102 protein-coding genes and 2 tRNA genes (1 of these 104 running past the window's edge) are annotated in these 115,343 nt (G+C 45.3%); 59 read left to right on the top strand and 45 right to left on the bottom strand.

The genetic code is table 11. The annotated features are described in order from the left end of the window. Positions 1 to 1,482 carry the 3' portion of an LTA synthase family protein gene (locus ABDW16_RS08325; protein ID WP_343669000.1) on the top strand. The gene continues 300 nt to the left of window position 1, outside the view, so 1,482 of the gene's 1,782 nt are visible here — the last part of the coding sequence; its start codon lies off the left edge, out of view; the stop codon is at positions 1,480 to 1,482. Positions 1,483 to 1,636: 154 nt separating this feature from the next. On the opposite strand, the gene ABDW16_RS08320 is transcribed toward ABDW16_RS08325, so the two are convergent. Both ABDW16_RS08320 and ABDW16_RS08315 read right to left on the bottom strand, forming a co-directional pair. Next, positions 1,637 to 2,725, bottom strand: a complete 1,089-nt coding sequence (locus tag ABDW16_RS08320) for a TlpA disulfide reductase family protein (RefSeq protein WP_343668999.1) — start codon at positions 2,723 to 2,725, stop codon at positions 1,637 to 1,639. Positions 2,726 to 2,794: 69 nt separating this feature from the next. Further along, positions 2,795 to 3,970 carry a DUF1343 domain-containing protein gene (locus ABDW16_RS08315; protein ID WP_343668998.1) on the bottom strand — a complete coding sequence of 392 codons (1,176 nt, stop codon included), beginning with the start codon at positions 3,968 to 3,970 and terminating at the stop codon, positions 2,795 to 2,797. Between the two features lie 330 nt (positions 3,971 to 4,300). On the opposite strand from ABDW16_RS08315, the gene ABDW16_RS08310 reads away from it, so the two are divergent. Both ABDW16_RS08310 and ABDW16_RS08305 read left to right on the top strand, forming a co-directional pair. Continuing rightward, complete coding sequence (locus tag ABDW16_RS08310; protein ID WP_343668996.1) at positions 4,301 to 5,602, top strand: M35 family metallo-endopeptidase; 1,302 nt, start codon at positions 4,301 to 4,303, stop codon at positions 5,600 to 5,602. 135 nt (positions 5,603 to 5,737) lie between these two features. Continuing rightward, the gene (locus ABDW16_RS08305; RefSeq protein WP_343668994.1) at positions 5,738 to 8,875 is read left to right on the top strand and encodes an AsmA-like C-terminal region-containing protein; all 3,138 of its coding nucleotides are present in this window, start codon (positions 5,738 to 5,740) and stop codon (positions 8,873 to 8,875) included. A 46-nt stretch (positions 8,876 to 8,921) separates the two neighbouring features. On the opposite strand, the gene ABDW16_RS08300 is transcribed toward ABDW16_RS08305, so the two are convergent. Further along, positions 8,922 to 9,431, bottom strand: coding sequence for a hypothetical protein (locus ABDW16_RS08300; RefSeq protein WP_343668993.1), 510 nt, complete (start codon positions 9,429 to 9,431; stop codon positions 8,922 to 8,924). A 145-nt stretch (positions 9,432 to 9,576) separates the two neighbouring features. Between ABDW16_RS08300 and ABDW16_RS08295 the strand changes: the two genes are divergently transcribed. Next, on the top strand, positions 9,577 to 9,921 hold the full coding sequence (locus ABDW16_RS08295; protein ID WP_343668991.1) for a hypothetical protein: 345 nt from the start codon (positions 9,577 to 9,579) through the stop codon (positions 9,919 to 9,921). Here the strand turns inward: ABDW16_RS08295 and ABDW16_RS08290 are convergent. From ABDW16_RS08290 to ABDW16_RS08275, 4 genes are all read right to left on the bottom strand, one after another. Further along, the gene (locus ABDW16_RS08290; RefSeq protein WP_343668990.1) at positions 9,877 to 10,302 is read right to left on the bottom strand and encodes an SRPBCC domain-containing protein; all 426 of its coding nucleotides are present in this window, start codon (positions 10,300 to 10,302) and stop codon (positions 9,877 to 9,879) included. The two genes, ABDW16_RS08295 and ABDW16_RS08290, sit on opposite strands and share 45 nt — an antisense overlap. Continuing rightward, on the bottom strand, positions 10,299 to 10,982 hold the full coding sequence (locus ABDW16_RS08285) for a sterol desaturase family protein (RefSeq protein ID WP_343668989.1): 684 nt from the start codon (positions 10,980 to 10,982) through the stop codon (positions 10,299 to 10,301). The genes ABDW16_RS08290 and ABDW16_RS08285 overlap by 4 nt, the downstream gene beginning before the upstream one ends. Continuing rightward, positions 10,979 to 11,221, bottom strand: coding sequence for a hypothetical protein (locus ABDW16_RS08280; RefSeq protein WP_343668988.1), 243 nt, complete (start codon positions 11,219 to 11,221; stop codon positions 10,979 to 10,981). Before ABDW16_RS08280 ends, ABDW16_RS08285 begins: the two co-directional genes overlap by 4 nt. Before the next feature lie 163 nt (positions 11,222 to 11,384). Then, a complete protein-coding gene (locus ABDW16_RS08275; protein WP_343668986.1) occupies positions 11,385 to 11,822 on the bottom strand; it encodes an Hsp20/alpha crystallin family protein in 438 nt (145 codons plus the stop codon). Positions 11,823 to 12,069: 247 nt separating this feature from the next. On the opposite strand from ABDW16_RS08275, the gene ABDW16_RS08270 reads away from it, so the two are divergent. Genes ABDW16_RS08270 through ABDW16_RS08255 form a run of 4 tightly spaced genes read left to right on the top strand, consistent with a single transcriptional unit; the run spans position 12,070 to position 18,414 of the window. Beyond that, positions 12,070 to 12,264 carry a hypothetical protein gene (locus ABDW16_RS08270; RefSeq protein ID WP_343668984.1) on the top strand — a complete coding sequence of 65 codons (195 nt, stop codon included), beginning with the start codon at positions 12,070 to 12,072 and terminating at the stop codon, positions 12,262 to 12,264. A 39-nt stretch (positions 12,265 to 12,303) separates the two neighbouring features. Further along, complete coding sequence (locus ABDW16_RS08265; protein WP_343668983.1) at positions 12,304 to 13,722, top strand: hypothetical protein; 1,419 nt, start codon at positions 12,304 to 12,306, stop codon at positions 13,720 to 13,722. Beyond that, positions 13,715 to 15,832, top strand: coding sequence for a hypothetical protein (locus ABDW16_RS08260; protein WP_343668981.1), 2,118 nt, complete (start codon positions 13,715 to 13,717; stop codon positions 15,830 to 15,832). Before ABDW16_RS08265 ends, ABDW16_RS08260 begins: the two co-directional genes overlap by 8 nt. A 17-nt stretch (positions 15,833 to 15,849) precedes the next feature. After that, entirely contained in the window at positions 15,850 to 18,414 is a 2,565-nt protein-coding gene (locus tag ABDW16_RS08255) for a hypothetical protein (protein ID WP_343668980.1), read from the top strand. Positions 18,415 to 18,520: 106 nt separating this feature from the next. Here the strand turns inward: ABDW16_RS08255 and ABDW16_RS08250 are convergent, their stop codons facing one another. Both ABDW16_RS08250 and ABDW16_RS08245 read right to left on the bottom strand, forming a co-directional pair. Beyond that, positions 18,521 to 20,497, bottom strand: a complete 1,977-nt coding sequence (locus ABDW16_RS08250) for a PAS domain-containing protein (RefSeq protein ID WP_343668979.1) — start codon at positions 20,495 to 20,497, stop codon at positions 18,521 to 18,523. A gap of 23 nt (positions 20,498 to 20,520) precedes the next feature. Continuing rightward, positions 20,521 to 20,967, bottom strand: a complete 447-nt coding sequence (locus ABDW16_RS08245; protein ID WP_343668978.1) for a response regulator — start codon at positions 20,965 to 20,967, stop codon at positions 20,521 to 20,523. Positions 20,968 to 21,224: 257 nt separating this feature from the next. Here ABDW16_RS08245 and ABDW16_RS08240 point away from each other — a divergent pair, with 257 nt between their 5' ends. The 5 genes from ABDW16_RS08240 (at position 21,225) to ABDW16_RS08220 (ending at position 27,747) form a co-directional block, all read left to right on the top strand. Next, positions 21,225 to 22,622, top strand: a complete 1,398-nt coding sequence (locus ABDW16_RS08240; protein ID WP_343668977.1) for an ATP-binding protein — start codon at positions 21,225 to 21,227, stop codon at positions 22,620 to 22,622. 23 nt (positions 22,623 to 22,645) lie between these two features. Beyond that, positions 22,646 to 24,337: an FAD-dependent oxidoreductase gene (locus tag ABDW16_RS08235; RefSeq protein ID WP_343668975.1), complete on the top strand. Its 1,692-nt coding sequence runs from the start codon at positions 22,646 to 22,648 to the stop codon at positions 24,335 to 24,337. Positions 24,338 to 24,343: 6 nt separating this feature from the next. Beyond that, positions 24,344 to 24,610 (top strand): UBP-type zinc finger domain-containing protein, encoded by a 267-nt coding sequence (locus tag ABDW16_RS08230; RefSeq protein WP_343668974.1) that lies wholly within the window; start codon positions 24,344 to 24,346, stop codon positions 24,608 to 24,610. Positions 24,611 to 24,720: 110 nt separating this feature from the next. After that, entirely contained in the window at positions 24,721 to 26,853 is a 2,133-nt protein-coding gene (locus ABDW16_RS08225) for a DNA topoisomerase 3 (protein ID WP_343668973.1), read from the top strand. A gap of 27 nt (positions 26,854 to 26,880) precedes the next feature. Then, complete coding sequence (locus tag ABDW16_RS08220; RefSeq protein WP_343668971.1) at positions 26,881 to 27,747, top strand: DUF4349 domain-containing protein; 867 nt, start codon at positions 26,881 to 26,883, stop codon at positions 27,745 to 27,747. 43 nt (positions 27,748 to 27,790) lie between these two features. Here the strand turns inward: ABDW16_RS08220 and ABDW16_RS08215 are convergent, their stop codons facing one another. The 3 genes from ABDW16_RS08215 to ABDW16_RS08205 are packed head-to-tail and all read right to left on the bottom strand — an operon-like array spanning position 27,791 to position 31,335. After that, a complete protein-coding gene (locus ABDW16_RS08215) occupies positions 27,791 to 28,924 on the bottom strand; it encodes a DUF5009 domain-containing protein (protein ID WP_343668970.1) in 1,134 nt (377 codons plus the stop codon). Further along, positions 28,914 to 31,112, bottom strand: a complete 2,199-nt coding sequence (locus ABDW16_RS08210) for an alpha-N-acetylglucosaminidase (protein ID WP_343668969.1) — start codon at positions 31,110 to 31,112, stop codon at positions 28,914 to 28,916. Before ABDW16_RS08210 ends, ABDW16_RS08215 begins: the two co-directional genes overlap by 11 nt. Before the next feature lie 13 nt (positions 31,113 to 31,125). Next, entirely contained in the window at positions 31,126 to 31,335 is a 210-nt protein-coding gene (locus tag ABDW16_RS08205) for a hypothetical protein (protein ID WP_343668968.1), read from the bottom strand. Between the two features lie 330 nt (positions 31,336 to 31,665). Between ABDW16_RS08205 and ABDW16_RS08200 the strand changes: the two genes are divergently transcribed. Beyond that, the gene (locus ABDW16_RS08200; RefSeq protein WP_343668966.1) at positions 31,666 to 32,142 is read left to right on the top strand and encodes a MarR family transcriptional regulator; all 477 of its coding nucleotides are present in this window, start codon (positions 31,666 to 31,668) and stop codon (positions 32,140 to 32,142) included. Positions 32,143 to 32,145: 3 nt separating this feature from the next. Further along, entirely contained in the window at positions 32,146 to 33,144 is a 999-nt protein-coding gene (locus ABDW16_RS08195; RefSeq protein ID WP_343668964.1) for a phosphotransferase, read from the top strand. Between the two features lie 56 nt (positions 33,145 to 33,200). Here the strand turns inward: ABDW16_RS08195 and ABDW16_RS08190 are convergent, their stop codons facing one another. Next, complete coding sequence (locus ABDW16_RS08190; protein WP_343668962.1) at positions 33,201 to 33,917, bottom strand: 3-ketoacyl-ACP reductase; 717 nt, start codon at positions 33,915 to 33,917, stop codon at positions 33,201 to 33,203. Between the two features lie 149 nt (positions 33,918 to 34,066). Here ABDW16_RS08190 and ABDW16_RS08185 point away from each other — a divergent pair, with 149 nt between their 5' ends. Beyond that, a complete protein-coding gene (locus tag ABDW16_RS08185; RefSeq protein WP_343668960.1) occupies positions 34,067 to 36,319 on the top strand; it encodes a GH92 family glycosyl hydrolase in 2,253 nt (750 codons plus the stop codon). Positions 36,320 to 36,405: 86 nt separating this feature from the next. Here ABDW16_RS08185 and ABDW16_RS08180 read toward each other — a convergent pair whose 3' ends face one another. Continuing rightward, positions 36,406 to 38,814, bottom strand: coding sequence for a phospholipase C, phosphocholine-specific (locus tag ABDW16_RS08180; protein WP_343668958.1), 2,409 nt, complete (start codon positions 38,812 to 38,814; stop codon positions 36,406 to 36,408). Positions 38,815 to 39,032: 218 nt separating this feature from the next. Between ABDW16_RS08180 and ABDW16_RS08175 the strand changes: the two genes are divergently transcribed. Then, on the top strand, positions 39,033 to 40,466 hold the full coding sequence (locus ABDW16_RS08175) for a cation:proton antiporter (protein ID WP_343668957.1): 1,434 nt from the start codon (positions 39,033 to 39,035) through the stop codon (positions 40,464 to 40,466). Positions 40,467 to 40,483: 17 nt separating this feature from the next. On the opposite strand, the gene ABDW16_RS08170 is transcribed toward ABDW16_RS08175, so the two are convergent. The 11 genes from ABDW16_RS08170 to ABDW16_RS08120 form a co-directional block, all read right to left on the bottom strand. Then, positions 40,484 to 41,314, bottom strand: coding sequence for an SdpI family protein (locus ABDW16_RS08170; protein ID WP_343668956.1), 831 nt, complete (start codon positions 41,312 to 41,314; stop codon positions 40,484 to 40,486). After that, positions 41,301 to 41,588, bottom strand: a complete 288-nt coding sequence (locus tag ABDW16_RS08165; protein ID WP_343668954.1) for an autorepressor SdpR family transcription factor — start codon at positions 41,586 to 41,588, stop codon at positions 41,301 to 41,303. Before ABDW16_RS08165 ends, ABDW16_RS08170 begins: the two co-directional genes overlap by 14 nt. A 113-nt stretch (positions 41,589 to 41,701) precedes the next feature. After that, positions 41,702 to 43,024 (bottom strand): transglycosylase SLT domain-containing protein, encoded by a 1,323-nt coding sequence (locus ABDW16_RS08160; protein WP_343668952.1) that lies wholly within the window; start codon positions 43,022 to 43,024, stop codon positions 41,702 to 41,704. A 13-nt stretch (positions 43,025 to 43,037) separates the two neighbouring features. Next, positions 43,038 to 44,480 (bottom strand): Asp-tRNA(Asn)/Glu-tRNA(Gln) amidotransferase subunit GatA, encoded by a 1,443-nt coding sequence (gene gatA, locus ABDW16_RS08155; protein ID WP_343668951.1) that lies wholly within the window; start codon positions 44,478 to 44,480, stop codon positions 43,038 to 43,040. A gap of 193 nt (positions 44,481 to 44,673) precedes the next feature. Continuing rightward, on the bottom strand, positions 44,674 to 44,910 hold the full coding sequence (tatA, locus tag ABDW16_RS08150) for a twin-arginine translocase TatA/TatE family subunit (RefSeq protein ID WP_116857021.1): 237 nt from the start codon (positions 44,908 to 44,910) through the stop codon (positions 44,674 to 44,676). Positions 44,911 to 45,153: 243 nt separating this feature from the next. Next, positions 45,154 to 45,504, bottom strand: coding sequence for a 50S ribosomal protein L19 (gene rplS / locus ABDW16_RS08145; protein ID WP_116857020.1), 351 nt, complete (start codon positions 45,502 to 45,504; stop codon positions 45,154 to 45,156). A gap of 167 nt (positions 45,505 to 45,671) precedes the next feature. Further along, on the bottom strand, positions 45,672 to 46,352 hold the full coding sequence (trmD, locus tag ABDW16_RS08140) for a tRNA (guanosine(37)-N1)-methyltransferase TrmD (RefSeq protein ID WP_343668949.1): 681 nt from the start codon (positions 46,350 to 46,352) through the stop codon (positions 45,672 to 45,674). Positions 46,353 to 46,364: 12 nt separating this feature from the next. After that, entirely contained in the window at positions 46,365 to 46,886 is a 522-nt protein-coding gene (gene rimM, locus ABDW16_RS08135; RefSeq protein ID WP_343668947.1) for a ribosome maturation factor RimM, read from the bottom strand. A gap of 74 nt (positions 46,887 to 46,960) precedes the next feature. After that, positions 46,961 to 47,401 (bottom strand): 30S ribosomal protein S16, encoded by a 441-nt coding sequence (rpsP, locus tag ABDW16_RS08130; RefSeq protein WP_116857017.1) that lies wholly within the window; start codon positions 47,399 to 47,401, stop codon positions 46,961 to 46,963. A 168-nt stretch (positions 47,402 to 47,569) separates the two neighbouring features. Further along, positions 47,570 to 48,895, bottom strand: a complete 1,326-nt coding sequence (gene ffh / locus ABDW16_RS08125) for a signal recognition particle protein (protein ID WP_343668946.1) — start codon at positions 48,893 to 48,895, stop codon at positions 47,570 to 47,572. Between the two features lie 381 nt (positions 48,896 to 49,276). Further along, a complete protein-coding gene (locus ABDW16_RS08120) occupies positions 49,277 to 50,146 on the bottom strand; it encodes an RNA polymerase sigma factor RpoD/SigA (RefSeq protein ID WP_116857015.1) in 870 nt (289 codons plus the stop codon). 369 nt (positions 50,147 to 50,515) lie between these two features. Between ABDW16_RS08120 and ABDW16_RS08115 the strand changes: the two genes are divergently transcribed. Continuing rightward, complete coding sequence (locus ABDW16_RS08115) at positions 50,516 to 50,896, top strand: START-like domain-containing protein (protein ID WP_343668944.1); 381 nt, start codon at positions 50,516 to 50,518, stop codon at positions 50,894 to 50,896. 11 nt (positions 50,897 to 50,907) lie between these two features. Here ABDW16_RS08115 and ABDW16_RS08110 read toward each other — a convergent pair whose 3' ends face one another. Then, positions 50,908 to 51,510: a hypothetical protein gene (locus ABDW16_RS08110; RefSeq protein ID WP_343668943.1), complete on the bottom strand. Its 603-nt coding sequence runs from the start codon at positions 51,508 to 51,510 to the stop codon at positions 50,908 to 50,910. Between the two features lie 171 nt (positions 51,511 to 51,681). On the opposite strand from ABDW16_RS08110, the gene ABDW16_RS08105 reads away from it, so the two are divergent. From ABDW16_RS08105 to ABDW16_RS08095, 3 genes are all read left to right on the top strand, one after another. Further along, positions 51,682 to 53,118: an LptF/LptG family permease gene (locus ABDW16_RS08105; RefSeq protein WP_343668942.1), complete on the top strand. Its 1,437-nt coding sequence runs from the start codon at positions 51,682 to 51,684 to the stop codon at positions 53,116 to 53,118. A 175-nt stretch (positions 53,119 to 53,293) separates the two neighbouring features. Next, positions 53,294 to 53,956, top strand: a complete 663-nt coding sequence (locus ABDW16_RS08100; RefSeq protein ID WP_343668941.1) for a phosphatase PAP2 family protein — start codon at positions 53,294 to 53,296, stop codon at positions 53,954 to 53,956. Between the two features lie 71 nt (positions 53,957 to 54,027). Further along, a complete protein-coding gene (locus tag ABDW16_RS08095; protein ID WP_343668939.1) occupies positions 54,028 to 55,653 on the top strand; it encodes a glycosyltransferase family 39 protein in 1,626 nt (541 codons plus the stop codon). 69 nt (positions 55,654 to 55,722) lie between these two features. Here the strand turns inward: ABDW16_RS08095 and ABDW16_RS08090 are convergent, their stop codons facing one another. Next, positions 55,723 to 56,463, bottom strand: a complete 741-nt coding sequence (locus ABDW16_RS08090) for a superoxide dismutase (RefSeq protein ID WP_343668937.1) — start codon at positions 56,461 to 56,463, stop codon at positions 55,723 to 55,725. 438 nt (positions 56,464 to 56,901) lie between these two features. Here ABDW16_RS08090 and ABDW16_RS08085 point away from each other — a divergent pair, with 438 nt between their 5' ends. The 5 genes from ABDW16_RS08085 to ABDW16_RS08065 all read left to right on the top strand — a co-directional run bounded on the left by ABDW16_RS08085 (position 56,902) and on the right by ABDW16_RS08065 (position 62,563). Next, a complete protein-coding gene (locus ABDW16_RS08085; protein ID WP_343668936.1) occupies positions 56,902 to 58,008 on the top strand; it encodes a ThiF family adenylyltransferase in 1,107 nt (368 codons plus the stop codon). Between the two features lie 117 nt (positions 58,009 to 58,125). Further along, positions 58,126 to 58,836 carry a hypothetical protein gene (locus ABDW16_RS08080; protein WP_343668935.1) on the top strand — a complete coding sequence of 237 codons (711 nt, stop codon included), beginning with the start codon at positions 58,126 to 58,128 and terminating at the stop codon, positions 58,834 to 58,836. Positions 58,837 to 58,856: 20 nt separating this feature from the next. Next, positions 58,857 to 60,980 (top strand): 7TM diverse intracellular signaling domain-containing protein, encoded by a 2,124-nt coding sequence (locus ABDW16_RS08075; protein WP_343668934.1) that lies wholly within the window; start codon positions 58,857 to 58,859, stop codon positions 60,978 to 60,980. 82 nt (positions 60,981 to 61,062) lie between these two features. Next, on the top strand, positions 61,063 to 62,160 hold the full coding sequence (locus ABDW16_RS08070) for a hybrid sensor histidine kinase/response regulator (RefSeq protein WP_343668933.1): 1,098 nt from the start codon (positions 61,063 to 61,065) through the stop codon (positions 62,158 to 62,160). Next, a complete protein-coding gene (locus tag ABDW16_RS08065) occupies positions 62,144 to 62,563 on the top strand; it encodes a response regulator (protein WP_343668932.1) in 420 nt (139 codons plus the stop codon). The genes ABDW16_RS08070 and ABDW16_RS08065 overlap by 17 nt, the downstream gene beginning before the upstream one ends. Before the next feature lie 12 nt (positions 62,564 to 62,575). On the opposite strand, the gene ABDW16_RS08060 is transcribed toward ABDW16_RS08065, so the two are convergent. Then, positions 62,576 to 62,920, bottom strand: coding sequence for a helix-turn-helix domain-containing protein (locus ABDW16_RS08060; protein WP_343668931.1), 345 nt, complete (start codon positions 62,918 to 62,920; stop codon positions 62,576 to 62,578). A gap of 114 nt (positions 62,921 to 63,034) precedes the next feature. On the opposite strand from ABDW16_RS08060, the gene ABDW16_RS08055 reads away from it, so the two are divergent. From ABDW16_RS08055 to ABDW16_RS08010, 10 genes are all read left to right on the top strand, one after another. Next, the gene (locus tag ABDW16_RS08055; RefSeq protein ID WP_343668930.1) at positions 63,035 to 63,631 is read left to right on the top strand and encodes an FMN-dependent NADH-azoreductase; all 597 of its coding nucleotides are present in this window, start codon (positions 63,035 to 63,037) and stop codon (positions 63,629 to 63,631) included. 175 nt (positions 63,632 to 63,806) lie between these two features. Further along, complete coding sequence (locus ABDW16_RS08050; protein WP_343668928.1) at positions 63,807 to 64,442, top strand: hydrolase; 636 nt, start codon at positions 63,807 to 63,809, stop codon at positions 64,440 to 64,442. Between the two features lies 1 nt (position 64,443). Further along, entirely contained in the window at positions 64,444 to 65,781 is a 1,338-nt protein-coding gene (locus ABDW16_RS08045) for an alginate export family protein (protein ID WP_343668927.1), read from the top strand. A gap of 6 nt (positions 65,782 to 65,787) precedes the next feature. Further along, the gene (locus ABDW16_RS08040) at positions 65,788 to 66,483 is read left to right on the top strand and encodes a M17 family peptidase N-terminal domain-containing protein (protein WP_343668926.1); all 696 of its coding nucleotides are present in this window, start codon (positions 65,788 to 65,790) and stop codon (positions 66,481 to 66,483) included. Between the two features lie 2 nt (positions 66,484 to 66,485). Continuing rightward, positions 66,486 to 68,282, top strand: a complete 1,797-nt coding sequence (locus tag ABDW16_RS08035; protein ID WP_343668924.1) for an amidohydrolase — start codon at positions 66,486 to 66,488, stop codon at positions 68,280 to 68,282. Between the two features lie 9 nt (positions 68,283 to 68,291). Next, positions 68,292 to 68,711, top strand: coding sequence for a DoxX family protein (locus tag ABDW16_RS08030; RefSeq protein WP_343668922.1), 420 nt, complete (start codon positions 68,292 to 68,294; stop codon positions 68,709 to 68,711). Positions 68,712 to 68,715: 4 nt separating this feature from the next. Then, entirely contained in the window at positions 68,716 to 69,189 is a 474-nt protein-coding gene (locus ABDW16_RS08025) for a DNA starvation/stationary phase protection protein (protein ID WP_343668921.1), read from the top strand. A 9-nt stretch (positions 69,190 to 69,198) separates the two neighbouring features. Next, a complete protein-coding gene (locus ABDW16_RS08020; protein ID WP_343668919.1) occupies positions 69,199 to 69,876 on the top strand; it encodes a YoaK family protein in 678 nt (225 codons plus the stop codon). A 1-nt stretch (position 69,877) separates the two neighbouring features. After that, a complete protein-coding gene (locus ABDW16_RS08015) occupies positions 69,878 to 72,067 on the top strand; it encodes a histidine kinase dimerization/phosphoacceptor domain -containing protein (RefSeq protein WP_343668917.1) in 2,190 nt (729 codons plus the stop codon). Further along, a complete protein-coding gene (locus ABDW16_RS08010) occupies positions 72,064 to 73,389 on the top strand; it encodes a sigma-54 dependent transcriptional regulator (RefSeq protein ID WP_343668915.1) in 1,326 nt (441 codons plus the stop codon). The genes ABDW16_RS08015 and ABDW16_RS08010 overlap by 4 nt, the downstream gene beginning before the upstream one ends. A gap of 1 nt (position 73,390) precedes the next feature. Here ABDW16_RS08010 and ABDW16_RS08005 read toward each other — a convergent pair whose 3' ends face one another. Then, on the bottom strand, positions 73,391 to 74,626 hold the full coding sequence (locus ABDW16_RS08005; RefSeq protein ID WP_343668913.1) for a WG repeat-containing protein: 1,236 nt from the start codon (positions 74,624 to 74,626) through the stop codon (positions 73,391 to 73,393). A 130-nt stretch (positions 74,627 to 74,756) separates the two neighbouring features. Between ABDW16_RS08005 and ABDW16_RS08000 the strand changes: the two genes are divergently transcribed. Both ABDW16_RS08000 and ABDW16_RS07995 read left to right on the top strand, forming a co-directional pair. Beyond that, positions 74,757 to 75,158, top strand: a complete 402-nt coding sequence (locus tag ABDW16_RS08000) for a cytochrome c (protein ID WP_343668912.1) — start codon at positions 74,757 to 74,759, stop codon at positions 75,156 to 75,158. 7 nt (positions 75,159 to 75,165) lie between these two features. Further along, a complete protein-coding gene (locus ABDW16_RS07995; RefSeq protein WP_343668910.1) occupies positions 75,166 to 76,467 on the top strand; it encodes a cbb3-type cytochrome c oxidase subunit I in 1,302 nt (433 codons plus the stop codon). Between the two features lie 16 nt (positions 76,468 to 76,483). On the opposite strand, the gene ABDW16_RS07990 is transcribed toward ABDW16_RS07995, so the two are convergent. From ABDW16_RS07990 to ABDW16_RS07980, 3 genes are all read right to left on the bottom strand, one after another. Next, positions 76,484 to 76,557, bottom strand: a tRNA-Ala gene (locus tag ABDW16_RS07990). 77 nt (positions 76,558 to 76,634) lie between these two features. Next, on the bottom strand, positions 76,635 to 78,557 hold the full coding sequence (locus ABDW16_RS07985) for a gamma-glutamyltransferase (protein ID WP_343668908.1): 1,923 nt from the start codon (positions 78,555 to 78,557) through the stop codon (positions 76,635 to 76,637). Between the two features lie 128 nt (positions 78,558 to 78,685). Next, complete coding sequence (locus tag ABDW16_RS07980; RefSeq protein WP_343668906.1) at positions 78,686 to 79,045, bottom strand: SnoaL-like domain-containing protein; 360 nt, start codon at positions 79,043 to 79,045, stop codon at positions 78,686 to 78,688. A gap of 182 nt (positions 79,046 to 79,227) precedes the next feature. Here ABDW16_RS07980 and ABDW16_RS07975 point away from each other — a divergent pair, with 182 nt between their 5' ends. From ABDW16_RS07975 to ABDW16_RS07940, 8 genes are all read left to right on the top strand, one after another. Continuing rightward, on the top strand, positions 79,228 to 80,232 hold the full coding sequence (locus ABDW16_RS07975) for an AraC family transcriptional regulator (protein WP_343668905.1): 1,005 nt from the start codon (positions 79,228 to 79,230) through the stop codon (positions 80,230 to 80,232). Positions 80,233 to 80,257: 25 nt separating this feature from the next. Beyond that, complete coding sequence (locus ABDW16_RS07970) at positions 80,258 to 81,430, top strand: M20 family metallopeptidase (protein WP_343668904.1); 1,173 nt, start codon at positions 80,258 to 80,260, stop codon at positions 81,428 to 81,430. A 65-nt stretch (positions 81,431 to 81,495) separates the two neighbouring features. Next, positions 81,496 to 82,680, top strand: coding sequence for an MFS transporter (locus tag ABDW16_RS07965; protein ID WP_343668903.1), 1,185 nt, complete (start codon positions 81,496 to 81,498; stop codon positions 82,678 to 82,680). 100 nt (positions 82,681 to 82,780) lie between these two features. Then, positions 82,781 to 82,862 (top strand) — tRNA-Leu (locus tag ABDW16_RS07960). Between the two features lie 171 nt (positions 82,863 to 83,033). Beyond that, positions 83,034 to 84,416 (top strand): trigger factor, encoded by a 1,383-nt coding sequence (tig, locus tag ABDW16_RS07955; protein WP_343668902.1) that lies wholly within the window; start codon positions 83,034 to 83,036, stop codon positions 84,414 to 84,416. Further along, on the top strand, positions 84,406 to 85,113 hold the full coding sequence (gene clpP, locus ABDW16_RS07950) for an ATP-dependent Clp endopeptidase proteolytic subunit ClpP (RefSeq protein ID WP_343668901.1): 708 nt from the start codon (positions 84,406 to 84,408) through the stop codon (positions 85,111 to 85,113). Before tig ends, clpP begins: the two co-directional genes overlap by 11 nt. A gap of 131 nt (positions 85,114 to 85,244) precedes the next feature. After that, on the top strand, positions 85,245 to 86,480 hold the full coding sequence (gene clpX / locus ABDW16_RS07945) for an ATP-dependent Clp protease ATP-binding subunit ClpX (protein WP_343668900.1): 1,236 nt from the start codon (positions 85,245 to 85,247) through the stop codon (positions 86,478 to 86,480). A gap of 112 nt (positions 86,481 to 86,592) precedes the next feature. Further along, positions 86,593 to 86,796, top strand: coding sequence for a hypothetical protein (locus ABDW16_RS07940; protein ID WP_343668899.1), 204 nt, complete (start codon positions 86,593 to 86,595; stop codon positions 86,794 to 86,796). Between the two features lie 297 nt (positions 86,797 to 87,093). Here the strand turns inward: ABDW16_RS07940 and ABDW16_RS07935 are convergent, their stop codons facing one another. The 6 genes from ABDW16_RS07935 to ABDW16_RS07910 all read right to left on the bottom strand — a co-directional run bounded on the left by ABDW16_RS07935 (position 87,094) and on the right by ABDW16_RS07910 (position 93,280). Beyond that, the gene (locus ABDW16_RS07935; protein WP_343668897.1) at positions 87,094 to 88,719 is read right to left on the bottom strand and encodes an NADP-dependent glyceraldehyde-3-phosphate dehydrogenase; all 1,626 of its coding nucleotides are present in this window, start codon (positions 88,717 to 88,719) and stop codon (positions 87,094 to 87,096) included. 95 nt (positions 88,720 to 88,814) lie between these two features. Beyond that, positions 88,815 to 89,954, bottom strand: a complete 1,140-nt coding sequence (locus ABDW16_RS07930) for an acyl-CoA dehydrogenase family protein (RefSeq protein WP_343668896.1) — start codon at positions 89,952 to 89,954, stop codon at positions 88,815 to 88,817. After that, a complete protein-coding gene (locus tag ABDW16_RS07925; protein WP_343668894.1) occupies positions 89,951 to 90,592 on the bottom strand; it encodes a helix-hairpin-helix domain-containing protein in 642 nt (213 codons plus the stop codon). Before ABDW16_RS07925 ends, ABDW16_RS07930 begins: the two co-directional genes overlap by 4 nt. A 28-nt stretch (positions 90,593 to 90,620) precedes the next feature. Continuing rightward, a complete protein-coding gene (locus tag ABDW16_RS07920; RefSeq protein WP_343668892.1) occupies positions 90,621 to 91,385 on the bottom strand; it encodes an MBL fold metallo-hydrolase in 765 nt (254 codons plus the stop codon). Beyond that, positions 91,382 to 91,711 carry a hypothetical protein gene (locus ABDW16_RS07915; RefSeq protein WP_343668891.1) on the bottom strand — a complete coding sequence of 110 codons (330 nt, stop codon included), beginning with the start codon at positions 91,709 to 91,711 and terminating at the stop codon, positions 91,382 to 91,384. The genes ABDW16_RS07920 and ABDW16_RS07915 overlap by 4 nt, the downstream gene beginning before the upstream one ends. Positions 91,712 to 91,726: 15 nt before the next feature. Then, positions 91,727 to 93,280, bottom strand: coding sequence for a response regulator (locus ABDW16_RS07910; protein WP_343668890.1), 1,554 nt, complete (start codon positions 93,278 to 93,280; stop codon positions 91,727 to 91,729). Between the two features lie 294 nt (positions 93,281 to 93,574). On the opposite strand from ABDW16_RS07910, the gene ABDW16_RS07905 reads away from it, so the two are divergent. The 10 genes from ABDW16_RS07905 to ABDW16_RS07860 all read left to right on the top strand — a co-directional run bounded on the left by ABDW16_RS07905 (position 93,575) and on the right by ABDW16_RS07860 (position 104,288). Continuing rightward, positions 93,575 to 94,801, top strand: a complete 1,227-nt coding sequence (locus ABDW16_RS07905; protein WP_343668888.1) for an HD domain-containing protein — start codon at positions 93,575 to 93,577, stop codon at positions 94,799 to 94,801. A 106-nt stretch (positions 94,802 to 94,907) separates the two neighbouring features. Continuing rightward, positions 94,908 to 95,957 carry a UDP-3-O-(3-hydroxymyristoyl)glucosamine N-acyltransferase gene (lpxD, locus tag ABDW16_RS07900; RefSeq protein ID WP_343668887.1) on the top strand — a complete coding sequence of 350 codons (1,050 nt, stop codon included), beginning with the start codon at positions 94,908 to 94,910 and terminating at the stop codon, positions 95,955 to 95,957. Between the two features lie 84 nt (positions 95,958 to 96,041). Further along, positions 96,042 to 97,466: a bifunctional UDP-3-O-[3-hydroxymyristoyl] N-acetylglucosamine deacetylase/3-hydroxyacyl-ACP dehydratase gene (locus ABDW16_RS07895; protein ID WP_343668886.1), complete on the top strand. Its 1,425-nt coding sequence runs from the start codon at positions 96,042 to 96,044 to the stop codon at positions 97,464 to 97,466. Positions 97,467 to 97,468: 2 nt separating this feature from the next. After that, on the top strand, positions 97,469 to 98,263 hold the full coding sequence (gene lpxA, locus ABDW16_RS07890) for an acyl-ACP--UDP-N-acetylglucosamine O-acyltransferase (protein ID WP_343668885.1): 795 nt from the start codon (positions 97,469 to 97,471) through the stop codon (positions 98,261 to 98,263). A gap of 74 nt (positions 98,264 to 98,337) precedes the next feature. After that, a complete protein-coding gene (locus tag ABDW16_RS07885) occupies positions 98,338 to 98,955 on the top strand; it encodes an ATP-binding cassette domain-containing protein (RefSeq protein ID WP_343668884.1) in 618 nt (205 codons plus the stop codon). Between the two features lie 52 nt (positions 98,956 to 99,007). Next, positions 99,008 to 100,297, top strand: a complete 1,290-nt coding sequence (locus ABDW16_RS07880) for an MFS transporter (RefSeq protein WP_343668883.1) — start codon at positions 99,008 to 99,010, stop codon at positions 100,295 to 100,297. A 13-nt stretch (positions 100,298 to 100,310) separates the two neighbouring features. Further along, a complete protein-coding gene (locus ABDW16_RS07875; protein ID WP_343668882.1) occupies positions 100,311 to 101,150 on the top strand; it encodes an MBL fold metallo-hydrolase in 840 nt (279 codons plus the stop codon). A 57-nt stretch (positions 101,151 to 101,207) separates the two neighbouring features. Then, positions 101,208 to 101,588 carry a co-chaperone GroES family protein gene (locus ABDW16_RS07870; RefSeq protein ID WP_343668881.1) on the top strand — a complete coding sequence of 127 codons (381 nt, stop codon included), beginning with the start codon at positions 101,208 to 101,210 and terminating at the stop codon, positions 101,586 to 101,588. 81 nt (positions 101,589 to 101,669) lie between these two features. After that, positions 101,670 to 103,223, top strand: coding sequence for a helicase HerA-like domain-containing protein (locus ABDW16_RS07865; protein WP_343668880.1), 1,554 nt, complete (start codon positions 101,670 to 101,672; stop codon positions 103,221 to 103,223). A 15-nt stretch (positions 103,224 to 103,238) separates the two neighbouring features. Further along, positions 103,239 to 104,288 carry a Gfo/Idh/MocA family oxidoreductase gene (locus tag ABDW16_RS07860; RefSeq protein WP_343668879.1) on the top strand — a complete coding sequence of 350 codons (1,050 nt, stop codon included), beginning with the start codon at positions 103,239 to 103,241 and terminating at the stop codon, positions 104,286 to 104,288. A gap of 16 nt (positions 104,289 to 104,304) precedes the next feature. Here ABDW16_RS07860 and ABDW16_RS07855 read toward each other — a convergent pair whose 3' ends face one another. Further along, the gene (locus ABDW16_RS07855) at positions 104,305 to 106,200 is read right to left on the bottom strand and encodes an ATP-dependent DNA helicase RecQ (protein WP_343668878.1); all 1,896 of its coding nucleotides are present in this window, start codon (positions 106,198 to 106,200) and stop codon (positions 104,305 to 104,307) included. A 13-nt stretch (positions 106,201 to 106,213) separates the two neighbouring features. After that, the gene (locus tag ABDW16_RS07850; RefSeq protein ID WP_343668876.1) at positions 106,214 to 108,322 is read right to left on the bottom strand and encodes a cation-translocating P-type ATPase; all 2,109 of its coding nucleotides are present in this window, start codon (positions 108,320 to 108,322) and stop codon (positions 106,214 to 106,216) included. A gap of 177 nt (positions 108,323 to 108,499) precedes the next feature. Here ABDW16_RS07850 and tsaE point away from each other — a divergent pair, with 177 nt between their 5' ends. Then, on the top strand, positions 108,500 to 108,925 hold the full coding sequence (tsaE, locus tag ABDW16_RS07845) for a tRNA (adenosine(37)-N6)-threonylcarbamoyltransferase complex ATPase subunit type 1 TsaE (protein WP_343668875.1): 426 nt from the start codon (positions 108,500 to 108,502) through the stop codon (positions 108,923 to 108,925). A gap of 73 nt (positions 108,926 to 108,998) precedes the next feature. Continuing rightward, positions 108,999 to 110,216: an alanine dehydrogenase gene (locus tag ABDW16_RS07840; RefSeq protein WP_116853562.1), complete on the top strand. Its 1,218-nt coding sequence runs from the start codon at positions 108,999 to 109,001 to the stop codon at positions 110,214 to 110,216. Positions 110,217 to 110,252: 36 nt separating this feature from the next. Here ABDW16_RS07840 and ABDW16_RS07835 read toward each other — a convergent pair whose 3' ends face one another. The 5 genes from ABDW16_RS07835 to ABDW16_RS07815 form a co-directional block, all read right to left on the bottom strand. Continuing rightward, positions 110,253 to 111,500, bottom strand: a complete 1,248-nt coding sequence (locus ABDW16_RS07835; protein ID WP_343668873.1) for an outer membrane beta-barrel protein — start codon at positions 111,498 to 111,500, stop codon at positions 110,253 to 110,255. Positions 111,501 to 111,541: 41 nt separating this feature from the next. After that, positions 111,542 to 112,795 carry an outer membrane beta-barrel protein gene (locus ABDW16_RS07830; RefSeq protein ID WP_343668872.1) on the bottom strand — a complete coding sequence of 418 codons (1,254 nt, stop codon included), beginning with the start codon at positions 112,793 to 112,795 and terminating at the stop codon, positions 111,542 to 111,544. A gap of 26 nt (positions 112,796 to 112,821) precedes the next feature. Further along, entirely contained in the window at positions 112,822 to 113,625 is an 804-nt protein-coding gene (locus ABDW16_RS07825) for an undecaprenyl-diphosphate phosphatase (protein WP_343668871.1), read from the bottom strand. An 81-nt stretch (positions 113,626 to 113,706) separates the two neighbouring features. After that, positions 113,707 to 113,970, bottom strand: coding sequence for a DUF3098 domain-containing protein (locus ABDW16_RS07820; RefSeq protein WP_343668869.1), 264 nt, complete (start codon positions 113,968 to 113,970; stop codon positions 113,707 to 113,709). Positions 113,971 to 113,990: 20 nt separating this feature from the next. Beyond that, the gene (locus ABDW16_RS07815; RefSeq protein ID WP_343668868.1) at positions 113,991 to 114,866 is read right to left on the bottom strand and encodes a permease-like cell division protein FtsX; all 876 of its coding nucleotides are present in this window, start codon (positions 114,864 to 114,866) and stop codon (positions 113,991 to 113,993) included. Between the two features lie 120 nt (positions 114,867 to 114,986). Between ABDW16_RS07815 and ABDW16_RS07810 the strand changes: the two genes are divergently transcribed. Beyond that, a partial coding sequence (locus tag ABDW16_RS07810; protein ID WP_343668866.1) for a class I tRNA ligase family protein occupies positions 114,987 to 115,343 on the top strand: 357 nt, incomplete at its 3' end.

Raw genomic sequence — 115,343 nt, 5'->3', positions numbered from 1 at the left:
ATTTTTTATAAAAAGAAGATCTTCCTTCAAAGTTTTCAATCTGATACACCATTTAAAAAGAGATTTTTAATAACATGCCTGGTATTAGCCCCCACCCTGGCTGGCTATTTTTTTGTATCCAATTCCTGGGCCGATAACAGCAACAACCGTTACCAGAGCGAACTGGCCAAAGCCGGTATCTTTTCGTTCTTTGCAGCATTTAAAAATAACGAACTGAATTATTACGATTTTTATGCAAAAGAAAAAGAAAGTGAAGCCTTTGCAATAGCTCAAAAACAACTGCAGGAGCCATTAACCAGGTTTGTTGATGGCAGCAGTAGTTTACGCAGAATCGTTACAACCCCTGGTCAAACGATACGTCCTAATGTAATATTGGTGACCATCGAAAGTTTAAGCGCAGATTACATGCACCATTTTGGGAACAACCAACACATTACTCCTATCCTCGACTCGCTGGCTGATCACGCTCTTTTATTTACTAATATGTATGCTACCGGCACCCGTACCGTTAGGGGAATGGAAGCACTGTCTTTATGCGTGCCTCCTACTCCCGGCAACAGTATCGTAAGAAGAAAAGACAATGCCCATTTGTATACAGTAGGTTCAATTTTTAGAAAAGCTGGGTATTCCACCACCTTTTTTTATGGAGGCGATGGGTTCTTCGACAATATGAACAACTTCTTTGGAAATAATGGATTTGACATCACTGATAATGGCGAACGACTATTGCCTAATGAACGATTAACTACCAACCGTACTACTATTCCCGCGCAAACTATTCATTTTAAAAATGCCTGGGGTATTTGCGATGAAGACCTGTACGACGCAGTGATACGCCATGCAGATGCGCAATACAGCCACCAACAACCGTTTTTTGATTTTGTAATGACTACCTCCAACCACCGGCCCTTTACCTACCCATCAGGAAAAATTGATATTCCATCTGGTTCTGGACGTGAGGGCGCAGTCAAATACACAGACTATGCCATTGGTGAATTCTTAAAAAAGATACAGTCTAAGCCCTGGTTCGACAACACAGTGATCATATTTGTTGCCGATCACTGTTCCAGCAGTGCGGGCAGGAACGAGATCAATGTTTCAAAATATCATATTCCCTGCCTTGTTTATAATCTTAAAAACGATTCGTTAAAAACCATCAGTCAGCAGTGTTCTCAAATAGACCTGTTTCCCACATTATTTGGTTTACTACACTGGCAATATGAAACAATCTGGTACGGACAGAATGTTTTGCTGCCGACATATCAATCCAGAGCATGGGTAGCTACTTATCAAAAACTGGGATACCTTCAACATGATAGCCTGGCTGTTTTAAGTCCGCAACAACAGGTAGGTATATTTAAATGGGATAAACAAAGCGATGATTTACAACCCATACATACTGATAGCCTGCTTATAAAAAAGGCCATTGCCACTTATCAAACAGCTTATTATTTATATAAGACGGGGGGTATGAAAGAATAATTCCACTCTCCCTGTACGGAAGATGACGGCAACGATACGAAAGTATTGTTGCCGTTTTTTGTTTGACATTACTGTATTACCACTGTCAGACCTCATGGACGAGTTTTAAAAAAAAGGCAATTAGATTTCAATATTTTAAAGAAATCGACAAGTATCATAATAACTTATTCACCAGTAATGCATGGAGATTTGTAGTATCAACCCCCTCCTTCCTATAAATGATAATTCCTTTATCATCAATCAAAATTGTAGTTGGCAGTACAATTATGCCATATCCATTTACAATCTTTTTGTCTCCATCGAAAACCTGCTGCCAATTCATACTCTTTTCTGAAACGGCCTTTACACAATCAACTATGCTACGATCAGTATTAATGCCTATTACTTCTAATTTATCTTTGGGGAATTCCTTTACCAATCCCTGGTAAAAAGGGATCTCAGCGAGACAAGGACCACACCAGGACGCCCAAAAGTTTAGCAGTAGATATTTGTTACTTTTATTGAGACTGACCGCATTGCCGGTTAGATCCAGGGCAGATAAAGTTGGAGCAGAATGCATTAAAACTGGTGGGTTTAACAGACCTTCTAACTGAGCAGCAATACTTTGTCCTTTTTTACTTTTTGCAAATCGGGGATTTAGCTCATATTGCAGTATATTATACAATGTTCTCATGTACACTGTATCACGTGCCAGCATATTGTATTGACAAAGATAAAGCTGATTATAGAGGAACCAGAACGAATAATATTGATTGGGATATTCTCTAATTGTGGGTAATGCTTTTAAAGAAAGTGCCTTATGAAGATTTGCAATTATATTAAATAATGAGTCATTTTTATAAGCACTGTTATCTCTTCCTTTCCAGAATTCAAAATACGCAGTTAACTCAGGGAGTCTGTTGTGATAGATTTCCTTAAAATAGTTATTATAAACAGTATCAAATACAGGGAATGCATTCAATGGTTTATCATATTCAAGTGCATTATTGTTGTAATGCAGAGAAATAATAGCTGGATGGTCTGTTAGAATAAAAGTAGAAGCAGCCTGATTATATGTGATAGTTAATGGGATTGCTTCATCTATAAGCTCCCCTGTAACTTTTACCTGGTTATTACCTTCACCCTGAACTGATATATTTCTCTGGTCGGCATCTATAGAAAAGGACAATTTTTCTTTTTCTATGGTATTATTTACATTGATCGTTAACTCATATTTCTTTTGAGCAAAAGAAACGAATGGCATTAACAAACCAGATAATATAAGGAAATACTTGTTTAGCATCACATTACTATTTTATAAGCTGTACTCATTCTAATCTTCATACATCAAATACGGCCCCACCATCTCCCTCCAATTCTCCACGCTAACATACCCCTCCAACCTCTCCTTAAAATCCTCTAAAGACAACCGGAAAAAATCTTCCGCATCTTCCTGCCCCAACAACAACCTCAAATGATTTTCACCCTTCCCATTTACAAAAGTCTTATATGGCGCCCATTCAAATGATTCTTTATAAGTATCCATGATCAGCTTAATCAATAGCAACCCTGTTTTTACTGCGCTGAAATGATACCTGTCCGTCACATGTAACATGACTCCTTTGCAACTTATACCTGCATACCTCCCCCCTTCCGGTACAAAATCAACCTCACGTGCCACAACTGCCTTTCCAATATTATCATTCAACAAATCAGCCAGCTCTCCTGCATTTATCCACGGAGCACCCGCCACCCTGAAAGGCACAGCAGTACCTCTTCCCTCACTAATATTTGTCGCTTCCAGAAAGCAAAGACAAGGATAAAGCAATGCCGTCTCAAAAGTATTAATAGCAGGAGATGCCGGTATAAATGATACACTCCAATCAGGATGAAACATACTACGCCGCCAACCTGTGCATGTAATTACCTGAAGTGCACACCCTATCTTCCTTTCGATATTAAAATACTGCGCCAGCTCACCTATCGTACAGCTATGACGAACAGGAATTGCCCACCTCCCAATAAAACTGGAAGCATTCACTTCGTCAAGCACTGGGCCTTCGGCAAGCAGGAGGTTTCCTGATATGGGATTAGGTCTGTCCAATACAATCAGTTCCTTACCATATAATGCCCCCGCCTCCAATACATGGGTCAAAGTCCACAAATAAGTATAAAAGCGACTACCAATATCAGGTAGATCGATCAATATTACATCCAGGTCTTCAAAGTCCTTTTTTTCCGGGGCCAACTTTTCACCATATAAGCTCACTACTGGCAAACCAGTCAGCGTATCGGTTACATCTCCCATCAAATGACCATCCGGACCAGTTGTATCCAGTCCATGTTCAGGAGAAAATAACCTGACTATATTAAATCCTTTTTTTATTAAAGCCTTCCTGGCAGGTTCAAACGTAGCGGTAATAGCCGCATTGTTAGTCACGAACCCTATTCGTTTTGCTTTCCAGTCAGATGCATAAAGCAGCAGTCTGTCAATCCCAAATTGTACCATAACATATTATTATCTGTAACTATAGTTACACTCATTCTCATTTTCCTGCAGGACTTTTACATCCAGATCAAGCAGAAACATTATGAACAAAATAGTTAAAAACTGGAGCTTTTTCAGAATATTCAGGCTGATTGCCGGCATAGCTTTAATAGGGATGGCTATTCAAATGCAACTCCTGATAATTGGCATATTTGGTACAATGGTCATCATTCAGGCTATTATAAATACTACCTGCTGCGATAGTTGTAACAATGGCACATGTAATACCAGGCAACAATAAGATTCCTTTTTTTCACTTAAATTTAGGTAAGAACCCCTATTCTTATCTATATGAATACCCATATTATCACTACCCAGGAAAACAAAAGTCAATCCATAGCAAATACCGCCGAAAAGAAGCCGGCAGGCAACGCCCCTTCCTTTCAATTAGCCGATAATCGTCCGGAAACTACCCTGCAAAGAAAACTGCAGGAAATGGCAGACAACAGTCCCCAGGTTTCCAGGCAGGGTACTTTTCAGCATATGGCCGATACCCAACAAAAGACAATACAAAGAGTACATGTGAACGCTGTCGGACAAACTAAAATTTCAGCCAAACTTGAGGAAGCTTTCGATAGTGCCGAAAATGATCTGAAAACAGGCATTGAGAATATCGATGCTTATGGCGAACGTATTCAGCAATACTTTCATGGCAATGATTTACAAAAGGTCAAAGGTAGCCTGATCGCGATGCTTGAAATGCTGCAGTTTATTAAGGCAAGACCGGTACCGGTTAATACAGCATTGCCAGAGGCGACCGAAAGAGACCTGGTCGGATACAGGGAATTAAACCAGGGCAATAAGGATGGCGGCGCCTATACTGAGGGCCTTGGGGATACTGCATTAATCACCTTTTTGCCCACTGCCCTTACCTATAACAATTTCAACTTAGCCATGACAATTATCCACGAAATTGCGCATGCCACTCCTGGTGTAAAAGCAGAAGATATTGCCTATGGTCAACATCGTTTCTTTGAGTTTATAAATGAATTTCCAGGTATGGCAATAAAAAATGCGGACTCATTTGCATTTGCCGTAGCCGCACTAAATGGCCAGGATTTAAAGGATAGCAGAGCGCAGGATAACATCGAAGGAGTAACACATAATTTCGGAGGAAACTTTTTTAAAGAAGGAGAAGAAGGCATCCCCCCAATCATACCGAAAGTGATAAAAACAATGGCATATGCCGAGCAAATGTGGAATCAATCCGTATACCAGCTACTCTTTGCACAAGCTGAATTAAACAGCGTCAAAGAAAACCCAATCAAAAAGAACGCCACCCGCCTGTATAAACATTTGCCATTTAAAACTGATGATATCAATGAACAGGAACAGCTACTTAAAGCCATCCTGGAAATGGGGCTGGCCGCGGCTGAGGTTATCAGCAATGCTGCATTCTATAGCCGGGAAACAGGGGGCCAATTTGCTGTAAAAAAAGGCATCAAAACAGATCGACTGATCATTGGAGATCTGTTTGACCAACAGCCTCAGCCCAGACAATTATTCATAGAGCTCTCCGGAAAATCAAAAACAGAGGTTTTAAAATTTTGGAAGATATTCGTTTATCTAAGTGGAAAAGATTTAATAGCATAGTTCCTTTGATTGAATACCTACCAAAACACATTCAAATTAATCATCATAACTAATTGATCTTTAACTCTTACTTATCGGCCTCATGAAAAACTACTTACCTTTACACCGGGTTTAAAAAATACCCGGTGGGCTTTTATGAGCTATATCCAAATCAAAAGAACAGGACTACGAATATTGAAAATTGCCGGCATTTCTATTGGATCACTCCTGCTGTTGTTATTCCTCCTACCCATCCTCTTTCCGACCACCATCTCGAGTAAGATCAAGACGTGGACCAATAATAGCATTACAGGTGATCTCAATTTCTCAAAGGCAAGACTTTCCTTCTTTAATCACTTCCCTTCCCTCACCCTTACATTATACGATTTCAGTCTCAAAGGCGCTGCTCCCTTCCAACAGGACACACTGATCGCTGCAGACGAAGTCGCCCTCGGCGTCAACCTTGCCAGCGTTTTCTCAAGTTCCATCAGGATCGATGAAATTTACCTGACTAAAGGAAATATTCATGTACTCGTCGATTCTGCCGGGCATCCTAACTATAATGTCTATCAGTCAGCACCTGCTACTACCAGCAGTAAAGCAGATAGTGGCAGCGCCTCCCTGAAAATAGCGCGCATTCAGCTGGAACAGTGTAATATCATTTATAATGACCAGTCCCTCCCACTCTTTGTCAAGGCCCAAAATGTGGATTACCTTGGTAAGGGAGATCTTAGTAAGGCACAATTTGATTTGTATTCCCGCATTCGTGCCGCTGAATTTGATCTTGCCTATAGCAATACGCCGTACATCCAGAACAAAAAGCTGAACGGAGAGCTGATTACCAAAATCAATACCAACTCGCTTGACCTGATTTTTGAAAAGAATGACCTGAAAATCAATGAACTTCCTGTGCAATTGAATGGAAAATTCGGATTTCTGAAGAATGGCTATGAGATGAATTTTAAACTCAATTCAAAAGAATCCAGCCTGGCCGCCATCTTCAGTGCCCTGCCTCCTGAATATACTACCTGGTTATCACACACACATGTAGAAGGCGCAGCAGATGTAAATGCCACACTTATTGGCCAATACATTGCAGCCACCAACACCATGCCTGACCTGACATTTAATATGCAGATCAGGAATGGAACGATCTCCAATCCCAAAGCACCAGCCCCTGTAAAAAACCTTTTCCTCAACTTCCAGTCACAATTAAAACAGCTTAATACCGATAGCCTTATTGTCAACATCGATTCCATTTTCTTCAATATTGACAAAGACTATTTTAGTGCCATCATGAAGCTGAAAGGTATCAATACGCCGGAAATTCATGTAAAACTAAACACCGATATAGACCTGGAAAAATGGAGTAAAGCCGTAGGATTGGAATCATTTCTCATGAAAGGCAAGCTGCAAGCCCACCTGCTGGCGGATGGGAGATATGCAAAATCCGTTGTTTATCATGGTTTACGGAAACAGGCCGATACCGTCATTAGCAGCATACCGACATTCAGGTTACAGTCTTCCCTCCATAACGGGTATTTTAAATTTGCTTCCCTGCAACAAGCCGTTGACAATATCAGCTTTGATATCCAGGGATCCTGCCCCGACAGCAACTATGCACATGCCATGATTGCCATCAAAAATATTAATGCAAATGTGCTGAGTAATTATATCAAAGGCTATTTCCAGGTCAGCAATGGCGCCAGTCCGCTGGTAGACGCCAGCCTGGAAGGGATCCTCCACCTGGAAGACGTGAAAAAATTCTACCCGTTGGATAGCATTGCTATGGCAGGGGACCTGCATATCAACATCGTTACAAAAGGGAGCTATGTACCTGTGAAAAGGCTGTTTCCTGTTACAACAGCCAGCCTGACTATGAACAATGGCACGGTGCAAACGAAGTATTACCCCAGCCCCCTGCAAAACATAAATATTGATGCGACCATTACCAATACAACAGGCACCTTCCAATCACTGAATGTAAACCTCAAACCTGTATCGTTTGAATTTGAAGGGCAACCATTTGTGCTGAAAGCAGATCTGAACAACTTTGATAACCTGCGTTATAATATCACCTCCAATGGGAATATAGATCTTGGTAAAATATACAAAGTGTTTGCACAGCAAGGTTATGATGTGAAAGGGCTTATCAAAACCAACCTGTCATTGCGTGGTACGCAAAGTGATGCGATGGCAGGGCGCTACAATAAGTTATACAACAAAGGGAGCCTGATTGTAAAAGATATTACCCTGACATCCGAACTGTTTCCGCTGCCATTTTACATTACTAACGGTGTGTTCCGTTTTGACCAGGACAAAATGTGGTTCGATCAGTTCAATGCCCGTTATGGTAAATCAACAGTCCGCCTGGACGGGTATTTGAGTAATGTGATAGGTTATGCCATGTTAAAAGACCAGGTGCTGCATGGTAACTTTAATCTTAAAAGCGATTATATACTTGTAGATGAGCTGATGGTATATGGTGGCAAGGAAAGTACGAATACCTCTTCTTCTTCCGGCGTAGTGATGGTACCCGCCAACCTGTCGCTTACCCTGAATGCCAATGCAGCGCGCATACATTTTAACGGTATAGACATCAATGATTTCCATGGCCAGCTGGTCATTGACAGTAACTACCTTCAGCTGAATAAAACCGGCTTTACCATTATCGGGGCACCAGTTGAGATGGATGCAAAATATACCAGTGTCAACACGCGAAAAGCCACATTTGATTACCATATCAGTGCTGCTGAATTTGATATAAAACGAGCGTATAATGAGATCAAATTATTTCATGACATGGCGACTTCCGCAGGTAGTGCAAGTGGCATTGTGGGACTTGATTATCTTTTAAGCGGGCGGTTGGATGAGAATATGCAGCCAGTTTATCCTTCATTGAAAGGAGAAGGCGTACTGTCTGTGAAAAAAGTAAAAATGAAAGGGTTCCGGTTGTTCAATGCGGTGAGTAGTGCTACCGGAAAAGATGACGTTAAAGACCCGGATTTGTCAAAAATCAATATCAAATCCAAAATCAATAATAATATCATTACAATTGAGAAGACCAAAATGCGTGTGGCGGGTTTCCGGCCAAGATTCGAAGGGCAGGTGAGTTTTGATGGGAAGCTAAACCTGAAAGGTAGGTTGGGATTACCACCATTTGGAATACTGGGTATTCCGTTTAATGTAACGGGTACGCAAAGCAATCCTAAGGTAAAACTGAAGCGGGGGAGTGATAAAGATAGCCTGGAAGAAACTGAGGATGCCGACGATGAGGAAGAGGGGAAGGAATAATATTGAAAATAAAAGAAGGTGTCTTGTTGATAAAGACACCTTCTTTCTATAACTTCTCAATAGAACTAATCTCAATCCCTACAAAACAATCATCCGCGCAATTCTTATTCACATATCCCGCCGTTGAAATCATCCCGTTATTCTTCGCCTCAAAATAAGTATTCGCATCATCCCGCTTCTTCAGCCAGTCTTTCCTTGCACGGTCATATACATCATCCAGCGTCTGTATATCAGCCCCCGCCTCATGTGAGCCCAAACTTGAAGCATCCTCTGTCCACTGATCCTTTACCACCAACTCATTTATCGTATCAACCCGTTCCTTCAACACATAAGCACGCTTTACCACCTTGCCATTCTCGACTGTAATAGTAGTCAGCGTGGTCACGCCGATCCAACTATCAGTCCTCACCACATAAGCATAGGAATTGCCCGTGGATGCCTTAAAAGCAATATAGACGTCCTTACTTCGGGCTAATTCATCAGCAAACTCTATTTTCTTACACGAGCCGAACAGGCATACAAATAATAACAGGATAACAGGGAAAACATTTTTCATTAATATAGGTTTAGAGATAAAACGAAACACCTGTTGCGGAAGTTACATTAAACTACAAGGGAATAGAAAATGAGCCGTTATTCACCCTCCCCGGCAAGCGAATTAATAAAGATCTTTATTAAGATTTTCTCATATTTTTGCCGCTATGAAATCCGTACCATATATCCTGCTCTATATCCTTCTCGTCGCCTTATGGAGCATCGTGTTCTATCACTTTTTCGTACCTGAAAAAGGGGGCTTTGCTATGCTGTCATTATTGGGGGCTGCGGGCTTTTTCAGCCTGATCTGGGGGGTGTTGGTATCTCTTACCTATAAATGGATTGGATGGAAAGGATATGGTATGTTGATTTTGCCTGTTGTAATCCTGATTGTATTCATCTTAGGTGTAGATCCTGCTACTTTCAAATATGCATTGGGAATTACTGCTGTCTGTGAGCTTGTCTCGTTAGTGAGGATCTTTTTCTATAGAAGAAAGCTCCTCCGCAATTGATTTAATTCTGAAAATAGTGCCTCGCCAGTAAAATTCCAGGTGCTTTTGAATCACCTCTGTGGGGAAGTTGCGCAGGCGAATAGTCAATTCGGTACCATTCAAAAGAAATTCCAGTACAGTATAATTTTCAGGTACATCTTCCAACCGGGAGACAGCGCTCAGATGACTATAACTCAAAATCCGACCATATTCATACTGTAATATTATTCCCTTATTCTCAAAAGCTACATGGTGAAACCCACGGATAAAAATAGGTGAACCCAGCTCCCAGCTGGTTTCTACATTGATATTCATCTCTTCTCCCATCCATTTGGGCATAATGGCCGTATCTGTTAATACCTTCCAAAGTGTGGCTGGCGAACAATTAATCGTTACTGTCATTTATACAGGGTATTAAACAATCTGTCCCATATATTGGTATAAAAACCAAAGTTATACTGAATATCCTGGTGATGATGATGATGAAATGTAGATGTTCCTAAATATTTAATCAGGGGTAAATTCCGTACTCTTGCCGGCAATGGCTCTATGCCCAAATGCCCCGCCAGCCCAAAGATCACATTCACTACCAGGTAGATGATAATCGCATAAATATTAAACGGATACACCATTAGCAACATCAGCCACAAGCTCCCAAATCCAATCGTCTCCACAGGATGTAATACAAACAAATCTATTGGCTTCGGATCAATGGCTTCATGATGCAACTGGTGCACCGCCTTATATAAAAATGTTTTGTGGATAATGATGTGAAAAACAAACATCAATAAATCCATCGCAAGAAATAACAGCACAAAATCACTTAAAATACGCCACGTTCCCACTACTGAAATCACAATCACTCCCTGTTTCCACAACCAAAACCCACCATAGGTCACCACTGTATTCAATACATTGGTAATCAAACAAATCCCCCACTCCTTTGCCGTATACCCGCCTTTATAAAAATACCCGCCTATCAGCAATACCCCACAGGTAATCATCACATTTTCCACGAAAAAAATGAGCCACACTATTCCAATTGGCAGGTGCAACAAATATTGTAATAAGAAATTAATCATTCTTCATTTAACCAATCATCATACCCACAGCTGATGAGTTGTTTTCTTACATCAAGATACTGACTTTCGTCTGCATTATAATATCGGGCTATATCATTCTTAATCACAGCCAGTTCTCTATCCACCATGAAAGACAATACCTGCGCCAGGTTGGTATCAGACATATCATGATACAATATTCGTATCACACCTTCGTATACATGCTGATCCAACGGTTGCTTAAAAGCACATGTCAACATACTGTATGTAGATTGTAAATGCTGGGGGATCATGACAATTTTGATTACGTGGGTAAAATCCGTTCAAATATAATTTTTTTTAAATTTACCCTATGTTAAGAATCCTACCATACCTGGCAGGATAAAAAAAGAGGCAGACCCAATAGTCTGCCTCTTTTACTTACTAGCCAATTTCAATCATTCTCGGCCCCTGCTTCTTCGCTTCCTCTTTCTTAGGAATAGTCAACTGCAACAACCCATTCTCATACTTCGCATTAATTTTATCCGCATCGACAACATCCTTTGGCAATTGGAAACTCCTCTTAAATGACTGATAACTAAATTCCCGCCGCGTATAATTTTCTTCTTTCTTCTCTTCTTTCTGCTGCTTTTCTGATGAAATAGTCAGCGTTGTACCATTCAGGGTTATATTAAAATCTTTCTTTTCCATACCCGGCGCCGCTACTTCTACATCAAATGAATCTTCAGACTCTTTAATGTTTACTGATGGAACCGTAGTATTACTTGCAGAAAAGTTATCGTTTCCCCAGTTAAACAACTCACGGGTGAAAAAATCATCAAATACTGACGGGAACGTGTAATTTCTTTTAATGATAGACATAGTAAAACTCATTTTAAAAAGTTAAACAATACCATTTTTCATCTCTCAAATCTCCTCAAATCCGGTGCCAGCCAAGGCAAACCGAAATTTTTGCAGGATGACTGACAGTTTTATCAATAAAATGTGAAAATTTTTCAGTCTCCCCTCCTCAGGTTGTTATTAAAATCAAACTTCCTTACTTTTGAGCCTGTTAATGTTCGTATGCAATTTTTATTGTTGCCTCATTTTTAATTAAAACGGATCATCCATGCCATCACCCATATTCATATCCTTACTTGAAAACAGCCGCCTGGAACAGCAACAAATCAGTATTTACATCACCCACGCCATACTACAGGGTATTGTAACCAACCTGAACCAGGAAGCCGTAGAACTCAGGACACCTGATGGCAAAAGATGCACCGTCGCTTTGGATAGGATCGAGGCCATTACCACATTGTAAGCTCCCTTTTATATCAGCATATCTTTAATTGAAAACATTATGGACAAAACCCAACAATCCCTACCGGGACTGATCAGACAGGTACTGGGTAGCCTACACGCAGAAACAGTGATCAAAACACAGATTCTACAGCTGGCCAAAAGCCACCTGCACGAACCCGAAGTCATCACCGCGCTGCTACAGGTATTACCTGATGTCAAAGACAAAAGATTGCGGGACGAAGTCATGTTCTTCCTCTCTTCACTCAACACCTCCCGCTTTCCGGAACCACGCGTTCTCTTCGATGCCCTGCTCCAGTTCTTCAGACAGGAAAAGGAAAGAGATACCCGCGTAGCCCTGCTATTCAGACTACAGGACAGTATTCACCAGGACCAGCAACTGGTAGACTTCTTCATCGAACTCTCTGCCAACCCCCATCTCAGTGAACCTGAAATGGTAGCCATCCAGGATACCCTGGCTAACCTGCCACTCATCACAGAAGAGATGGCCGTGACCGCCCTGGAAAAACACCGCAATTCCCCGGGGCTGCTGCAATCACAAGCCCTCACCCTGGCAGAAAAATGCACCCGCTGGGGAGATAAACTCTTCGCTGCGGCACAGCCCTACCTCGATATCAAAAACGATCCGGACATCCGCATACGCGTAATGCGCCGCCTCGCCGACAATAAACAAATGAGCGATACACAGCTCATTACCTTAGCTACAGCACTGTCTCAAACAGGTACTAACAATATCCGGTACGAAATACTGGAACTCATCAAACCCTCCATGCGCATTCCGGAAATCAGGCTGGCCGTGGCCAATGCCTTCGCCGCCAATCCTTCGGTATATGACGATGGAGAGTTTGCCGCCATCACCAATATGCTGGCCCCTTACATGGGTAGAGATACACACATCAGCAATATCCTGCTGGAAAGCCTCAAAGACCTGCCAGTACCCGAACATAGAAGAAAGGTACTCTCACTCATAACCAGGAGCCTGAAAACAGAACAGATCCTCGATCCACTCTTACTGCTCTTTACCCGCGAAAGAGACGAAAGTATACGCGAAGTATTGTTCAACCAGGTGAAAGCCCTCTCTGTAGCACGTCATCCACAACTGGTCGACGTATTTGCCATGGAACTTACAGATCCCGGTTCTCCATTCAGGGTCACCTGCGCGGGCCTGCTGGCCAATGTTGCGGAAATCTATCCACAGATCATTCCTGCCCTGGAAGATGTATTGCGCTATGATACTGACAGAGAGCTGCTGCGCCTCTGCCTCGATGGCTATCTCCGCCCCGGCATTACCCACAACTTCGACGTACTGCTGACCGTAGTACGCAATGAACTGATTGATACACTCTCCAGGCAAAAAGCCCTGGATGCTATTGTTAAACTGGACCTGGACGCTGCGCAACAACAAACACTCGCCGACGCCCTTTCCGGTATTAAACCCAACGTATTAAAATATGAGTAAGATCACTGATGAGATCAGGGAAAGACGGGCAGCACATACGGCTCAAACCTTAATGATGCTGGATATGGTGCCCCTCTCTGATACTGATACAAAGTATTCACTATTGTCCGGCGCCACCCGCTATCTTCATGACCCCGCCATTGCTGAGAAATGGCTGTCCCTGATAGCCGCCGAAACAGATACTACCCTTAAAGCGGATATGATCCGTCAACTGGCAGGTACCGGCCTTCGCCAACTCAGCGATACCACAGCACTGATCAATATTATGGTCGCCTCGCTGGCACAGGATGAATCGCGCGATCTGATCCTGCCTATATTAGGCCGCTTGTCTGTCTCTGATCCAACTGCAAGACAACACCTGATTCAATTCTATAAACAACAGGAGAATGCAGACACCAGCCACCTCATTCTCTCCTGGTTATTAATACCTGTAGACGCCAGCCAGGAAGACATCGCTTTTTACAAAGAGATCATGCATGAGGCAGCCGAAACAGATAAACTGGTCATTGTAAACAGACTCCTGCTACAGGATACACTAGACATCGCAACAATATCAGCATTACTAAGACCTGAAGAACCAGTTGCTATCAAAGAAATGGTGCTCCGTTTCTGCTTTGACCGCTCCTTCGTGCCAGCAGAAGCTTTGTCCACACTGATCAAAACTGACACTACCGCCTTTATCCGCACCTGGTGTATACAACTGCTGGCCGTACATGGCATAGACAGTACTGAACTCACAAATACTATCCTGCACGCCTATACACAAGACCCTGATCAGGGTGTAAAACAGGCTGCTTTAAGGGTATTTGAATACAGTTTAAAACTTACACCTGCTATCATTGAACACCTGTGTGCACAACTCGCTACTGCTCAAAACCTACAACTGCTATACTTACTGGCCCCCTATACCGCCAAAAATGAAACACTCGTAAATGCCCTGCTGGCACTGTCCACACAAAACATCCGGACAGATCTGGCGGTGGTCATTTATAATATTTTAGGGAAACTCATTGCACAGCGTCCCCCTCTCTTCGAACGCTTTGTACAGGCTTACGAACAGGAACAAAAAGAAGAATGCCGTACTGCAATCCTGCAGGCCATTACGGCTTTCACACCTAATGATGATAGCCTGAACAGCTTTTACAGCAAGGCCCTGCAGGCACCATCACCTGCTATCAAAGAAGCAGGTATCAAAGGCATCCTGCTCATACCTCTCACCAAAGAGAATATAGCAATAGTGGAAGCCGCCGCTCCTGTGTTATTACATACACAACTGAACAGGGAACTGCGCCACCTGCTGGCGAAGAAGATCAGTATGATTCCACAGCTCAACCCTGCTACAGTGAAGGTATTCGGCCAACTGGCAGATCATGAACAGGACCAGGCTATGAAGGAAATCTGCACATATGTACAGGAAAACGCCGTCTCCCAGGCTGGCAGCTCCAACATCAACTGGGAACAATGGCTACACAAAGCAGATGTGGAGCACAACTTCTCCGGCATCTTCCCACATATCTGGATGTATTATGACGAAAACCCTGAAATGGCCAACCGCATCCTCTGGGCGGCATTGACACCGGGCAACAGCAGCAGCCTGTATCAGGAAGGAGTGTCTGATATTGAAATACTCCGCTTTCTCGCCGTGAACAAAGGTATGGACGATAACCTGAGCAGATACGCCCTCACACAGGTACTGACCATTGACCTGGGCAATGAATCCAAATTCAATCATTACCTGTTGGCGTTAAAAGGTAATCCCGGTTTTGCAGAACTGAAAGAAGGGCTGTGGCAACTACTGGAAAAAAGAGGCCGCTACATCAACCTGATTTTGCTAAACGAGGTTTTACAGCCAACAGCCACTGAATTTATGCAGCAGATTGAAAAACAAAGTACACCTGCCGGCATACTGCCATACATCAGCTACCTGCAGGCAAACTGTAGCTGGGCCCCCGTTCCGGACCTGCTACAAGCCATTCTGGCCAAACCATTTGTACCACAGGACAATGATACTATGAGGGCCATGAAAGATGCCTGCCGCAATGCCTGCATGGATGTAGCAGCATTACAAGCACCCAAAACAAATGATGACGGACCCGGATTTGCTGATTAACCTAAACTATTTTGAAGATGTCAGAAGCTCTTGCTTTATTCGATATATTAATTTCCGCAGAACGACCAGAACATGAAAGACTGGAAGCGCTCAATAGCCTGCAACCTTTCCTTGAAACTGACGAAGCGGTAGAAAAACTGGCCGCTGCTGCCAGGGAGGAGAATACCCTTTCTGTGCGTGCACATATGCTGAAATTGCTGGTGAACATCCCCACTACCCGCCTGAGCCAGCGGGAAGCATTGATTGATACCCTGAGCTGGTTTGCCTGCCTGGAACCCGAAAGGCCATTGCGCCGCCTTGCCATAGAGGCCGTGAGCAATCTCGCAGCACACCTGGATGGTGTACAGGAAATACTCGCAGACACACTGGTGAATGACCTTGATCCGGTAATTCAACAAATATGCCTGGAAGGGCTGAGTCGCACAGTCAATATATCTGCAGATACTATTACCAAAGTAGGCGATTTCATCGCCCTGGCACCTGCCAGCGTAAAACCAGCTTTGCTATACCTGGTAACACGGTTCCCCACAGATACAGCAGCTACATTGGCATTACAGTTCCTTTCCCCGCTGGAAGGCAGGAAGACCAGAGAAACGGCCATCGGGTTCTTAGCCGGGTTACCTGCACCTTCTGCTACCGTGATCGAACAACTTTCCACAAGGTTCATGGCAGAAACAGACCTGTATGTAAGAAGAGCCATTATTGCATTACTGTCGAACCTCCGTGAAATTGACACTACTTTATTCAGTGGCATATTTTCCGCTTTGCAAAAAGCTCCAGATCAGCCGGAACTGCTGGCATTGGTCAGAGACAGGCTGGTAGCGCATCCTGAATTGCAGGGGGCACTAACACAGTTATTTGCACAAACACCTTCTGCCGGCCTGAAAATACGTGTACTGTCTTTGCTGAAACATTGTGAAATACCAGCATTGCTGATTACTGCCCTGCATGACAAGAACCCTTATGTAAGAGAAGCAGCCATTCCCTACCTGGAAAAGAAATTCGTACTGCTGGAACCTGCGCTGGCAGAGGCAATAAAAGAGGAACCCCTACCTGCACTACGTAGCGCGCTGGTAACCGTTCTATTGCATAGCGGTCGTAAATCTGAAGCCACGCTACAATTACTCACTAACCTTGCCATCGCTGAAACTGACCACTACCTGAAAACACAGCTGATCAATGCAGTGCTGGAAGTGCCTGTTACTCCTGCCAATAAAGAGGCATTATTACAACTGTTCAGAGAAGTGCTGGAATCCAACTGGTATCCCGATCAAACACGCAACGCTGTCATAGCACGGCTGAAAACCTTCTCCTACAGCGATTCTCCTGACCTGAAACGGAGTCTGGGTTTACTATTGGAACAATCCAAAGATATCCGCGAACTGGCAGCTACCTACGCCTTGCTCAAAACACTCGAAGTCGATTTTAGTCAATTAGCACCAGCAATTTTGACTTCATTATACAGGCATATTGCCTGGTACCCACAGTCTCCGCTGGATGAGTGGGTACAGCTGCTTGGTAAGCTCGCAGCAACTGATACCAACGTGAGGGCACAATTACCACATATCATATCGCTCACAAAAGCAAACTGGCTGCTGAGTGATGCTGACAAGAGCGACCAAACCGGTGCTTTCCTGCCTGCCTTCAGGCAAACCATGATGAAGAAGAATGGTATGCAAACCTTCATGGAAGCAGAAAGAATGCTTCAGGATGCATGGCAGAACAGGACCATCAAAAAAGCAGAAGTCATCGAACTCTATAAACTATTATTGAGCATGCCGAAACCCGGCGGCATTCTCCACCAGTTATTACAGATCATGCAGACAGGCAAACTGGTTACACCAGAACTGGTGCAGATCAGTCTCGACTACCTGCAAAATGCGTCTGATAAGGATGCACAGTACATGGTGCGTAAATATCTCGAAGGAACCGGTTTCATAGATCCTGCATACAGGGAACAACTAAACCGTTTATTCACACCAGAGAATTATGCACAGTATATCAAATTCAGCATGCCTACTCTACACTCAAAAAGACGATATGCTACTTTGAATGACTGGGAATACCAGGGGTGGGCAGCATTATATAGCCAGTGGCCGATTGCAGAATTACTCTTTGCACTTGAACCGGGCGATCTGATTGAACAAATATTTAACAACATTCCTGATTCTAACAGTCCGGAGGCAACTTTGCCCTATGTAGTATTAGAACACCTCTTCAGACAAGCCAATGGTAAATGGGCAAGGTCTATTTATGGGGATGTACAAAAATTGCAGTCTTTTTTAACCCTCCTGTATAATAACATCCGGCAACTGCCGGAAGAAAACACACTAAGAGATAGAATGGTATATGTATTCTGGAAAAAATGGAATGATTATGCAAGACAAGCATCTCCTGGTCCGGAACTGACAGCTGCCGCTGCACACGTATACATAGCAGTTTGTAAAGTAGTGAAGCGACTGGAACCTGCATTTGCAGGAAAAGTTTTCCCGCCTGTATTAAAAGATATGGATAAGGGAATTGTAAAACAACAATGGCCATGGAGTCCTGAATTATGGGAATTACTTGCACCCAAATTATAGTAACAAAAACGCTTTTGCCATAGGCAAAAGCGTTTTTGTTTAGGGGGGAAATGGCCTGCGGCCAGCTAACCCCAAATTTGCAGCCGGGTAAAAACCCAAATTCCTTTTACCCCACCGGGAATAATAACGTAAACACTGATCCTTCCCCCGGCTTCCCCGCCGCCGTTATCATCCCTTTATGATTATCCATTATCTTCTTGCAAATCGCCAATCCTATCCCCGTTCCCTCGAACTGATTCCTCACATGTAATCGCTGAAACACCTGAAAAATCCTTTCACTAAACTGCGGATCAAACCCTATCCCATTATCCGCAATCGTAATCTTATGATAAGGCAGCCCTCCTACCAATGTATAGACACTATCTTCCATCTTCACCTCAATGATTGGCTTCATTCCTTTCCTCGAAAACTTCAATGCATTATTCAACAAATTTGTAAACAATTGCTCTATCTGATAAGGAATTGCCGATAGCACCGGCAATAAATCATATACTATCAGGGCATCCTTCTTATCTATCTGATCACTCAGCAGCTCTCTCACCCTTGTCAATACCAGCGTTAGATCTACATACTCAAATAACTGATCCCCATTATTGCTCGCCCTCGAAAACGTTAATAAATCTTCTATCAACTGCCGCATTCGCTGCGCTGCCGCCTGCATACGACTGAAATAATCCTTCCCTTTATCTGAAATATTATTGAACTCTGTATCCAGCAACCGGCTCGCAAATGTCTGGATCTTTCTCAAAGGCTCCTGCAGGTCATGGCTGGCCACATATGCAAACTGCGCCAGCTCCTCGTTCGAATTTCTCAGATCATCGTTGGACCGCTGCAACTCCTTGGTTCGTTCCTGTACTTCTGCTTCCAGCTTGTCTATAAACATTCTGCCTTCATGAATATCTGTCGCAGACCCTACCCACATATTCACATTCCCCTCCGCATCCTTTTGCGGTACTGTACGTGTCAGGTACCAGCGATACGTACCATCTGACCTTCTCATTCTATGCTCAAACTGGTACTCCATACCTTTGGCCACCGCCTCCCGCCATATGGGTAAGTTCTTTACCAGGTCCTCCGGGTGTATTACATTGAACCAACCTGCTCCATGTAGTTCATGCAGCGTCATTCCCGTAAACTCAAAATACTTCCGGCTTGCATAAGTCAATCTGCCTTCTCCATCTGTAGTCCAGATCATCTGTGGCAGGGTCTCCCCCAGCACCCGGAATTTTTCTTCTGACAGGCGCAATGCCATTTCCTGCTCCTTTCGCTCTGTCACATCATATACAGTAGCCATGATGCCATATACATTCTTCTCCAGGTCAAACAGCGGGGAATATTCAAAGTCGAGGTAGAATTTCCGCATACCATCCGGACCATCTACATATGCCACTGCCCCCTTTTCCTGATGGGCAAGGCCGGTATTAAACACCTGCTGTAATAATTTGGGAAACGGCTGCCCTTCCAGTTCCGGAAATACATCCAGCAATGCACGGCCGGTTACCTCTTCGGACGATCTACGCCACATTGTTTTGAGCATGGTAATATTCGCCATATCAATTACCATATCCCGACCTTTGAAAATAGCCATGGCAATAGGCGATTGCATCACCAGGTTGCGAAACCGGGTCTCACTTTCCACCAGGGTATGTTTAGCAGCTACCGCAGCTGTGACATCGGTTGCAGCCAGCATCACACCATTAATTTCCCCTTTGGTATTTTTGAGCGGCTGGTAGACGAAGTTGAAATACATCAATTCAGGTACCCCATGTCTGATCAGGGTGACAGGAAATTCATTGCCATAATACGGGCTTACGGTATCCCATACATTGTCCAGCAGGGGCTTTGCCAACTCCTTTACCTCGGGCAATACGTCGTAGAGCGACCGGCCTACCACTGCTTCCATAGGGCGGGCAATCAGTTCCAGGTACATGGCATTGGCCATTTCAATCACCATATCCCGGGTCCTGAAAATAGCAATACCTACCGGCGCCTGTTCCACACTTTCCCTGAAACGGCTTTCGTTATTTATAGCATCCATTACTAATGCATATTCATGTTCGGATAATAGCGGAGCTGTATCCATTGCCAATTGTAACCCTTGTTTGCTTAAAAGGAGATAAAGAAATTATCCCGTTCAGGGAATCTTTCATTGGTATCCCAATCAATAGACAACATTTCTGCTATTGCTTTCATGAGTTCCGAAAAGGAAGATGGCTTCCTGATGTATCGGTTGGCTCCTGAAATGTACACCTGTTCAATAAATTCTGGTTGTGATGAGGTAGAAAAGATGATAACGGGAATAGACTTGAGGCGTTGATCTGTCCTGATTTCTCTGAGACATTCAAAACCATTTTTACGAGGCATATTCAAGTCCAGGAAGATCATGTCCGGAGGCGGAGGAACGCGCTCCACTAGCATATCCATGAGTTCTATGCCGTCAGAGATTGTAGTCAGAATAATATCGTCCGCAACCTCTCTAAGGGCATCTTCAAAAAGCAGACAATCGTCGGCATCGTCATCGGCTAAAAATATTTTCTTTCCACTTTTTGACATCGTCTTACATTTATCACTGAAACAATTACTTAGACATGTTCATGTGCTTTTATAGGTCAATAGGGAGGACGCATGCACGCGTGTTATTTAAACTTACGTAAAATAAGGCAAAAGCCCCAGCGATTTTTTATCTTTAATGTTATTATAATCAAATACGCAGGCTTTCCCACTTGTACATTTCATCGCTTTTCTCGTCTATCCTTTCCGGAACACCTTTTGCTGAACGCTTAAGGGCAAATTATCTTTAACTTTAAGTTATGGTAAACATTTCCACCGAATGGCTGCAGTCTGTCGAGGCGTTCAAAGACGTACCCGTCGGGCAACTCCAGTGGCTGGCCGAAAACAGCGAACCCAAAACGCTTCAACCAGGGGATTTCATGTTCAAAACAGGGGACCCTCTCAATGCCACCTACATCCTTATTTCCGGCAGGCTTCGCCTGTACTACCTGCAGAACAACGACCCTGTCGAAATAACTGTCATGGAAGCAGGTACTATCAGTGGCTATCTCCCCTTCTCCCGGGGTCACAAAGCGACTATCTACAGTGAAGCGATAGAGGAAACACAACTCATGTGCTTCCCTATCGAAAAGATCGACGCCATGATCCATACCCAGTTTGAACTCACCCAGGCATTGGTACATGTGATGACAAACAGGGTCAGGGACTATACCACCATGATGCGCCAGAATGAAAAGATGATGGCATTGGGTAAACTCTCCGCCGGCCTGGCGCATGAACTGAACAACCCCGCTGCCGCCATCGTAAGGAGCGCGTCCTCTTTAAGAAAGCACCTGCAACTCATGCCAGATACCTTTCAGAAGGTCATGGCCATACAGATGACCCCGGAAGATGTGGTCTTCGTGAAAGACAAAATGTTCTCTATCCTCAAATCTACCGACAGGCCCAAACTCACCATGATGGAAAGAGGCGAAAAGGAAGATGACATGGCGGACTGGCTGGATGACCACAATGTGGCCAATAGCATGGAAATAGCAGAAAACTTCGTGGAATTCGGCTTTACCATCGACGTACTGGAAGAATTCAAAACTCATATGTCGCCCGGTTCCCTATCGGCAGTCCTCAACTGGCTCGACAAGAACCTCATCACTGAAAGAATGGTACTGGACATCGAAGAAGCCTCTGCCCGCATCGTAAAACTGGTAGGCTCCGTGAAGACCTTTACCCACATGGACCAATCCCATGATAAAAGGCTCACAGATATTCATGAGGGCATCCGGAATACACTCAATATCATGGAGTATAAACTGCGTAAAGGGCATGTACAACTCGTAGAAAACTACGATACTTCCCTTCCTCCTGTCAGTATCATGATCGGGGAAATGAACCAGGTATGGACCAACCTGATCGATAATGCGGTCGATGCTATGCAGGGCAGGGAAAACAGTATCCTGGAAATAAAAACAGAGAAAGATGGTACCTGTGTAAAGGTCTCCGTCATCGACAACGGCCCCGGTATTCCTGAAAATATCCAGTCCAGGATCTTCGACCCCTTCTTTACTACCAAAGAAATAGGAAAAGGTACCGGGCTGGGTCTGGATATTTCTAATCAGATCGTGCGACAACATCATGGAAATATTAAAGTAAATTCAGCTCCGGGAAAGACACAATTTTCTGTGTCTATTCCTGTCCATTAATTCACAAAAAAAACGGTGCGCTTATGCCAGATAAAGACACTGAGAAAAATACGACTCAACCTATTATTCTTTGTATTGACGACGATTCGCAGGTACTGCGGGCGATTGTACGTGACCTGAAAAACAAGTATAGACAACATTATAAAATAATCAGCACTTCCGATGTGCAGGAGGCGCTCAATAGCCTGCTGGAACTGAAGAACAAAGGGGAAACCATCGCCATGTTCATCAGCGATCAGCGAATGCCGGTGATGGACGGGGTAACCTTCCTGGAGAAAGCCCTCAAGTTTTACCCGGATGCAAAAAGGGTATTGCTAACGGCTTATTCTGATACGGATGCTGCAATTAAAGCCATCAATTCCGTACAACTGGATTACTACCTGGTAAAACCATGGGATCCGCCGGAAGATAAACTCTATCCGGTGATCGATGACCTGCTGGACGACTGGAAAAGCGATTATCATCCCGAATTCAAAGGCATCAAGGTGGTTGGATACCAGTATTCACGTACCTGCCATGCTATCAAAGATTTCCTGGCGGGGAACCTTATTCCATATAAATGGCTGGATATACATACCAGCCAGGAAGGTTGTAACCTGCTTGCCCTGAATGGAATGGATGAAAAGGATGTGCCGGTCATCTTCTTCGAAGATGGTACTTACCTTTCCAATCCCTCTATACAGGATACGGCCCGCAAAGTGGGATTGAATCCACAGATCAAACATGAGATGTACGATGTGGTGATTATAGGTGCAGGACCTGCCGGATTAGCAGCAGGCGTGTATGGCGCTTCTGAAGGATTGAAAACCCTGCTGATAGAAAAACGTGCACCCGGCGGACAGGCAGGCACCAGTTCCAGGATTGAGAATTACCTAGGTTTTCCAAAAGGGCTGAGTGGATCTGACCTGGCGCGCAGAGCCATTTCCCAGGCACAAAGACTAGGAACTGAGTTCATCACTCCGCAATCAGTGAAAGCTATTGAACATACGGGTGGATATAATAAGATCATCCTGGAAGATGACAGTTTTGTAAACAGCAGGAGCGTGGTGATTACCACTGGTGTGGATTATCGCACACTGGATACAAAGGGCGTGGCTGATTTTACAGGTGCCGGTATTTACTATGGTGCAGCCATGACGGAAGCCCCTGCCTGCAAAGACAAAGATGTGTTCATAGTGGGTGGCGGTAACTCCGCCGGACAGGCGGCCATGTATCTTTCCCGGTTTGCAAGAAATGTGAATATCCTTATTCGCAGGGAAGATCTGTCCAGCACCATGTCGGCCTACCTGATAGACAGAATTGTGGAAACACCCAATATTCATGTAAGACCATTTGCTGAAGTGGTGGAAGCCAGGGGATCTGACAGGCTGGAATGCCTGATCATTTCCAATATCCAAACAGGTGAGCAAACGCAGGAACATGCGGATGGGTTATACATCTTTATTGGTGCAAAACCGTTTACAGAGTGGCTGGAAATGAATATTATCAAGAATGACAAGGGTTTTATTGAAACGGGCAGGGACCTGTTCACACATCCTGAGTTTGAGAAGATCTGGAAGCAGCAGCGGGACCCTTACCTGTTGGAAACCAGTTGTCCGGGCATTTTTGCAGCGGGCGACGTAAGGGCCAATGCCATGAACCGGGTGGCGGCGGCCGTAGGCGAAGGGTCTATGGCAATCAGTTTTGTTCACAAATACCTCGCAGAGGTGAAATAAATCACTATGGCAGAAATTTGTTCACATATTACAGCGATCAAAACACTCAAGGTTGATGAGGAGCATGTATGCGAGGAGTGTGTTAAAACAGGATCTGACTGGGTACATCTCCGCACCTGCCAGACCTGCGGGGCAACGCTGTGTTGCGACCAGTCGCCGGAAAAGCATATGACGAAACATTTTCACAAAACACAACACCCGGTAGTGATATCGGCAGAGCCTGGGGAAAGGTGGTTGTGGTGTTATATAGATGAGCAATTCGTTGAATACTAAATAGCATTTTAGCCGGCTGCAAGCCAATGCCCACCAGCGAAAAAATCACTTTTGCCAATGGCAAAAGTGATTTTTTCGCTGGTTTTGTTTTCCCTACATTTGCCTTCCTTATGAAGGTTTGCATTGCAGAAAAACCAAGTGTCGCCCGCGACATCGCTGAAGTAATCGGCGCTAAAACACGCAAAGATGGATACTATGAAGGAAACGGGTACCAGGTGACCTGGACCTTCGGGCACTTCTGTACCCTCAAAGAACCCCATGATTACTCAGAACAATGGAAATTCTGGCGACTGGAAGACCTTCCCATGATACCCTCCCACTTCGGCATTAAACTCATCGACAACGGAGGCGTACAAAAGCAATTCAAAGTTATCGAAACCTTAGTGCAAGCCTGTGACGAGGTGATCAACTGCGGGGATGCCGGGCAGGAAGGAGAACTCATTCAACGTTGGGTATTACTCAAAGCGCAGTGCACTGCACCTGTGAAAAGGCTGTGGATTTCCTCGCTGACAGAACAAGCCATTCGCGACGGCTTCCAGAAACTCAAAGATGCTGACCAGTATAATAACCTATATGCTGCCGGTAGTGCCCGTGCCATCGGCGACTGGCTGCTGGGTATGAATGCTACCCGCCTTTTCACCAAGAAGTTTGCCATCGGCAAAACCGTCTTGTCCATCGGCCGTGTGCAAACCCCTACCCTTGCTATGATCGTACAAAGGCAAAAGGAAATAAACGCCTTCGTGTCAGAAGAATACTGGGAGCTCAAAACCATTTACCGCGAAACGGAATTCACTGCCACCATCGACCGTATCAAAAACCTGGACCGGGCCAATAAAGGATTGGAATACCTGAAACAACATCCTTTCGAAATCACGAGTTTCGAAAAGAAAGAAGGAAAGGAAGGTAATCCCCGCCTCTTTGACCTGACCGGTCTGCAGGTGGAAGCCAACAAGAAATTTGCCTTCACCGCAGATGATACCTTAAAATATATCCAGAACCTGTACGAGAAAAAACTGGTCACCTACCCCAGGGTGGATACCACCTACCTCTCTGAAGACCTGCACCCCAAAGTAGCAGGCATTCTGCAGGACCTGAAACCATACGCAAACCTGACCGCCCCTCTCCTGGCGAACCCGATTCCCAAACTCAAAACCGTCTTTGACGATAAAAAGGTAACGGATCACCATGCCATCATCCCTACGGGCGAATATCCCAGCAATCTACCCCTGGAAGAAAAGCGCATTTACGACCTGGTGGCCAGGCGCTTTATTGCAGCCTTCTACCCGGAGTGTAAGATTTCGAATACCACCGTACTGGGTGTAGTAGGGCAGGTAGAATTTAAAGTAACAGGTAAGCAGATACTGGAACCCGGCTGGAAGGAAGTGTATGCCAATGATGCACCCGCTCCCAAAGAATCGAAAGACGGCAAAGAAGAAAACGAAGAAAAAGTGCTGCCGGTATTCGTAGTAGGTGAAAGTGGTCCTCACACCCCAAGGGTACACCAGGGTAAGACCACCCCTCCGAAAGCATTTACGGAAGCTACCCTTCTTCGTGCCATGGAAACAGCCGGTAAGCAGGTAGAGGATGAAGAAATGAGAGAGTTACTGAAGGACAACGGTATCGGCCGCCCCTCTACCCGTGCGAATATCATCGAAACCCTCTTCAGACGTAAATACATAGAGAAGAGGAAAAAGAACATATTCGCTACCCAGACCGGCATAGACCTGATCGATACCATCACCTCAGACCTGCTGAAAAGCGCAGAGCTCACCGGGCAATGGGAGCGGAAATTAAGACAGATAGAAAAAGGAGAATACCAGCTGGATACCTTTAAACAGGAACTGATCCAGATGGTGGTGGAGCTGACCCAGGAAGTAAAAAATGCATCTTACAAGACCATTGTAGCGGTGCAAACGCCCGCACCTGCCCCTGCACCCGAAAAAGAAGAGAAAACCCAAAAAGCGCCTAAACCCAAACAGGAAATTGCCAGCCTGCAGTGCCCTAAATGTAAAGAGCATCCTCTGATCAAAGGGAATGCGGCGTATGGCTGTTCCAACTTTAAAGTGTGTGGATTCAAGGTGCCTTTTGAAACCCATGGAAAGAAATTGTCTGATAAACAAATGATTGATCTGCTGACCAAAGGGAAAACCACAAAATTGAAAGGGTTGAAAATGCCAGATGGGACAACGGCAGAAGGTAAGTTGATGCTGAATGCAGAATTCGGCATTGCTGTAGAAAATTAACCTATATTCACATTATAATTTTAATCTATGCAAGCCTCAATTAAGGCCAGGTTCTGGCGTCTCTTCCGCTGGGGGGCGGGAGTATTTTTTGTACTGTTTATTTTCAGGCTGATTTACGGGTATGTAGCATCGAACACAAACAGTTCGGGGGATTATTATGAGAATTATTTTGACCAGGTGAATGGACTGAGAAGGAACTATGCTACTTCCAAAATCAGGAAGGCCACTACCGGAGGTGCACAACCGGATTTTTCTACTAATCAAAAGTATGAAAAGACAGCAGTGGTCAGAACTATCAGTCATGACTTTCCAAAGGACGAGGAAAATGTGCGAAAAAAAATAGAGTCCTACAAAGCCATGATCCAATATGAAAAGGCATTAGGGAGGAAAGGCGATCGTGAGTTGCATTTAATGGTTGGGGTGAATCCTGAATCGTTTGATTCCTTTTATCATGATATACAGGGGATTGGTACGATCCGGTCCATGTCTGTTACGAAAGTAGATAAAACGAACGAATACCGACAGCTGAATGCGCAGAAGGTTTCTTTAGAGAAAACAGTTGAATCATTAGAAGCATTAAAAAAACAACCAGGTTCTAATCAGGATCTGTTACCTATTTATGATAGACAATTGGAGCTGGAAGACAGGTTGCAAAACCTGGGTGTCGATTTGGGGAATTTTAATACAGAAAATGAGTTCTGTACAGTGAAGTTGTCATTGTATGAGTTAGGGACCGTTCAATCCATTTCATTTATCCACAGGGTAAAGATTGCGCTGCAGTGGACTATCCATTACTTTGCTTATACAGTGATTGGCTTTACGGTATTATCAATTCTTGTCTTTGTGTTGTTATTAATAATAGATAAGCTAAACATATTAGGCATGTTTAAATAATCTGTACCCGCCCCCCACCCAAGGGGTGGGGGGCGGGTACGAATTAAATTTTTAAAAACAATTTATTCCTATACAAAACATACAACAAACATAACTGTACAAACGTCACCGACATCGCCACAAACACCGGCTGCCACAATAACGGTGCATATTGTATCACCCCATTAAACACAAACCCTGCCGTATATTTAAAATCTACCATCCCCTCCGCAGCCATATAGATCAGGATCGAATTCGTACCAATAATCACAAATGGAAAAGCCCACTTCCTGCATCCCCACACATCTATTATCAAATAAAACAGGGCCAGAAATAAGACGCTAAACCCACCTGCATACAATACAAATGAACTCGTCCACAACCGCTTATTAATTGGAAAACTCAATCCCCATACATATCCCAACAAAACCAATGCTCCTCCAAATATTAACAATGCTGTCCCTTTTCGGCCCGGCGCCTGCACTCCCCGCTGTATAAACGTCCCAACCAGCGTACCTAACAGCGCCGTGCCTATCGCCGGCAATGTAGACAACACTCCCTCCGGATCATGCACCTTATCATGCAACCTACCCGGTACCAACATCCTATCAATATAAGACTCCAATGATCCATCCATCGTCAGCACACCCGCTCCATATCCCGGCACTGGTACCCACATCATCAATGCCCAATACCCCAACAAGATCCCCACTAACCAATACACTTGCCCCTTCACTGAAAAGTTCAGGCTAATCAACCCTGCGAAGAACCACGCCAGACCTATCCTTCCCAACACACTCGGAAACCTGGTATTCTCCAATCCATTAAACTTCAATAACCCATTCACAATAAAACCGAGTACCACCAATATCAAAGCCCGTTTCAGCATCACCTTATACAACTTCCGCTTCTCCTCACCAGGCAATAAATAAGTATACTTCACCCCAGCCACATCCATCTTCTTCTGCAAAGACAACGGCATGGTCACCCCTGCAATAAACAGGAACAACGGAAAGATCATATCATAAAATGTAAACCCATTCCACTCCGTATGATTCAACTGCGCTGACATCCACACTACCGGCGCCCACTTTGTCGCCTTCGCCAGCGCATGTATAATATGCTCCCCACTCATGATCCAGAACATATCAAACCCTCTCAGTGCGTCTAAAGACTGCAATCGTTGATTATCTTTCATAAGCTGCTACTATAAGGTCATGATATTTTGTGTACATCTGCTGTGCTACCACTACCGGATCACCACTGGTGGTTAAAGGATAGTTCTTTTGCGTCTTTACAAACTGCCATTCCCACTGGCTGATTTGCTTGTCAAATGCCTTGAAATCCGGCTGCTTCTCTTTGGCCAGATAATCAAAGAATTTCTCCCAGCGTACCTTGTAGAAATCCTTCAATAACCCACTCCACTGCCTGTTAGCATACTCATGAAGCGGACTCTCTGCATCTCCCCACAATGTAATCAGGTCACGTGCATTCTGTTCATAAAGTGCTTTCTCCGCAGGTGTAGTACCCCAGTTCCTTGCACTCGCAATCCATGGTCCCAGCAGGAAATCCTTCCTTGTCGCCAATAACCTGTCCAGATCATCTATCAGTTGTAAATACGCTTTGCTATATTTCTTAAACGCGATCGTGTCTCCAGCTTTATAGGCTCTTACAAATTGCTGTTGCAAAGGCGTGGCATAATTCGCCATTACCTGTCTTGTTACATCTACCAGGTCATACGTAAATCCATCCGTACGCACCCCTTTCTTAGCTGCCTGTATGAATAGATCCCATGCAGGAATCAGGTCCAGCGGTGCATAGTTCAGCTTTGTCCTTGTCCAGATGGTGGTACTATCAAATGTAGGTCTGCCGGTAATGATAGACTCTGCTCCGTCTCGTATTGTTTGTCCATTATAAGCCGTCTTCCGTAATACCTGCCATGCCTGCACCAATGTATCACTATCTACACTATAACGGTTACGTGCATATTTTCTCAACCACTCATCCAGTTGAATAGCATCTGTCTGCCAGGTATGCTGCATGGTCAGTTCGTAAATCACGGGATTGTTTTCAATCGCTTCCATCGTCAGCCCGATTCCTTTCAGGTTCCTGGAATTTGGATCCTGCAGTGCCAATGCTGGCCCCGCAGCCACTCCTTCCAAACGACCGAACAAATTCACATTGCCACCAAAGTTGTTCAGCTGGTTCCAGATCCATGGCTTACCATAAAATGCAGCTGTTCTTTTCCACACTGGTTCTATCTCCGCCGCCAGGTCTAATAAGATCATTTTATTGTCAGGTACTGCTTTCAACAATGCCTCGATCTGGGGCGCCTTCCAGAACTTACGATCACTGTAGAACAGCCATCCCTGCATTACCCACACTGCACTGGTATCTGCCTGTCGCATTCCTTCATAAATCCGTGCACTCAGTTTAGACAGGAACTCCGGATCATCAGAAGGGGGTTCATTCTCATTGAATGTATCGGCTGAATACAAATGATCTGTTCCAAACAGCTTTGCCTGCGTTTCCAGGAATTGCCTGCCGATCTTTGCAAACAAAGGATCTTCTGAATCCAGGATGTAGGTATCTGCAAAACCATTGTTCCAGTTAGTTGCTTTTAGTTTTGCATTGGGATATTTTTCTTTAAATGCTGCTGGTACATGTCCTGTAAATGCAGGTAACACCGGCGTCATACCCAAAGCACGTTCCTGTGCCAGAATTTGCTGCTGCAGGGTTTTATGACTCTTCATCCAGCTCAGTGGCAGCGGGCCACCCCAGCCATCTAAATTTCCCATCCAGAACCAGGAGAAATAAGCAGGGCCGCAAAAGAACCCTTCCAGCTCCTTGTCAGTAAAACCCATTTGCTTATATACTTCATACCAGGTATACTCTTCGCCTGTAATAGCCAGTGGCATATTGATGCCATGCATGGCCATCCAGTCGATCTCCTTTTGCCAGCGCTTCCAATCCCACCAGCTCATGCTATAGTTGAATGTGCAATAGTTCAGGTAATACCGGTATTGATAAGGAGTGGTTTTCTTTACAGTAGCTGCAGGCATAGGCAATTTAGCCGGCAGTTTCAGCTGCGTGCCATTCCAGGTAATCTGGCAATGGCAGTATTCAGTCAGGTAATAATACAAAGCAGCAGCTACCGCCACGCCATTATTCCCTTTCAATAAAATCTTTCCCCGCTGTGGTGTAATCTCAAATACATCTTTTGCTGCAGAAGCGGGCAGTTCACCTACCTCAAAAAAAGCTGCCTGCGCAGGCAATACACGTTTGATGAGCGCCAGTGCCGCCGGCTTATTCAATTGTGCCGACACCGACAAATGTGCAAACATGACAAGCCCACAGATACAAAGTACCCTGCTAAAAACTTTCATAGACACTGTTTTCTTATTTTTTATGTAACTGCAGTAATACTGTACCATGTGGTTGTACAGTCTGCTTAATCAATCCTTTGGTTGTTCCCTGTTCTTTTCCCATCCATAAATCTTTGGTTTGCCAACTATCTTTAATACCTAAATCTGCAAAAGTGACCAACTGTTCCTGCGCATTATCCCCCAGGTTGAACAATGCTACATTCCAGTCACCGGTATCCGGCATTTTTGATAACCCATACTACAGCATCACCTTTTCTGAATAACTGGCAGCTACCTACATTATGCCGATCGATATCCAATACTTCCTTATTCGTCAGTAATTTATTAACAAAATCTGTATTCTCCGGCATATTTCCTCGATCAACATGACCAGTAATACATAACGGAAATTCATTGCATGATAGTTTGGGATAAATATAAACTATAAGTGTCGCAAAGACAACCTTTCTGCTCACAGATATTGCGTGGTAGTCCTGTAAAAGAAATAATTCACACTTCAGTGGAGGATTTTGTTTTTTAATCAGGAATCCTCTACCTTCGTAAAATACTTGACATGTCAAGTATTTTACAACTAAATACCATGACTAACATTAGTCCATCCTTAAAGCTCATACTCAACCTCTCGAAGGCACATGTAATCCTTTCCAGAAGGTTAGAAACCCGTTTATCCGGCCATGGCATTGGCTATACTGACTTTGCCATTTTATTGATACTACACGAAGCACCCGGCCAGAAACTGCGCCGTGTGGACCTCGCTGAAAAAATTGGCTTTACCGCCTCCGGCGTCACCCGTATGCTGATACCCTTAGAGAAAATAGGCCTCGTACAGCGGGAAGCCTATGAAAGAGATGCCCGCGTCAGCTATGTAGGTCTTACTGAGATTGGTAAACAGATTTTTGAAGAAGCCCTTGCCTCTGCCGAAGTTGTGGCCCAGGACATTTTTTCTACAGATACCATCACCACTGCCAAAGCCAAAAAACTGGACGCTTTTTCTGACATGCTCACAGAACTTGGTGGCAACATTATTTAATTTATGCTTTCCATTTTACCTCCCCACAAACTACAGGCTGTAGAGAATGCCCTGCAGCAAACATTTGGGACAACTACAGTAGAAGCTATTGACCTCATGACGAGGGGACTATCCCCTGCTTTAGTGTACAAGATCCAGGTAAACGGTCAGGCCTATATTTTAAGGCTTGTTATGGCCATCAACAAACTGGTTGATCCGGCACGTGAATATGCTTGCCTGCGCGCTGCGGCTGATGCAGGTATTGCACCGGCTGTATTATATGCCGATGCAGCTGCAGCAATTTCTATTTCCCAATTTATTGCAGGTCCACCCATCTGGGTAGGTCTGCCAGACAAAGATGTGCAGCTGAAACGCATCGCTGAAAAAGTAAAGGCTGTCCATGCCCTCCCTCTCTTTCCGCCATTGATCAATTTCCTGGAGGGGATGACACATTTCAGAGATCGTTTTCTGGAAATGAATATGTTTCCTGAAAGCGCCACAGCAGATCATTTCAGGTATTTTGATCAGATCAGGGCCGTCTATCCCATCAATGAAGAACTGGTATCTTCACACAATGACCTGAACCCTGCCAATGTACTTTATGATGGAGAAAAGATCTGGCTTATTGACTGGGAAGCAAGTTTTAAAAATGACCGATATGTAGATCTGGCAATAATAGCCCTGTACTTTGCAGCGAACGAACAGCACATCGATACGTTTCTCACTGCGTATTTTGGCGAGACGCCTACGCCTTTGCAAAAGGCAAAGTTCTACCTTATGAGGCAGGTGGTATTCCTGTATTATGGCACTATCTTCTTAAGAATGGCAGGCGAGATGAAGGATACGCATGATCAGGATATGAAGGTGCCTACCCTGCTTGAAGTAAAGAAGATGATGAGTAAGGGTGAGGTAAATTTAGGAAGCTATGAAGGGAAAATACTATACGGAAAGATGCTCATGCAGGAGGCATTAACTGAAATGAAACAACCTGCATTTGAACAGTCTCTTTCTCTTTTAAATTAAAGCTTTTGAGTTTGGGCAGCTGCAGGCTGCGGCTGCCCCAATAGCATATCTTTATATCACGGATTTGTAGACCAGATACCCGCTTCTTTTACAAACACTCTCCTGTTCAGCTTCAGCTGACTCACAATCAATTCTGCAAAATCCTCCGCCTGCATCACCTTCTCAGGATTACCATCTGTCAGTTTCAGATCAATCGCCATATCAGTCGCAATCGTGCTGGGTGTCAGCGTAGTCACACGAATATTAGACTTACGTACTTCCTGCATCAGTGACTCAGACATACCAATCAATCCAAACTTAGACGCACTGTAAGCACTGGTTACTGCTGCACCATTCCTGCCGGCAGTAGAAGAGATATTTACGATATCTCCCGTCTGGCGTGCCAGCATACCGGGCAATACTGCACGTACCGTATAGTAAGCACCAAACAGGTTTACCTTCACAATATTTTCCCATTCTTCTGGTGACAGCTCCAGGAATTTACCAAACTTACCTACACCAGCGTTGTTGATCAGGATATCGATCGTTCCCAGTTCTGCAGTTAGTTTAGCAATAGCAGTTTCTACTGCCTGCCTGTTTGCTACATCTGCCGTAGCATATACAATCTTTACACCGGTACCTGCCAGTTCAGCAGCTACCGCCTGTAAATCTTTTTCTGTACGTGCAATCAGTGCGAGGTTCGCACCTTCTGCTGCAAGCTGTTGAGCCACTGCCTTTCCTATCCCCTTACCTGCGCCTGTGATCAACGCATTTTTACCTTTTAATGATTCCATACTCTAGCTGATTTTTATTATCACAAATATAGTCTTTCCCTCATAGCCGGCCGCAGGCCATCCACCCGCGAAAATTCGTTTGCTAACCGAAAGCATTGAACCATGAAATTTTTTTATTTACTTTCATGCCTGCTAAAATATCCACGATCATGCTTAGAAAAGGTCTCATGCTGTGCAGTATATTATACTGCCAGTCCCTATTTGCTGACACTACCGACCTGGTCAGGTACGTCAATACCCTCCAGGGTACTAATTCCAGTTTCACCCTTACAAGAGGTAACACCTATCCAACCACTGCCCTTCCCTTCGGGATGCATACCTGGACACCACAAACAGGCACGAATGGCGACGGCTGGAAATACCAGTACGAAAAAGACAGCATCCGCGGCTTTCAACAAGCCCACCAATGTAGCTCATGGTCAAATGACTATTGTGTTTACTCCCTGATGCCCGTCACCGGCAAACTGGCTGTGAACCAGTTTCAGCGTGCTGCCCGATTCAGTCACAAAAATGAGGTGGCAAAACCGAACTATTACAAGGTTACACTCGATAACCACATCACTACAGAAATTGCACCTACAGAAAGAGGCGCACACCTGCGGTTTACATTTCCCCGCACCGGCGATGCCTGGCTGGTGCTGGATGGATATACCCGTATCAGTGATGTAAAGATCATCCCTGCCGAAAGAAAAATCATTGGGTATATTAATAACGGCCACCAGTTATCCAGGGAGTTGCGCAGCTATTTTGTGCTGCAGTTCGATCAGCCATTCACTGCGTATGGTGTGTGGGATGGCAAGACAGGTACCATCACTGCCGATACGCTCAGTGGTAAAAATGCCTATGTCAAATTTAAAAAAGGTGCCATCGTACAGGTGAAAGCTGCCAGCAGCTATATCAGCCAGGATCAGGCAGCACTCAACCTGCAAAGGGAATTAGACAGCTTTGCTTCTTTTGACCAAACGAAGGCTGCTGCGTGGAAAGTATGGAATGACTATCTCGGTACCGTAAAAGTAGAAGGTGGTACGCCTGCACAAAAAGCGACTTTCTATTCCTGCTTCTTCAGGGCGAGTTTATTTTCCCGCCAGTTTTTTGAATATGATAAGAATGGATTGCCTTATTACTATAGTCCTTATGACGATAAGATCCATGCAGGCTACCTGTATACAGATACTGGTTTCTGGGATACCTTCCGTGCCCAGTTTCCCCTCAATGCACTCCTGCATCCCACTATGCATGGCCGTTATGTAGCAGCCCTGCTGGATGCATATGATCAATGTGGCTGGTTACCTTCCTGGTCCTTTCCAGGTGAAGGTGGCAGTATGATCGGGAACCATGCCATCTCTTTGCTGGCAGATGCATGGGCAAAAGGGCTGCATACTTTCGATCCGCAAAAAGCATTGAATGCTTACCTGCACGAAGCGACTAACAAAGGTCCATGGGGGCCGGCAAATGGCCGTGATGGCTGGAAGGAGTATTATACTTTAGGCTATGTGCCCTATCCGGGAGTGAGAGAAGCGACTGCCAAAACACTGGAATATGCGTATGATGATTTCTGTGGGTATACATTGGCAAAAGCAACTGGCAATACTTTTCATGAAGGTGTGTTCGGCAGGCAGATGTACAACTATAAAAATGTGTATGATAGTGTGACCGGGTTTATGCGGGGAAGACAGGCGGATGGTAGTTTTAAACCGGGTTTTGATCCGATTGAATGGGGAGGTCCGTTTACGGAAGGGAATGCATGGCATTGGCAATGGTCAGTGTTTCATGATATACAGGGGTTGATTCATCTGATGGGCGGAGATAGCAATTTTGTGCATAAGCTCGATGCAGTGTTTGCTTCTCCTAATACTTATAAAGTGGGCACTTATGGTGGACCGATACATGAGATGACGGAGATGGTGATGGCAAATATGGGGCAGTATGCACATGGTAATCAGCCGATACAGCATATGGTGTATTTGTATAACTATGCGGGGCAACCATGGAAGGCGCAGTATTGGGCAAGAGCGGTGATGGATAAGTTGTACAATGCGACGGAGAATGGGTATCCGGGAGATGAGGATCAGGGGCAGACTTCTTCCTGGTATGTGTTGAGCGCATTAGGTTTTTATAGTGTGTGTCCGGGAACGGATCAATATGTAATGGGGAGTCCGGTATTTAATAAGACGACGATTACGTTGGAGAATGGGAAACAGTTTGTAATTGAGGCAAATAATAATAGTGCGAAGAATGTGTATATCAGGTCAGCTACGCTGAATGGGAAAGTGTTGACGAGAGATTGGTTATCACATACAGATATAACAAATGGAGGTGTTTTACATTTGGAAATGTCTGATCAGCCAGAGCGATCAAGAGGGGTGGCAATAACAGACAGACCTTTCTCTCTTACTAAATAATCAAAAATTTTCGTCATCCTCCGGATGACGAAAATTTTTGACGGCCTAAACTTAATGGGGGCTTGCGGAGCAATCCCCCATTAAGTTTAGATTGTTCTACCCATTACAGGGTCAGTAATACTCATCCCTCCCGTTTCCACCCTCCCAGCATACCTCTTTTCACAACCATCAATAATCACACTGAAATCATACCAGCCACCATGATCTGACAAGGAATACATTACCTGCTTATGCGATTTTGCCCCCAATGTATGTTTCTGCTCACCTCTCTTATACCCATTATCTCTGATTGTGATGTTGTGACTCTTAGCATCCGGATTATTCAAATGAAAAGCGATCCTCGCATTTGACTCATACTTACATACACATTCCACCTGTGGAGCATGGCTATTCCCTTTGAACTCCCTGAAGAAACCATTCGGACCATACACCCTCAAATGATACTGCCCGTTTTCTAATGGCCACTCATCCTGCAAGGTATCTCCGGCAGCTACTGTATACGCCCACGTCTGTGCATTTGCCGGTGCATATACACTAAATGGCACGCCTACACCTTTGCCGCTACCAAAACTGATTTTAAAATGCTTCCTGTCCTTACTCAACGCCCCTTCTACATGCAAATCATACGGCAATGGAGAAGACAACTTCGTCCCCTTTTCCTGTTTCGCCATATAAGGAGCATTGGCAGGATCAGCATTGATCGCTGCTATCTCTGCTTTTGTCAATAACTTAAACCCTGCAGGAATTCCTTTGAATTTAGCAGCATGAATCGTCTGGATATATTCATCGCGTACTATCGGCTTCAACTCCGTCGGCTTATCTCCTGTAAATGGCTGGAATACAGAACTCAGATCTCCACACACGGTACGCCTCCATGTACTGATATTCGTTTCTATCACCTTCTTACCGGTCTTATGCTCCAGGAATTTTTCTAAGAACTGTAAAGTAGACGTATGATCAAACACCTGTGAATTCACCACCCCGCCCCTGCTCCATGGCGATGCAATTACCAGGGGTACACGATACCCTAACCCAATCACACTCTCCCGTACATCATCAGCCTCCATCCCTTTCTTTTTCATCTCCTGCGCTCTTGTCACATATTCCGCCGCCAGATCAATCCCTTTAGATGCTTTACCATGGCCCGCTCCATGTGGTGGCACAAATGGTGGTACGTGATCAAAATCTCCATCATTTTCATCATATGCCAAGATGAAAACAGTTTTCTTCCACACTTCCGGGTTCTGTGTAAGTATATCCATTACTTCTGAAATATACCATGCACCATACCAGGGTGAGCCCGGATGATCAGAAAATGCCTCAGGTGCTACCAACCAGGATACGGTCGGCAACTGTCCTGTTTTCACATCTTCACGGAACTGGTATAATACATCTCCTTTAGGTACATTCACCACTCTCTCCTCATTGCCATCATGATAATGCAGTGGGGTGAGCTTGTGGTAATCAGGATCTTTCTTATTCGTTACAAAAGCTTTATCATGTAGGTTCTTCTCACGCTGAGACAGCGCGGCATACTTTTCTGCATTATACTGCTCATGGTGTTTTCTCCATTCTGCCAGTTTCTCTTCACGATCCGCTCTCTCATCATGCGGTAGTGTTTTATCTTCCAGTTCTTTTTGCAGATGGGCTATTTGTCTTTGTACATGCTGCAAATGCGCTTCGGATAACTGCGGTTTATATTGTGTAAAGAATTCCAGTGGATTGTCTGTAAAGTTCGCCAGCCATGCATCTTCTTCTCCATCAAACCCTACCCCTACACTCAGTTCATTCTGGTACACCTTCCATGAAATACCGGCATCTTCCAGTCTTTCAGGATAAGTGGTCCAGCTACCTGGTTCAGGATAATCACACTCGTTATTACGTACGGCGGGAATCCCTTCCTGGTTGCGGAGTGTACCACTCCAAAAGTACAAACGATTCGGTGTAGTGCCCGTGAGGGAGGAACAAAAGTTCTGGTCACAGATCGTGAAAGCATCTGCCAGTGCATAGTAGAATGGAATATCCTCACGTGTGTAATACCCCATCGTCATCGGCAGGTGTGCATATTCCTTATTGCCGGAGCGTTTTACATCGAGCCATTTATCATACTTACCTCCATTACGTGCATCTACCTGGTTCTCCCAGCTATGTGGCAATGAACTCATCCAGGTGGCTTTGGAATCTTTCAGATCCAACCGGAAAGGTGCATAGGTTTCGCCTTCTTTGTTCGATTGCAGCCATACCAGGTTTTGATTGGGCAACTGAATAGCACGTGGATCATTGAAACCGCGTACACCCCGCAGTGTACCATAGCAGTGATCAAACGACCTGTTTTCCTGCATGAGGATCACGATGTGCTCAGCATCCAGGTATGTAGTGCCGGGAGCGGGGTCAATGGCCAATGCTCTTTGAATGGCAATGGGCAATACACCCGCCAATCCGGCACCGCCGGATAATAATGCAGCTTTTTTTAGAAAGTCTCTCCTGTTATCCATATTCCAGACAAGTTATTGTAGAAGTTACAATCTACTAAGCGGAATTGAAAAGATTCATACTTTTTTAATACTGCACGCCTGTTTGATTATAGTCTTGCTTTCATTTACAGCAATGGGGTTTAAAGGCTTTTCGCTGAAAGTACAATGCGGTAGCAATTAAAGATTATCATTATCTTTCAGACGATAGACTTGTTGTTTGACTAATAAAAATTGTGACTATGCGAAAGAAACTGCTGTTATACCCAGCCATCATTGGCGTATTTGGTAGTCTTACCTGGCTGGTGATCCGGCAGGGCAACCATCTACCCCTGAAGACTGGTACAGCCGGCCTTGTCAACAACGCTACGGCCCCTGCCGCTCACGGTGCTGCTACAGGCGCTGGCATTGGGGCCACCTTATTGCATAATATGCAACAGCCTCTTTCCTTATTATTATTCCAGGTACTTATCATCGTATTCGTAGCAAGGATATTTGGATGGCTGGCCAATCGCATCGGCCAACCTTCGGTAGTAGGTGAAATTATTGCAGGTGTATGTCTCGGCCCTTCTCTCTTCGGTATGTTGTGGCCGGAAGGAAAAGAATTCCTGTTTCCTCCTGATAGCTTTAAGAACCTGCAGTTCCTTAGCCAGATTGGTCTTGCCTTCTTCATGTTTGTAGTAGGTATGGAACTGGATGTAGCCAAGGTGAAAAATAAGGCGCACGATGCAGTGATGATCAGTCATGCCAGCATCGTACTGCCCTTCTTCCTGGGTGTATTGCTGGCTTATAACCTGTATACACAATTTTCTGTACCGAATGTGAGCTTCCTGTCGTTTGCCCTGTTTATGGGTATTGCCATGAGTATTACGGCATTTCCGGTACTGGCACGCATTGTACAGGAGCGCAAGCTAACGGGTACACCGCTGGGTATATTGGCTATTACCTGTGCAGCAGCTGATGATGTGACTGCATGGTGCATACTGGCGGTAGTGATTACAGTGGTAAAAGCGGGTTCTATCTGGAGCGCATTGATTACCCTGGTCATGGCCCTGGCTTTCCTCGGTGTAATGCTGTATATAATCAAGCCTTTCCTGGCCAGGAAAATTCCACAGCTCATGGCTGCCGGAAAAGAAAAAGCAACTGTAGCAGTTGCATTTTTCGTGATGTTGTTTTCTGCATTTATAGCAGAAACCATTGGTATACATGCCTTGTTTGGTGCGTTTCTCGCAGGTGTAATTATTCCTGCGGAAGCTTCCGTACAGAAATTGCTGACAGATAAACTGGAGGATGTAAGTGTGCTTTTATTATTACCTATTTTCTTTGCATTTACTGGTTTACGAACGCAGATTGGTTTGCTGGGTCAGGGTCACCTGTGGGCAGCGTTTGGACTGATCATGCTGGTGGCTGTAGGTGGTAAACTAGGTGGTAGTGCACTCACGGCAAAACTGATGGGGCAACCATGGGCCGAGTCGCTGGCCATTGGCGCCCTGATGAATACAAGAGGGCTGATGGAGCTGGTGGTATTGAATATCGGGTATGACCTGGGTATCCTGTCTCCTGAAGTGTTTGCTATGCTGGTGTTGATGGCGCTGACCACGACCTTTATGACCGGGCCGCTGCTGGACCTGGTCAAAAAGATTTCGGCAAATAAGTTGCAGGTAAGTAATGCTTAAATAAAAAAGAGCTTCTGTTATACAGAAGCTCTTTTTTTATAGAGATAATACGAATAGATCATAGCGTAGGCTGTACAGGAAAGTGGTATAATCAGTAATAACCTGTGCACCCAGGATATTGGGACCACAATACTCAATACGAAACCTGTGAGCCCACCTGCAAAAAACCATTTGGAACAGGCCTGATGTGTCTTTCTCCATATTTCCTCATCAGACAATGTCCAGGGTGTGCGGATGCCTATGAAATAATTTGGTTTGACACTGTTGGTGAGGTTCGACATGATAGCAAGGAACAGGAAGACAGCCTGGGGAATAGTACGCTCCCCCACCCAGTGCTGCGCTGCAAATACAACTAAAATAAGCGGAAGTGAGCTGATAAAGTGTGTGCCTACCCAGATGATATTGTAATATTTTGTGGATATTGGTTGTTTCCCCGACTTCTTTTGCACACTGAACATCCAGTAAACAAACCCGTTGACAATGGTACATAGTAAAACCATAACCAGGTTTGAAGCCGTATCTGTACCCAGGTCTACACCTGTAAGCGTACAAATGAGGATGATATCGAAAAATATAATGATAGCGAGTTTGAAATAATAGAGCCAGGCAGATTTGGCAACTATCGTAGGCAATGTCATGACCAGGTAGACGAATCCAATTACAATTGTAAACATGATGACAAAAGCAATGGGGCTCATGTAGCTGTCCACTACCCAACCGTTGTTGGTAACGGAGTAATGAGCGGGCACCTGGGCCGGGAGTCGGTCTGCCCGGTAGGGCAATACAATCCAGGGGATGGCAATAAGGAATACAAATGGCAGCTCTTTCAGCCAGTTATTTGTTTTCATAAGCAGGTGTTTTATGGAATGACGGAGTGAATTGTAAAACCCATTTTAATAACTCATCCACAACAGTGGTGTTAAGGGAGTAATAGATGTATTGTCCCTTTTTTTCACTGGTCAGGAGTTCAGCTTGTTTGAGGAGATCCAGGTGATGAGAGATGGTGGGTTTTGAAAATTGGAAGTGGTCCGCGATCTCGCCAGCCGTTTTGTCTCCGTCTTTGAGGAGTTCCAGAATGTCGCGACGGGTTTTGTCGTTGAGCGCTTTGAAGACGGTGTTCATGGGTTATATATTTAGACAAATATCTAAATAATAGGGTTAATAATCAAATTAAATTTGTGGCATAAAAAAAGCCGCTCGGTGTGAGCGGCTTTTTTCAATGTTTTATTACTTGATTACTTGTGCGTTGTCTTCTTCTTTGCGGCTACCGGCTTTTTAGTAGTTGTTGCTTTCTTTGCCGGAGCTTTCTTTTTTGCTGTAGTTGCTGCTTTCTTCTTAGCAACCGGAGCCTTTGCTTTTGAAGCCGATGTTGCTTTCACCTTCGCCTTTGCTTCTGGTGCCGGCGCTAACTTAGCCGGAGGTGGAAACTTAGATTTATCTACACCTGTCGCCTTATCATCCAGCATCAGGGCCAGAGATTCTTTCAGTATCTCTTCTTTTTCAGCCTGGAACTGTTTCATTTTATCTTTCGGAATACGCAGATCATAGCTATTATCTGGTCCTGACATCATTCTTGCGAAATCTGGGTTCAGGTGTTCCAGCTGTGCCTGTTCGATATTCAGTTTCTTTGCGATCGCATCGAGGCGGTATTTGCCGGAGATGTTGAACTCTACAGTATTATACATTTCTTCTTCTGTCAGTTCAGTAGAAGGGTAGTTTACCGCAGCAGCCGGAACATTGATCGTGCTTATGCCAGGATTGTCGCTGTTGTTATCGTTCCCCACACCGAAGAAGGTATTGAACCTATCGAGGATGTAACCGGTCGCGATGAATTTGTACACATGGTTCCTGGATTCAGCAGGCAGGAAATACTGCATGCCCCAGAAATCGCTGCGTCCACTTGCTGCCATAGCGCGCTGTACGCCACCAGGACCGCAGTTGTAAGCCGCTACTACCAGTAACCAGTCGCCGAACTGGTTGTACAGTTCATTGAGGAACTTAGCCGCTGCTACAGTGGATTTGTAGAAGTCTTTACGTTCATCTACTTTCTTACCTACGCTCAGACCGAAGATGCGTGCAGTACCCGACATAAACTGCCAGGCGCCTACAGCTCCCACGCGGGAACGGGCGTTGGTATTAAAACTAGACTCAATAACCGCCAGGTATTTCATTTCCTCAGGGATACCATGCTCTCTGAAGATTTTCTCTACCATTACGAAATAAGGCTGACCCCGGGAGATCATTACCTGCAGGTGTTGGCTATACCTGCTGGCAAAGTTATTGATGTATCCAGCTACAATGTTGTTGTTGATCTGTTCATAGACCTTTGGATTGCTGATGCTGGACGGCAGGCTCTGTGCGTTCTGACGCACGGCCTGAGAAGTTACTGAAGGTACAACAACTGTGTCCTTGGGTAACCGAACTTTGTGGTTCAATACCGTAGTATCTGGGCCTCCTATGGGAGTAACCACCTTCTTAGGTACGCCGTTGCCACCAATCGCTTCAAAATGCCATGCACCCAAGGTTGGTAACAGCAGTAGTAAAAAGATTTTCCTCATACACATATTTATTTTAAACAGGAGTGACCTGCTTTGATTGCATAATTTCATCTGCAATATCTAACAGGCTCGCTTCGCTAAATTGCTTTGTGATGATCTGTACACCATAAGGCATCCCGTTTGAATGCCGTTGCAAAGGTACGGAAATTGCCGGAACTCCGGCCAGGTTTGCCAGTACCGTGTAGATATCTGCCAGGTACATGGCAATAGGGTCATCTGTTTTCTCCCCTATTTTAAAAGCTGTCGATGGCACAGTTGGCATCAAAATCGCATCATAAGTTGACAGGATTTCTGATAATTTATTGACCACCAGTCTCCTCACTTGCTGTGCTTTCGTAAAGTAAGCGTCGTAATATCCTGCGCTTAGCACGAAAGTGCCCAGTAATATACGTCGTTTTACTTCTATGCCGAAACCTTCCGACCTGCTTTTCTTATAAAAATCTGTTAAATCTAAATTTTGTAGCGGTGTCCTATGTCCATATTTTACCCCATCGTAACGGGAAAGATTGGAAGAAGCCTCTGCTGTAGTCAACACATAATATGCTGGAACTATATAGTCAAGATAGGCGAAATCCACCGCTGATACTGAATTCCCTGCGGCTTCCAGTTCTTCAAAAAAGCTTTGGTACTCATCCTTCATTTCGGGGTCCAGTCCCGGGTGAAACAACGCGTCCTTTAAATACGCAATTTTCCGGGATTTATTGTGTTCCCTTGTCTGATAATCAGGAACTTCTTCTGAAGATGCTGTACTATCGTAAGCGTCAGGTCCTGCTATTTGTTGGAGTACACCTGCCACATCCGCAACATTCCTGCCAAAGATACCGATCTGGTCAAAAGAGGATGCATAAGCGATCAGTCCGTAGCGGGAAATCCTGCCATAAGTTGGTTTTAAACCAACAATACCACAAAAATCTGCCGGCTGACGTACAGAGCCGCCGGTATCGCTACCCAGGCTCACCATGCACAAACCAGCCTGCACCGCTACCGCCGACCCACCTGATGAACCACCAGGTACACGACTGGTATCCAATGCATTGAGTACCGGTCCATACGCCGAATTCTCATTGGTAGACCCCATTGCAAACTCATCACAATTGAGATTACCTATCAGAATGGCATCTGCCGCCAGCAATCTTTCGATCGCGGTGGCAGAATACATAGACGTAAACCCTTCCAGCATCTTCGATGCCGCACTTACTTTATGCCCCTTGTAGCAGATCACATCCTTTATCCCGATCACAACGCCCCCCAGCGCTCCCAGCTTTTCCCCTTTTTGTAAACGGGCATCCAGCTCAGCTGCTTTTTGAAGGGCTTCCTCTTCCCAAACCTCCAGGAATGCATTCAGATGTTTTGTCTTTGCTATACGGTCCAGGTAATATTGTACCGCTCCCGTACAGGTTATGCTGCCGGCGTATAATGCTTCATGAAAAGCCGATATACTGCTGAATTCAGACAAAGCCAAACCAGTTAATTGCTTGAAAAAATAAAATATCAGGTCAAACTCGTAAGCCGGACACAAAAGTGTTGTGTCCAGGTTGTGGCATACTTCAGGTTTTATGACGTGGAAATGCTAGTCTATGACTATCATAGGCACACGACTTCTCCTTTTCGTTTGAATTCTCTTAGTCAATAGAAGCTCAGGGAAGGAATTAAGCTCCTTTCTGATCTGTAGTAGAAGGTGTTTCCTTCATTCCCTCTTCGATCTCCTTACGTACATTGTTTTTGGCATCATTGAACTCACGGATACCCTTACCCAGTCCGCGCATCAGTTCAGGAATTTTCTTACCGCCAAATAACAGTAATACAACCAGGGCGATCAACAGCAGTTCGCTCATACCCAGATCCTGGAACAATAACAGTGGTGATTTTACAATAACGGCAGTCATTTTCTCTGTTTTAAAATGTTAAGCTAACAAAGATAGGTAATAAAATCCGGGATTCAATTGTACTGCCCGAAGATCAGAGAAACTTTTAATTTTATTTTAAGAGAGGGCAAACGGGGTCATCAAGGGGCTATTTCCCTGCAGGAGTCAGATCAGGTGAGTTGTAGAGATGGGTGGTATCGGGAGGTGACAAAAAAAACGGGAACCGGAACGGTCCCCGTTATCACTAATTTCCCTGTATTTATACTAAACCCTTTTTTCTTTAATACGAGCAGCTTTACCAGCACGTTCACGCAGGTAGAACAGTCTTGCTCTTCTTACTTTACCAACTTTGTTCAGTACGATACCATCAATGTTTGGAGAGTACAGCGGGAAAACCCTTTCTACACCAACTCCGTCAGAGATCTTTCTTACTGTGAATGATGCGGTAAAACCAGTACCCTGGATTTTGATTACATCACCTTTGAAGGACTGGATTCTTTCCTTGTTACCTTCAACAATTTTATAGTTTACAGTGACATTGTCACCGGCTTTAAACTTAGGGTAGTTTTTTGTATTACCTGTCAGTTGCTCGTGAACAAAAGAAATCGCGTTCATCTTTCAAATTTATTTATCGGACTGCAAAGGTAGGTGAGAAATCTACAACTTCCAAATAACAGTGCAATTTATTAAGGAATAATTTTTTAATTGATTGAAAATGAGTTCAAATTTGGCTTAAGTTTTTTAATGGATGAAGTTGGTGGCCCCTGTGGGGATGACCACTCTCAATGCTTATCCAGCAAATCCGGCCTGCGTTCCTTCGTCCTTTCCAACGCCATCTCGTGCCGCCAGTTATCAATCTTCTTATGATCCCCACTCATCAACACCTCCGGCACCTTCCAGCCCCTGAACTCCTCGGGACGGGTATATACCGGTGGCGCCAGCAGGTTATCCTGGAATGAATCCAGCAAGGCTGATTGCTCATCATTCAGCACCCCCGGAATCAGCCGACCTATCGCATCTACCAGTACCGCTGCCGCCAACTCGCCGCCGGAGAGTACATAATCGCCTATAGAAATCTCCTTTGTCACGAAATGCTGACGAATCCGCTCATCAATACCTTTATAATGGCCACACAGCATGAGTAGATTACCCTTCAGGGACAGCTGGTTGGCAATCCCCTGGTTCAGGGTTTCTCCATCCGGTGTCAGGTAGATCACCTCATCGTAGGTAATCTTCTCCTGCAGGGTCTCAATGGCCCTTACGACCGGCTCCAGCATCATCACCATACCTGCCCCGCCCCCGAACTGATAATCATCTACCTGTTTTTGCTTCTGGGTAGAATAATCCCGGAGGTTATGGGTATGTATTTCCAGCAAGCCTTTCGTCTGCGCCCGCTTTAATATCGAGTGCGAAAAAGGGCTTTCCAGCAACCCTGGCTGTACGGTAATAATATCGATCCTCATGTGTTAATAATTCTAATCCAGGTAAATATCCATCAATCCTTCGGGCAGGTCTACATGCACAATCTGCCCTTTCTTATCCACCTTCACCAGCGATTGCTCATTCAACGGCAGCAACACCTCCTTCTCCTTATACATAATCTTCAGCAATACCTGCATGGGCATTTCGATCACTTCTTCTATCACCCCCAGTTCACCCAGCTCTTTGTCATGCACAGTAAAGCCCAGCATGGCCAACGGTGCTGACGACGACGCCTGTGCCTTGAAGTCTGCCTCACCCAGGTAAACAGGTGTTTGTACCAGCTTACGGGCAGCTTCCTTGGTATCAATGCCTTCCAGCTTTACAAAGGTATGCTCATGATCCTTCACACTGGCTTTCTGCACAAAATAAGGTATAAAGCTGTTTTTCCGCTCTTCCAGGAAGATGGCTTCCACCCCTTGCAGGGAAGTCCGTTTTCCCAGGCTGTGCTTCAGCACAAACTCCCCCTGTAATCCAAATACAGATACCAGCTTCCCTATGCTAAAGTAGTTATTCATTATCTGACGACTAATAAGTAAAAAGGGAAATACCCTTGAGTATTTCCCTTTCAGTATTTTATTTGAAAGCTGAATTAAGCTTCGCCACCTTCCTGTGGAGCAGAAGCATCTTCTACTCTTCTCACAACTGGTGTAGCGATTCTGGCTTTCTTGTGGCTATCGCGACGTGCAGCAACTTTCTGCTCGTGTTCAGCCTGCCATTGTTCGAATTTCTGGAAAGCGGTAGGCTCGTCGAACAGACCCAGCTTCACACCTCTCAGCAGGTGTTTCAGGTACAGAACACCTTTGAAAGACAGGATTCTTCTAACGGTATCAGTTGGCTGAGCACCTTTCTGTAACCAACGCAGTGCCTTTTCAGTATCAATGTTGATAGAAGCAGGAACTGTCAGTGGATTGTAAGTACCGATCTTCTGGATGAATTTACCATCTCTTGGCGCGCGAGCATCGGCAACTACGATAAAATAAAAAGGTCTCTTCTTAGCGCCATGACGTTGTAATCTGATCTTGACTGGCATAAATAATTCGAATTATTTTTTTGCGAGTTGTTAAAAAATATTATTCAATTGGGGCAGCAAAAGTAATCTTAAAAAGAATTAGTTCAAAATATTTTCTGTTAAAAATTCCATTTGCTGCAAAAAGTTTCATTTCCAGTTTATCTGGTTTGGTACTGAAAGCTGGCTTTTTTATCTGCCCATTGCTCTCAGACCTCTACCTCCCGCACCAAATTTATTCATTTGTTTCATCATCTGGCGCATTTGTTCAAATTGTTTCATAAACTGGTTCACATCCTGGATGTCTTTTCCGGCGCCTTTCGCAATACGGCGGCGGCGGCTGCCATCAATCAGGTCTGGATTGCTACGTTCTGCCGGGGTCATAGAGCCAATGATGGCTTCTATACCTTTGAAGGCGTCGTCGCTGATGTCAATATCCTTGATAGCCTTACCGATACCTGGGATCATGCCCATCAGGTCTTTCAGGTTACCCATTTTCTTGATCTGGTTCAGCTGTTCACGGAAATCATCAAAATCAAACTGGTTCTGACGGATCTTCTTTTCCAGCTTTTTAGCCTGCTCTTCGTTGAACTGTGCCTGTGCACGTTCTACCAGGGTGGTGATATCACCCATACCCAGAATACGCTGTGCCATACGCTCAGGGTAGAACACATCGAGGGTATCCAGTTTTTCGCCCATGCTCACGAACTTGATGGGCTTTTCAACTGTGTATTTGATAGTTAACGCAGCACCACCACGGGTATCACCATCCAGTTTTGTGAGTACTACCCCACTGAAGTCCAGGCGCTCATTGAAGGCTTTGGCAGTATTTACGGCATCCTGACCTGTCATGGAGTCCACGACGAAGAGGATTTCGTTTGGTTTTACAGCGGCCTTTACATTGGCCACCTCGGTCATCATAGCTTCATCGACTGCCAGACGACCGGCGGTATCGATGATCACGACTGTATTGCCATTCTGCTTAGCCTGTGCGATCGCATTCTGGGCGATTTTCACAGCGTCCTTGTTTTCAGGTTCGCTGTAAACTTCCACACCAATCTGCTCACCCAGTACTTTCAGCTGATCGATCGCCGCAGGGCGGTAAATGTCAGCAGCCACCAGCAGGGGCTTTTTACCTTTTTTAGTTTTGAGGAAGTTGGCCAGTTTACCGGAGAAAGTGGTTTTACCGGAACCCTGCAAACCTGCTATCAGGATCACTGAAGGGTTGGCTTTGATATCCAGTTCAGCTTCGGTGCCCCCCATCAGTTCTGCCAGCTCGTCTTTCACGATTTTCACCATGAGCTGACCCGGAGAAATGGCAGTAATTACCTTTTCACCCAGCGCTTTTTCCCTTACCCTGTCGGTAAAGTCTTTCGCTATTTTATAGTTAACATCCGCATCTACCAGCGCACGGCGGATTTCCTTTACGGTACTGGCAATATTTATTTCACTGATACGGCCCTCACCTTTCAACTGCTTGAAGGCGGAGTCGAGCCGCTCTGATAATGATTCAAACATCAGAAACCTGTTTTTAATTAAGCCGGGAAATAGCTTAAGGGTTGCAAAAATAATCAAAAGTTAGCGAAATGGAACAGCAAAAAATCCCCCTTTCGCCTTCAGCAAAAGGGGACTTTTTGGATAAGGGGGCCCCGGCAACAGAAACAGGGTATGATCTTAGACATTACCCGTAGATACCCCGGAGGTATTCCGTACATATCCCGTATCTTTATAGATACGACTTATGTACGGTTTATATACGGGATATGTACGGCTTATATACGGAATATCTCCCTGAGAACGCTATAGGAACACCGAAGCCGGACTATGGGTCCGGCAGGAAATAAAAAAAGGATAATACCCACCGGTATTATCCTTTTTCAATATGCTAAAGAGTAAATCTTAGTTACCCAGGTAGTTTCTGAGCAGTTTGCTGCGGCTGGTAGTTCTCAGCTTGGTGATCGCCTTATCCTTGATCTGGCGAACCCTTTCGCGGGTCAGGCCGAACTTCTCCCCTATATCTTCCAGAGACATCGGATGTTCTACCGCGATACCGAAGTACAGCATGATAACATCTTTCTGACGATCTGTGAGTGTAGATAAAGAACGTTCTATTTCGCGACGCAGTGAATCGTGGTGGTCCAGTTCTTCATCTGCGCTGCTTGCATTTGGATTTTCCAGTACATCCAGGAGAGAATTATCTTCTCCGTCAATGAAAGGTGCATCCATAGATACGTGACGTGCAGCGACACCTAATGTAGCTTCTACTTCTTCTGTATTGATTTCGAGAATAGTAGCCAGTTCGTCTGGCGATGGCTCTCTCTCAAATTCCTGTTCGAGCTGGGAATATGCTTTGCTGATCTTATTGCTCAGGCCTACTTTGTTGAGCGGCAGACGAACGATGCGGCTTTGTTCTGCCAATGCCTGCAGAATAGATTGACGAATCCACCATACAGCATAAGAGATAAATTTAAAACCACGTGTTTCATCGAAACGCTGTGCAGCCTTGATAAGACCGAGGTTGCCCTCATTAATCAGATCACTGAGGGATAAACCCTGGTTCTGATATTGCTTGGCAACAGATACCACGAAGCGCAGGTTAGCCTTTGTAAGCTTTTCCAGTGCTCTCTGATCTCCTTGCTTAATGCGGATAGCCAGGTTCACTTCTTCCTCCGGCGTGATTAAGTCTACTTTCCCAATTTCCTGTAAGTATTTCTCCAGTGATTGGGACTCACGGTTTGTGATGGACTTAGTGATTTTGAGTTGGCGCATTGACATAAAGACTCGGAACAGTTACAGGTGAATAAAACGTTACCTTTTTGATGAATGCCAGACAAAAATAAGTTTTTTTAGATAGTAGCCAAAATAAATTGTTACTTGTTGAATCATTTTTAAGCAAAAACGTTTCACCATTCACAACATATATCTGAGAAGGCTGAAATGCTCATCTGACAGTAAATTGCTGTGAAAGAAGTGCTGCGAAACGCTAATGTATCGTTAATTTTCATAATAGAATTGTTATTTATAAAGTGTAAAAAGATTTGGGCAATTATTAAAAAAAAACGCAAAATAATTTTGACAGAATAAATAATTTTCTATAATTGCAGCCAGATGATATTGATTTACTAATTACTTTGAGCGATGTCTAAGAAAGTGCAATATGAGTTGGAATACCCCGTACGGTGCTCACCCAGTATCTTATATGAATTCCTATCTACACCTGCAGGATTACAGGAGTGGTTTGCGGATAAAGTGGATTACAGGGACAACGTATTTTCCTTCTCCTGGAATGGATCTGTTGAAGAAGCTGAAGTGCTGGAACAGGAAGAAGATGAATTTATTCGTTTACATTGGAAACATGCGCCCAAAGAAGAATTCTTTGAATTTCGCATTGCCATTTCTGAAGTAACTAACGAGACAATCCTGGTTGTAAGGGATTTTGCAGAGAAAAAAGAAATAGCTGACCAAAGCCAACTCTGGGATTACCAGGTGAAAGACCTGTTCCATCGTATTGGCAATTAACACCAACCGTTTCACAAGCCGCGCAATAACTGTAGTAGTAGTGTATAATCGTTCACTACGCCAGGTATTAGTCCCTCCCAGTTCTCCAACGGCCAGGGCTTTGCGATCTTAATAAATGGAAGCCGGTGTATAAGCATTTCAAATTCCGATGCCGGCAAAGCTGATATAGATCTGAAATTCCCATTCTCAAAATCGTGATGCCAGGGATCGTCTTCCCTTACATAAATCTGAAACTGAGCGGCAGCTAATGCCTGCCTGCCATCGATGATTGTCTGCGAATACCGCTGTTTCAACTCCCCACCGAGATGCAACGTGGCGATAAAGTAATGTCCCCACCAGAACATGGTCCGGAATGCGAAAATATCCTCACGATTGAAGTAACGTGGATAATCCAGCATGATGTAAGGCAAATCTTTGTAACGTTCTCCTTTGCTTAGTTTACCTGCCCCGTCTCCAGGAAAAGACATTTCCTGTAAGGGAAGTGCTGCCTGTAAGGCCACATGCAGGTCGCCCAGCAGGCTCATCACCTTCTGCAAAATGTTATTTTTCAGATAAATCCAACCAGGATTTGCTACAAGTGCCTGTTCCTCAACAGTCAGGATTGCTTTGTTCATAGGTGCAAAGATAAATTTAACCTTATTTTAAACGCTGATAGTCGGGACTATCGGAAATCATGTTAAATTTGCCAATTCTAAGGGCCCGCATCTACAGTTAAATGCAATTGCAGTAATACTGACAGCGGTCTTTTTAGTACTAAAATACAGCACCTTAACGTTAGAGCAGGAGTGAAAAAACTGGATAAGTTAATTATTAAGACCTTTCTGGGGCCCTTTGTGGCTACCTTCTTTGTCACCTTGTTCGTACTCATCATGCAATTTCTCTGGAAATACATTGATGACCTGGTGGGCAAGGGACTTGATACACCTGTGATTATTGAACTAATCACTTATACCAGCGCTAACCTGGTATCGCTGGCACTCCCGCTGGCGGTACTCCTGTCGTCTATCATGACCTTCGGTAACCTGGGCGAAAGCTTCGAACTCGTTGCCATCAAATCGTCCGGTATCTCCCTGCTCCGTTTCATGCGCCCTGTGCTTGTCTGCTGTACTATCATCGCCATACTGGCTTTCCTCTTTAACAACTACGTGATGCCGGTAGCCAACCTCCGTGCCAAATCACTCCTCTACGATATTACAAACTCCAAACCCGCCTTCAATATCAAGGCCGGTGTGTTCTATACAGATATTCCTGACTATACCATCAAAGTAGCCAACAAGGAAAAGGATAACAAAACCATTCACCAGGTTATGATCATTGATCACAGCCCAGGTGGCGGCGACAAACTGATCCTGGCCAAAAAAGGCGAAATGGTACTGTCTAACGACAAACGCTTCTTATACTTCATCCTGGAAAACGGCTGGCGCTATGAAGAACGCGGCAACCGCAACTTCAACCAGCCAGGTGACCTGATCAGACTGGGCTTCAGCCAGTATAAAAAAGCATTTGACCTGAGCTCTTTTGCCTTCAGCCGCCTGGATATGGGCCTCTTCGCCTCTAACCAGCAGATGCTGAATGTACGACAACTGGATAAAGCCATCGATTCACTGCGGGACCAGGAAAAACTGTTTACCCGTACCGTGAATGTATATATCACCAGCCGCTATCCGTTCGGACAATGGAAAGATACCGGTTGGCTGGCCACTGCCCCGCCTATCAAAACGAAAAACTTCAGGGACCTGGTGCCGGAAGATGCCCGCCGTTATGTATTTGAGAGAACAGAACAGAACGTTCGTGATGGCCAGAGCAACCTGGAAGGTCCTGCCAAGGAATTCCAGGATAAGCACAATACCCTGATCCTGCATAAGGTAGAATGGCAGCGTAAATTTACCCTGGCTTTTTCCTGTATCGTGATGTTCCTGATCGGAGCACCCCTGGGCTCTATCATCCGTAAGGGTGGCCTGGGTACCCCGCTCATCTTTGCCGTTGTATTCTTTGTGATCTTCAATATATTCTTTATGACGGGCGAGAAAATGGCCCGTAAAGACGTAATGGCTACCTGGAGTGGCATGTGGCTGTCAAATATCGTGTTGATGCCTATCGCCATATTCCTGATCGTGAAAGCCATGAACGACTCCAACCTGTTCAATAAAGAATTCTATGTGAGGATTTTCAACAGGATAAAAAAGTTCTTTCAGCAATATACTATTAAACCTACAACCTGAGTAGTTACACGATTTTAGCCTGCGAACTACACAGTATCCAATACCAGCTGACAAGATGAGCGTATGAATCACTATATGCCCATAAGCGTCATGGGGATGCTATGTGATGCCTAATCGCAGGGACTAAAATTCTGTAAACTGCCCGGTATACCTACAACGTTAAAATTCACGAAAATTGAAGACGCTTGTTACACTGTTCGGCAAGAACATATGGTTCTTTGGACCATTCCTGTTATGGGTTATAACAGGAGCTATCCTACAACTCTTCTTCTTCACGCATGAAGAGTTATTTCTGGCTATCAACAGCTTTCATGCTCCCTGGGCAGACATTGTCATGTCCGGTGTCACCTACATCGGCGATGGTATCACCTTTGCCTTTATGCTGGTGGTAATCCTGGTCATGCGCAAGTTCCGGCTGTTTCTCAATGCAGGCTGTATTCTGCTGCTGGTAACTATCCTGGTACAAACTGCCAAACACTTCTTTAACGCTCCCAGGCCTATTAAATACTTCGAAGACCCTGCCATCGTCCATACCGTAAAATGGGTAACCGTTCACGGGGGATGCAGCTTTCCTTCCGGTCATACCACGACTGCCTTTGCCATGTTTTGCTTCCTTTCACTGATTTCGCGCAATAAGATGATGGGACTGGTATTCATCATGCTGGCATTTGTTGCTGCCTGGTCCAGAATTTACCTGGCACAACACTTCTTTATCGATGTGTACGTAGGAAGTATTATCGGTACATGCAGTAGCATGCTGCTTTACATGATATTCGATAAAAGAAAGGGGAATACACCTGCCGAAATTATTCCCGAAGCGGCGATTGGTCTTAGTTGATTTAGTTATTTTTGTTGATTTGTTAATCAGGAAGAATAAGGAGTCTTAACAGATCAATCTAAATTAACGGAATGAAATACCTGCTTATCGCCATTGTGGCTGCTATCCTGTTCGTTCCCTTTCTAGGGCATGTGCACCTGTTTGACTGGGACGAGATCAACTTTGCGGAAGCAGCAAGGGAGATGCTGGTAACACACAACTACTCTCAGGTACAGATCGACTTTACTCCTTTCTGGGAAAAGCCGCCGTTATTTATCTGGATGCAGGCTATTAGTATGGCCCTGTTTGGTGTCAATGAATTTGCCGCCCGTTTTCCTAATGCCATCATTGGCATTGCTACCCTCGTTACGCTTTTCAGTATCGGGAAAAAGCTGGCTGATGAAAAGATGGGGTTATGGTGGGCGCTGGCATATGCCGGTTCCTGGTTACCACATTTCTTTTTCAAGTCAGGGATTATTGACCCGACTTTCAATTATTTCGTATTCCTGGCCATCTACTGCGTGTTTCGCGTGCCTTATGCCGCAAAACCGAACAGAACGGCTATCCTGGGTGGCATCTGCCTGGGACTGGCGGTGCTCACCAAGGGCCCGGTAGCAATACTGGTGAGCCTGCTCACCTTTATAGTGTACTGGGTTGTGAAGAAAGGAAAGACAGGAATTAAGCTGCCACAGCTGGGGTTGATTACGGTATTTGCCTTTGTTACAACCGCCCTGTGGTTTGGATATGAACTGCTGGCACATGGCTGGTGGTTTATCAATGAGTTTGTGACTTACCAGCTCCGTTTGCTCACTACGCCTGATGCCGGGCATGGAGGGAACTTCTTCTATCACTGGATTGTATTGCTGGTGGGATGTTTTCCTGCGAGCATTTTCCTGTTTAGTTATTTCAGTGGCGGAAAGGACCGGTCTATTTATAGTGGTGCACAGGGGGCAGACGTAAAAGATTTCAGAACATGGATGTGGGTATTGTTTTGGGTAGTGCTGATCCTGTTCTCTATCGTGGAGACGAAGATTGTGCATTACTCTTCGCTGTGTTATTTCCCATTGAGCTTTTTGGCGGCATGGCAGATATATAGAATTGCTGAAGGGAAAGTGGTATTGCGCGCATGGAATATTGTGCTGATGCTGCTGATTGGTATGCTGATAGGTACGGCCATTACATTGCTGCCGGTGGTGGGGGTGTATAAGCAACAGGTCATATCAGCTATTGGAGACAAGCTTGCGAAGGCAAATTTGCAGGCGGATGTACCGTTTTCATTGTGGGAGAGTGCGTATGGGGCGGTATATTTGTTACTGGTAATTGTGAGTGCAGTGCTGTTGTTTAATAAGAAAGTGAAGGCTGGCATGATGACGTTGTTTGTGAGTACAATAGGTGCGATTCAGATTACAGTCGTGCATTTTACACCGAAGATAGAAGCGTTTTCACAGCGCGCGGCGATTGAGTTTTTTGAGTCGTTTCAGGGGAAGGATGATTATGTGCAGGTGTTGAGTTATCATAGTTATGCACATTTGTTTTATACGAAGAAATTGCCGGCGACGAATAAGAATTATTATAACCAGGAGTGGTTGTTGAAAGGAGCGGTGGATAAGCCGACGTATTTTATTTGCAGGGTGACGGATAGTGAGCTGTGGCGGAAGAATCCGAATTTGGAGGTGATAGGAGAGAAAAATGGGTTTGTGTTCTTTAAGCGAAAATAAATAAACAAAATACAAAGGGTCTGCCTCCGGCAGACCCTTTGTATTTTGTGGGCGAAAAAAAGCAATTAACTATTTTACTGCCGCAGCATACAGCTTATCCACTTCATTCCAGTTAATCACATTCCAGAAAGCAGCGATGTAATCAGGACGCACGTTATGATACTTCAGATAATAAGCATGCTCCCATACATCCAACGCCAGGATGGGTGTGCCGGTTTCCTTTACGATACCCTTCATTAAAGGATTATCCTGGTTTGGTGTCGATATCACCTGCAGTTTCTTTCCAGGTGTAACAATGAGCCAGGCCCAACCAGAACCGAATACTGTTTTTGCAGCAGTATTGAATGCATCCTGGAATTTCTCCCATGAGCCGAAAGAGGCTGTAACAGCAGCTTTCAGGTTGTCGGAAGGAGTTGTTTTAGCCGGTGACAACAATGTCCAGAACAGTGAGTGATTGTAGTGACCACCACCATTATTGCGTATTGCTTTATCATCCGCTTTTACCGTAGCCAGGATTTCGTCCAGCGTCAGGCTTTCGAACTTAGTACCTTTTACAGCGTCGTTCAGGTTTTTCACATAGGCGCCATGATGCTTGTCATGGTGGATTTCCATTGTCGTCTTGTCGATGTGTGGTTCCAGTGCATCAAAAGCATAAGGCAACGCAGGCACAGTAAAAGGAGCTTTTGGACTATTTCCGTTCGTTTCGTTTTTCCCTTTCAATGAAGCAGCACTCACCATACCGGTAGGATTACCTACAGCAGCAACTACGCTTGCCAGACCGGCTAACTTTATAAATTCTCTTTTATTCATATACCAGGTATTAAAAATTATGATGAAGAATGAATTCAATTTACGACGACATTACTGAATGCCACAAATACTACACCAATTATTAAAAAATTTAATTAATGACTGCGTTGTGGCAACTACGTATTTCACGGTTTATTCCTAAAATAACGCCTATAAATCACAATCTTTTGAAATTAATTGTTATTTTACCATAGCTTTCATGTGAAACTTTAACAAATTTTTTTATTTGATCGTAAAAATTATTTGTCCCGAAACTACATGATGACGAACTAATATATGTAGTACGCTAATTAACTAGCCTTATAGGCTTCAACCTTATGCCGATACATATCTCTACACTTAGGGGCGGGTGCTGATACAATATTATTTTTTTAAATTATACAATCGTATTCCAATTTATACCATTCGTTGTTCATAAATTTTTTTATGCCAGGCAAAATGAGAGAATTAGAAGAACATATTAAAAAACAACAACCAGAAACAAACAACTATACACCATCCTTTTACAGGTTGGGAAACGCCGAAGAGTATAAAGCTCTCATCAGCTTATTGAGCAGTAACCCGCATATCCGCGTTCATGATCATCTCCTGTCACAGTTAAAAGAACTCATTAAGATCAGCAACCCTACAAAGAGGCTGACCCCTGAAGAATATGAGCAACATTTAGCCGCTTACGTTGGAGATCGGGTGCTGGAAGAAATCGGGGTATGGGTATATTATCCATGGGCTGACAGGGTCGTTCACATTGTAGATGAAGAAGATTTTATTGCATTGCGCACAAGCCGCAACCAGCATAAGATCATGAAAGAAGAAATAGCGAAGCTGCGTGCAAAGAAAATTGGTATCATCGGCCTCTCGGTAGGTGGCAGCATCGCCCTCACTATTGCCATGGAAAGGGTATGTGGAGAATTGAGACTGGCAGACTTTGACAAGATAGAGCTAACCAACATGAACCGTATTCGTACGGGAATACATAATATACAGGTATCCAAGGCTGTGGTCGCAGCCAGGGAAATCGCAGAACTGGATCCTTTCATCAAAGTAAAATGTTACCTGGATGGTGCAACAGCGCAGAACCTGGATGACTTCTTTACTGCTGATGGTAACCTGGATGTGCTGGTAGAAGAATGCGATGGAATAGATATAAAAATTCTGAGCCGGGTAAAGGCGAAAGCCCTGCAAATTCCGGTAGTAATGGACACCAATGACAGAGGGATGGTGGATGTAGAGCGTTTTGATCTTGAGCCCGACAGGCCCCTGCTCCATGGTTTTATCCCTGCCGATCTGGACCTGGAACGCCTGAAAGGGTTGACTGATGCAGAGAAATTACCCATCTTCCGCCCCATGGTTGCGCTGGATGATATGTCTGCGAGAATGAAATACTCCCTGAGCGAAATTGGTAAAACCATCACCACCTGGCCCCAGCTGGCCTCCTCCGTCGTATTGGGAGGTGCTGCGGTTACTGACACCTGCAGGCGCATATTGCTGGATCAATACAAGAGCTCCGGCAGGTATTATGTAGACTTCGAGCAGATATTTGTTTAAATCAAGCTGGTTAGAACAGTCTTACAGCACATTCTTTGCAACCGAATGCGGTGCCTGCCTGTTCCCTCCATCTCCCCCGTACCAAGCTATTATTTAAGAGTATCTACATGCAAAATCATGATTACAGTAAGGGCATTTAGAGCACCAGATGATCCTGAAGCCTGCCTGAGGTTTTACAATGGCCACCTTCGGTTATTAGAGATCTATTTCGGGATCGCCAAGATCACGTCCGGCAATGCGGACTGGATGCAACATGAAAATAGCATTGTAATTATTGTAGAAGATGAATCCCGCACCAAAACCTATGGTGGCGCCAGGGTACAGTTGGCAGACGGCGTCATTCCACTGCCTATAGAAACAGCAATCGGCAAGTACGACAGCAAGATCTATGACATGGTGAAACCCGGCAGTGCAGAGATTTGTGCTATGTGGAACTCCAAAGAAGTAGCCGGTATGGGCATCGGTAGCCAGGTACTGGCCAGGGCAGGCGTAGTTCTCGCTGCACAACTGCCGATAGATAATTTCCACGTATTATGCGCCCCCATTACCACCCGTATCGGAAAAAGAGTAGGGTTCATGATCGACGAATCCCTCGGTGACAAAGGCACCTTTTTCTATCCCAAAGACGACTTCGTGGCCACTGCCATGGTGATCAACGACGTCAACGCCCTGGAATATGCAGATCCCAAAGAACGGGAGCTCATCTATGATCTGAGGGAAAATCTTGTACAAACCAAAACAGAAGTCGGCCCCAAAGGCTCCTATGAAGTTAGCTATCAGCTAGAAATACCCGACTATCAATATACCAAAGTGCAGCGTGAAAGGTGAATTTTCTCTAAATTTATCGCATGTTCCGGATCATTACCTTATGGTTATTCGCCCTATTATGCTATGTGCATACACAGGCAGCTGCCCCTTTTGTATATGAGGAAGGCATGCCCCTCACACGTATAGGCAAATACCTTGAATTATTTACTGACAAGTCAAACAAGCTTGGGATCGGAGATGTACAACACGTAGCCTTTACCTCTCCGGGAGAAAATGTACCCAACCTGCAAATCACACCCTATACCCATTGGGCACGGTTCAGCATCGAGAACCCCGGCGCCGCCCGCAAACTGCTGCTGGAGGTAGAATACCCCACCATAGACGATATTACGCTCTTTGAACAGCTCCCCGATGGTACTTTCAAAGAAACCAGGCTGGGTGAATTCACCCAGTTTCACAACAGGATTTTTGATCATCAGAACTATATCTTCCCCCTCGTATTCCAGGCACACAGTAACCATCTGTACTACCTGCGCATCAAGGCGGGAGAACAATTGCAACTCCCTGTCTACATTGGTACCAGGGAGCAGATTACCACCAAGAACAGCTCCCGGGGCCTCATCTTCGGCTTGTATGTAGGGGTGATCCTCGCCATGTCGTTTTATAACCTGTTTATCTTCCTTTCTACCAAGGATAACAGCTACCTGATATATGTATCTTACAACATCTTTGTGGGGCTCACACAGGCTACCCTGCAGGGGTTTGCGTTCCGCTTTCTATGGCCTTCCTGGCCCTGGATGGAAATGCATGCCACCGTGTTGGTACCTATCTTCAACGGGCTAACGGCATTGATGTTCGTACAGCAGTTCCTGCAAACGAAGCAACATTACAAAACAGGGCACCGCCTCATCAACTATGTCATCTATGCATACCTAATATGCTTTATTCCTGCTTTGCTGGATTGGTATATTATAGCCCAGGTGTGGGTACAGCTGGTGGTAAGCGCTGCGGCCGTAATTGTATTCATCGTACCATTGCGGATGAGCCGGATGGGCTATAGCTCCGCCCGTTTCTTCCTGTTGGCATGGTCCGTATTTCTGCTCAGCGTAATCGTATTCGTATTGCGCAATATGAACCTGCTGCCCTATAATGACTTTACGTATTATGCCCTGCAGATAGGCTCAGGCATGGAAGCCCTGCTCCTCTCCTTCGCACTGGCACATAAGATCAATGTATTCAGAGCCGAAGCCCTGCAGGCCTCCCAGGAGAATGAGCGCCTGGTGAGAGAACAGAATATCATTTTGGAAGACAAGGTACATAAACGTACAGAAGAGTTACAAGCCAGCAATGAAGAGCTGAATGTAGCCCTCAAAAACCTGAAAGATGCACAGACCCAACTGGTGGAAAGAGAGAAAATGGCATCCCTGGGTCAGCTCACGGCAGGTATTGCACATGAAATCAACAACCCGATCAACTTTGTCACTTCCAATATCAAGCCACTCAAGCTGGATATAGCCGATATTAAAACCCTGCTTAACAAGTACGATGGCCTGACCACAGCCACCGATATGAAAACAGAACTGCAGGAGATTGCGGCTTACAAACAGGAAATAGATATCGACTACATACACGAAGAAATTGCCTCGCTGATAAAAGGAATTGAAGATGGTGCCACCCGTACCGCTGAGATTGTTAAAGGATTACGTACCTTCAGCCGCCTTGACGAAAGTGATGTGAAGTCAGTAGACCTGCACGAAGGGCTGGACAGTACCCTGGTACTGTTGAAGAACAGCATTCCGCCAAATGTAAAGGTCGTGAAGCACTATGGCACCCTGCCTAAGATTGAATGCTATGCCGGTAAAATGAACCAGGTGTTCATGAACATACTGACCAATGCTTTCAATGCGATTAAAACAAATTCAAATGGCAGGGAAGAAACTGTTACCCTCACTACCTGGCAGGAAGATGAAATGGCGGTAATTAGTATCAAAGATACCGGTCCGGGTATGACAGAAAAGGTAAAGGAGAAGATTTTTGATCCATTCTTTACCACCAAGGATGTAGGCGAGGGCACAGGCCTGGGGCTTTCTATCGTATTCAGTATCATAGAAAAGCACCAGGGACGGATATTGGTAAATACTGCCCCCGGGGAAGGTGCAGAATTTATTATATATTTACCATTGAAGATAGCTGTTATGGCCTAGCGCCATACTCCAATGGTGCCCCCAGACAGGAATATAGCCCTACAATTAAATCATTATCGTTTTTTGTATAAAACATTAGTGGATGAAAGAAAACCGTATCAGGATCCTCTACATTGACGACGAAGTACACAACCTAAATGCTTTTAAAGCCAGCTTCCGCCGCAGTTATGAAATTTACACAGCTAACTCCGCACAGGAAGGGAAGCAGTTACTAAAGAGCATCGATGTACACATCATTATCGCTGACCAGAAGATGCCCGTATCTACAGGTGTTGAATTCTTTAACGAGATTAAAGATACCCTGCCTGACCCCATGCGTATTCTGCTCACTGGCTATACCGATGTGGAAGACATTATCGATGCCATCAACAAGGGGCACATCTTCTCGTATATCAAGAAGCCATGGGATGAGCATGAACTGCACAGAACCATTCAGAACGCGTTCGAAATATATGCCACCCGCAAACAGCTGAAGGAAAAAATCGTAGAACTGGAAAAGATAAATGATGAGTTGAACCGCTTTATCTACTCCACTTCGCATGACCTGCGCTCTCCACTCATGTCTGTACTCGGGATCATTAACCTGAGCAGACTGGATAATTCTGTGACTGACCCCAACGGCTATCTGAATATGATCGAAGTATGTATTCAGAAGCTGGATGGCTTTATTCAAAAGATTATTGAATACTATCGCAATTCAAGGTTAGATGTGGAGTATGAGAAGATTAACTTTGACCATCTGCTGAATGAATGTATCTCACAGTTCAAACACCAGAATACAGCGATAGAGTTCCAGGTAAATGTAGACCAGCCTGTAGAATTTAAAGGAGATACTTTCCGCATCAGTGTAATACTGAACAACCTTATATCGAATGCTGTTAAATACCAGAAGCCGGATGAAGTGCATCCAAAAGTAAACCTGGCTGTAAAAGTGGAACCACACAAGGCAACACTACTGATATCGGATAATGGTATTGGGATATTGAGTGAACACCTGAACAACATCTTCAAGATGTTTTTCAGATCCAAAAATAATAACAAGCCGGGTAGCGGCATTGGCCTTTATATAGTGAAAGAAGCGCTGAATAAGATAGGCGGTACAATCAATGTAGAATCCAAGTATGGAGAAGGTACACAATTTGAAATAAGCATTCCGAACAGAAATGATTTCGATTCCTGATTTACGTGTGATTTTGATAGATGACAATGAAGTGGACCTTCTATTGCACGAAAAGCTGATTGCGATACAGCAGATCAGCCGGACTGTGCTTGCTTTTAATAATGCCAATAAAGCGCTTGAGTTTCTATCGTCGAATATAACCTTACCTCGTATCCCTCCTACTGTAATCTTGTTGGATATACAGATGCCGGAGATGGATGGGTTTGATTTCCTGGAAGCTTTTGACAGTTATCCTGCGAAGATCAAATCGCAGTGCCATGTGATCATGGTATCCTCTTCGCTGGATTATAGTGATATCAGCCGTACGTATGCCAACCCGATGGTGGTGAAGCTGCTGAAAAAGCCTTTGCTGGCTAAGGAGCTGACAGCTGCGGTGGCTGATATTTTCAAAGATTTTTCCTGAGCCCGGGGATTTTTACTTATCCATTATCAGCTTTCTATGTGCGCGCCCCCAGTTGCCGAGTTCTGAAATGACGGCAAACAATGATTCGCCATGGGGGGTGATCCTGTATTCTACTACAGGTGGAAATGCGTCGTATTCAGTGCGTGAAATAATCTTGTTGGCTTCCAGGCTTTTGAGCTCTTTGGAAAGGGTTCTGTCTGTGATGGGGGCAAGTTCTTTGGCAAGCTGGTTGAAACGACGGGGGCCGAAAGCAAGATGGATCAGGAGCGGAAGCTTCCACCTGCCACTGAGTACCTCCAGGGCATCTTTGACAGGGACGATGTGTTTACTGCATGTTTCTTTGGTTCGTACGCTCATGTCGCAAAAATACAACATATTACTATCCTGTAGGATAGTGCTATCCAGGAATATAGTATCGCCCGCCGTGTGACGATTGTAGATAATTTTGGGCTAAAATTTAAAATAAGCATCATGAGAATATTACATTTGATCACCAGCCCGAGAAAGTCCCAGTCGTATAGCGTACAATTAGGAAATGCCATTGTAGACAAACTAACAGCTGCTCACCCCGGTAGCACCGTGGTGGTACGGGACCTGGCAGCAGCACCGTTTCCACACCTGGAAGAAGCGCAGATTCAATCTGTCTTTACTCCCGAAGAAAATAGGACTGCCGAGCAGGCGCAGGCAATTGCACATTCTGACGAAGCGATTGCCGAACTGATGGCAGCAGATGTAGTGGTGATTGGCGCGCCAATGTATAACTTTAGTATTACTTCTAACCTGAAATCATGGATTGATCATATTTCCAGAAGAGGGAAGACCTTCAGGTATTCCGAGAATGGACCGGAAGGATTAGTGAAAGGTAAGAAAATATACTTGGCCATTTCCACAGGTGGCGTGTATTCTGAAGGTGTGATGAAGGTGTATGATTATACAGAGAACTACCTGAGAGCAGTATTAGGATTTATGGGCATGACAGATGTGACAGTAGTGAGGGCAGAAGGGCTTTCTATACCAGGCATGCAGGATAAGGCGATGGAAAAGGCATATGCGGCAATTACTGTCTGATTCATTCTTCAACTATATTTCGAAACCGCATTCCGAAAGGGTGCGGTTTTATTTTTCAATCAAAATACGAAATACGGTAAATTTTCATTCCCCACCACTCTAATTAACAAATTGATTTAAAACAACTTAAATCGCGGCATGCAGATTGGCAACCCTGTGAAAAAACATTCATAATATGAAACCATCTCCCAATCTGCTTGCACCGGACAACCATGCCCTCGTTCTCATCGACTTTGAAGGACAAATGGGCTTTGCCACCAAAAGCATTGCGCTGAGCGAATTAAGAACCAACACTGCTATCGTGGCTGGTGCCTCGAAAATTTTTAACGTTCCTACCATCGTCACCACCGTAGCAGAAAATTCCTTCTCAGGCCCTGTATTCCCCGAAATAGAACAATTCTATCCACAGGCTACCAGTGGCTACATTGACCGTACCAGCATGAACACCTGGGAAGATGCCGCCGCCTACAAAGCCATTAAAGCCACCAACCAGCAAAAAATCGTACTCGCCGGCCTCTGGACCAGCGTATGTATCGTAGGCCCCGCCCTCTCTGCGCTGGACGAAGGCCACATCGTATACGTTATCACCGACGCCTGTGGCGACGTAAGCACCGAAGCTCATGAACGCGCTGTGCAAAGAATGGTGCATGCCGGTGTTAAACCCGTTACATCTATTCAATACCTCCTGGAACTGCAACGTGACTGGGCAAGACAGGAGACCTACGGCCCCGTGACTGACCTGATGAAAAAATACGGCGGCGCATATGGCATCGGTATTCAATATGCCCACAACATGCTCCAACATCACTAAGATGCTACAATTCCTGAAGAGCTGTATCACCGCATTTCTGCTTTTGCTCACTACCCTTGCCTACGGGCAGGGGTTTAAGCTCATGCGCTTTGATGAGAAATACGACTCCACCAGTAAAGGGATCAAATATATTCCACTCGGCCATGACAACAGCTACCTTTCCTTTGGTGGTGAGGCACGCGTTGAATACGTAGACTTCCATCATGAAGACTGGGGGCAGCAGGGCATTGGCCATAATGCATTCTGGCTACAGCGCTACGATGTTCATGCAGATCTGCATCTTACCTCCTACCTCAGGTTGTTCGCACAACTCCGCAGTGGTTGGGAAAGTGGTCGTAAAAACGGCCCGCGGCCTATCGATGAGGATAAGCTGAATGTGCAGAACCTCTTTGTCGATGTCATGCCCCTGAAAGGTTTTACCCTCCGCATTGGCCGCCAGGAACTGGATTACGGCAGCGGCAGATTAATTTCTGTGCGCGAAGGCCCTAACCTGCGCCAGTACTTTACAGGTGGTAAGATCATGTATGCCACTGCCCGCTTATCAGTAGATGCCTTTGTGATGGCGACAGATGTCGTGAACACAGGTGTATTTGACAATACCTTCAGTAAGCAGGTGAGCTTCTGGGGCGTGTATGGCAAATACATTATACCACGGGCCGGAAATGTAGATGCTTACTATCTCGGTATTCGCCGTGACTCCGTCCTCTTCGAAGAAGGGATCGGGAAGGAAATCAGGCATACTGTGGGGGGCAGGTTCTGGAAATACGGCGGCGGATTTATTTATAACCTGGAAGCCGCCTACCAGTTCGGCACCTTTGGCACAGGCCAGATACATGCCTGGACAGCATCTGCAGACCTGGGATATATGTTTGAATCGGTAAAAGGACATCCTACCATCAATCTCCGTCACGATTACATATCGGGCGACCGGAGGCAGGGCGATGGCCAGTTGCAAACCTTCAATCCCCTGTTTCCCAAAGGCGGCTACTTTGGTTTTAGTCCGCAGATCGGGCCTGTGAACCTGATCGACCTGCATCCTTACAGTAACATGTCGTTAGGTGAGCACTTCACCGTGCAGGCAGATGCTGTATTCAATTGGCGCTACTCCCTGCAGGATGGTATTTATCGTCCCAGTGGTAGCTATAAGATGGCCGGACTGCCTTCTACCAAAAGGTATATTGGCACTGCATGGCTGGCCAGCGTAGTGTATACACTTAATAAAAATTTCACCGTCAATACAGGTATCCAATATTTCAAAACCGGTGCACTCGTCGAAGACCTCATCCCTGATCATAAAGATGGGATTTTCATCAATACACGGGTTGCATTTAAATTCTGATAAAGCATGAAACGCACAATAGTTGTAACCGCATTATTACTTGCACACATTTTCGTACATGCACAACAGACAACTGCTGTTGGTACCACCAAAACCTGGGGTAAGGTAGATGGCGTCTCCATCGAAGGCCTGGTACAGGGCCCTTCTGCTGCTGTAGCAGACCTGCAGGTAGCCTGTGTATTTGAATATACTGAAGGCGATATTTTCAACGCCCCTCCTGCCCTGCCGGCAGCCCTCAATGGAATGGTACACCTGGATGAAGCAACCAATGGCCTCATCACTGAAATCCGGAAGTCCGGCCAGTTTGCAGGTCATGCACTGGAAACGATTCTCATCACCCCACCAGCGGGTAAGATCAAAGCAAAGAAACTGTTGCTGATTGGCCTGGGCGATCGTAATCAATTCACCCCTGAGCTGATGACGAAGGTAGGCAGTGTGGCCATGCGCGAAGCGCTATCCCTGAATGTAGCATCCCTTTCATTTGCCAGTGATCTGAAAGATGCAGGCATCGATTCTCCCACTGCACTGGTAGCAGGGAACGTCACCAAAGGTATGCTGCAGGCTTACAAGGTAGCTGAATACCTGAAAGGTAAACACTATGCTGCTTTTAAACCACTGAGCAAGGTGATATTGCTGGCAGGCCCCGCATTCTTCACTGTAGCCGGACAAGGTATCCAGGATGCAATTCAATCATTCCAGTAATTATGAAAGCTGATCTCATTTTATATAACGGGAAAATACATCCAGGTGACAATACAGCCGTCGCTATCCTGGATGGCAAATTCGTAGCTGTAGGCAAGGATGCAGACATCCTGAACAACTACAATGGTACTACTATCAACCTGAAACAAAAGAGAGTGATTCCGGGTTTGATTGACTCACACATTCACCTGATCAGGGGCGGGCTCAATTACAACCTGGAACTGAGATGGGATGGCGTGCCTTCTCTTGCCGATGCACTCCGCATGCTGAAAGAACAGGTAGCACGCACGCCTACTCCGCAATGGGTAAGGGTTGTAGGTGGATGGACAGAGCAACAGTTTGCCGAAAAACGAATGCCCACACTGGCAGAAATCAATGCTATTGCACCAGATACGCCGGTTTTCATTTTGCACTTATACGATCGTGCATTGCTGAATGCGGCTGCGTTGAGAGCCGTTGGTTTCAACAAGGATACGCAGGCACCTCCGGGCGGGCAGATTGAAAAAGACGGCAATGGTAATCCTACAGGGATGATTCTTGCTACGCCCAATGCGCTGATTCTCTATGCTACACTGGGCAAAGGGCCAAAGCTTTCATACGAATACCAGGTGAACTCTACCCGTCATTTCATGACGGAATTAAACCGTTTTGGTATTACGAGTGTAATTGATGCAGGTGGTGGTTCACAGAACTACCCGGAAGACTACCAGGTGATTGAGGAATTGCATCAAAAGAATCAACTCACCGTCCGCATTGCCTACAACCTGTTTACACAGCGACCAGGCAAGGAGTACGAAGATTTTGAACATTGGTCATCACTCGTGCGCCCACACCAGGGTGATAACATGTATCGTCATAACGGGGCGGGAGAAATGCTGGTATTCTCTGCTGCTGACTTTGAGAACTTCCTGGAACCAAGGCCGGTTTTGCCTTCAAATATGGAGGCTGATTTAGAAAAAGTAGTACGGCTGCTGGTAGAAAAACGCTGGCCTTTCAGAATTCATGCTACCTACAATGAGAGCATCACGCGATTCCTGGATGTGTTTGAAAAGGTAAACAGGGATCTTCCATTTGCAGGATTGCCCTGGATCTTTGACCATGCGGAAACGATTGATGCAAGGAATATAGAGCGTGTAAAAGCACTGGGTGGTGGTATTGCCATCCAGAGTCGTATGGCATTCCAGGGAGAATATTTTGTAGATCGCTATGGTAAGGAAGCAGGTACACATACACCACCTATCCGCAGAATGCTGGAAATGGATGTACCTGTAGGTGCAGGTACGGATGCCACGAGAGTGAGCAGTTATAATCCATGGGTGGCGCTATACTGGTTAGTGACAGGCAATACTGTAGGTGGTTTACAACTGAATGAAGGGCTGCCACGCGCCACAGCCCTGGAATTGTACACACGTGGCAGTGCATGGTTCAGTAGTGAGCAGCAGATCAAGGGGAGTATACAACCCGGTATGCTGGCAGATGTGGCGGTGCTGGACCAGGATTTCTTTACAGTGCCTGATGCTGCTATTAAGCATATCGAATCTGTACTCACGATTGTGGGAGGAAAAATTGTGTATGCGCAGGATGACTTTGGTAGCCTGGCGCCACCACGGATACCTGTATTGCCTGACTGGTCGCCGGTGAGCACATTTGGAGGTTACTTTAAAAACGACCTGCATGTTTGTGCCGGTAGTTGTGGTGTACATGGTCATGACCACGACATTGCACGCAGGAGCCAGGTACCTGTCGATAACTACACCGCATTCTGGGGTGTGCTGGGATGTTCCTGTTTTGCCTTTTAAATCACTCATATGCTATATTATTTATTATACTCAGACCTGGGCAGTACGCTCAATAACGCTGCCATGCTGGGGTTCCGGGTACTCTTAGCCTTAGAGCTGTTCAGGGTTCATGGTATGAAAAAGTTCAGGGTGGAGAATGGGCAGCGTGAGCATGTACCGAATCCACTTGGCCTGCCTGACAAATTAAATGGACTGGTAGCAACGTTTGCAGATACTGTTGTGCCATTTTTGCTGATGCTGGGTGTATGTACCCGGCTGGTGATACTGCCCACTATCGGCGTGACTGCCATCGGATATTTCGTTGTGCACAGAAAAGATAGCCCGGAAGTAAGAGATGTACCGTATGTGTACACGCTTTGCCTGCTGTTCATACTCCTCGTAGGTGCCGGCCGTTTCTCTATTGACTATTTACTATTTTCAAAATTATAACTACATGAAAGCATCCATCGGTATTAAGGAAAATTATCTGGCTGAAGTAGCCCATTCATTAGGTAAAATTTTAGCGGATGAATTTGTACTGTACACAAAAACCCGCAAAGCGCATTGGTGTGTAACCGGCGCGGACTTTCACAGCAAACACCTCTTCTTTGAAGCACAATACGGACAGCTGGAAGAGATCGTAGATGCAGTAGCAGAAAGGATCAGAAGTCTGGGACACTTTCCTCCGGCTACATTGAAAGAGTACCTGGCACTGACTCACCTGAGTGAGCAAAGCAGGGAGAAAAATGACAGCGTAGGTTTTATCAGGGAACTGCTGGCAGATCATGAAAGCATCCTCATTCACCTGCGGGAAAATATCAATGGTTATGCACAGGCATTTCACGATGCCGGTACCAGCGACTATATTACAGGCTTGATGGAAACACATGAGAAAATGGCCTGGATGCTGAGAGCGCATCTGGAATAATTGTACAATATGGAAGAACCAAAACATAATATTCACTGGGTCACCTTCCTGCTATCGTGGGTAGCAGGGTTTTGCGATACGGTCACTTTTGTATCAGGGGGGGCGATCTTCTCTGCGCACGTCACGGGCAACTTTATCACTTTTGCCGCACAAATGGTATCTGGCGGGCGGAGTGGAGATTGGATCAAGCTAATGACCTTTCCCATATTTGTGGTAGCGGTGATGGCAGGTGGCTGGCTATCGACGGTACTGGTCAGGAAATACAGGATCCTGATGGTGGAAAGCCTGCTGCTGATACTGACAGGTGTAGCAGCGATGTTCCTGCCCCTGATGAATTCCTTTATGGTATATTTGCTGGTATTCATGGTAGTGGTGGCAATGGGCCTGCAGAATGCCTTTGGGAAACTCTTTGCCAAAGAAACGCATGGTCCGACCACGATGATGACAGGCAATGTGACACAAGCTGCACTTGATCTGGGTAACCTGGTACGTACCGGGTTTAAAGAGCCGGCTGCCTTACAGAGTTTGCGAAATGTTTCCATATTAATTGGGGGCTTTTTGCTGGGATGCCTGATGGGTGGTATTATGGCCAGATACCTGGGGTTAACGTCTATTATTGGACCAGGCGTGGCTATTTGCATCTGTTATCTGACGCGGGAAGCCCTGCCACGCAGACAGCAGGTATAATATGATGCATCATCTTCAAATAAAGGGAGTGGCCACTTTGGTGGCCCTCCTGTTTTTTATTACTTCATTTGGACAGGATACCGCGAAAATCGGCGCCCTGTATAGGGATGGACAACGCCTGATCCTGAAGACCGGCTATGAAAAACAGGATATTGACTCTGCCTGGAGCCTTGCCCGGCAGATAGATACTATCAGCCGGCGTATGAACTACCAGGGGGGTATTGGTATTGGAAAACTCCTGACTGCAAAGATTCTGAATGAATCGCACAGGGACGATGGCCGTCGCACTGCAGCCCTTGAAGCCTACAATATACTCAGACAATATGGTACGCCCCGGTTACAGGCAGAAGCCCTCATTGAAATAGGAGGCACCTATCAAAACAAGGCCAGCGATCTGCCTGCCAAAATTCACTACTATGAAGCTGCTGTCAATATTTACCGCAGTATCCATGACGATTTCAGCGCTGCCAGCATGCTTGAATTTGTGGGAGACCTTTACAATGTAAACGGAGAATACACCAAATCATTACAGACACTGCAAACTGCTCTGCAACTATATAACCAGGTGCACTTTGAAAGATTACATGGTCTTTATAGCCTGATGGGTAATGCCTATACTTATCTGAATGACTTTCCCAATGCACTTCGTTACAACCTGATGGCTATACAAACGGGTGAAAAGCTGCATGAGACGGGTATTATCATGAGCCCTATCTATAACCGCCTTGGCACCATTTATTATTCCATGGACCAATATGAGCAGGCATTGGATTACTTTAACCGTGGTTTAAAAATTGCCTATTTAAACAAGGATACAAACAGTATACAAAGCCTTCAGATTAATATATCATTTATTCTTCGCAAGCTCGGTAATTATGAAGCATCGCTGGATACCCTTAATAAAATAACCGTGGCAGAAAGCGATGATGATGAACAGGCAGATCTGCTGACCAGGTATGTGAACACGTACCTGGCCAAAAAGGATCTGAAGGGAGGTATGCCCTACTTTAATAAGATCGTAGCGCTGTACAGCAAGCAAAACTTATCCCCTTATTTTAAGCAGATCAGCAGGCTGGGAATAGCAGGTTATTTGCAGGGCATGGGCAAAATGAACGAAAGCAAACCTTATTTGCTGGCATATTCAGCCGATGCGCTATCGCGTCAGGAACCGGCCGCCAGGTTACAACAAAGCCATCTATACCTGTACCGTGCAGATTCTGCTACAGGCGATATCAAAGGAGCGCTTGAGCACTATCAACTATATAAATTCTTCTCCGACTCTATTACTAACCTGAATAAATCCAGGCAACTGGCAGTGCTCCAGATCCAGTTTGAAACCAACAAAAAAGACCAGGACATCCAGCTACTGCGGCAAAAGTCAGCATTGCAGGAAGCATCTCTGCAAAAAGAAATCATATTCAGAAATGTGATCTTTGCAGGTGTATGTGCATTGCTGATCATCCTCGCACTAACCTATAACCGTAACAGGTTGAAACAGCGTAGTAACCTGCAATTGCAACAGAAACAGGAGGAGATTAATAACAGGAATGAGTTATTGCGCAAGCTGTTACAAGAGAAGGAATGGTTATTGAAAGAGATTCATCACAGGGTGAAAAACAACTTACAGATTGTTATCAGTCTGCTCAACTCCCAATCCAATTACCTTGACAACCAGGATGCCATCGATGCCATCCGCAATAGTCAACACCGCATGCATGCCATGTCGCTGATTCACCAGAAGCTGTATCAGACAGATAACCTGGCGACAATTGATATGAGCTGGTATATCAGGGAACTGGTTGCCTACATGCAGGATAGCTTCCCCACAGATGCACAGATCGATTTTAAACTGGATATTACGTCGCTGGAACTGGATGTAGCACAGGCAGTGCCGCTGGGCCTTATTCTGAACGAATCAGTGAGCAATGCCATCAAATATGCTTTTCCGGGCAAGCGTCAGGGGACTATTGAAATTTCGTTAAAAAACATAAGCGGACAGCGCTGGCAGCTTCGTATCTTCGATAATGGTATGGGATTACCGGAGAAATTTAACCTGGACGCCACATCATCATTGGGCATGAATCTTATGCAGGGGCTGAGTGAACAACTGGATGGCACATTTGAGGTGACCAGTCTGCAAGGAACTGTTATCACTGTAGTATTCCCTGCTGCGCAAAAAGAAATGATATGAAGATATTGATTGTAGAGGATGAATTTATTGTAGCAAACGATTTGCGGATGATGCTGCTGAAAGCAGGATATACAATAGCCGGCATTGCATCCAGCGTGGTGCAGGCCCGCAAACTCATTGAAAGTAAACAACCTGACTGGGTACTGATAGATATTATTCTCAAAGGCGATCTGACCGGTATTGACCTGGCAAAAGAGCTCATGACACAGCGCCTGCCTTTCCTGTTTATTTCAGCCAATACCAACCAGGAAATACTGGAAGCAGCCAAGACCACCCATCCATATGGTTTCCTGGTAAAACCTTTCAGGGAGAAAGATTTGCTGGTCATGCTGGATATTGCTTTCTTCCGGCATGAGATAGAGACGAGGCAGCAACAGCCGGCTGTGTTGCAGGATACGGGTATGGTGGGCCGGAGTAGCGCCTTTGTGAATGTACTGGACCACATCCGCAAGGTAGCACATAGTAATACCTCTGTGCTCATTACCGGCGAAAGTGGTACCGGCAAAGAAAGGGTGGCAGCAGCAATACACAGGGCTTCGTCCCGGAGTCAGCAGCCGATGGTGACTGTAAATTGCGCAGCATTGCCGCTTTCGCTGGTAGAATCAGAGTTATTTGGCTATGAGAGAGGGGCTTTTACAGGTGCAAATCAGCAAAGGATAGGGAAGTTTGAACAGGCAAATGGGGGTACTGTATTTTTAGATGAGATAGGCGAATTGCCATTAGAGGCACAGGTAAAACTGTTGCGGGTATTACAGCAGCGGGAAGTGGAGCGATTGGGTGGACAAACGACTATACCTATTGATGTGCGGATTATTACAGCGACAAACAGAAACCTGGAGAAAGAGGTAGCAGAGGGACGATTCAGATTAGACCTGTATTACAGGCTGAATGTATTTCCCATAGAAGTACCACCACTGCGGGAGCGGAAGGAGGATATAGAACCATTAGCGTATTACTTTTTAGAGAAGTTTGGGAATACGGTCAATAAGATCAGCCCAGCTGTGCTGCGGCAGATGAAGGAATATTCGTGGCCGGGGAATATCAGGGAACTGGAACACCTGATCGAAAGACAGGTATTACTGGCCGAAACCTCGGAGATTACTTCGATTGACTTACGGTCGCAGCCGGATATTACGCCAGCAGCTGATTCGGGGGTGATAAAGACGATGGAGGAGATGGAAAAGGAGCATATCATCCGGGCGCTGCGTGCCAGTCATGGCAAGGTAAGTGGTGCAGGAGGAGCTGCGGCAGCGTTAGGCATAGCTGCGCAGACCTTATTTGCAAAGATGAAGAAGTTTGGTATTCAGCAAACTTACCAATGATTTATTCAACGCCGGGAATGTAAACCTTGCCGTTGGTGAGGTTCATGAAGCCTATTTTGCCATCAGGCATTACTACCCGGGCCATTTCTATTGACAATTCGGTGCTATTATAGAAGGTCACTTTCCTGCCATCGGGCCGTGCTACACCTACGATCTCATAGGTAAAGGCTACTTCTGAGAACATGGGTTTCTTAATTACTCTCAGATCTTTTGCGTCTATCAACCCTAGTAGCTCATTTTGTTTGGTAGTGAAATATTTATCGGTGAACTGACCGGGTACAGGATATTTAGTTCGGGAGATGTTGTCGTAACTAATGGGCAGTACAACTTTGCCTGTCTCGTCGATGATGCCGGTTTTGTTATTATTTTTTGCCAGCAGCCAGTGATTACTTTCCAGGCTACTCAAAGCCGAAAAGCCGGTGATGGTGACTTTCTTTTCATCGAACCCGGTATGCCAGATGTTCCATTTATTTTCGCCTGCACTTTCAAATTCCAAAGTTTCGTTCGGCGCACCAACCGTTTCATATACTTCTTCTCTTTTGCTCAATTGGCTGACATCTTTTACAGTGAGGAGATTTCCCTTCGTATCATAGCATTCCGTTTTATTATCATTTGTGATCGTTTTGATGACAGGTGTATTGATATTCCATAACAGTTCTATTTTACTAAAACGAATAGGCAATATTTCTTTTCCAGTCAGGCCATTTACCAAACCATAGCCGTTGTCGCTGGTCCATATTTTCAATAAAGGAGCAGTAGTATCTTTTAAAAATTCCGCATCATCATAGTTGTAATCAGACAGCATTTTGTTGTTCCGCACATCGTACACCGCCATTTTTCTTTGTTGATTTCTCACTACAAGCAGGCATTCTTTGCCATGGTAAACGCTTTTTACTCTATCGAAAGAGGCGCTTGTCTTTCCCGCTGGCAGGCTGATTGCCTGATATTCGCCGGCAACCTTTGTAAGGGCAACATCGCGGCGAACGATGGCCAGATCTGTATATTCACAGGGGAGTACCAGCTTTCCTTTCGTATCGGCGATGCCCCATTTGCCATCTTTTTCTACACGGATATAAGGATATAGACTTAGTTCAATGACATCGTATATAGGAGGGACTACGATTTCTTTGTTTTCATTGGTCACGCCCCATTTTTTGTCGAAGTAACGATACAATGTTTGCTGGGCATTGGCATATGTACCTGCCAGTATGCAGAGGGCTAAAAGGAAATATTTCATAGGGTCATATAGGTTTATGGGGCAAAAATAGTAGTTTCTTTCTTTAAGACTGTCTGTCTTTTTGTAGGTGCATGATGCAGATCATAACTGGTGCAAAGGGCTTAGTGTAATTTTGCCCAAATCCCTGTAAATGAAGTTTAAACTCTGGGTTACACTGATCATTTTGTTTTTTATTTATTCGTTCTACGTTTATATCTACAGTTGTTCCGAAAAACAGCCCATTCAGCCGAATGCCAGTGTTCTTTCAGGATGGAAGGTATGGCAAAACAAAAATTGCCACACCTGTCATCAGCTATATGGCCTTGGTGGTTATATGGGGCCTGATCTCACCAATATCGCTTCAGATGCCAATAAGGGCTCAGACGAGTACATGAAGACTTTTATGAAGTATGGTACAGACAAAATGCCCAATCTTCATCTTACCGAACAGGAAATGACCAGTTTAGTGTCGTTTTTACGATGGGTAGACAAAAGTGGCAAGACCCGCGTGCCAAGGGAATCAGTACACTGGACGGGAACCTATATTTTCTAGAAATTTTATGATGAATTTACAACGATTATTTATCCGGTTTGCATTAGTCATGCTGCTGGTTACCGTTTTGGCGGGAGTGATTGCATCATTTGCCTTCTTATTTCCTGCAAGTTTTAATTCAGTGCTACCTTTTCACCAACTCCGTCCTGTACATGCCTCCGCTGCATTGTTCTGGATCATTACCGGCGCTGCCTGTTGCGTAGGTTATTTCAGCGGCCGGCAGAGCAAGGCTTTTATGGTGATATGGATGATTACTATTGCCGTTATTTTCCTCAACTACGGATTTAATAATTATGGTGGCCGGGAGTACTGGGAATTCCCTGCTTATCTGAACCTGCCGCTCCTGGTGGCATGGTTGTTTTTTATGGTGGTATTCCTGAAGCGATTGCCTAAAGATGCACCTGTTTATTACTGGATGTGGACATCGGGTGTACTGTTTTTCCTGATCACTTTCCTGGAGCAGAATCTCTGGCATATTCCCTGGTTCAGGGAGTCATTTTTAAGAGAAGTCACTGTACAGTGGAAGGCGAATGGTTCTATGGTTGGGGCCTGGAACCAGATGATCAATGGCTTGTCAGTATACCTACTGGTAGCTATCAGTGGTAATGCCGGGCTGGCACAAAAGAAAAAAACCTGGTTCCTGTTTTTCCTGGGGCTATTTAACCTGATGTTCAACTGGGGGCATCACGTATATAATGTTCCCAATAGCAACTGGATGCGCGGTGTTGCCTATGCTGTAAGTATGACGGAATGGGTGATCATTATCCTTATTATCAGGAGTTTCAAAAGCTCATTATCAGCAGCCAGAAAATTCAGGCACCTGGTCGTTTACCGCTTTATAAGCGCTGCGGAGTTCTGGGTATTTGCTAACCTGCTGCTGGCATTACTGATGAGCATTCCCGCCATCAACCGTTATACCCATGGTACGCATATTACCGTAGCGCATGCGATGGGTACTACAATTGGCATCAATACGATGTTGTTGCTGGCAGCTTTCGGTTATATCCTGGATGTAGACAACCTTTCAGAACGTACCCGTAAATGGCTACAGGTAGCAATAAGAATCAATACGGTAAGCCTTGCGGTATTCTGGGTGGCATTGATAGTTGCAGGACTGGCAAAGGGGTATCTTTCAGTAGATCATCCTGAAAATAGTTTTTTCGATGTGATGAAGGCGGTACGACCTTACCTGGAAGTATTTACTGCGGCAGGGTTGGGAGTGATGATAGCGCTGGGGGTGATAGGTGTGATTTATTTAAGATATTCGCATGAGAGACATAGTGCAAATAAAAAAGAGATCACAATGTGATCTCTTTTTTTGAAGGTGGAGAATACCGGAGTCGAACCGGTGACCTCTTGCATGCCATGCAAGCGCTCTAGCCAACTGAGCTAATTCCCCTGCAATCGAGGTTGCAAATGTAAAATATTTCTGGAATTTGCCAACTTTTTTTTGCGATTGCCGGCATGGCTGGATATTCACCAGCCAATGCCATAATCCTCTCCATGGTTGCTGCTACCACCCCATAGACTACCATGCTCCCTGTCAAGGAAAATAGCATTCACAGGACCACTGGTGCGCTCACCATAGGTAGGCTTATACCCCATGTTGATCAGGGTAGTACGAACACTGTCAGGCGTATTTTTATTCAGCAGTATCTCTCCCGGATGTGGGATGCGATCTTTTGCCTGGGTACCACCAAGGGATAGCCATAACTGGTTAGTGTTGATATTTGCAGCTTCAGTAGCCTGTTGTACCGTCATGCCAAATTCCACTATATCCAGGAAGAACTGCAGGAGGTTCTGATCCTGGGTATCGCCACCCTGTACTGCAAAGGAGAGGAATGGTTTACCATCTTTCAGTGCCATACTTGGTGTTAAAGTAACACGGGGACGCTTGCCCGGAGCAACCACATTGAAAGGGCATACTGCCGAATCCAATACAAATGACTGCATACGCTGACTCATACCTACACCTGTATGCCCTGCGATGCAAGCCGGTGTCCAGCCCCCGCTGGGAGTTACAGATACTACCCAGCCTTCTTCGTCAGCAGCTTCCACACTGGTAGTACCTCTCCATAATCTGTCCATATAGGTGCTATCATTCATCGCCAGCATCTGATCTGTCACTGGTGTGTTTAAGATAGCGGCAGCATCGTGTTTAGGCAGGAAACCTTTGTTCAGGTTGATGGATGTATCTGCCAGTGCATTATGTACATTCAGTAAGCCCCCAAACGGGTTCTTTTTGCCTTCGTAAGCATAAGGATCACCGGGTCCTAACTTTGGTTCGTTTTGTAATGGATTGATCAGTTTCGCCCTGTCTTTTGCATAGGCTTTGCTCAGCAAACCATCCATTGGCAAGGTTGGCGAAAAGGCCGGATCCCCATAGTAGAAATCACGATCTGCAAAGGCAAGACTCATGGTTTGGTATACCGTATTGATGTATTGGGAAGAGTTGTAACCCATGCTTTTCAGATCGAAATTTTCCAGGATGTTCAGGCTTTGCAGCATGGCAGGTCCCTGTGTCCACGCCTGCAATTTGTACACTTCGATGCCACGGTAGTTCACGTGTAAAGGTTCTTCTTCCACAGGTTTCCATTTTGCAAGATCATTCATGGTAATAAGACCACCCTGCTCCTGGCAACCTCTTACAAATTCCTTTGCAATATCACCTTTGTAGAACCGATCGTAAGCAGCCATGATCGCTTCTTTACGGCTCTTGTGATTGCGCAGGGCTTCCTGTTCTGCTTCTACCATTTTGGTGAGCGTAGCTAATAAATCTTTTTGTACGAAGATCTCGCCGGCATCAGGTGCTTCTCTCTTTTCGCCGGGGTGTGTGAGAAAGACAGCTTTGCTATATGGCCAGCCTTTGATTCTTTCTTTTGCACGTTCAATGCTGTTGGCAGTCTGTGCTTCGATCGGATAACCAGCCGCCATTTCCATAGCAGGTGCCAGTACTTCTTTCAGGCTTAGTTTTCCATAATTCGCCAGCATGAGGCAGAGCCCTCCGGGAGTACCAGGCGTAACAGCTGCCAGCGGGCCATATTCAGGAGGAAAATTGTAACCTTTGCCTTTGAAGAATTCAGGAGTAGCGCCAGTAGGAGCTACTCCCAGAGAATTGATGGCAATGACCTTTTTGGTGGTGGGATTGTAGATGAGGGCCTGTGTTTCGCCCCCCCAGCTAAGTACATCCCACATGGTGCAGGTAGCGGCCAGCATAGCGCAGGCGGCATCCACTGCATTTCCTCCTTTCTGAAATATCATAGACCCCGCGGTAGCGGCCAGTGGCTTGCCGGTGACAGCCATCCAGTGTTTACCATGTAAGGGTGGTTTTTGTGTTTGCTGTGCCAGCATGGGCAGGGCGATAGCAAAGAGACATACCAGGAGGTATATTCGTTTCATAAGCAAATGCGATTTAGACAGTAGGAGACCAAGGTAATAAAAGAAAAAAAACGATCCAATCGCTTTTATACCTGCGGTATAAAAGTGATTGGATCGGAGCAGGGGCTTGCAGCCGGATGGAAAGCGGCCTAAAAGAAAAATTGTTCAGAAACGATTTTTCCGTCCTTCACTTCATACACACAAATCTCTGCCATATTCATTCTTCCCTGTCCTTTCATATCCACATCCATGTCAATAGAAAGGGAAATAGCATTTGCCACTACCAATGGTTCAGAAACTTTGATGCTATGCACAGCATCTAATCCATCCAGGAAAAATTTAATCTTTTTCTGCAACTCAGGCAGGCCTTTGGTTTCCTTTGCAAAATTAGGTGTAGCGTAAGGTTCAATGCTGACAGCATTCTCGGCATACAATTCTGTCTGTGCTTTTGCGAATTCACCTTCAGCGCAATACGCCACCAGTTTCCGGGCAATCTCTTGTGTAGTCATAACGATGGGGTTTGATTTGGTGTAAAGCTAAGGTAAGGATATTACCATAGTATTAAATGATCCGTCCGGCAGTGCTATTGAATAACAGGGCTATTAGTATGCAGTGCCGCCGCAGTGATATCCGTTAATTTGCTGGTACTAACCCAAGCTATTTTCTCACAATCACACGTTAAACATTATGCATGATGTCCAACCAATATCCCCCTGGGCTGCACTTCGGGATCCCTGAAAAAATGCAGCCACATATCCGTATATCAACCCACCTGCCGGAACAATTTAAACAATATCTGCTATCACCTACCTCCGCCACCACGTATATAGAAGCACCCTTCGGCAGTTATATTACCCAGGAAATAAAGGGACCTGACTGGCTGATCAGCTGGCAACAATGTTTTATCCGGGAAAAGGTACGATTGCGACCTTCTACCCCATCGCCCATGCTGGCCATGTATTGCATACTGAAAGGCAATATCAGCTGCCGCCTGCAGGGACAGGGCAAACTGATGCTGATTGAAAAAGAATTCGGCATCTATTACATTCCGTCGCATTCCCAGAACACTGCCGACCTGCGGTCAGGCAACTATGAGATGATCTGTATTTCCTTTTCCCCGTCTTTCTTCAGCAGGTTCATTTCCCGGCATCCTTCTTTTGAAGACATTTATCAGCAACAGCAAAAACAGGCGCGCAGAGGAACAACACTGCCTGCTATCAGAATGGAAGCCCCTGACCTGAAAGTACTGGACGACCTGCGGCAATGCCCAATGCAGGAAGCCGAAAAGCTAGCCTATGTAGAAGAAAAACTGGAATCACTGCTCACCCTGTATTTCAATGCCCTTACGCCTAAATACCTACAAAACGGAGAGCAGGCCGGCAAGCTGAAACAGGTATGCCTGTACATTCAGCACCACTATCATCAACATCTGAACATTGCAGATCTGAGCAAGAAAGCAGATATGCATATCAACACTTTTGAGCGGGCTTTCAAAGAACTGTTAGGGGTCAGTCCCAGAGGATATATTGAACACCTGCGCATGAAAAAAGCTGCCACGTTACTTTCTCAAACTACACTTAGCATCAAGGAAATTAGTTACAATACCGGGTACAGAGGGGCGAACTACTTCACGGCTGTGTTCCGGAAGCGGTATCGTTGCTCTCCGAGAGAATATCGCAAAAACCGCTTATCTTGAGGGTATCTTAAGAAAAGTGGAATAAATGGACGAGCAATTATCAGCCAGACTTATACAGATCAGAAGACAGATTCATGCCAACCCTGAACTGGGTTATCAGGAAGAAAAGACATCTCAGCTGGTAAAGCAGGAGCTTGACCTGCTTGGCATACCATATACTACCGGCGCGGCCCGTGGTACAGGCGTGATTGGCACCCTGCGTAAGGGTGATGGCCCTGTTGTAGCTATCCGTGCAGATATGGATGCCTTGCCCATGCAGGAGGAAACAGGATTACCCTTTGCCTCGCAGACAGCCGGCAAGATGCATTCCTGTGGTCATGACCTGCATACAACTATGCTGATAGGCGCTGCTGCGCTGTTAAAGAATACAGATTTCAACGGTACTGTCAAGTTCCTGTTCCAGCCTTCTGAAGAAGGGCCTAACGGCGATCCGGAAGGCATGACCGGCGCACACCGGTTGGTGGAAGAGGGCTACCTGGACGATGTACAGGCAGCACTGGGGCTGCATGTGGATCCTTCATTGCCCGTAGGTCAGATCACCTATGCACTGGGGCCTGCACTGGCATGTACCGGGTTCTTTAGCATCGAAGTATTGGGCAAAGCTGCGCATGCAGGCGCTGCACCCCAGCTGGGGGTAGATGCAGTGGCGGTGGCAGCTCAACTGGTGACTTCCGCACAAATGATTGTAGCCAGGCATACGGCTCCTATGGAAACGGCCGTATTGTCGTTTACCAAAATCAATGGCGGGGTAGCCCCTAATGTGATTGCAGACAGAGTAGTGCTGGAAGGCACCATCCGTTCACTGGACCTGGAGACCTATAATGAAATCATCAGCCGACTGAATAAGATTATTGAGGGATTGATGACGGCCTATGATGCAAAGATCAGGTTTGACCTCTACTATAATCTGCCGAGCGTACTGAACGACGGCAATGTACATGGTAAACTGGTACAAAGCCTCGACACTGTATTTGGTGCGGGCAATAGCAGGCAGGTAATTCCCCTGCTGGCGGGAGAAGATTTTGCCCATTATTCCCGGAAAGTTCCTTCTATGTTTTACCTGCTGGGGGCACAGGATCCGGCATGTGGCGGATATTATCTGCACCATCCAAAAGTCATTTTCAACGAAGGTGCCATTGCCTATGGCGCTAAATTCCTGGCAACAGGTGCTGTGGATTTGTTGAATAATTACAGGTAATTGTTGTCATAATACAATGATGAGGTTGAATTAGTATAACTAATTTTGCACCTTCATTGATCGTCATGGAACACAAACACCTTGGAAAAGCAGATACCGCGTTTATGGCGGCCTGCACCGGACTTATTGTCGCTAATATATATTACTGCCAGCCGTTAATTGTTTTGATCGCCAAAGAATGGGGGCTGAAAGAAAGTGCCGCCGGGCGTGTCACCTACCTTACCCAGATCGGGTATGCACTGGGGCTGCTGCTTCTGGTACCGCTGGGAGATATCCTGGAACGTAAGAAACAGATCCTGGCCACCACCCTGGTGGCGATAGGCGCCTTATTGCTGGCGGCTACCGCGCAGAACTTCATTGTATTGCAGGCAGCGAGTCTGCTGATCGGCATTTCCTCTGTGGTACCTCAACTGATATTACCATTGGCGGCTCACCTGGCGCCGGATCATAAAAGGGGTAGTATAATCGGTATGATCATGGGTGGATTGCTGATAGGTATTCTGGCTTCGCGTTCTGTAAGTGGCAGTGTAGGAGCTTTGTGGGGCTGGAGGGAGATGTATTATATAGCGGCGGGAATTTGTGCCGTACTGTTGGTATTGATGTATTTCCGGTTTCCGGAGAGTCAGCCAACCCTGAAGAGTAATTATGGAGAGCTGATGCGTACGGTGGCACATTATGCCCGAACGCATCCCCGGTTGCGGGAGGCTTCAGTGATGAATGCCCTTTCCTTTGCCGTGCTGAGCGCTTTTTGGGTCACCATGGTATTGTTCCTCTCCAACGCTCCTTTTAAATATTCATCGGCCCAGATTGGGTTATTCGGGATCGCGGGGGCTGCCGGTGCGCTGGCGGCGCCACTGGTAGGAAAGATGAGTGATGGCCGCGATCCAAGAAGGAATATTATCATTGGTCTGGTACTGGAACTACTCAGTTTTGGGGCATTTTACTTCACTGGCAGCAATATTATATTACTATTAGTCGGAATTGTGTTGGTCGATGTAGGTCATCAATCTATTATGGTAACGAATCAGACCATTATATATGCCTTGAAGCCGGAGGCGAGGAACCGTTTTAATACGGTTTATATGACTACTACTTTTATAGGTGGTGCAGCGGGATCTGCCATTGGCTTATGGTTCTGGAACCATGGGCAGTGGCCGGTAGTATGCGCGGGCTGTACAGTAATTATATTAATAAATATTGCCTTGTTTTATATGTTCAGGCCGGCGACCGCCAAAAAGGCACTGATTTAACCACAGACATTTTTTTTAAATTCATAAAAAACAATACCTTTGCCGTCCTTTCCACAGCATGTCAAGGCAGGGGAAAGTAGTTCTTTACACGATAGTGTATGCGGGTGTGGTGAAATTGGTAGACACGCCAGACTTAGGATCTGGTGCTTCACGGCATGGGGGTTCGAGTCCCTCCACCCGCACTTTTTTTACATTTCGGCATACAGCTTATAAAAAATATTGCCATTAAGGCACTAAGTCACTAAGTAACTCCCACATAGCTGCCATTCCTTCGTGCCTTCGTGACTTCATGGCAGAACTTTCGATTCAGGAATTATTATTGCTTCATACAAGAACATTTATTAAAATTAATTATGGCAACCGTTACCAGAGAAAACATCGGTTTATTGAATGATAAGATCACTGTGAAAGTGAGCCAGGAAGATTATCTTCCCAATTATGACAAAGCAGTAAAGCAGCTCAGCAAAACCGCCAATATACCAGGCTTCCGTAAAGGTATGGTGCCAGCAGGGATGGTGAAGAAAATGCACGGTCCGGCTATTTTTGCGGACGAAGTTCTGAAAACTGTAGAAAAAGAACTTATGGGCTACCTGCAGAATGAGAAAGTTGAGATCTTCGCTCAGCCCCTTTCCCTGGAGAAGGAAGCTAAAAATTTCGATCATAACAATCCTACCGAATATAACTTCGATTTTGAAATTGGCCTGAAACCTGCTTTTGACGTAACACCTCTGCAGGACGGTAAAACCACCCTCAGCCGTTATAAAATTAAAGTGACCAACGAAATGTTGGACAAAGAAGTTGACAACCTCCGTGAAAGAGGTGGTAAAAATGTAGAAACTGAAAAAGTATCTTCTGAGAATGAGTTCCTGACTGTTAAGCTTGAAGAGAGCGACGAAGCAGGTAATGTTCTGGAAGGTGGTATTCAGAAAGAAAATGCACTGAAGTTAAAGCAGTTCTCTGCTCCTATCCAGGAACAGCTGAAGGGCAAAGGAAAGGGCGATAGCATCGTATTTTTCCTGGCTACTTCATTTGAACCAGCTGCATTACACGATATTCTGCACGACCTGGGTTTCCACGGTCATAACGACGCAGATGCACAACGTTACTTCAAACTGACTATTGAGAAAGTGGAAGTAATTGAAAAGAGGGAGCTGAGTGAAGAATTCTTCAAAGAAGTATTCCCTAAAGATGAAGTAACCACAGAAGAGGCCTTCCGTGAGAAACTGAAATCTGAAATAGAAAAGTACTGGGATTCCGAGAGCCGTAACCACCTGCACAACGAACTGTTCGAGGTGCTGGTACACGAAACTCCTATTGAACTGCCCAAAGAATTTCTGAAACGCTGGCTGCAGCAGGGTGGCGAAAAGCCAAAGACTGCTGAAGAAGCCGAAAAAGAATATCCTGGATTTGATCATCAGTTACGCTGGACTTTGATCAGCGACAAACTGATCCGCGAAAATAAACTGGACGTATCCTTTGATGAACTGAAGGAAAGCGCCAAACAGAAAGTAATGGGCTATTTTGGTGGTGCAGCTGCTGCAGATGGTGCAGATTGGCTGGATAGCTACCTGGAGCGCCTGCTGCAGGATGAAAAATTCGTAGATCAGACTTATCGTGAGATGGTGACTCAAAAACTGTTTGATTGGGCAGAACAAAAGGTAAATGTGAAGGAAGAGGAAGTAACAGCCGAAGAATTTGCTAAATTACCTAATAAACATCACCATCATGAACATTAATAACGAATTCAGGAAATATGCCATCCAGCATAGAGGGATCAGTAGCCTGGTAGTAGATAGCTATACCCGTCATCAGATCAATGCCTTAACTCCCAATATCATCGAGGAACGCCCGATGAACATGGCGATTATGGACGTGTTTTCCCGTTTGATGATGGACCGCATCATCTTTATGGGCGATCCGGTAAATGACTACGTAGCTAATATTATCACAGCTCAGCTGCTGTTCCTTGAGTCTACTGACCGTACCCGTGATATACAGATGTATATTAACAGCCCTGGTGGTAGCGTATATGCTGGTTTAGGTATCTATGACACCATGCAGATCATCGCTCCTGATGTAGCGACCATCTGTACAGGTATGGCTGCTTCTTTTGGCGCTGTATTGCTGGTGGCAGGTACCAAAGGCAAACGTACTGCGCTCAAACACGCCCGTGTAATGATTCACCAGCCTCATGGCGGTGCTGAAGGACAGACCTCAGATATAGAGATCACTGCCCGCGAGTTCGTAAAGCTGAAAAAAGAGCTGAACGAAATCATTGCCACACATTGCGGACAGCCTGTAAAGAAAGTTGAAAAGGATTCTGACCGTGACTACTGGATGACTGCCGATGAAGCAAAAGAATACGGCATCATCGATGACGTACTCACCAGGAACCCTAGAAAACAACAGCAGGACGGTACTACGCCTCAGTAATTAGTTTTAATACTATAAGAAGCAAAATTTAGAAAGAAAAACCGTGTCTTAACAGCCGGTTTTTCTTTTTAACTTTTGCTTTTCTTTTTAAATGCTACCCTTTCCCCCTTTTAATTGTACCTTTGTAAGCTATGAAAGAGTCCAAAATACGTTGTTCATTCTGTAATCGTTCGAAGGATGAAGTGCAGATATTGATAGCTGGTGCAGATGGCCATATTTGTGAGAACTGTGTGGCGAATGCGCAGGAGATCATAGAACAGGAATTGTTTCAACAACAGGGGAAAAAAGCCCCTTCCCATTTTGTTCCAAAGGTGGCCAAACCCCAGGAGATCAAGAAATTCCTCGATGAGTATGTGATCGGACAGGATGATGCAAAAAAAATACTGGCAGTAGCCGTATATAACCACTATAAAAGGCTGAACCAACAGGTAGGGGACGACGATGTGGAAATCGAGAAATCGAATATCATCATGGTTGGTGAGACCGGTACAGGTAAAACCCTGCTGGCTAAATCTATTGCCCGCCTGCTGAATGTTCCCTTTACAATCGTAGACGCCACCGTGTTTACCGAAGCCGGTTACGTAGGTGAAGATGTGGAAAGCATCCTGACCCGCCTGCTGCAGGTATGTAACTACGATGTAGAAGCTGCTGAAAGAGGTATTGTATATATAGACGAGATCGATAAAATTGCCCGTAAAAGCGATAATCCTTCCATCACCCGCGATGTGAGTGGTGAAGGTGTACAGCAAGGTCTGCTGAAACTGCTGGAAGGTACCGAAGCATTGGTTCCCCCACAAGGTGGTCGTAAGCACCCTGAGCAGAAACTGATTAAAGTGAACACGCAGAACATCCTGTTCATTTGCGGAGGTGCATTTGACGGTGTAGATAAGATTATCAGCCGCAGGGTACAGACACATTCTATCGGGTTCACTGTGAACAAAGAGAAAGAAGAAGAGAACAAAAAGCATATACTCCGTTACATCAACTCTCAGGACTTAAAGGCATTCGGCCTGATTCCTGAATTGCTGGGACGATTGCCAGTTGTGACTTACCTGAATTCCCTGGACAACGAAGCGCTGAAAGCGATTCTGACAGAACCAAAGAATGCACTGGTAAAACAATACAAGAAACTGTTCAAAGTAGAAGGTATTGACCTGGTTATAGAAGACGATGCAATAGATTATATCGTAGAAAAGGCAATGGAATACAAATTAGGTGCCCGTGGTCTTCGCTCCATCTGTGAAGTAGTACTGAGCGATGCGATGTTTAACCTGCCTTCTTCCAACGAAAGCTCTTTTGTGCTGACCAGGGCATATGCAGAAGAAAAACTGGATAAATCTACTTTAGTGCAACTAAAAGTTGCCTGATAAAAATAATAATGAAAAATCCCTTCTGCCTGCGGCAGAAGGGATTTTTCATTATAGGCGGTTCCCTCCGGGAGGTGCAAATTTTTCATTACCTTTAAACAAATAGCAATAAATGGACCTCTTAAAAGAACTGAAAGAAAGAGCCGGTCTTAGCAACGAACAGGCCATCAAGACCTTCGAAATACTGAAAGAGTATGTAAGCGGAAAGGTGCCTGTATTCCTGGCCGGTACTGTCGAAAAATGGTTTAACGACATCGAAAAGAAAGCAGAAGCAGCCAGCAAAGAAGAGAAAGACAGCGATTTTCTGGAACACTAAGCAAAAGACATTGGCACAATAAAAAAGGCACCCTCTGAGAGGATGCCTTTTTCTTTTGGTTGCGTAAAAGTTGTTTCGATTGTCTTTTCTTTTTGTAGGAGGTTGATAAATTGGTAAAGAGTGATGAATTAACCCAAATTTAACGTTCTTAATTCAAAAATCCAGCACCTTATTTAGTTTATACTCACTTTTTTATCAAAAAGTTTAGACAGCATCAATACATTATATTTTTAACATATGGTTAATAACCTTACAAATAAGATTCTAACTCATAAAATAGCACTAATAGAATCTTGTTTAAAAGATATATTTTGTTGACAAAAAGTTTGAACTCTGCTCACTTACGATCTCATTTAAGAGATTTTTGTTCTCTTCCGTCTGTTTTGTAGCTACCATTGTACGAATAGAGAAGGCACGCAATGCATCGGGTACACTCAATGTTCCTTCAGCAGAATCCTTCCTTCCTGTGAATGGGAAAATATCAGGTCCACGCTGACATTGACAGTTCAGGTTCACCCTGCTTACCTGGTTTACCAGCGGATCAATCAGCGAAGCCAGTTCGTCGGCATCATTGCTGAAGAGGCTTACCTGCTGCCCGTGGTCTGATTCGATCAGGTAATCGATCGGTGTTTCAATATTGTCAAATGGCAGGATTGGAATGACAGGACCAAATTGTTCCTCCCTGTATAACTTCATTTTATTATTCACCGGGTATAACACTGCCGGATATACAAAAGATTCGAATGTAGCGCCTCCATTTTCGTTCATCACTTTCGCACCATTGGCAATGGCATCTATAATGCATTCCTGCAGGTAAGCGGGTTTCTGTGGCTCTGGCAGTGGCGTGAGGAATACATCTTTCTCCCATGGCATACCGATTTTCAGTTTGCCGATAGCTGCACTTAATTTTTCGATGAACGCATCCGCCACGTCTTTATGCACATAAATGATCTTTATAGCCGTACAGCGCTGCCCATTGAATGAAAGTGAACCCAGCACACATTCTTTCACTGCAAGGTCTAAATCGGCCTTTTCTGTGATAATGGCAGCGTTCTTTGCATCCAGGCCCAGAATAGCACGTAGGCGGTTTACCTTAGGATGCATTTTCTTCAGTTGGTTCGCCACCTTACTGCTACCGATCAGGGTAAGCACATTGATCTTGCCAGACTCCATGAGTGGAGCAATAATCACGTTTCCACGGCCATAAATAGTGTTTACTACGCCCTTAGGAAAGCAGCTTGCAAAAGCTTCCAGGAGTGGATAGTGCAATAAGGTACCATGCTTTGGAGGTTTGAACAGCAGTGTATTGCCCATAATGAGGGCTGGAATAAGGGTGGTGAAGGTTTCATTCAGCGGGTAGTTGAATGGTCCCATACACAGTACGACACCAAGTGGTGAGCGGCGTATTTGCCCGATAATACCCTGTTCAATTTCAAAACGGCTGGAATTGCGGTCAAGATCTTTCAGGGCATCAATTGTAGCGTTGATGTACTCGATGGTACGGTCAAATTCCTTTACAGAGTCTGCATAGGACTTCCCGATTTCCCACATGATCAGTTTTACAATCTCGTCTTTTTTAGCAATCATCTTGCCTGTGAACTTATCCATGCAGGCGATTCTTTCAGATACCGGCATGGTTGGCCATTCGCCACGACCATCATTGTACGCGAGTACAGCTGCATCGAGGGCAGCGAGGGCTTCTGCCTGTCCGCACAGCGGGTAGGAGCCGATTACTTTTCTTTTCAGGCCTTCTGGTGTCTGGACAGCTACAGGGGAGAGAACGGTGTGGACATCACCGTTCCAGGGTTTCATTTCACCGCCGGAGAGGTATTCACGCTGGTGAATCTCGTGCGGTAGCAGAAATTGCGCCGGGATGGCGTCTGCAGTCGGGAACATTTGATGTAAGTGTTCTTCAAAGGTCATGACATAGTAGTTTATATAGTTTGAAGATAACAAAAAACGCTTATGCCCAGGGCATAAGCGTTTTTTTGTGAACGGCGTTTGAGAGGTAACTCAAGCTACTTCAGGGCTTCACGGGCAATGACGAGCTTCTGTATTTCGGAAGTCCCCTCTCCTATGGTACATAACTTCGCATCCCTGTAAAACTTCTCCACGGGGAAGTCTTTCGTGTATCCATAGCCACCGAATACCTGTACGGCTTCGTTCGCAGTCTTCACTGCCACTTCCGAGGCATAGTATTTGGCCATTGCGGCGTGCTGGGTCACTTTTTGACCTTTGCTCTTACCTGAGGCAGCCTGCATAGTCAGCAGCTCAGCAGCCATGATTTCTGTGGCCATATCAGCCAGTTTGAAAGAGATGCCCTGGAAGCTGGCAATGGGTTTATCGAACTGATGCCGTTCCTGTGCATATTTAAGGGCCGCTTCGTAAGCACCTTTTGCAATACCCAGGGAGAGTGCGGCAATGGAGATACGACCACCATCCAATACTTTCATGGACTGGATGAAGCCATCTCCTTCATTGCCCAGCATGTTCGCAGCCGGTATACGGCAATTATCAAAGATCATTTCGGCGGTTTCCGAGGCACGCATGCCCAGTTTGTTTTCTTTTTTGCCACCGCTGAAGCCGGGTGTACCTCTTTCCACCACAAAAGCTGTCATGCCATGGCTATCCCTCACATCGCCGGTACGGGCTATCACGACTGCCAGGTCTCCGCTTTTACCATGGGTGATCCAGCACTTGGTGCCATTCAGCACCCATTCGTTTCCGTCTTTCTTAGCTACACATTTCATGTTCATAGCATCAGAGCCGGTATTGGGTTCGGTGAGTCCCCAGGCGCCCAGCCATTCGCCGGTGGCCAGCTTAGGGAGGTAACGTTTCTTTTGTTCTTCAGATCCGAATTGCAGGATATGACCGGTGCAAAGGGAATTGTGCGCTGCTACACTGAGGCCGATAGCGCCGCAGAAACGACTGATTTCACTGATTACAGTGACATATTCAAGATAACTGAGGCCACTGCCGCCATACTCTTGTGGTACTAACACCCCCATTAAGCCTAATTCGCCGAGCTGTTTAAAGAGTGGTGCCGGAAAGGTTTGGGTTTCATCCCATTCCATAACGTTTGGTTGAATGTGCGATTTACCGAAATCCCTGATCACCTGGGTGATCTGCTGCTGCATTTCTGTAGGTTCGAAGTTCATACTGGGGGTTTTTCTGTTTTGATGTAATGTTCAATTTTACGATAAATACTATCATCCACCAATGGTATGCCAAGAAGGTCAGAAGGCTGGCGGAAAGGCCCGTTATTGCTGCGATACAGTACAATTAACCGCGCCAGTTTGTACCTTATGTAAGGATGTTGGGCCAAAGTTTGCTCATCTGCGGTGTTGAGGTCCAGTTTTTTTAGTGAAACTGCATTCAATCGCAGGTAAGGTTGAATTTTATTAAATGTGCTGTCTGGCAGGCCATAGGTTTCCCTGATCTGGGAGATGGCATAAAAACCGCCCAGTTTCTCTCTAAAGCGGGTAATTCGTGCGGCCAGCACAGGTCCTATTCCTTTCAGTGATTCCCAGGCTGCAGAATCAGCCTTGTTAATGTCAATAGTGATTACTGATTGCCGGGAATGGGAAAAGGTAATATGCTTTTTAAGCGGGGGCGGAGCTTTTTCCAGAGAAGATTGAAAAGCAGCAATATCTTGTTTTAATAACGTATCCCTGCTGATTTGCAGTGGATAATAGTGCGCAACTATTGCTGGTGTATAAATGCTGATAGCTGTAAGCAGCAGCAATGCAATGATGCCTCTTCTTTCGAGCGCTGTGAAGTGCCAGAATGGTTTCATGGGTTAACAAATGAATGGATGGATGAAATTACAATATCACTTCCAGCCCATCGTAGGCCAGGGCCATACCGGCAGGCAGCTCCTGCGAGACTTCTGCATGTAGTCCCATCTGGTGACTGATATGCGTGAAGTATGCCTGGGGTATTTTTAATTCCTGGGCCAGGGCAATCGCTTCCTCCAGGGTGAAGTGAGATATATGTTTTTCCCTGCGCAGGGCATTTACAACCAACACGCGGGAGCCAATGATCTTTTCTTTTTCTTCGGGTGCAATGAAGTTTGCATCTGTAATATACGTGAAGTCGCCGAATCGGAAGCCTAACACCGGCATCTTGTGATGCATGACATTGATTGGCGTAAACAGCATTCCATTTACATCGAACGGTTCACTACCTATGGTGCGGAGGTTCAGCTCCGGGATACCCGGGTATTTATGCTCTGCAAAAGCATAGGCAAATTCACGCATGATGCCTTCCTGTGTAAATGGGGTTGCATAGATATCGATGGCCCGCTGCTGAAAATAATTGAAAGCCCGGATGTCGTCCATTCCGGCTATATGATCTTTGTGCGAGTGGGTCACCAATACGGCTTCCAGGTGTTTCACCTGTGCTCTCAGCATCTGGTAGCGGAAGTCTGGTGTGGTATCGATAACGATATTGCCTGCAGGTGTATCAGATATGAGAATACTACTGCGGAGACGTTTGTCATGCTTATCGGTAGAAGTACATACCCTACAGCCACAAGCTATGACGGGTACGCCCTGGGAGGTGCCTGTTCCTAAAAAAGTTACTTTCAATTCTCTGATGGTTGTTCTGGTGAAGGAGGAGTGGATTCTTCGTCGGCCGCATCAGCGGTATTCCTGTTTTCCACAATTTGCTTGTATAGCTTCAGGGATTCAGGAGTCAGCACACTTTCATCCAGTTCCATCGAGCCCAGGATATCGAGGAGCGTATTGATACGTCCTTCCAGGTTCAGGAATTTATTAACTACCACGACCTTTTTATGTTCGAGTACACAATAGCCTGAGTTGAACGTTCCTTTTTCGAAACGTAACTCATACTTAGCCTCTCCAAAGATTTTTTCGAGGCGGGTCAGGTTATTGGGTGTCACTTTGAAGTTCATGGCACAAAAATAAGATTATTTACTCACCAACCTTGCTACAGGTACGATCACCTCTTCCAGCGAAATACCACCGTGCTGGAAGGTATTGCGATAGAAGTTGACAAAGTAGTTGTAGTTGTTCGGATAGCAGAGGTAGCCATCTTCTTTGGCAAAGATGTAAGAGGAGTTTACATTGGGCTTGGGTAAGCCTGCTTCGCGGGGATCCCTGAAGGCCAGTACTTCCCTGGCGTCATAGTTCAGGTTGCGGCCGTGTTTATAACGCAGGTTGGTAGTGGTTTGCTTGTCTCCTATTACTTTTACCGGCGTCTTTACCCTTACGTTTCCATGGTCAGTAGCAATGATCAGGTTGATCTTCTTGTCTGCCACTTTGCGCAGTGCCTGGTGCAGGGGGGAATGTTCGAACCAGCTGGCGGTGATAGAACGGTAAGACGTCTCATCTCCTGCCAGTTCTTTCAGCACTTCCATTTCTGTACGTGCATGGCTGAGCATATCCACAAAGTTGTACACAATCACGTTCAGCGGGTAGGCTAGCAGGTTATGAATGTTATTCACCAGGTGCTGACCGTCGTTGTGGGTAGTCACTTTGGTGTAGGAGAACCGGGTATCTATTTTCAGGCGTTTGAGCTGATCCGCGAAGAATTCTTCTTCGTGCAGGTTCTTTCCACCCTCTTCATCGTCGTTTTTCCATTGTTGAGGAAAACGGCTTTCTATATCAACAGGTAACAGCCCTGCAAAGATCGCATTGCGGCTATATTGAGTAGAAGTAGGGAGTATACTGTAAAAAGTATCTTCGGTCACCAGCCTGAAGGAATCCAGGAAAATAGGCAGGATGGCCTTCCACTGGTCCAGGCGCAGGTTATCTATGATAATGAAGAAGTTCGGCACTTCACTGTCCAGCTGTGGCACTACTTTTTCTTTGAATACGGAGTGCGACATGACAGGGGCATCTTTCGCTTTCGGGGCTACCCAGCTGGCATAGTTGCGGGAAATGAATTTGGAAAACTCCGTATTGGCTTCGGCCTTTTGGGTATTTAGTACCTCCATCATCTCGGGGCTGTTGGTTTTGGCCATTTCCATTTCCCAGTAAACCAGCTTCTTATAGATATCCATCCACTCATTGTAGTCAGGGCCTGAGTTCAGGGCCATGAACAGGGAGCGGAAGTCCTGTTGGTAGGCGATGGTGGTTTTTTCGGCCACAAGCCTTTTATTATCAATAATTTTCTTCAGTGAGAGGAGTACCTGGTTAGGGTTTACGGGTTTGATGAGGTAGTCGGTGATCTGGGAGCCGATGGCTTCGTCCATCACATTTTCTGCCTCATTTTTGGTGATCATGACCACCGGGATCTGCTGATCTATTTCCTTGATCTTGCCCAGGGTTTCGAGTCCCGTTATACCTGGCATAGACTCATCCAGCAGCACAACATCTACCACCTGTTCCTTCAGGAATTCCAGGGCATCATATCCGTTGGTCAGGGCAGATACCTTGTATCCCTTATTTTCCAGGAACATGATTTGCGATTTCAGTGATTCTATTTCGTCATCTACCCAGAGTATATTTATTTGACTCATGCAAGTATTAGTTAGGAGTAAGATAAAAATGAATTCAGCCGGCAACTATTTAGCCAAGATACCATTCTCTACTGTCAAAAAATGTTCCCTATATGCGATATTGGTACAATAAATTGTTAAATAACAGTTGATTTGCTGTAAGTTGTCCAAATATTATCAATTTTTGCAATAAAAATAGGAAAATCGAGGGAGATATAGGGGAAGGAGGACTGAGTGGCGTCTTATACATTAGAAAAAGTTAAAGATAATAATTCCTTAACGTAGCTTTGCCCAAGCTAAAGGGTAACGGTAAAAATGGCAGAACGCAAGAGAAAAATTGTAAATGATCCGGTGTATGGCTTCATCACTATAGATCATCCGTTGATCTTTGCTTTAATTTCCCATCCTTATTACCAGCGTCTGCGCCGTATTCATCAGATGGCGCTGGCACATATGGTTTATCCGGGAGCGATGCATACCCGTTTTCATCACAGTATGGGGGCTTATCACCTGATGAGCTGTGCGCTGTCTGAGTTGAAAGGGAAAGGGATAGAAATTACAGACGAAGAAGAGATCGCCGCTAAGATGGCAATTTTGCTGCATGATATAGGTCACGGGCCTTATTCCCATGCCCTGGAAAACGGAATTATTGAAGGGGTATCTCACGAAAAAATCAGCCAGTGGCTGATGGAGGAGTTGAATAAGGAGCTGAACGGGGGCCTGAGTCTGACAATAGAAATCTTCAACGGGCGTTATCATAAAACGTTTCTTCACCAGCTGGTGTCGAGCCAGCTGGATGTAGACAGGATGGACTACCTGAATCGCGACAGCTTTTATACGGGTGTATCAGAGGGAGTAATTGGTTATGACCGTATTATAAAAATGCTGACTGTGCAACGGAATGAGCTGATGGTGGAAGAAAAGGGAATTTATTCAATTGAAAAGTTCATTGTGGCCCGGCGATTGATGTATTGGCAGGTATATCTGCATAAAACAGTACTGAGTGCAGAAAATATGCTGGTCAAAATACTAAAGCGGGCTAAAGAACTGGCACTGAAGGGAGTATCACTATATGCCTCACCGGCACTGGAGTATTTTCTGTATCATACTATTACGGCTGCCAACTTCGAACAGGAGCCAGCTTGCCTACAACAGTTTTGTCTGCTGGATGATTATGATATTTTAAGCGCGATAAAGGTATGGGCAAACCATTCGGATCCTGTCCTTTCCTTGTTATGTAAATGGTTGACAAACAGGAATTTGTTTAAATGCCTGCTCAGTAATGAGGCTTTTGATACCTCGGCCATAACTTTATTGAAAACACAGGTACAAGAAAGATATGGCATTTCTGGCCATGATCTTGATTACTTTGTCTTCACGGGAACAGCTAGTCTGAGCGCGTACAACATTAATAATGAAAGGATTAACATCCTTTTTAAAGACGGAACCGTTAAGGATATTTCGTCAATCGATAATGCACTGGTTAGTCATACACTGGCTATACCCGTAAAAAAATTCTACATTTGTCATCCAAAAATCTAAGCAACACAGGATTATGAATGATAGATTGTAGATAATGTATAACTAGATGGCTGTCAATTAAATCATAAAACTGGTACCGCCTGGATAACTATATTAATTATTAACTATGCAGTTTAGCGCATTACAATTGGCTACCATGTTGGATGGTAAGCTGGAAGGCAACCCGGACGTAAAAGTGAATAACATCGCCAAGATCGAAGAGGCTGGTGAAGGGATGCTCAGTTTCATTGCCAATCCCAAATACGAAGAATTCATCTACACGACCAATGCTTCCATACTCATTGTGAACGAAAGTCTGGTGACGGAGCGTCCTGTTAAGTCTACCCTGATCAGGGTAAAAGATGCTTATAGCGCATTCGCTCAGCTGCTGGAGCAATATAAACAGCTGGTAGGCAACAAAACTGGTATTCAACAGCCATCTTTTGTACCTGCTTCTGTAAAAACAGGTACCAATGTATTCATCGGAGCGTTTGCTTACCTGGGTGAAAATGTTGTATTGGGCAATAATGTGAAGATCTATCCGGGTGTATACCTGGGCGATAACGTAGTTGTGAGCGACGATACCGTGATATTTCCAGGTGTGAAAGTATATGAGAACTGCGTAGTGGGCAAGCGGGTGATTCTGCATGCTAACTGCGTAATCGGTGGCGACGGCTTCGGTTTTGCCCCTCAGCCTGATGGTAAATATAAGAAGGTACCTCAGATCGGTAACGTGGTGATCCACGACGATGTAGAGATCGGTGCCAATACTACCATCGACAGGGCGACTATGGGCTCAACTATCATCCGGCAGGGTGTGAAACTGGACAACCTGATCCAGATTGCACACAATGTAGATATAGATACAAATACCGTAATTGCGGCCCAGACCGGCATCTCTGGCAGTACCAAGATCGGCAAAAACTGCGTGATTGGCGGCCAGGTTGGCCTGGTAGGCCACATTCAGCTGGCAGACGGCACCAAGATCAACGCCCAGAGCGGTCTTTCCAAATCTATCACCGAGCCTAATACAGCGCTGATGGGTTCTCCTGCTTTTGACTACAAAAGTTCACTAAAAAGTCAGGCAATTTTTAGAAATTTGCCGGACCTTGAAAAACGTGTAAAAGAGCTGGAGGATATGGTAAAACAGTTACTTTCTGTAAGAGAAGGTGTTTAATATACCTGTAATTTACTACACCACAATCATTTACATCATTTCAGACCAATCTTGCGAGACAACAGAAAAATTAGTTAATAAAATATGATGGAGAATCAACAGTCGCCCAATCAACACACGATAAAAACTCCTGTCACTATATCGGGTGTAGGTTTGCACACAGGTGCCAGCGTAAATATGACCCTCAAACCTGGTATTCCCGGATCGGGTATTAAGTTCAGACGTATTGATCTGCCCAACCAACCTGTAGTAAAAGCGGATGTGGATTATGTAGTAGATACTGCCAGAAGTACCACACTGGAACACAATGGTGCAAGAGTAAATACCATCGAACATATCATGGCAGCACTGGTAGGTACCGGTGTTGACAACGTAGAAATAGATATTGATGGTCCTGAAGTGCCTATCATGGATGGCAGCGCCATGCCTTTCATCGAACTGATAGAGCAGGCTGGTGTAGCTGAACAGGATGCTAAGAAGGTATACTACACCATCGATACCAACATTACCTACTACGACGATAAAAAGAATGTGGAAATGGTAGCGCTGCCAGCATTAGACTACCGTGTCACATGTATGATCGACTTCAATTCACCGGTACTGGGTACCCAGCACGCGAACCTGAACAGCCTGGCAGACTTCAGATCAGAAATCGCGCCTTGCCGTACCTTCGTATTCCTGCATGAGCTGGAGTACCTGATCAACAATAACCTGATCAAAGGTGGAGATATCAACAATGCGATCGTAATCGTAGATAAACCTGTGAGTGAAGAGGAGCTGGCCCGTCTGGCTACCATTTTCCAGCGCAAGAATATCAGCGTGGAACAGCGTGAAGGTATCCTGAACAATATTAAGCTGCGTTTCCCTAATGAGCCTGCACGTCACAAACTGCTGGACATCATGGGCGACCTGGCACTGGTAGGTTTCCCTATCAAGGCCCATCTCATCGCCAACCGTCCGGGCCATGCTTCCAACGTGGAATTTGCCCGTCGCCTAAAACAATACATTAAGAAGAACAAGCACATTAAAGATGTGCCTGTATATGATCCTAATAAACCGGCTATATTTGACCTTCCACGTATAGAGCGGACCCTGCCACATCGTTTTCCAATGCTGCTGGTAGACAAAATCATTGATCTCACTGAAACACAGGTAGTCGGTATCAAGAATGTAACCTTCAACGAGCCCTTCTTCCAGGGTCACTTCCCGAACAATCCGGTAATGCCGGGTGTATTACAGGTAGAGGCATTGGCACAATGTGGAGGTATCCTCGCGCTGAACACAGTTCCTGATCCTGAATGCTACGATACATACTTTATCAAGATCGACAACTGTAAGTTCAAGCAAAAGGTATTCCCGGGTGACACAATGATCCTGAAGATGGAGCTGCTGAGCCCTATCAGAAGAGGTATCGTGGAAATGCGGGGAACTGTATTTGTAGGTAACAAGATCGTTACAGAGGGCGACCTGACTGCTCAAATCATTAAAACAAGAGACGCCAAAAAATAGCAATGATCCATCCGCTTACTTACATCCACCCTGACGCGAAGGTGGCCACAAACGTTAAAATTGATCCTTTTACTGTAATTCACAAGAATGTCGAGATCGGTGATGGTACCTGGATCGGGTCAAATGTCACCATCATGGAAGGGGCAAGGATTGGAAAGAACTGCCGTATCTTCCCTGGTTCCGTCATATCCGCTATACCACAGGACCTCAAATTTGACGGAGAAGAGACCACTACCATTATTGGAGATAACACTACTATCCGCGAATATGTAACCATCAACAGGGGTACTAAAGACAAATGGAAAACCGTAATTGGTTCCAACTGTCTGATTATGGCCTACAGCCATATCGCACACGACTGTGAAGTTGGTAACTACTGCGTATTTTCTAACAACACGACCCTGGCTGGTCACATCACCGTAGGCGACCATGTAGTGCTGGCAGGTATGGTGGCTGTACAGCAGTTCTGTAAGATCGGTGCACACGCTTTCGTAACCGGGGGCTCACTGGTAAGAAAAGATGTACCTCCTTATGTTAAAGCTGCCCGTGAGCCATTGTCTTATGTAGGCGTGAACTCTATCGGTTTAAAAAGAAGAGGTTTTTCACTGGAAAAGATCAACCATATCCTGGACCTTTACCGCGTGATCTTCGTGAAAGGCTACAAGCTGTCAAAAGCAGTGAGCATTATCGAAGCTGAATATCCTGCTACGGATGAAAGGGATGAAATCCTTGCATTTATCCGTGAATCTGGACGTGGTATCATGAAAGGATATACGTCTCTCTCCAGTGACGACTGAAAATAATATCTTTATGGGCAATACCATGTGTGCAAAACATGTGGTATTGCCTTTTTCATAAATAATGAGGACGAATGAAAATAACGCTGGCCCAGACAGGTAAACGCTTTAACTACGATTGGATCTTCCGTCGGGTAGACGCTACCTTTGAAGCGGGACAACGTTATGCGATTCTTGGCCCCAACGGTTCAGGTAAGTCTACCTTACTGCAGGTGATCAGCGGACATTTGTTGCACAACGAAGGCACCGTCACCTACCACAATGCTAACACCCCCTTACCATCCGATCAGTTTTTCAACTACTGCGCCATTGCAGCCCCTTACCTGGAACTGATTGAAGAATTTACCCTCGCAGAGAGCATCCATTTCCACTTACAGTTCAAACAGTTCATACCTGGTATCACCCCGCAGAAAGCTGCGGAAACAGTAGGTCTGCAATCATCCATGGGTAAACAGGTAAAGCACTTTTCTTCTGGCATGAAGCAAAGGCTGAAACTGGCGCTGGCCATCTTCTCTGACGTGCCGGTACTACTGCTGGACGAACCGTGTACCAACCTGGATGCAGCAGGTGTAAAACTCTACCAGGACCTGGTTACCACGTACGCGAGTAACCGAATGATCATTGTCAGCTCGAATGATGAGCAGGAGTATTTTATGTGTGAACAGCGTATGAATATCCTGGACTACAAATGATGTGGGGATTAGTGCTTTAATCGTATATTGAACCCCATAATACGAGATGCATATGCAAAAGACTGCCAGTAAGAAAGTAATTAACGGGTGGGCCATGTATGACTGGGCTAACTCTGTTTACAATCTGGTAATTACAACTACCTTTTTCCCTATCTACTTTACCGGTGCCACGGAAGCTGCTTTTAACAGCAAGCGCATTCCTTTCTTTGGAAAATATTTTATCAATTCTGCCCTGTATGACTACGCGATGGCAGCAGCGTTTCTGATTGCTGCAATTGCCTCTCCCATCCTGTCTTCTATTGCAGATACGAGAGGCAATAAGAAGCGTTACCTGATGCTATTCACCTGGCTGGGAGGAATCAGCTGTAGTGCATTGTACCTGTTCAATGGTGGCAATGTGGAATATGGGGTGATATTTTTTATTCTTGCCACACTTGGTTATTGTGGTGGATTGGTGTTTTATAATTCCTATCTGCCCGAAATAGCTGCAGAAGAAGATCGTGACAGGGTGAGTGCAAAAGGCTTTACCATGGGGTATATCGGGAGTGTGCTGTTGCAGCTCATTGGATTTGCACTGGTAGCTATCAAGCCATTTGGTATTACTGAAGGCCAGGCGGTGCTCATTACCTTCCTGCTGGTAGGTATATGGTGGATCGGCTTTGCCCAGATCACCTTTGCACGGCTGCCGGCTTCTAAAGGGACTATTACGGAACATAAAGCGGGTGTATTTACAGAAGGATTCTCCGAACTGCGTAAAGTGTATGCCCAGGTAAAAACAATGCCGGTGCTGAAACGCTTTCTGAGGGGCTTTTTCTTCTATAGCATGGGGGTACAGACGGTCATGATGGCAGCAACACTCTTTGGTGCGCAGGAACTGCAACTGCCTTCTACCACCCTTATCAGTGTCGTGGTAGTCATTCAGCTGGTAGCAATTGCCGGTGCTTCAGGCATGGCATGGCTCTCCGGGAAGTTTGGCAACCTGCCGGTATTGATTGGTGTTATATTCGTATGGATAGGTGTTTGTATTGGCGGTTACCGTATGCAGACGGCTACCGACTTTTATATAATGGCTACAGTAGTAGGTCTGGTAATGGGAGGTGTGCAATCCCTGAGCCGCTCTACTTATGCCAAGCTGATGCCCGAAACGGAGGATACCGCGAGTTTCTTCAGTTATTATGATGTGACCGAAAAACTTTCTATCGTGATTGGGATGATCACCTTCGGGCTCATCCATGAGCTAACCGGCAGTATGCGTAATTCTGTTATTGCCCTGGCTGCCTTCTTTTTGATTGGCCTGGCATGGCTGTTCTCCGCGCGGATAAAGCAAAAGAAACTACAATAGAAATTTCAATTGTATGAAACTATATACCGTAGACACAGGCTTTTTTAAACTGGATGGGGGTGCTATGTATGGCGTAGTACCCAAGAGTATCTGGAACAAACTGAGTCCATCAGACGAGAACAATTTATGCACCTGGGCCATGCGCTGCCTGCTCATCGAAGATGGCAAGCGCCTGATCCTGGTAGATACAGGTATTGGTGACAAGCAGGATGCGAAATGGTTTGGGCATTACCACCTGCATGGCGATGCAACCCTGGATAGCTCACTGGCTAAACTGGGTTTTCACAAGGATGATATCACTGACGTGTTCCTGACACACCTGCACTTTGACCATTGCGGCGGCTCCATTGTAAGGCAGGGTGACAAGCTCGTGCCAGCATTCAAAAATGCCACCTTCTGGAGCAACGAGGATCACTGGAACTGGGCAACCAAGCCAAACGACAGGGAGAAGGCATCTTTCCTGAAAGAAAATATCCTGCCTATGCAGGAAAGTGGTCAGCTGAAATTTGTGGAAGTAAAGGAAGGCGTGAACTTTACTGACAATATCAATATCCGGTTTGTAAACGGGCATACTGATGCACAGATGCTGCCACAAATCAGGTACAAAGACAAAACCATCCTGTATATGGCGGATCTTCTGCCCGGCGTCGGGCATATTCCACTGCCATATGTAATGGCATACGATATGTTTCCACTGACAACCCTTCAGGAGAAGAAAAGCTACCTGACTGAAGCCCTGGAGCAGCAATATGTACTGTATTTAGAACATGATCCTAAGGTAGAATGCCTGGTGCTGCAACAAACGGAGAAAGGTATCCGCGCGGGCGAAACCTTCCCGCTGTCAGCACTATAATGTATGTCATCTTGGCACGACAGGTGCCTGCTGCATACATTTTGTATTATATAGACCATGGCAACACACCTGACAATAGATAATAAATTGAAAAAGCTGATTGTTGTAGGCGACAGGGTACTGGTAAAACCACTTACCCCCAATGAACGTACAGAAAGCGGGCTATTTTTGCCTCCCGGCATGCAGGAAAAGGAAAAGGTACAATCGGGATATGTGATCAAAACAGGCCCCGGATATGCGATTCCATTGCCTTCTGAGGAGGATGACGCCTGGAAAGGGGAAGAAGAGAAAGTGAAGTATATTCCTTTGCAGGCAAAGGAAGGCGACCTGGCTATCTTCCTGCTCAACGGGTCGACAGAAGTGTCTTACCAGGGCGAAAAATATTTCATCGTACCGCAGAGCGCGATACTGATGCTGGAAAGAGAAGAAGATCTCTAAATGCTTTTTTCATAAAAATTTAATAAAGGGCTGTAAGTGATTACAGCCCTTTTTTTATCTTCAGAGAAATTTTAATACACCATGGCTGAAAAAGAAGCATTCCTGTCACAGATCCAAAGTGGATACACCTTCAAAGGCGAACGATTTAAACTGGGTTGCGCCATGCTGAATGGCGAAGTAGTGAGTGGAGCAGATGTGTTCCTGCCGCTGAAAACGATGAACAGGCATGGATTGATTGCCGGCGCCACGGGTACCGGCAAAACCAAAACCCTGCAGGTAATTGCAGAAGGGCTGAGTGATGCCAGCGTACCTGTGCTGCTCATGGACATCAAAGGTGACCTGAGTGGCGTAGCCGCTGCCGGCACCAACAGTGACAGAATCAAAGAGCGATATGAGAAAATAGGCGGCACCTGGTCTCCTTCCGGCTACCCGGTAGAACTCCTGTCTCTCAGTAATGAGAAAGGCGCACGCCTGAGAGCAACGGTGAGTGAATTTGGCCCGGTATTGCTGTCACGGATTCTGGAACTGAACGATACACAGGAAGGACTGGTGGCCATGATCTTTAAATATTGTGATGACAATAAACTGCCCCTGCTGGACCTGAAAGATTTCAAGAAAGTATTGCAGTACGTGAGTGATGAAGGTAAGGCTGAACTGGAAAAAGATTATGGAAAAATCTCTACCACTTCGGCAGGTACTGTGCTCAGAAAAGTAATTGCCCTGGAGCAACAGGGTGCTGATAAGTTCTTTGGCGAAACCTCTTTCCAGGTAGACGACCTGCTGCGCATCGGGGACGATGGCAGAGGGGTGATTTCCATTGTAAGAGTAGCAGACATCCAGGACAAACCAAAGCTGTTTTCCACATTCATGCTTAGCCTGCTGGCAGAGCTGTACGCTACCCTGCCTGAAGAAGGTGATATGGAAAAACCAAAGCTGGTGCTGTTCATAGACGAAGCTCACCTGGTATTCCAGGAAGCCAGTTCGGCACTGTTGCAGCAGATTGAAACCATTATTAAACTGATCCGTTCCAAAGGCGTTGGTATTTTCTTCTGTACACAGAACCCAATGGATGTACCCCCTTCCATCCTGGGACAACTGGGTATGAAAGTACAGCATGCACTGCGTGCATTTACCGCCAATGATCGTAAGACTATTAAACAAACAGCAGAGAACTATCCGCTGTCTGACTATTATAAAACAGATGAACTGCTCACGCAGATTGGTATTGGCGAAGCATTGTTCACCTGTCTGAATGAGAAAGGTATTCCTACGCCACTGGCAGCAACCATGCTGGTAACCCCACGCTCCCGTATGGATATACTCTCTGATGGTGAAATGGATACATTGGTTAGCAGTAGTAAGATTGCGAATAAATATAATAAGGAGATCGATAGCGAAAGTGCTTACGAGATCCTGACCGCCAAGTTGCAGGAGGCGGCAGAAAAAACAGCTGCACAGGAAACCCCGGCTTCTAATAAGAAACAAGCAGAAGAAAAGAGTGTATTGGATACTGTACTGAGCAGTCCTATTGCCAAACAAGTGGGTCGTACAGCGGCTACGATGATTACAAGGAGTTTGCTGGGTGCATTGGGATTAGGCGGCAAGAGCAGCAAAAAAAGTAGTAGCTGGTTTTAATTTAAATTCACAGATATGGAGAAAATTATCAAAGCAGGGATCTGTTCCTATGGCATGTCAGGACATATCTTTCACGCGCCGTTCATTCACACACATCCGGGGTTTACCTTCTATGCTGTAGTGGAAAGAAGTAAGCACCTTGCCAGACAGCGCTATCCTGATGTGAAAGTATATACCAGTGTAGCTGATATGATTCAGGATCCTGAACTGGATCTGATCGTGGTCAATACACCGAACTATACGCATTATGAATACACCAAAGCTGCCCTGGAAGCAGGAAAAAATGTGATCGTGGAAAAGCCTTTTACAGTGCATGCTGCTGAAGGGAAGGAGCTGGCAGCACTGGCTGCTTCAAAGGGTTTACTGTTGAGCGTGTATCATAACAGGCGCTTTGATAGTGATTTTAAGATTGTAAAACAGGTACTGAGCAGTGGTGATCTCGGCGACTTGCTGGAAGCCGAAATTCATTATGACCGCTTTCGTGAGGAGCTGAGTTATAAGAAACATAAGGAAGAGAAACTACCGGGTACCGGTGGCTTGTATGACCTGGGTTCACACCTGGTAGATCAGGCACTGATACTGTTTGGTATGCCGGATGCTATATGGGCGGATATCAGGACAATCAGGAAAGAATCACTCGTGGATGATTACTTTGAGCTGGTATTTTTTTATGAGCACCTTCGGGTCAGATTGAAATGCTCTTATATCACGAGAGAACCTATTCCTTCTTATCAGTTTCATGGACGTAAAGGATCTTTTATAAAAACGAAAGCCGACACGCAGGAGACGATGTTGCAGCAGGGATTGATGCCGGGAGCACCTGGATGGGGTGTGGAAGGGATTCATGAGTGGGGATTGCTGCATACAGAGAGAGATGGAAAGGTAGTGCGGGAGTATTTGCCTTCGCCTAAAGGAGATTACCTGGAATACTATGATGGTATTTACAATGCATTGATTGGAAAGGGCCCCAATCCGGTACCGGCGGAAGAGGCCGTGAATGTGATCAGGGTAATAGAGACCGCTTTTGAAAGTAATAATGCGAAGAAAGTAATTTCGCTTAAATAATTTTGAAAGGACGCTTTTACTTACGGTAAAAGCGTCCTTCTTCATCTCTTATAATAATTTCCTCACTGATCAGAAATTGAGTTACCTCCATTAATTCCTCTTCATTCACCTCTTTTAGCTTATTCTGAATCACATCCCATTCAGTAGGTGTATGTGTCAGCTCTGCTAATAATAACCCCGATATCGCCTTAAAATCCACGGGCGTTTTCTTCTGTTCTATACATACATCACAGATACCACAAGGCGGCGCATCCTGCTCTCCAAAATACTGTACTAATAACTGGGTACGGCATTGCTTTTGGTTCCGCACATAATCCAGCATCGCATCCAGCCTGTCCTGGTACGCTTTCATTCTCGCCTTCACCCTTTCTGTATCTATTCTTAAATGCTGAGTAGATACCCGTTGCTCTACAAAGGATAACTGGGGTACAGACTTCCTTTGTTTATAACTGATGATTCCCCGCTGATGCAGGTGCTGCAATCCCTGTATCACCTCCGGTTCTTTGAGCCGCAGTATCCGCATGAGCTGCCTTTCATATACCGGCACCGGGTTATCAAAGATGCCTTCATAGGTACGCAGCAAAGTTTGTACAAGTCCGGACAAAGCCGGCTGTGCGGCATCAAATGCAAATAATGTCTGCCTGTTAACAATGAATTCCGCCATAGATGGCATAAACACGCTCTCACTCAGCTGCAAAATACCTTCCTGTTCCAATATGCGCAGGGCGCTATATGCCACGGTTATATTCAGTTCGAATTTCTGTACAAAGTCATTGATGTCAAAGTCAAAGTATACCCCTTCTCCGCCACCTACCGGCACCTGCAAATAATTCACCAGCGCCTGGTACACTGCCCGCACCTGGTCCTGACCGGGAAATTGCAATGCGATCATCTCCTTCATTCTATCCAGCTCCGAAGAATGATAGAGCAATACTGCGTATGCTTTCTGCTCATCCCTTCCTGCTCTGCCAGCTTCCTGGTAATAAGCTTCCAGGCTTTCCGGTGCATCTGCATGTATCACTACTCTTACATCCGGCTTATCGATGCCCATTCCAAACGCATTGGTACACACCATCACCCTGATCCTACCCTGGATCCACAATTCCTGGCGGGCAGTGCGCTCTTCCCCTGTCAGCCCCGCATGATAATAACTGGCAGAAATCCCATTCTGTTCCAGCATATCCGCCAGCTCACGGGTGCCTTTCCGGTTGCGGCAATAGATGATAGCACTACCGGGTACCCGCTGTAAGATGTATAATAACTTAGGTTGCTTATCGCCTTCTTCAATGACGCTGTAGGAAAGATTGCTGCGTACAAAGCTCTTGGTAAAAACAGCCGGCCTGCGCATGTGCAGCTTTTCACAGATGTCCTTTTGTACCTGTGGGGTAGCCGATGCAGTGAGTGCCAGTACCGGCACGCCCGGAAACAGGGCTCGTATCTCTGCAATCTCCAGGTAAGCAGGTCTGAAATCATATCCCCACTGGGAAATACAGTGTGCTTCATCTATTGCCAGCAGGGATACCGGCAATCCATCACAGTATTCCAGGAACCGACGACTTTGTAAACGTTCGGGGGATACATAGAGAAACTTATACGTACCACGGCGCGCTTCTTCCAGCAGCTTCTCCACATCCTGGTAATACATGCCCGCATAAATAGCAGCTGCAGGAATATTCCGGTTGCGCAGGTTCGCCACCTGGTCCTTCATCAATGCAATGAGGGGTGTGACTACCAGGCAGAGCCCTTCTTTCATGAGCGCCGGTACCTGGAAGCAGATGGATTTTCCACCTCCGGTGGGCATCAACGCAAGGGTATCCTGCCCATTGCAGACGGACTGAATAATGTCTTCCTGCAAAGGACGGAATTGCGCATAGCCCCAGTATTTTTTCAGTATTTCTGTAGGAGTAGTCACGCTGTAAATGTAACTATATTACTCTCTTGTACCGCAGGCGCACAGAATTTGCGGCCAGTACGATATCTGACAGTGCCATGATACCCGCGCCGGATATAGGGCTCAGTACTCCGAAGGCGGCAAATGGAATAGCGATCACATTGTACAGGAATGCCCAGAAAAGATTCTGTTGTATGGTGAGGAAGGTGTGTCTGCCAAGCCCCAATGCCAGTGGCAGGGAAGACAATTTGCTATTCAATAAAATCACATTGGCACTCTGCATAGCAATATGCGTGGCATCACTCAGGGAGATACCAATTGTAGCCCTGGCCAGTGCCGGTGCATCGTTGATACCATCGCCTACCATGGCTACCGGCGCCTCTTTCATGAGACTATCAATCCGCTGTAATTTCTGTTCCGGTGTCTGGCCGGAGAATACTTCTTTAATACCTGTCAGCGCTGCCAGTTCACGACATTTACGTTCAGTATCTCCACTCAGCAGCACAGGTGTAATTCCTTTGCTTTGTAGCATAGCCACCATTTCTGCAGCATCGGGTCTTACTTCATCTATCAGGTCTATCCAGCCTGAAAGTTGGCCGTTCTTCAGCAAGTAGAGGCTATGGCTATCATCAGCAGTGATATGCTTTGCCATTTCAAAGGATCCCAGCTGCCATTCATTGCCTGCGGGGTCTTTTGCCTGCATGCCACGACCTTTGATTTCACGGATCTGTGTCAGCTTCACTTCTCCTTCCTTTTTCCAGATACTCACCAGTGAGCGGGCGATGGGGTGAGAAGAGAATTTCTCCAGGCTATAGACAGTCTGGGCAAATTCCTTTTCTGTCATACCTTCATAATAATAATTCCCCAATTGCAGTTTGCCGGTAGTAAGGGTACCGGTTTTATCCAGCACTACGTATTTAATATCTTTAAAGGCTTCCAGGGTCTGAGCGCCTTTGATGAGGATACCGTTTTTAGCTGCCCTGCCCAATCCTACCATTACAGCTGCTGGTGTAGCCAGGCCCATAGCGCATGGGCAGGCAATGACCAGTACGGCAATACTCCGCATGATAGCAGCGCCGATGGTAATATGACCAAAGATCGCCCAGCCTAAGAAGGTCAGTACCGCAATCCCTAATACCAATGGTACAAAGATGGCGCTGATCTTATCAGCCAGTTTCTGCATGGGCGGTTTATTGCCCTGCGCCTGTTTGACCAGGTCGATGATATATGAAAGAACAGTGTCTTTTCCTGTAGCGGTGATGAACATTTTGATACTACCGTCTTCCAGGATGGTACCACCGATGGCCTTATCTTTTTCTCCTTTGCGTACAGGGGTACTCTCGCCGGTGATCATAGATTCATTGATGAGGCCACTGCCCCAGAAGATAGTGCCGTCCATAGGGATCATATCACCCGTATTCACTAAAACCTTATCACCGGTACGCAGGGTCTGGTTGTCTACCACATGAATATGTTCATGATCACCGTGTTCTTCAATACGGCGGGCAGTTGTCACCTGCATTTTAGCAAGAGCAGTAATCGCAGTAGTGGTTTGTTTTACAGAACGCTCTTCCAGCAGGTTGCCCAGGAATACCAGGGTAATAATGGCGGCAGCGGTTTCATAAAACATATAATCGGGTCCCAGGTGGAGGATCGTACCTGTCAGACTGTAGCCATAGGCAGCAATGGCACCCAAAGCAATCAGCACATCCATATTCGCCATCCCATTGACGAGAGAGCGGATTGCACTCCGGCCAAAGTGCCACATACCAACCACAAATACCGGCGTAGACAGGCAAAGCTGTACCACTGGATTATGCAGCCAGGCCCAGTGTACCCACATATGTAATAACAGGGGAGCTGTAAAGATGGCGCAGAAAATAAACTTAAACGTCAATGTACGCAGGAAAGCAGCCTTGGGCTGAGGTTGGTCAGGCAATACCACCTGGTATCCCAGCTGATCGATACCTGAGAGAATATCTTTGGGATTCGTCTCAATTCCTTCCGGCAGGGTAAAACTTAATTCTTCTGTAGCAAAACTCACATTCACATCCTGCATACCTTTGTGCTGAAGGTATTTGGATACCGTCAAGGCACAACTGGTACAGTTCATTCCTTTAACTTTACAACTGATCGTTTCCATTAGTGACTGATTAACGTTACAAAGGTATCCACCCCCGATTCATGTGAATAAAATATTAATGCAACGGAGTGGCATGCCAATATGAAAGTAACAGAAAATCAATTGTTTCTGAAAGTCTTTTATTAATGCAACGCGGTATCAACCAATAGATTACGGTTATTTAATTACATTTACGGGATGGAATGGACCTTTACTATTGAGGAGCTGCCCGGGGTAGCCCAAAGTTTCTGGGCACAATATGGGGCGCCACGGATTTTTACCCTTGAGGGGGCCATGGGAGCCGGCAAAACGACTTTTGTAAAGGCGCTGTGTGCGGCTAAAGGTGTGGAGGATACGACAGCCAGTCCTACCTTTTCCATTATCAACCAGTACGCCTATCGTACAAATGACGGTGTAACACGTAATATCTATCACCTGGACCTGTATCGTCTACGTGACGAGGAAGAAGCCATAGGCGCAGGTGTAGAAGATACGCTCTACCAGGATGGAGCGATTTGTTTTGTAGAATGGCCGGACATCATCCAGGATTTATTACCTGCAGACACTATTCGATTGCAATTGACAGTCTTACCTGATCAGCGGAGGCAGCTGCGGGTTTCCTGATACAGTTGCTTGGAACAAATAATGTATCTTTGATTACAAGGAAAAATTCACCCGGATCAATTTTGAAAACTATATGGAGCAAAGGCAAAAACCTGTTGTGAGTGCTGGCTTTACATATTCACCGCTGGAAGAAACGTTGGATATTCCGCAGAAAAATTCCCGTTTATTTATAGGTATTCCAAAAGAAACGTCCTTCCAGGAAAACCGCATAGCCCTTACACCTGATGCGGTTAGTATACTGGCCAGCAATGGTCATCATATCGTGGTAGAACATAAAGCAGGCGATGGCTCTCATTTTTATGACACAGATTTTTCAGAAGCCGGCGCCGAAATATTGTACGATAAGAAAGAAGTATACAAAGCGGAGATCATTGTAAAATCAGCCCCACTCAACGATGAGGAAATAGAGCTGCTGCATCCTCACCAGATCGTGATCTCTCCCATCCACCTGGCTGCCCTGAAAATAGAGCAGGTACAGAAAATGATGGAGAAGCGGATTACCCTGCTCTCGTTCGAGAATCTCAAAGACGATGCGGGCACCTACCCTATTGTCAGGGCCATGAGCGAGATTGCCGGTGGCGCTGTTATGCTGCTGGCCAGCCAGTACCTGAGCAACAGTAACAAAGGGAAAGGTATTCTGCTAGGCGGGGTGACAGGTATCCCTCCTACCAAAGTAGTGATCATTGGCGCAGGCATCGTGGGTGAATTTGCCGCCCGCACAGCAATGGCCTTAGGATCTTCTGTAAAAGTATTCGACAACAATATCTATAAACTGAAACGCCTGCAAAACAACATCGGCGTACGTGTATTTACGTCCGTTATTCAGCCCAAAGTACTGGCAGAACAGCTGCGGAATGCTGATGTAGCAGTAGGCGCTTTGTCTTCTCAAAATGGCCGTACACCGATTGTGGTAACCGAATCTATGGTAAGCAACATGAAAGCAGGCTCTGTGATCGTAGATGTAAGTATAGACAGAGGTGGCTGCTTCGAAACGTCAGAGATTACCAGTCATGAAAATCCGGTGTTCAAGAAGTACGATGTAGTACACTATTGCGTGCCTAATATTCCATCAGGATTTGCCCGTACAGCGTCGGAAGCAATTAGTAATGTACTGATGCCATTATTGCTGGAAGCTGCGGATGATGGAGGGTTTGAGAATCTGGTGTGGATCAAGAGAGGTGTGCGGAATGGGATCTATCTCTATAAAGGAGCATTGACCAATTATCACCTGAGCGAAAAGTTCAAACTAAAATATACTGACCTGGAGCTGCTGCTGGCAGTGAAGGGATAACAAAAAAGCTGCTGCCGCGGCAGCAGCTTTTTTGCTTTATTTTAATCTAAATCCGGCGATAACCTGTAATGAATTGACCGGCATAGAAGTGCTATTCTTTGGCACAAAACCAGTAGTAGTAGAACCGCGTACCTCCAGCTGGAAACGGCTTACCTTCACACCTACCCCGCCTATAAGAGATTGCTCAAGTTTACGCAGATCGCTCATCGCTTCATAATGCTCATCCCTGCTGGCATCGTAGTAGTCATTCTTTTTTGTACTAACAACTACCGCATTGCCCATGCCAATATGCACAAACGGCTTTATAAAACTCCTGGTATAAATATATTGCACCATAATATTCAACTGTACATAACTCAACTTAAAAGTAGCCACATCTCCATCCAGCAGTCTGGACATGTCCATCTTTGCATCCGTGCTGTATGACTTGAAGAGCAGTTCATTGTACACAGAAAACTTTCTGGTAGCACCCCCAAATGGAATATCCATGAATATGCCGGCTACAGGACCTACAGAAGAACTATAATCGCCATGCAGCGGATAGCTTTCTCCTCCCTTCATCTTAAAACTATTGAACGACGGACCAGCTACTATCCCCCAATATACCGGGTTCCTTTTGTTTGATTTGACCGCTATTGTTGATCCAGGGTGTTGAGTTTGATGATAAGCCACAAATAAAGCAATCAGCTTATCATCCCGGTATTCCACTCCCTTAGCCTGTTTAGCTACTTTGCTGTCATCCCTGAACAACGTGGCCAGTTGATCCTGGTACTCTCTTTTTTCGTAAAGTTTAGATCCCTCAGGAGCAGGTACCAGGGTTTTAATATATTTCAATTCCTGAATTTCCTGTCCCGGCGCACCATACATAAAGTGTACACGCTGGTGACTATCAGTATAAGTATACAGATTATAATCGCCCACTACCAATTGCTGAATAAATACAGTAGAATCCAGCAATTCTGTTTGTGGCTGTGTCACCCTTTGTGTGGAAGAGACAATGTAAGGAGTTATATCCAGCAGTACATGCTTCGTTACGTACATGAGCTCTCCATTCGACTGCATGGTAAAACCACTGATCTGCTCCGGCGTATACTTTGTAACAGCTCCGTTTTCAGTAGTTTTGAAAAAAATCTCTTTCGGGCTGCTCGACCAGTTTTTGAAATCAACAAACCCTCTCAGGGAATCTTGTTGTGAAATAGCTACTGTTCCGGGTACGAAATTGTGCTGCGCATATGTAGTCATGGCTACCAGGCAGCAAGTAAGGGGTAAAATTATCTTCTTCATATTGGGTAAAATTGACCAGGTACATGGCCTGGCATTTATTATTATAACCTGAAACCAGCTACGATCTGTAGGGCTTTTGAAGTAATATTGGAGCTTGAATAGGATAACCAACCCGACCCTGTAGAAAACCTTGCTTCTACCTGCAGGCGGGAAGCCTTCACACCAATACCAAGTATCGCAGACTCTTCATGCTTTCTGATTCCATCTACTGCGGTTTCATGCTTTTTCGCATCCACATCATAGTAGTCATTCTTATTGGTTTTTACAACGATTGCATTCCCCATACCAACATGTATAAAAGGTCTCACAATCCCTTTCGGATAGGTATACTGTGCCATAATATTGAGCTGTGCATACCCGAATCCAAATGATACTATATCACCTGCGTAGTCATTATAAACAGGGCCAACCAACACAGAAGAGGTGCTGATAGTTTTGTATAGGAGCTCATTATAAAGTGAGAACTTACGGCTTGAGCCAGGGAAAGGAATATCTATGAATATTCCCAGCATTGGATTGACAGAAGATTTATAACTATTACCGTTAGCCATGTAAAAAGGCCCTTGCGATTTATAGCTATTGAAACCCACTCCGGCCATCACACCAAACCAAACAGGATTTCTCACTTTCTTTTTCTGTATTATTTCCTCCGCATGGGTTGGATCTTTAAATTTATTGTAAGCGAGGAAAGCTTTTACCAGGGGCTTTTCATAATACCCCAGGAACCGGTTTTGCTTCGCCAGTTGTGGATCATCCTGGAACAGGGTGTCCAGCTGCTGCTGGTAGATCTTGCGCTCATACAAACCAGATCCATCATCAGTCGCCACAATGGTTTTGATGTACACCAGTTCAGTCACCGGCCTGCCAGGTGCCTCAAAGAGGTAGTGATCACGGTGATGGACATCTGTATATGTATACAGCGGATAGCTACCTCCTACCAGTTGTTCAACAAACGCGGTAGTATCCAGGGATTCCACACTCATGGCCTGTTCTTTCAGAGTTGAGGTCTCATAGTAAGTCACATCTGCAATAAACTCCTTGCTGAGGTAAACCTTATTCTCCTGTGGGATGACAAAACCATTAATTTCAGTGGCCTTATATAAGTGGCTGGCCGACTCTTTATCCGATTTGAAATCAATTTCTCCGGGATTCGTCACCCAGTTTTTGACATTAATAAGCCCTCTCAGGGAGTCGTTTTGCCGGGTAATCACAACACCGGGTAGATAGTTTACCTGGGCAAGAACAATGCATTGACCGGCAGCCATCGCTACCAGGCATAGTAGAATCTTCTTCATGTGGGTATAAGGATTATTTACTTTTCTTAGCCAACAGTCAGCGTATATCCCATTGCCATAGCAGCCAGGATAGCGCCTCCTACCAGTATGCGATATACACCCCATACTCGGAAGCCGTATCTTTTCAATACGCCGATAAAGAACTTGATGGCCAGCAATGCCACGATAAATGCGATGACGAAACCGATTACCAGCAGCTGGAAATTGCCGGTATTACTCGCCAGTGCATCTTTGCTTTTATACAAATCGTAGCAGGTAGCTGCGAACATGGTAGGCACAGCCAGGAAAAACGAGAATTCAGCAGCAGCGTTGCGGGTCAGCTTTTGCTGCATACCACCTATAATAGAGGCAGCACTGCGGCTCACACCGGGGATCAACGCCAGGCACTGGAAAAAACCAATGCGGATAGCCCTGAAATTGCTCACTTTTTCATCTTTGTCAATGGTAGGATTCTTAAACCAGTTGTCCACAAACAATAATACGATACCTCCCAGGAACAGGCTGGCTGCTACCACAGCAGGAGACCCCATGAGGTCCTTGATCTTGTGGTGAAACAGGAAACCCAGAATCAGGGCTGGAATGGTAGCCAGTATCAGTTTAATATAAAAGGGAATGCGGTTCTTATCGAACACAAAGAATTTTTTCCAGTACAAAACTACTACAGCCAATATTGCCCCCAGCTGTATTACAATCTCAAACAATTTGGTAAACTCATCCTCTCCGATACCCAGTATTGCGCTGGTAATGACCATGTGACCGGTAGATGAAATGGGTAAAAACTCGGTTAGTCCTTCAACGATGGCAATGATGATGGCATCCAGAATGCTCATGGAAATAGCTGATTTATCCGTTTAAATAAAAAAAAAGCGATGAATTGGTATCATCGCCTGAGTTATAAAAAGTTGCAGGTATTATTGCTTTGGTTTACGCATAATAGCATAAATCTCTACCACCAGACCCAACAGGATCACGATAGGTGCCAGCGTAATACGTTGGAAGCTATACACTTCTTCTGGTTTGAAGTGGTTAGGATCGTCAGAGTAACCGCCGGTCATCAGCAGAAAGCCGATCACAGTAATCACCAGACCCGCTATCATCAACTTATAGTTATCTTTTGCGAAAACAGGACGGGAATCAACCACTGCCTTTTCTGCTTGTTTGGTTTCTTTAATCATATGATGTAGAAAATTATCAATCAATATAAATCATCCAGTTTCAGTCGCAGGTATTTCATTACCGAGCGATGCGTGCTCACCAGGGAGATAAAAATACCTATTACAATCATGCCTATAAAGAGGACTGATGTCATAAAGTAATCCCTCATCGTGCTGAGCTCAGGAAGCAACTGGTCTGCAAAATAGAGAATCCCTATCAAACCGGCAATAGCCAATATGGCACTCAGGGCCCCATTGATGATACTGCGTACATCGAAAGGCTTGGCTATAAACCACCTGGTAGCTCCTACCATCTGCATAGTCTTGATCAGGAAGCGGTTGCTGAACATGGCCAAACGTATCGTATTGTCTATCAGCACAATAACCACCAGTGCCAGCAATATAGAGATGGCCAGGATCACGAAACCTATCTTACGTACATTCTCATTCAGCTTGGATACCAGACCTCTCTGGTAAGATATTTCCCTAACAATACTTTGCTGCGCCAGATTCGCCTCGATCACTGACAGGCTGTCCGGATTTATATACCGGGCATTACCCTTTACATTGATACTGGCATACAGTGGATTATATTGCAGCAGGGTAATAAAATCTTCTCCAAACTCCTTTTTAAAGCGCTCGGCCGCCATATCTTTGGATACGTATTCGATCGATTTGACATAAGGCTTACTGGCAATGGAATCACGAAGGGCAATAGCCTGCTCTTCCTTCACGTTGTCCCTAAGGATCACCTGGATTTCAATGCTTTCTTTAAAATATTCACTAAGCTTGTTGGCATGGATTACAATAAGCCCTAAGGTTCCTAGCAGGAACAGGACAAGTGCCACTCCAATAATGGAATACAGATAAGAAGGTTTGGATTTTTTAGATGATGATTTCCCGGGTTGCTGCGCCATTAAACTACCGTTTATAGGCGAAAATAATAAAAATTAGCAGTTATGTTTACTTTTGTCGTCCTTTAACGTTATTTTAAGTCAACAGGGCGTAGCGTTACGCCCGGTTAATTCAACTATTATATGGAATATAATTTCAGGGCTATTGAGAAAAAGTGGCAGGACGCCTGGGGCAGCTCGAATGCGTACAGGGTTAGCATCAATAGCCAAAAGCCCAAGTGCTATGTACTTGATATGTTTCCTTATCCGTCAGGGGCGGGCCTCCATGTAGGCCATCCGCTGGGATACATTTCGTCTGATATCTATGCTCGTTATAAAAGACTAAAAGGCTTTAATGTGCTACATCCCATGGGCTGGGATGCCTTTGGCCTGCCAGCAGAACAGTATGCCCTGGAAACAGGTCAGCATCCTGCGGTAACTACTGCCGAAAATATTGCGGCCTTCCGTAAACAACTGGATAATATCGGGTTCTGCTTTGAC

The organism is Chitinophaga sp. (assembly GCF_039596135.1).
Lineage (GTDB): Bacteria > Bacteroidota > Bacteroidia > Chitinophagales > Chitinophagaceae > Chitinophaga.
This window is presented reverse-complemented; position numbering and strand designations above follow the sequence as displayed.

Bases quoted from the DNA above. Each gene is read 5' to 3' on its own strand.
- ABDW16_RS08020 (WP_343668919.1), top strand. From the start codon at position 69,199: ATGGAAGAACCAAAACATAATATTCACTGGGTCACCTTCCTGCTATCG.
- ABDW16_RS08065 (WP_343668932.1), top strand. From the start codon at position 62,144: ATGATTTCGATTCCTGATTTACGTGTGATTTTGATAGATGACAATGAA.
- ABDW16_RS07930 (WP_343668896.1), bottom strand. From the start codon at position 89,954: ATGAACTTCGAACCTACAGAAATGCAGCAGCAGATCACCCAGGTGATC.
- ABDW16_RS08275 (WP_343668986.1), bottom strand. From the start codon at position 11,822: ATGTCTATCATTAAAAGAAATTACACGTTCCCGTCAGTATTTGATGAT.
- ABDW16_RS07820 (WP_343668869.1), bottom strand. From the start codon at position 113,970: ATGATTAAAGAAACCAAACAAGCAGAAAAGGCAGTGGTTGATTCCCGT.
- ABDW16_RS08030 (WP_343668922.1), top strand. From the start codon at position 68,292: ATGCTATATTATTTATTATACTCAGACCTGGGCAGTACGCTCAATAAC.
- ABDW16_RS08255 (WP_343668980.1), top strand. From the start codon at position 15,850: ATGTCAGAAGCTCTTGCTTTATTCGATATATTAATTTCCGCAGAACGA.
- ABDW16_RS08010 (WP_343668915.1), top strand. From the start codon at position 72,064: ATGAAGATATTGATTGTAGAGGATGAATTTATTGTAGCAAACGATTTG.
- ABDW16_RS08005 (WP_343668913.1), bottom strand. From the start codon at position 74,626: ATGAAATATTTCCTTTTAGCCCTCTGCATACTGGCAGGTACATATGCC.
- ABDW16_RS07840 (WP_116853562.1), top strand. From the start codon at position 108,999: ATGGAGCAAAGGCAAAAACCTGTTGTGAGTGCTGGCTTTACATATTCA.
- clpP (WP_343668901.1), top strand. From the start codon at position 84,406: ATGAACATTAATAACGAATTCAGGAAATATGCCATCCAGCATAGAGGG.
- ABDW16_RS08305 (WP_343668994.1), top strand. From the start codon at position 5,738: ATGAGCTATATCCAAATCAAAAGAACAGGACTACGAATATTGAAAATT.
- ABDW16_RS07825 (WP_343668871.1), bottom strand. From the start codon at position 113,625: ATGAGCATTCTGGATGCCATCATCATTGCCATCGTTGAAGGACTAACC.
- ABDW16_RS08190 (WP_343668962.1), bottom strand. From the start codon at position 33,917: ATGGAATCATTAAAAGGTAAAAATGCGTTGATCACAGGCGCAGGTAAG.
- ffh (WP_343668946.1), bottom strand. From the start codon at position 48,895: ATGTTTGAATCATTATCAGAGCGGCTCGACTCCGCCTTCAAGCAGTTG.
- lpxA (WP_343668885.1), top strand. From the start codon at position 97,469: ATGATCCATCCGCTTACTTACATCCACCCTGACGCGAAGGTGGCCACA.
- ABDW16_RS07935 (WP_343668897.1), bottom strand. From the start codon at position 88,719: ATGACCTTTGAAGAACACTTACATCAAATGTTCCCGACTGCAGACGCC.
- ABDW16_RS08295 (WP_343668991.1), top strand. From the start codon at position 9,577: ATGAAATCCGTACCATATATCCTGCTCTATATCCTTCTCGTCGCCTTA.
- ABDW16_RS07985 (WP_343668908.1), bottom strand. From the start codon at position 78,557: ATGAAACGAATATACCTCCTGGTATGTCTCTTTGCTATCGCCCTGCCC.
- ABDW16_RS08075 (WP_343668934.1), top strand. From the start codon at position 58,857: ATGTTCCGGATCATTACCTTATGGTTATTCGCCCTATTATGCTATGTG.
- ABDW16_RS08025 (WP_343668921.1), top strand. From the start codon at position 68,716: ATGAAAGCATCCATCGGTATTAAGGAAAATTATCTGGCTGAAGTAGCC.
- ABDW16_RS08045 (WP_343668927.1), top strand. From the start codon at position 64,444: ATGCTACAATTCCTGAAGAGCTGTATCACCGCATTTCTGCTTTTGCTC.
- ABDW16_RS08230 (WP_343668974.1), top strand. From the start codon at position 24,344: ATGGCAGAAATTTGTTCACATATTACAGCGATCAAAACACTCAAGGTT.
- ABDW16_RS07995 (WP_343668910.1), top strand. From the start codon at position 75,166: ATGATGAATTTACAACGATTATTTATCCGGTTTGCATTAGTCATGCTG.
- ABDW16_RS08035 (WP_343668924.1), top strand. From the start codon at position 66,486: ATGAAAGCTGATCTCATTTTATATAACGGGAAAATACATCCAGGTGAC.
- ABDW16_RS08285 (WP_343668989.1), bottom strand. From the start codon at position 10,982: ATGATTAATTTCTTATTACAATATTTGTTGCACCTGCCAATTGGAATA.
- ABDW16_RS08120 (WP_116857015.1), bottom strand. From the start codon at position 50,146: ATGCGCCAACTCAAAATCACTAAGTCCATCACAAACCGTGAGTCCCAA.
- ABDW16_RS08050 (WP_343668928.1), top strand. From the start codon at position 63,807: ATGAAACCATCTCCCAATCTGCTTGCACCGGACAACCATGCCCTCGTT.
- ABDW16_RS08070 (WP_343668933.1), top strand. From the start codon at position 61,063: ATGAAAGAAAACCGTATCAGGATCCTCTACATTGACGACGAAGTACAC.
- ABDW16_RS08200 (WP_343668966.1), top strand. From the start codon at position 31,666: ATGTCAAGTATTTTACAACTAAATACCATGACTAACATTAGTCCATCC.
- ABDW16_RS08265 (WP_343668983.1), top strand. From the start codon at position 12,304: ATGGACAAAACCCAACAATCCCTACCGGGACTGATCAGACAGGTACTG.
- ABDW16_RS07815 (WP_343668868.1), bottom strand. From the start codon at position 114,866: ATGGCGCAGCAACCCGGGAAATCATCATCTAAAAAATCCAAACCTTCT.
- ABDW16_RS07850 (WP_343668876.1), bottom strand. From the start codon at position 108,322: ATGGAAACGATCAGTTGTAAAGTTAAAGGAATGAACTGTACCAGTTGT.
- ABDW16_RS08280 (WP_343668988.1), bottom strand. From the start codon at position 11,221: ATGTTGACATGTGCTTTTAAGCAACCGTTGGATCAGCATGTATACGAA.
- ABDW16_RS08240 (WP_343668977.1), top strand. From the start codon at position 21,225: ATGGTAAACATTTCCACCGAATGGCTGCAGTCTGTCGAGGCGTTCAAA.
- ABDW16_RS08110 (WP_343668943.1), bottom strand. From the start codon at position 51,510: ATGAACAAAGCAATCCTGACTGTTGAGGAACAGGCACTTGTAGCAAAT.
- ABDW16_RS07895 (WP_343668886.1), top strand. From the start codon at position 96,042: ATGATGGAGAATCAACAGTCGCCCAATCAACACACGATAAAAACTCCT.
- ABDW16_RS07980 (WP_343668906.1), bottom strand. From the start codon at position 79,045: ATGACTACACAAGAGATTGCCCGGAAACTGGTGGCGTATTGCGCTGAA.
- ABDW16_RS07905 (WP_343668888.1), top strand. From the start codon at position 93,575: ATGGCAGAACGCAAGAGAAAAATTGTAAATGATCCGGTGTATGGCTTC.
- rplS (WP_116857020.1), bottom strand. From the start codon at position 45,504: ATGAACGCGATTTCTTTTGTTCACGAGCAACTGACAGGTAATACAAAA.
- ABDW16_RS08270 (WP_343668984.1), top strand. From the start codon at position 12,070: ATGCCATCACCCATATTCATATCCTTACTTGAAAACAGCCGCCTGGAA.
- ABDW16_RS08060 (WP_343668931.1), bottom strand. From the start codon at position 62,920: ATGAGCGTACGAACCAAAGAAACATGCAGTAAACACATCGTCCCTGTC.
- ABDW16_RS07835 (WP_343668873.1), bottom strand. From the start codon at position 111,500: ATGAAGAAGATAATTTTACCCCTTACTTGCTGCCTGGTAGCCATGACT.
- ABDW16_RS08245 (WP_343668978.1), bottom strand. From the start codon at position 20,967: ATGTCAAAAAGTGGAAAGAAAATATTTTTAGCCGATGACGATGCCGAC.
- ABDW16_RS08185 (WP_343668960.1), top strand. From the start codon at position 34,067: ATGCTTAGAAAAGGTCTCATGCTGTGCAGTATATTATACTGCCAGTCC.
- ABDW16_RS08165 (WP_343668954.1), bottom strand. From the start codon at position 41,588: ATGAACACCGTCTTCAAAGCGCTCAACGACAAAACCCGTCGCGACATT.
- ABDW16_RS08160 (WP_343668952.1), bottom strand. From the start codon at position 43,024: ATGAGGAAAATCTTTTTACTACTGCTGTTACCAACCTTGGGTGCATGG.
- trmD (WP_343668949.1), bottom strand. From the start codon at position 46,352: ATGAGGATCGATATTATTACCGTACAGCCAGGGTTGCTGGAAAGCCCT.
- rimM (WP_343668947.1), bottom strand. From the start codon at position 46,886: ATGAATAACTACTTTAGCATAGGGAAGCTGGTATCTGTATTTGGATTA.
- ABDW16_RS08290 (WP_343668990.1), bottom strand. From the start codon at position 10,302: ATGACAGTAACGATTAATTGTTCGCCAGCCACACTTTGGAAGGTATTA.
- ABDW16_RS07830 (WP_343668872.1), bottom strand. From the start codon at position 112,795: ATGAAGAAGATTCTACTATGCCTGGTAGCGATGGCTGCCGGTCAATGC.
- ABDW16_RS08115 (WP_343668944.1), top strand. From the start codon at position 50,516: ATGTCTAAGAAAGTGCAATATGAGTTGGAATACCCCGTACGGTGCTCA.
- tsaE (WP_343668875.1), top strand. From the start codon at position 108,500: ATGGAATGGACCTTTACTATTGAGGAGCTGCCCGGGGTAGCCCAAAGT.
- clpX (WP_343668900.1), top strand. From the start codon at position 85,245: ATGAAAGAGTCCAAAATACGTTGTTCATTCTGTAATCGTTCGAAGGAT.
- tig (WP_343668902.1), top strand. From the start codon at position 83,034: ATGGCAACCGTTACCAGAGAAAACATCGGTTTATTGAATGATAAGATC.
- rpsP (WP_116857017.1), bottom strand. From the start codon at position 47,401: ATGCCAGTCAAGATCAGATTACAACGTCATGGCGCTAAGAAGAGACCT.
- ABDW16_RS08250 (WP_343668979.1), bottom strand. From the start codon at position 20,497: ATGGATACAGCTCCGCTATTATCCGAACATGAATATGCATTAGTAATG.
- ABDW16_RS08205 (WP_343668968.1), bottom strand. From the start codon at position 31,335: ATGCCGGATACCGGTGACTGGAATGTAGCATTGTTCAACCTGGGGGAT.
- ABDW16_RS08180 (WP_343668958.1), bottom strand. From the start codon at position 38,814: ATGGATAACAGGAGAGACTTTCTAAAAAAAGCTGCATTATTATCCGGC.
- ABDW16_RS08310 (WP_343668996.1), top strand. From the start codon at position 4,301: ATGAATACCCATATTATCACTACCCAGGAAAACAAAAGTCAATCCATA.
- ABDW16_RS07975 (WP_343668905.1), top strand. From the start codon at position 79,228: ATGATGTCCAACCAATATCCCCCTGGGCTGCACTTCGGGATCCCTGAA.
- ABDW16_RS07865 (WP_343668880.1), top strand. From the start codon at position 101,670: ATGGCTGAAAAAGAAGCATTCCTGTCACAGATCCAAAGTGGATACACC.
- ABDW16_RS07910 (WP_343668890.1), bottom strand. From the start codon at position 93,280: ATGAGTCAAATAAATATACTCTGGGTAGATGACGAAATAGAATCACTG.
- ABDW16_RS08235 (WP_343668975.1), top strand. From the start codon at position 22,646: ATGCCAGATAAAGACACTGAGAAAAATACGACTCAACCTATTATTCTT.
- ABDW16_RS08040 (WP_343668926.1), top strand. From the start codon at position 65,788: ATGAAACGCACAATAGTTGTAACCGCATTATTACTTGCACACATTTTC.
- ABDW16_RS07875 (WP_343668882.1), top strand. From the start codon at position 100,311: ATGAAACTATATACCGTAGACACAGGCTTTTTTAAACTGGATGGGGGT.
- ABDW16_RS08260 (WP_343668981.1), top strand. From the start codon at position 13,715: ATGAGTAAGATCACTGATGAGATCAGGGAAAGACGGGCAGCACATACG.
- ABDW16_RS07940 (WP_343668899.1), top strand. From the start codon at position 86,593: ATGGACCTCTTAAAAGAACTGAAAGAAAGAGCCGGTCTTAGCAACGAA.
- ABDW16_RS08320 (WP_343668999.1), bottom strand. From the start codon at position 2,725: ATGCCATTCGTTTCTTTTGCTCAAAAGAAATATGAGTTAACGATCAAT.
- ABDW16_RS07965 (WP_343668903.1), top strand. From the start codon at position 81,496: ATGGAACACAAACACCTTGGAAAAGCAGATACCGCGTTTATGGCGGCC.
- ABDW16_RS08090 (WP_343668937.1), bottom strand. From the start codon at position 56,463: ATGAATAAAAGAGAATTTATAAAGTTAGCCGGTCTGGCAAGCGTAGTT.
- ABDW16_RS07885 (WP_343668884.1), top strand. From the start codon at position 98,338: ATGAAAATAACGCTGGCCCAGACAGGTAAACGCTTTAACTACGATTGG.
- ABDW16_RS07915 (WP_343668891.1), bottom strand. From the start codon at position 91,711: ATGAACTTCAAAGTGACACCCAATAACCTGACCCGCCTCGAAAAAATC.
- lpxD (WP_343668887.1), top strand. From the start codon at position 94,908: ATGCAGTTTAGCGCATTACAATTGGCTACCATGTTGGATGGTAAGCTG.
- ABDW16_RS08085 (WP_343668936.1), top strand. From the start codon at position 56,902: ATGAGAGAATTAGAAGAACATATTAAAAAACAACAACCAGAAACAAAC.
- ABDW16_RS08225 (WP_343668973.1), top strand. From the start codon at position 24,721: ATGAAGGTTTGCATTGCAGAAAAACCAAGTGTCGCCCGCGACATCGCT.
- ABDW16_RS08080 (WP_343668935.1), top strand. From the start codon at position 58,126: ATGATTACAGTAAGGGCATTTAGAGCACCAGATGATCCTGAAGCCTGC.
- ABDW16_RS07970 (WP_343668904.1), top strand. From the start codon at position 80,258: ATGGACGAGCAATTATCAGCCAGACTTATACAGATCAGAAGACAGATT.
- ABDW16_RS08220 (WP_343668971.1), top strand. From the start codon at position 26,881: ATGCAAGCCTCAATTAAGGCCAGGTTCTGGCGTCTCTTCCGCTGGGGG.
- ABDW16_RS08315 (WP_343668998.1), bottom strand. From the start codon at position 3,970: ATGGTACAATTTGGGATTGACAGACTGCTGCTTTATGCATCTGACTGG.
- ABDW16_RS08055 (WP_343668930.1), top strand. From the start codon at position 63,035: ATGAGAATATTACATTTGATCACCAGCCCGAGAAAGTCCCAGTCGTAT.
- ABDW16_RS08095 (WP_343668939.1), top strand. From the start codon at position 54,028: ATGAAATACCTGCTTATCGCCATTGTGGCTGCTATCCTGTTCGTTCCC.
- ABDW16_RS08175 (WP_343668957.1), top strand. From the start codon at position 39,033: ATGCGAAAGAAACTGCTGTTATACCCAGCCATCATTGGCGTATTTGGT.
- ABDW16_RS07870 (WP_343668881.1), top strand. From the start codon at position 101,208: ATGGCAACACACCTGACAATAGATAATAAATTGAAAAAGCTGATTGTT.
- ABDW16_RS08000 (WP_343668912.1), top strand. From the start codon at position 74,757: ATGAAGTTTAAACTCTGGGTTACACTGATCATTTTGTTTTTTATTTAT.
- ABDW16_RS08210 (WP_343668969.1), bottom strand. From the start codon at position 31,112: ATGAAAGTTTTTAGCAGGGTACTTTGTATCTGTGGGCTTGTCATGTTT.
- ABDW16_RS07925 (WP_343668894.1), bottom strand. From the start codon at position 90,592: ATGAAACCATTCTGGCACTTCACAGCGCTCGAAAGAAGAGGCATCATT.
- ABDW16_RS08300 (WP_343668993.1), bottom strand. From the start codon at position 9,431: ATGAAAAATGTTTTCCCTGTTATCCTGTTATTATTTGTATGCCTGTTC.
- ABDW16_RS08195 (WP_343668964.1), top strand. From the start codon at position 32,146: ATGCTTTCCATTTTACCTCCCCACAAACTACAGGCTGTAGAGAATGCC.
- ABDW16_RS07860 (WP_343668879.1), top strand. From the start codon at position 103,239: ATGGAGAAAATTATCAAAGCAGGGATCTGTTCCTATGGCATGTCAGGA.
- ABDW16_RS08015 (WP_343668917.1), top strand. From the start codon at position 69,878: ATGATGCATCATCTTCAAATAAAGGGAGTGGCCACTTTGGTGGCCCTC.
- ABDW16_RS07880 (WP_343668883.1), top strand. From the start codon at position 99,008: ATGCAAAAGACTGCCAGTAAGAAAGTAATTAACGGGTGGGCCATGTAT.
- ABDW16_RS08170 (WP_343668956.1), bottom strand. From the start codon at position 41,314: ATGAAAACAAATAACTGGCTGAAAGAGCTGCCATTTGTATTCCTTATT.
- tatA (WP_116857021.1), bottom strand. From the start codon at position 44,910: ATGACTGCCGTTATTGTAAAATCACCACTGTTATTGTTCCAGGATCTG.
- ABDW16_RS08215 (WP_343668970.1), bottom strand. From the start codon at position 28,924: ATGAAAGATAATCAACGATTGCAGTCTTTAGACGCACTGAGAGGGTTT.